The following is a 115,343-nucleotide window of genomic DNA, read 5'->3' as shown; positions in this document are numbered from 1 at the left end:
GATGACTTTTGGCGCGCCGCTGACGGTCGGCCCAGGCCTGCGTGCTTATCAGCAATCGAGCGGTAGTCTGGTCGATATTGCAACGGCATTACCGGTCGGCCACCCCGATAACCCCAGCAATAAAGCACTGCCATTTGAATACACTTTGTTTGATTTAGGGCCACGGCTGAAATCAAACAACCAGATTTTTAACCGGGTGCTGGCCGGCCTGAAATATCAGGGTGAAGACTGGGACATCAACATTAATGCGCTGCAATCTTCGAGCTTACAGCGGGAATATGCAGGCAACTTCGTCAATCGTTACGAGTTCGAAAAAGCACTGGCCAACGGCAGCTATCGTTTTGATGGTCGCCAGAATTCGGCCGAAGTGCTGGATAAACTGCGTTTGCAAACCCGGCGTCCGGGCCAGTATCAGCTGTCTTCACTTAACCTGACCGCCAGCACCATTTTGCTGGAACTGCCTTACGGTCCACTTGGCTTTGCCAGCGGTGTCGATTTACGCCGCGAAACAATGGACGCCGGTACGTCACCGGAAGTGTTGTCAGGCACCGAATTACGCCCGGCTATTAATCTGGTGAAGGGTGAGCGGGAATTACTGGCCGGTTTTGCTGAATTCAGTGTGCCGCTTTATACCGATCTAACCGCCAGTGTTGCCGGTCGCGCCGATCACTATGACGATTCCGGCAGTGCAGTTTCACCAAAACTGGGGCTGCATTATGTGCTGAGTGACGATTGGCTGCTGCGCGGTTCCTGGTCCCGCGGCTTCCGGGCACCGTCGTTGCCGGAAATTGCCGACAGCAACACCATCAGTTATGGCACTGTGATTGACCCGAAAGATCCGTTGGAACCCGGTTCCCGCCGTGGTTTCACCAGTATCCGCAGTGGCAATAATGAGTTGCAGGCTGAGCGTTCGAACAACCTCAATGCCGGTGTCATTTGGTCGTTTCAGCAACACGCCAGTATTGGGGTGGATGTGTTCCGGATTGAGCAGGATCAAATCATTGGTCCGGACAATGCCCAGTACATTATCAATAACGAAAGTTTGTTTGCCGATCGTATCCGCCGTGACGCCCAGGGCCGCTTGCAGCTCATCACCAATCAATACAAAAATCAGGGCACCCGCACCACTTCGGGTTTTGATATCGACGCCAATTACCAACTGCAGTTGGCGGGCGGCCATCAGCTGAAGTTTAAAACCGTCTGGTCGCGGCTTTTGGATTACAAACAGGCACTGGTCGCCGGTCAACCGGAAATTGATGGCGCGGGCAATAATCAGTTTGGCGCTTTGCCGGATTGGCGCGGCAATAGCAGCGTGAACTGGCAGCACGGCGATTGGCAAGCAAATCTGAGTGCCGATTTCACCAGCGGTTATCGCCAAAAAGTGGTCACCGCCAGCAGCAATCTGGGGTTAAAACTGCAGGTTGCCAGTTATACCCAGTGGAATAGCCAAGTCAATTACCTGGGTTTTACCGATACGGTACTGACCTTGTCCGTCAACAATCTGCTGGATCGCGATCCACCATTTGACGTTGCAGCAGGCGGCGACTATTTCGACACCAGCCTGTACAACCTACGCGGCCGGGTGGTGAATTTGTCGGTGAATTATCAGTTTTAGCCGGGAATAGTACGCCGCGAGTGACGAAACGGCGGACTCGGTGAGTCGGCCCTACTTTTTAAAGTAAAATCATATGCTTGTGTAGGGCGCACTCACCACGTCAGTGGTAGTACGCCGAAGTAAAGTTCACCAAATGCTAATCAAACACCTTGCGATTTTTCAGCGGATCCGGCGAGTTAGCCAATAAAATAAAATGGTTGTATAGATCGCTTTGCTGCCTTGAAGATTGGCGCAATCGGATATAAAAATGGCGCGATGTGATTTCTGAAAATATATCTGATGCTGGAAGATAGCGTTATTGAATGCACCACGCAGCTTGCACAGGAATCACGATGTCACGCAAAACCATTTTCATTACCGGAACTAACTCGGGCTTTGGCAAAGCAACCGTCGAACGATTTGCCAAAGCTGGTTGGCAGGTGGCCGCAACAGTGCGCAACTTGGCTACGCATCGCGAGCTGTTTCAGGAATACCCAAATGTCACACTGTATGCCTTAGACGTGACTGACACTCTGCAGGTAGAGGCTGTCGCCGAGGCCGTTATAGCCAAGTTTGGCAGTGTTGATGTTGTCGTGAATAATGCAGGTTACTGCCTGATGGGGCCGACTGAAACATCCAGCATGGAGCAAATCAAGCGACAGTTTGACACCAACGTATTTGGTGTATTTGCGGTCATTAAGGCATTTATTCCGCATTTTCGCAGCAAATCTTCCGGGATATTTATCAATCTAGCGTCGGCCAGCGCTCAGTTTAACTACCCATACATTGCCGGTTATGGCAGCAGCAAATGGGCAGTGCGCGGCATGACGGAAAGTCTTGGGATTGAACTTGCGCCTTACAACATCGAAGTCAAGGCAATTTATCCTGGCTTGCATGCCACCGGAATATTTACCAAATTGGATGATGGTGCTGATGTGAAAAACCCTGGATTTGCACCTTATGCCAAGTATTTCACAACATTTTTATCAGCCCAGAGTTCGATTTCAAGCGTGACGGCTCCTGATAATATTGCCAACGAAATTTTTCAAGCCGCGACCAGAACCAAAGGCAGGCTCCATATTATTTCAGGTGGTGATGCCAAGCTATATTCATTTCTAAAAGCTATCTTGCCAGAGCGGATGTTTCAAAAAATGCAACTTCGTGCGCTGCTACACCCGTTGTCTCCGGTGGAAATTTCATTCGCTAAATGGCTATTTGGCAGCAATCTGGCCAAACTCGAGGTTGGTAAACCAAAGCCTTAAAAGCGCGGCAAAGACGGTAGCGACTTTTCTGCTTTCGCAACCAAACAACCAGCAATCACCAAGGACCGCCATGATCGCAGATCGGATACCGCTCTTCGCCCCCGGACTTCATCGGCTCGCTCATTTGGGGCTGGACGTTGCACAAATATTACACCAGGCAGGGATCTCACTGTTGCTGCACCAGCCTGTGAAAATGACACTCACGACAAGCCAGTATTTTGCTTTGTGGGCTGCGATTGGAAAAGTGAGTAACGACAAACTGATTGGTTTGCGGCTGGGTGGTGAAGCGCGTCCGGATCAGTTTGACCCAGCGTCATTCGCCGCGCTGCACTCCGACACTTTCAAAGATGCATTAACAAGGCTGGCAAGATACAAACGGCTGACCTGCCCTGAGACCATTGTGGTGAAATCAGACGATGATTCGACCCGAATCAGCTTTCACTGGTTGTGGGCAAACGATCCGGCGCCATGCGCTTTGACAGACGCCGCCTTTGCCAATATCCAGCTATTGTTGCGCTGCGGAACAGGTAAAAACATGACGCCGCTGCGTGTTGAACTTAAACATGCAAGAAGCGACATGGTGCGTTTTGCTGAGTATTTTGGCTGTGAAGTGCTCATAGACATGGAACATGATGCGCTCGTGTACACCAATGAAAGGCTCGAGGAGCGCTTTGTCACCGGCAATCAAGACCTCGTCGCGGCTTTAGTGCCGGGACTTGATCTGCAGCTTGCCAGCGCGTCGCCCCCCTCGTTCGACGAGCAAGTCAAAAACCTGCTGATCCGGATGATGCGCGGTGAACGTCCCAGTATTGAAGCTGTGGCGCGCCAGTTATGTCTGAGTCCGCGAACTTTACAACGGCGTTTAACTGAGGCTCACACCAGCTACCAAAGTATTTTGGATACTGTGCGCTGCGATACCGCCTGCCAGCTACTGAGCCACACCAAAATGGAACCGGGTGAAATTGCATTTTACTTAGGCTTTGAGGAGGTGAACTCATTCCAGCGCGCATTCCATAAATGGCAGGGCATTACGCCAACACAGTGGCGCATGCAAACGACCAGTTGCCGTTAACGCTTCCTTACTCTAAACCCGACTCCCGGGTCATATTTTCATTGCGATCCCGATGCACAATCACGTTATCTTCGATGCGGATGCCACCAAATTTGCGCATCGCGTCCACTTTACGCCAGTTGACGTACTTGCCGTGTTCGGTTTCTTTCAGCTGTGCCAGTAGCGAATCGATAAAATACAAACCAGGTTCGATGGTGAACACCATGCCCGGTTCGACTAAACGGGTGGAACGCAGGAACGGGTGATTGTCAGGCGCTGATACATGCGTACCGCGCTCATCCGCCATAAAACCACCGACATCATGTACTTGCAGCCCTAAATGGTGACCGATACCGTGTGGGTAAAAAGTACGACTGATTTCGGTTTCTACAATGGCATCGGCGCCAAGCTGGACCAGGTCAAAATCAGCCAGCACGTTCGCCACCAGCTGATGCGATTTTAAGTGCACTTCAGTGTATTTAATGCCGGGTTTTAAACTATCGACCAACTGCTGTTCAATCGCATTCATCGCCTGAATAAGCGCCGCGAATTCGTCGTTTTTGGCGCTATAGGTGCGGGTAATATCAGCCGCATAACCGTGAAACGAGGCACCAGCGTCGATTAAGAACGAATGATGCTCGGCCGGTTTTTGCCGTGATAGCACTGTGTAATGCAAAATTGCGGCGTTTTGATTCAGCGCAATAATATTGCTGTACGGCACTTCGTTTTCACTTTGACCAACCGCCGCTAAATACGCCAGCTGAATATCAAATTCGCTACCGCCCGCCCGAAACGCTGCTTCGGCCGCGCGATGCCCTTGCACCGCGATGCGGTTGGCTTCCCGCATACAAGCAAGCTCATAATCGGTTTTATAAGCACGGTGATAATGCAGGTAGCTTAAAACCCCTTCCGGATTCAGCTCAGTGAAGCCCAGCGCCCGCGCCAGTTCCAGCTGTTCACCCAAATAGGCAATCCGCGCTTTGTCGTACGGTAGAATTTGTTCAACTTTGGTTGGTTTATCAATGATTTCGATATCAAAAAAACCCGCCCAAAAATCGGTAGGCGCATCCGGCACCTTGTGCCAGAAATCGACCGGCAGGTAATACACCAGCTTCGGCTTGTTCACGCCATCAACCATCAGCCAGCAATGCGGATTGTCGACCAGCGGCAACCAGGCTTTAAACAGCGGATTCACTTTAAACGGGTAGTCCATGTCGTCCAGAAATTGCCGCTTGGCCTGGCCGGAATGAATGACCAGCGCATCCAGATTTTCCCGCGCCAACACCGCCTTGGTGCGTTGTTGCAGTTCAAACAAATGAGCGGCGTACAAAGGTTGATAAGCTGGTCGCATGGCTGTTCCCATTGTTGTTTATTATTGGCAATGCCGTGTTCGCGAGCAGCAAAACGGCATGTACATATTCATCTTATCCGGCATCAAGAATACTGCAATCACTGCGCCAGCAGCAATCAGGTCGTCTCGCCTACCTGCATCGTACTCAAAGGCACAAACACATCCCGTGGCTGATTCATCCGGATATTGTAAATCTGATAATAGGCCAGTACCGCTTTAACGTACTCGCGGGTTTCTTTAAACGGAATCGTTTCAATCCAGATATCCAGTGGCATCTGGCGGTTTTTCGGCAGCCAGGTTTTCACTCTGCTGTAACCGGCATTATAAGAAGCAGTCGCGAATACCAGATTGTTATTGTTCTGGCGCATTAAGTAGTTGAGATAATCGGTACCCATATCGATATTGGTATTGGGGTTGTACAGGTTCTGCACCGGCACTCGTCGACCAGTAATATGCTTGGCGGTTTGCGGCATAATTTGCATTAAACCATGGGCGCCGACCGGCGACTTCGCCGTTGGAATAAAGGTACTTTCGCGGCGGGTAATCGCCATTGCCCAGGCCGGATCAACCCGGGCGGCTTTGGCATGCTTTTGAATTTCGTTGTTAAACACCATTGGGAAGCGCATATCAACATCATCCCAATAACCGGCATCGGCCAGCGCAAAAATCGCTCTGTCGTACCAGCCTTTATCGTAGGCGTATTTGGCAGCGCCAAACTTTTGCGTCTCGGAGCCGTACTTTTGCAGGAAACTCAGCTCACGTTTGGCGGCATTCGGCCGGCCAATCGCCTGCCATTCATACATCCGGACAATCGAATCACTCTTTTTAAACGCCTGATATTGCTCAGCGCTAATCGGCACCGGCCGGTGCGCCAGACTCGGTTTCAGCCCCAGTTTTGCTGCCGCCATAAAGCCATAATAACTGCGTTGCACCGCAACATTAGCCAGCAGTTGATCGCCTTTTTCCAGCAAGCCGGTTTGCTGGTACGCCCGCGCCAGCCAGTACTGCAGGCTATCGTCACTTTGACTTTCCGCCGGCAATTCCAGAATCAAATCCTGCACTTGTTGCCATTGGTTTTGTCGCAGTAACCAGGTCAGTTGCCACTGAATAAATAAGTCGTCTTTGAGCTCAACCGGCACCATCGGCATAAATTTGGCGGCGCGCGGGTCGTCTTTACTGGCCAGCGCAATGGCAAATTGCCGCGCCACATCAATCCGCTGCGACTTGGTAAATTGCGGATCGGATTCAAACCGTTGCCAGACGCGCAGCGCTTGCTCTGGTTGTTTCCAGACCATCTTTTTCAGCGCATAAGCCAGAATTTCCCGCTCCCAACGATGTTTCAGCGGCAGGAATTTTTGCCGTTGTACTAACCCTGGGTTTTCAATGGCATGTTTCCATTTATCACCAAGGTACTGCAGGTTTTTCGGCAGCAAGGTACGCAGGTACGGAATAATCCGGGTATCACCACCATCGGCCACTTTACTCAAGCGTGCCCAAATCACTTCCGGCGTGCGCTGACCGGCTTTTTGCCATTTACTAAACAGCGCATCACATTCTTTTGGCAACGATTTACCGACGGTCCACAGCTGCGTCACTTCCGGCCACACGTCGGCCGGCGGCTGATTGATCAGGCGCAATTGCAATGCGTAACAATCCAGCACCACATCGGTGCCCATCGCATAGTTTTTTAAATAAGGTTGAGTTAAACCAACACCGGCCAGATACATCAACCAGCGTTTTTTTAAGGTCCACTCCAGCGGCGTGCCTTGGTGGCGTTTAATGAACTCTTTGACTTTAACGGTGTCTTTCAGCGAGCGGCTTAGCACTTCCAGTTCGATATAGGGCTTGAGCGGATACTGATGTAAATCGCGCAGCATCTTGCCGGCTTGCTCTGGTGTGACTTTATGAATGGTCTTTTCGGCTTTGAGGAAACGCTCGCGCAGCACCTGATCAGAAGGTGCAGCTAAGGCACTGATACTGCACAAAAATACCAAAGCAGTTGCCAGCAAAGCTGCCGATTGCCTAAGCGCGGTTGTTCCGGAAAACCCGAAGTTAGCTTGCCACATCTGTATAAATACCACCTATAGTTACACAGGCGTCGACGGCAAATTCAAACAAGCGTTTAATTAACGGTTGAATTTTTTTCTGAACCGCGACACACTGGACCCGCACAAGACTCATCTGACCTGTTGCGAAAATAAAAGCATCTGTCACCTACGCGACGAAGGAGAACATCCATGATCTACCAGAGTTCCAGCATTACCGTGCAATACATTGCCGACGGTATTGCCGAGTTTACCTTTAACGCAGCCGGCTCGGTAAATAAATTTGACCAGCAAACGCTGGCTGATTGCCGCGCAGCGCTGGAAATCCTGCATAAAGATGAAAAACTCAAAGGCCTGATTTACAACAGCAGCAAAGAAACCTTTATCGTTGGTGCTGATATTACTGAATTCCTTGCCACTTTCCAAAAACCAGAAGCCGATTTAATCCCGTGGATTAAACAAGCGTCAGACATCTTCGACCTTGCCGAAGACTTACCAGTTCCAACCGTCGTTGCATTAAAAGGTTTTGCCTTAGGCGGCGGTTGTGAATGGTCATTGACCGCGGATTACCGCGTGGCTGACACCAGCACCAAAATCGGTTTACCTGAAGTGAAACTGGGCCTGATGCCAGGTTTTGGCGGTACCGCTCGTTTACCACGCATCGTTGGTGCAGACACCGCGATGGAATGGATCACCACCGGTAAAGAGCGTGGCGCTGAACAAGCGTTAAAAGAAGGCGCAGTCGATGCCGTGGTTGCTCCGGATAAACTGATGGCCGCAGCCTTATCGATGGTGCAAGACGCCATTGCCGGCAAGCTGGACTGGCGCAAAAAGCGCGCAGCCAAGTTATCGCCACTGAAACTAAATAAAACCGAAGCCACCATGAGCTTCAGCACCGCCAAAGGCATGGTGTTCGCCACCGCCGGTAAACATTACCCGGCGCCGATGCTAGCGGTTGAAACCATTGAAAAAGCGGCGCGGTTAGACCGTGCCGGTGCTGTGGCGCTGGAAAACGCCGGTTTTGCCAAACTGGCCAAAACCGATGCTGCCACGGCGCAAATTGGTTTGTTTTTAAACGACCAGCTGATCAAAGGCAAAGCCAAACAAGCCGGCAAACTGGCGAAAAAAGCCATCAACAAAGCCGCCGTGTTAGGCGCTGGCATTATGGGTGGTGGCATTGCGTACCAGTCAGCCTCAAAAGGCGTGCCGGTGGTGATGAAAGACATCAACGACAAAGCACTGCAATTGGGCATGGGCGAAGCCATTAAGCTGTTAGGCAAACTGGTTGAGCGCAAACGATTAGACGCGGCCGGTATGGCCAAAGTGGTTGCGTCTATTACGCCAACACTGTCGAACGACACCGTCAAAGGTGTCGACATCGTGGTCGAAGCCGTAGTCGAAAACCCGAAAATCAAAGGCGCTGTGCTAAAAGAAATCGAATCGGTGGTGGGCCCGGATGCGATTATCACTTCCAACACTTCAACAATTTCTATCAATACCTTAGCGGCGAATTTAGAAAATCCAAGCCGCTTCTGCGGTATGCACTTCTTTAACCCGGTACATCAAATGCCGTTGGTGGAAATTATCCGTGGTAAAGATACCTCGGATGAAACCATCGCTGCGGTAGTGGCTTATGCGGCCAAAATGGGTAAATCGCCGATTGTGGTCAACGACTGCCCTGGTTTTTACGTCAATCGCGTGTTGTTCCCGTATTTTGCTGGTTTTAGCAAATTGGTGCTGGATGGCGCTGACTTTGCAAAAGTCGATAAAGTGATGGAAAAACAATTCGGCTGGCCAATGGGCCCGGCCTATTTGCTGGACGTGGTTGGTTTAGACACCGCCCATCATTGTACCGACGTAATGGCCGCGGGTTTCCCCACAAGGATGGCCAAAGTCGATAACGATCCGGTCAGCGCTATGTATCATGCGCAGCGTTTTGGTCAGAAAAACGGTGTTGGTTTTTACGCGTACAGTAAAGACGCCAAAGGCAAACCGAAAAAAGACTTAGATGCTGCCAGTGCCGCTTTGTTAGCAGGCATCGCAGCACTAGCCAAAGATTTCTCTGCCGATGAAATTATTGCCCGCACTATGGTGCCAATGATCAACGAAGCGATCCGTTGTTTAGAAGAAGGCATTGTGGCATCAGCAGCTGAAGCTGATATGGGCTTGATTTACGGTTTAGGTTTCCCTCCGTTTCGCGGTGGTCCGCTGCGTTATGCCGACACCATTGGCCTGGCCAACTTTGTCGCTTTAGCTGACCAATACGCACACCTGGGTGAAATCTACCAGGTGACTGACAAAACCCGCGCTATGGCTGCCAACGGCCAAGTGTTTTACCCGGTTTAATTGCGGAGAATTACCATGAAACAAGCTGTGATTGTCGACTGCATCCGGACCCCAATGGGTCGCTCCAAAGCCGGTATTTTCCGTAATGTCCGTGCTGAACAACTGTCTGCTTATGTGATGAGCGGTATTTTAGAACGTAACCCTGGTCTTGATCCCAGCGAGATTGACGACGTGATTTGGGGCTGTGTGCAACAAACGCTGGAACAGGGTTTTAACGTGGCGCGTAACGCAGCGTTATTAGCCGGCATTCCGCATTCGGTGCCTGCAGTAACCGTCAACCGTCTGTGCGGTTCGTCGATGCAAGCGCTGCATGACGCGGTGCGCTCGATTGCCATGGGCATGGGTGAAGTGTATTTAATCGGCGGGGTCGAGCATATGGGCCATGTGCCGATGACCCACGGTGTCGATTTCCACCCAGGCCTCGGTGTATCAGTAGCAAAAGCCGCCGGCATGATGGGCTTAACTGCTGAATTACTTGGTAAAATGCATGGCATCAGCCGGCAGGAACAAGACGAATTTGGTGCCCGTTCACACCGTTTAGCGCACGAAGCCACCTTAGAAGGTCGGTTTAAAAACGAAATTCTGCCCTGTTTAGGCCATGATGCGGATGGCGTGCTGAAGCTGTTTGATACCGACGAAGTGATTCGTCCGGAAACGACGGTTGAATCTTTAGCAGCGCTGCGTCCGGTATTTGACCCTGCCAACGGTACTGTCACTGCTGGAACTTCTTCGGCGTTATCCGATGGTGCATCCGCCATGCTGGTGATGAGCGAAGATAAAGCCCGCGCTTTAGGCCTGAAAATCCGCGCCCGCGTCATCGGCATGGGTGTGGCAGGTTGCGACCCGTCGATTATGGGTTACGGTCCGGTCCCAGCGTCGAAAAAAGCGTTAAAAGCCGCTGGTTTAGACATTGGTCAAATCGACTTTTTTGAGCTGAACGAAGCTTTTGCTGCGCAGGCTCTGCCGGTAATGAAAGACTTAGGTTTGCTCGAAGTGAAAGAAACCAAAATCAACCTCAACGGCGGCGCCATTGCACTCGGTCACCCGCTGGGTTGCTCCGGCTCACGTATTTCCACCACTTTACTCAACGTGATGGAAAGCAAAGGCGGCAAATACGGTTTAGCCACCATGTGTATCGGTTTAGGCCAGGGTATTGCCACGGTGTTTGAGCGGGTTGATGGGTAACTAGTACCTTTTGTCGATTGACGAAGAATCTGAAAAGGGCTGATTGATAATCAGCCCTTTTTTTATTGGTTTTGACCCGTCCTGAAAACCTTCAACGTATAGTAGGGCGAGTCAGTAGGGCGTTACTCGCCGCAAAGCGGCAGTACGCCACGCACATCGTTGCAACCACCCATCGGCAACTACTCCGTTCGCCCGTTCGCGCCTCCGGCACTCACTCTTGACTGCTCACTGCGCAGTTGCCGGTGGTTGGTTTTAGTATCTGAACTTTTAAGTGAATAGCGGACAAATGGAGCTGATACGACTTTAAAAAACGCATGTTCACTTTTTTCAACTTTGTTAAAGTAAGTCACAAATTTGGGATCCATTTAACTAAGGAGCATCATCGAATGAAGGAACAAATACTAAAATTTCCCTTGGTAATGCTGAGTTTGCTGCTTTGCATCAGTCAGCCAACTTTTGCTAAAAGCCTGCCTGACTTTCCTTTTGTCGTCACTACCGGCAGTGCCGAGCGATCGGTGAAACCGGACATTGCGACCATTCGCATCCTAGTCTTGGTATTCCATAAAGATTCAGCAGTCGCTTTGCAACAAGTAGCTGAAACTTCAAGCAAACTCACTTCTCTCTTACGGCAACTTAAAATTCCGCTGAACGCTTTGGAAGCTTCAGATTTAGAAAAAGAGGTGAAAAGGCAACGTGGTGAAAGTTATGACGATTTACAAGTGTTCGGCTACGAAATGAGTCGGACCTTTACACTACAACTGACACAACTTGAGCATTATCCCGAACTGGCCGACGAGCTGTTAAAACTCAATCATATTTCCGGCCTTTATACTCGATTTGACAGTAGTTTAAGAGAACAACTGGAGGCGGAATTAGTCATCGCTGCCGCCAAAGACGCAGCAAAACAAGCAGAACGCATGGCACAAAGTTTGGGCAATAAAATACATTCGGTGTATGCGATGTCACAAGCTTCGGGTTTCGGTAATTTTTTTGCAGCCTTTGGCGCTCGGGAAGAAACATATCAAGCTAAAGCATTCAACGTCGGAGACAATGAGAAGAATCTTACGATGTTTATTCCAAAAACGATAGAAATTCAACAAGGTATCAACGTTGTGTTCCGACTAACCAGCGAAAAGTAACCTTTTCAATTTAACTCTGGCTTACCCCGGAGTTGCTTTGTGCGAAGGGCGAGCTAAAAAGAACTGAGTTGAACCATCCACCGGCAACTAAGCTCGTCAATGTGCTACGATGTATTACATTGCAACACAAACCGGAGTAATTCTGATGAAAAATGATATGCTCAGCACGCGCATCGATCATGAAACCAAAGTCGCATTTACCACTATTTGTGATGAAGTTGGCTTAAGCCCGTCCCAAGCGTTAAAGCTATTCGCCCGCGCCGTGATTAATTATGGCGGCATTCCTTTTGAGCTCAAAGCACCGCAACCAAATGCTGTAACCGCAGCAGCGATGAAGGAACTGGTGGAAGGTAAAGGTCAGCGCAGCGATTCTGTGGATGCCATGTTAAATGAACTGACTGTCGGCAAAGTGCTAAATGCTCAGCCTTGAATTTTCGACACAATTCAAAAAAGACTTCAAAAAAATTACTAAAATGCCAATTCCAGACATTTTGGAAGTTGGCGATATTATTTCTCAGCTCCAACGCGGCGAATCACTAGCCGCCAAGAATGTGGATCACCCACTACACGGCAACTGGTATGGCTTTCGCGATTGCCACATTAAGCCTGATCTCGTGCTGATCTACCGCATTACCGCTGACACCCTGCAATTAGCCAGAATAGCTTCTCACAGCGAGCTCTTTTAATGGCAACAGAAATTGGGGGCGACATACCTGTTGGCTGAAATAGCTCCTCCCTCCTATTTCGCAGTATACTCTGGCAAACAACTGACGAAAGAATAACCACCTATGCAAGATATCCGCTGGCAACAAAGATTCGAGAATTTTCAACGCGCCTTTAGTTTGTTGCGTGAAGCGATGGAACAAGATTTTCAGCAATTTAACCAGCTTGAAAAAGAAGGCGTGATCCAACGATTTGAATTCACTTTTGAACTCGCTTGGAAAGTGCTGAAAGACAAAATGGAACATGATGGGCTGATTATCGACCAAATATCACCCCGAGCCGTGGTGCGGTTAGCCTACCAGTCGAAATACATTGAAGACGCGGAAGTATGGTTACGGATGATTGGCGACAGAAATTTAATGAGCCACACTTACGATAGCGCGAAATTTGAAGTGGTATTGCAGTCCATCGGTGCTGAGTATCTGCCGATGTTATCAGAGTGGCGCCTCAGTTTATTACAAGAAATTCTGGATCCGAGCTGAGATGAACGATGTTTATGGTTTCACTCCCGCCCAATTGCAGATGATCCGGCAGGTACTAGCACAATTTCCGGCCATCGAAAAAGCAGTATTGTTTGGTTCCCGTGCAAAAGGCACGATGAATACTCGCAGTGATATCGACTTAGCCGTCACAGGGAACTTGTTGGACCGGCATCAACTGGCCCAAATTGCACTGGCTTTCGACGAAACAGATCTGCCATGGCAGGTCGATTTGAAAGCGCTGCACGACATCCAAAGCAAAGCACTGCTTGAGCATATCGCCAGAATAGGCCAGCAAATCTATCCTGAAAAAAGTGAGGTGGAAACTCACTAACTTGTAATGAGGGCGGTGTGAGTTACCTGAAAAAAACTACTGCGATAACCTTAACCCATACAATAATTAAGGTCTAACCGGCATCGTCGCACCATCCCCAACCACAGTATTCCAGGGTTTCACCTGCCAGCGTGCAACCAATCCGTTCAGCACATAGGGATCAGCTTTGGCAAAAGCGGCCGGAATATCGGCACTGTCACAGCGAAATAGCAACATGGCGCCATCTGCCGGATCGCCGACCGCACCACCAAGCAACAATTCTCCGCGCTCAGCGGCCTGCCAGGCCAACGCCAAGTGCGCCATCCGGAACTCGCCGCGGCGTTGCAGATAATCGGCAGCGATATCGTAAATCAATAAAAAGTGCATCAGTAAAACTCCCTTCCTTATATGCAATAAATCATCAAGCCACTGCCAATTTCAGCGCTATCCCGGTTAACGTCATCGCCACCAGCGCATCAAACATCCGCCAGCGTTTGGGTGAACTTAACACGGTTTTTAGCTTGGGTGCCAAAGCAGTCAGACTACTAAACCATAGCAGGGACGCCAGACAAGCACCGATGGTGAACCAACCCGGTTGTGGTTGCAAGGTGCCGACGCCGCCGATCAATACTACGGTATCCAGATACACATGCGGATTCAGCAAGGTAATCGCAAGTGCGGTTAAAGCAGTTTGTTGCCAGGGTTTGACCTGTACTTGTTGCGTTGCCAGCAGCCCGGCACTGCCTTGCCAGGCGCGACGTGCTGCGCCATAAGCCAGCCATAACAACATCAGCACGCCACACCAGGTCAGCACCGGCACCAGCGGTGGAATAATTTGTTGTAGCCACTGCACGCTGTATACGCCGGTGATAATCAGTAGCGCATCGCAGCTGATGCAGACCAGCGCTATCACCAGCCGATTCGCACCGGCCATACTTTGGCTCAGCACCCAGATATTCTGCGCGCCGATGGCGACAATCAGACTGAGTCCGACAGTAAAGCCGGTAAAAAATGACAACATAGGTTCTTTCCTCAAAAATGCAGATCTGCCGTAGGACACTCACAACAACACTGGCGACAGTCTAAAGATCCACACTACAATGAATCCAACGAATAATTTTCAGATGCCATGAGTTTTAATCATGATTGACTACCGACTCCTGCAAGCTTTAGCCGCGGTCATTGCACAACAAGGGTTTGAAAAAGCCGCGCAGCAGCTGTGTTTAACCCAATCGGCCATCAGCCGCCGCATCAAACAGCTGGAAGCGTTGCTCGGCCAGCCGGTGTTGCTGCGAACCACGCCGCCGGTCGCCACCGCTACCGGCCAGCGGCTGCTAAATCACTTGCAACAAGTACGGCAAATGGAAGCGGCGCTGGGGCTGACTGATGATCCTGAACATTTGGTGGTGCGTCTTGCCACTAACGCCGACTCGCTGGCAACCTGGTTGCCACAAGCTTTGGTGCTACCGGAACATCCAGGCGTGCAGTTTGATTTAGTGGTTGAAGATCAGTCGGTTGGCTTAAAACGGATGAAACAAGGTGACGTCATGGCCTGTGTTTGTGACGCGGCGCAGCCAGTGAATGGCGGTGCAGTGTTGTACCTGGGAGCGCTACGTTATCGTGCAGTAGCAAGTCGCGATTTTGTAAAACGGCATCAACTCACTGAAAACCTGGCAGAAAAAATTACCGCTTTACCTTGTATGGTGTTCAGTCAGGACGACCAACTGCAACATCAGTATTTGCAGGACATCGCCGGAGCCACACCGCAGCGGGTACATTTGTGCCCATCTTCCGAAGGTTTTGTCCGCTCAGTGCTGGCCGGACTCGGTTTTGGTTTGCTCCCGGAATTGCAAAGTCAGCACTTGCTGGATTCTGGCCAACTTATTGATTTATCCCCCGGTTATTTTCTGGATACACCGCTGTACTGGCATTATTGGCAAAGCGAAAGCCCGCTGCTGCAGTTATTGCGACAGCGGGTGGAGCTGACAGCCCGCGCGAATTTAGTTCAGGTCTAATATTAGGTTGGTAAAGCTAGAGCTTTTGTTGAGTCCGGCTTAAATTCAGCGGCAGTTGACGTTTGTGCCACCCCACGCCAGCGCCATAACAACCAGATCGCCAGACAATCAACAAAGACTGCAAATATCGAGGCTTCGGCCCCAAAACTGCCGCCGGTCAGCCAGTCTGGTTTTGCTTGCAGCTGTGGTAACAACCAGCCGTTATGCTCATAGCCACTGACCTGAAACCCCAGCAGATACCCTTGTGCCCAATTCCAGCCAAAATGCAGACCCAGCGGCAACGCCAGGCTGCGGGTTTTTAGATAAGCCAGACCAAGCAACAATGAAGCTAAAGCCAGATCCAGCATTGCCACCACTTTGGCACTGCCTTCAAGGCCAGGATTTTCCCAGTGTCCGGCGGCAAAAACAGCGGCAAATAATAGCTGGGTTGGCCAGACGCCCAGCCCATCGATCAATCGCTGAAAGACAAAACCCCGAAACAGTAACTCTTCCAGCGCCGCGCCTAACAACAGCAAATATGCGCCTAAGACTAAATCTGCGGCTTGAAACTTAGGATTGATACCAAAAGTTGCTGCTGAAAAAGACCACATCAGCAACGCAATCACAGCCATCATCGACATACCAGCAGCAGTCCCAAACAGTAACTGTTGCCACCAGCGTGAATTCAAAGCCAGCCCCAGATCGGCCAGTCGTTGTCTTCGTAACAACACACAACTCCAACTGACTAACAATAAAAACACCAGTGCCAGCGGTTCGAGCTGCATGGTGCTGGCGCCAAGACCAGCCAGCCAATCTCTGGTCGGTTTATAAAGTTGACGTGACAGGGCAAGAATGGCGATAAACACCAATACCCACCAACCATTTCTCAGTTGCTGCTGCGCATTAAAGAATATTTTATTCATAAAGGATTTCCGTTTTTTTGAATCATAGTTCGGCTATTTGCCTTGCAGGCCGATACAAATGGCAAGTTAGATGCCAATAAAAATAAGCATATGATTCAATGCCTTAGTGTGTGGTGAAATTTATTAAAAACGGAATACGACCAGTTAATCGTCATTTATGTAATAAAGTGGTTAAAGATCAATGAGCTGGAAGTTTGAGCAGGATGTGGTAGGTAGAGCGGGGATCACAGAATGAACAAGACGAGGCCAGCATCAGCTGCTGACCTCAATAAACTCAGGGACTTACACCTTGTACGGCATTGCACCCAAATAGTCTTTTTTACCAACATCAACACCGTTGTGACGCAAAATAGCGTAGGCGGTGGTCACGTGAAAATAGAGGTTCGGGATAGCGTGCTGGATCGCAAACTCTAAGCCAGTCAGGTATTTACCTTCCCAGCGTGGCTGGCTGATATGACGCTCAGCTGCTTCGGCCAAATCTTCGGCTTTAAAGCTGTTGATATAGTCCAGCGTTTGCGCAATACGGGTTTGCAGCTCGGCCAACGTGGTTTCGCTGTCGTCATGTTTTGGCGCGCTGTCGACGACACCGGCTAAGCGGGCCACACCAATTTTGGCGGTATCGCAGGCAATTTGTACCTGACGGATCAGGTTAAACTGGTCCGGTGCCAATCTTGAATTTAACAGCACCGACACATCGTATTTTTTCGCTGTCGCGGCAAGTTCAGCTTTGGCCAGAATGGCGTTCAGGTTATTCAGCATTTTGCTAAATTGCACTACGGTTAAGTCATAAAGCATGGTCATTCCCCGGTTTGGTCAATAGAAGCGACGACCCAAAGGGGGCGCCGCAGAAATACAGCTGATCAGGAAATGGGGGAGCGCTGGGCGTTAATCAATCCGTCTGGGCTGATAAATCCGGAAAAGACGAATGTCTGCGCCTGTCAGCGGGTCATTTTTTTCACAAACACCACCACGAACAAGGCGATGGTAAAACTGCCGGTAAATGCCTCAAAAGCGGCAAATAACCGCGACCAGCCAATCGGCGTGATGTCACCGTAACCCAGGGTGGTAAATGTCACCACTGAATAGTACAAACAGGTGCCGAATAACTTCAGCTGCTGCCAAAAACTATCGGCCGGATTAAACTGCAACAACTCGCCGCCGCTGACCACGCCAAGGAAAAAATAACAAATGGCGCAAAGGAAAATCAGCAATAGCGAAAACAGCACTACCCGCACCGGCTCTTCGCCATAACCGCAAAACACATCAATCAGTTTTGACAGCAACCTCGGTTTACTCCAACGCGGATACTGAAACCGGCGCATCCGCAGTTCCTGTTGAATATAACGGCCTGATAATACAAACAAACCTTCATGCTCAGCGGCTTTTCTAAGGTCGCGGTAAATTTCTTCTGATTGTTCAAAATAATCATTGGCGAGCGCCCGGTCGCGAATTTTGTCGGCCTGATGGGCGATTTTTTCCTGCCGTAATTGTTTACCGAGCTGCATATTTTCAAGCCGCGCGCCAGCCCATTTCACCCCGAGCAAATTCGCCTGCTGCATGCAGGTCCAATGCACATTGGCCTCACGCAGGTCGGCTTTCATCAGATTCACTTCGGTCAGATTGGCTTTATACAAATGCGCGCCATGTAAATTGGCGCGATATAAATCGGTGAAACTTAAATCGTAACCAGGTTGCCCCGGTGCGGCAGCCAGATTTAACCCCGTAAGCTGCGCACGTTTAAGCGCTAAACCACGCAGCTGACCACCACTTTTGGCGTACAGTTCTAACGCAGCTTTGTCGCCGGGCTGGTCTTTACAAATCGTCGGATCGTGCCAATAACAAAGGCCGGACGCAGCGGCCGGTTCGTGGCAACAATGTTTTGGATCGTCTTCCTGATAACAACAAAGAGGGGCGTCGGCCATCCACTAACTCTGAGTGTAAGGAACAGGTGAAGCTAAGTGTAGTCGTTGCACCCAGAAGTGAAATATCAACATGCCAGCGGCAGTCAGCACTGCAATACCAGCAAACAAAACCCACATCAGCATGGGTTGATTTAGCTGCTTGGCAATGACGGTATAAGCAAAACCCGACAACAAACCGGCAAATAAATTACCCAGCGCCATCGCCACAAAGTAGTAGCCCATATACATCGCGGTTTGATGGCGTGGTGCGATGGCGGCGACATATTCCTGACTTTTGGGCGACGCAATCATCTCGCCACAGGAAAATACCACCACAGCGCCCACGACCGTCACACCGCCAACCAGCAACATGCCGGACAGGCCACAACCCAGCAAACCAGCGGCCATCACCAAAGTACCAACCACCAGCACCGGCATGGCTGGCCAGCGCTGAATAAAGGTACTGATGGCAATTTGCGCCAGCACGATGGTGGCAAAACCCAAATTCACAATATATTCCGGGTTGATCTGCCGGTATTCAGCAGCCCACTGGCTGGCCAACTGTTCAGCGTTCAGTTGTTGCTGCGACAACGCCTGCAAGCCCGCCGCCATCTCGGCTGGCGGCAATAGAATTTTGTGGTGCGCCAGTTCCAGCACCAAACTTTGCCACTCGGCGGCTGGCAGCGAGGCGAATTTCGTCGCCAGCGCAGGTAAAGCCGCCGCCAGCTGCGGAATATTCACCGCGGCAAAATAATCCAGCAGCGCCGGTGACCAGGCCGCCAGCATGTGCACCAAATCGCGGGTGTCGACGTAATCGCGTAAATACACCGGCAAGGTGATAAACAGCTGATTGTACGCGGTAAAAAAACCGGTCAGCAGCAACAGAAAACACACTACAGGGCCATTACCCAGCACCTGCAGCATTTCCTGCAACACCTGGCGCACTGTGCGCTGATCTGCGGTATTGACCACCGGATCGCGATACCAAAACAGCGCCGGAATAAAGTTGATTAAAATCCAGATTGAGGACATCACAAACACCCAGTCCCAACTGATCGCCCGTAAATAACCCGCGATCAGCGGCCCCACAAAACCGCCGATATTGACCATGGTGTAAAAAACGCCAAAGGCCAAGCCGCGATTACTGTCATCACTACAACGGCCGACGGTGCCCACCACGACTGGTTTAAAACAGGCCGCGCCAACTGCGACTGCGGTAAAAGCCAGAAAAAATGCCCAAAAAGTTTCGACTTGCCCCAGCAGGTAATAAGACGGTGCCATCAGCGCAAAAGAGCATAAAAACATGCGCCGATAGCCGTATCGATCGGCCAGCGCGCCAGTTAACACCGGCAGTAAATACAGCAAAAACGGGATCATGCCCTGCAATAAACCCCGCTCCTGATCGCTAAACCCCAGGCCACCGTGGCTGGTTGGGCTCGTCATATACAAAGAAGACAAACTGAAAAAGCCGTACCAGGCCAGTCGTTCGAAAATTTCCATGGTATTGGCGACATAAAAAGTCGCCGGAAAAGGGCTACGTCGGACTGTGCTCATCGGTTTGTCTCTGAGTTTTTTTAACTAGTTGAAGTAGGGGCGCTGCAATACGAGTTCGGCACAAAGCAAATCACTGAGCGCAGTACCTACGGATTTAAACAGCGTGATTTCATCACGATGTTGCCGCGCTGGCAGATTGCGGCGGCATAGTTCAGCCAATTCAGCGCGAATGTCGCTCGCGGAAAATTGCTGCTCGGCAATTGGGATCAACAGCTCGCCCGCTTCATTCAGCACATTGTTGCAATCATCGACATAGACCGAAGCGCGCCGGACTAACTCAGTGTCACATTCGCGTTGCTGCGGGCTGTGATTCCCAAGCAAGTCGACGTGACAGCCCAGCGGAATATGCTTACCAAATAGCAAAGGCGTCGCTGAACCGGTGGCGGCAACGATGATGTCGGATTGCTGACAGGCTTCATTGATGTCTTGCACCACTTGCACTTGCAGCCGTGGATAGAGCTGCTGCACTTTGTGACTAAGCTGACGCACCGCCGCCTGATTACGGCTCCACAACAGCACAGTGTGTAAATCATGTTCCGCCAGATGCGCTTGCAGCAGCGGCAACGCCAATCGGCCACTGCCAAGTAATAACAGGGTGCGGGAATCCGGCCGCGCCAGATAACGGGACGCCAACGCCGATATTGCGGCGGTGCGCCAGCAAGTCACGCTGCTGCCCTCGACCCAGGCCAGTGGCACGCCGTTATCGCGCCGGTACAACAAAATGCTGGCGTGTAACGCAGGTAATTGTTGCTGGGCATTATTCGGGAAATAACTAAAGGCTTTCACCGCAATCACCTGTTCATTCCAGGCCGGTAATAAGGCAAAAGCTTCCGGAAAACCCGGTGTCAGCGGCCACACCTTTCGTGGCGGCATCGTGAACTCTTTGGCAAAACCTTGCTGTAAAGCATTGATCAAAAGCGGAAAATCCAGCACTTGATCCACTTGTTGTGCACTAATAATTTGCATTGCGTACTTCTCTAAAAATAAAAGGGCAGTTTTGGCTTAGCATTCCAGCGCAAACTGCTGGGGCGCTTTGGTCAGCTGCAGATAACCATGTGCCGTTACCAGCACATCATCTTCCAGTCGCAGCCCGCCATAATTGGGCAGATAAACCCCTGGCTCGATGGTCACCACAGCGCCGGCTGGTAATTTCAGCTCGTTGCCGGGGCTTAAAAAAGGTTGTTCGTGCAACTGCAACCCGACGCCATGACCAAGCCCTGGCCCGGCATAACGCCCAAATTCGGAGCGCTGTAACACCTGATCGGAAATGGCAAATAACGCACTGGCCGAAACCCCGGCTTTCACGGCTTTTAACGCGGCTTGCTGCGCTTGTTGCACCGCCTGAAACAGCTGCAACTGCAATAAATCGGCTTTGCCTGCGACATAACTGCGGGTCATATCACTGCGATACCCGTTCACCACAGCGCCAAAATCCACCAGAATTAAGTCGCCTTTTTTCAGCCGCTGCGTGCCAGGCAAAGCATGTGGCAAGGCGGAACGTGCGCCAAAACCAACAATAGTCGCGAACGACAAGGCTTCAGCGCCAAGCTTTTTCAACCGATATTCAAGTTCGGTGGCAAAATCGATTTCGGTGATGCCCGGTTGCAACAGTGGCAAGGTTTGGGCTAAAGCAGCATCGGCAATTTGCGCCGCCCGCTGAATTTGCACCACTTCCCAGTCGTCTTTCACCATCCGCAAGCTGGTCAGCACCGGTAAGCAAGGGCTGAAGTGAAAAGCCGACAAATCCTGTTGCAGCAGTTGCCATTGCTGCACACTCACCGACTCAGCTTCATACCAGACACGGCTCACTTGCTGCGCCGCAAACTCCAGCGCCAGTGCTTCGCCAAGACGCTGCTGATCACGATCACGACAAATCACCCGGCAGCCATTTTGCGCCACTGCGCATTCCTGCCGCGCCTGTGCTTCAAAACGGTAATCGGTGATCAAAGCCACGCTGTGCTGGGTCAACACCACACAAGCCGCTTCACCGGCGTAGTTCACCAGATAACGTAAATTCTCAGCGCCAAAAATCAGCGCCGCCTGTTGATTGGCTTGTTGCATCGCTTGGCGAAACGCCGCCAGACGATTGGCAAACTGTGGCTGCAACGGCGCCAGCATTGGAATTCCTGTATTCATCGGAAGATAAATCCTTCTGCAAAGGGGTCCTGAGGATCAAGATAAAACTGTTGGCGACCGGTGACATAAGCCTGACCTTGCACCCGCGGGATCACCGCCGGATAGCGGCCGTATTGCACCAAATCAACTATGGATAACTGAAACTGCGAGCCGAGAATGCTTTCGATCACCAGGGATTCACCGACCGCCAGCTGGCCTTGTTGCTGCAAAATGGCGGCAAGACCGGAAACGCCGCTGCCGGTTGGGCTACGGTCAAGCTCGCCATCGGCAAACACACAGACGTTGCGCATGTTGGCTGGGCTGGTGGTGTTGGCTGGATGGTTTGCTTCTTTAAAATTGAGCGGTGCGCCGGAGGACAGCGGCGCGCCGTAGAAGATAGTCCCATATAAAAAATTTAAATCCGGCTCAAACGGATGCTGAAGCTCAATTTGTGCCGCCAGCGCCAGCTTAATGCGCTGACCCAGGTCAATAATTTGCCGGTGATTGCTCGCCGCCAGCGACAACCCAATACTGGCCGCGTCGACATACGCATAAAAAGCACCGCCATAGGCGAGGGTGTAGCGTAAATCGCCAATGCCCGGCAAATGCAGCGGCTGGTCGCTCGCCACCACAAAAGATGGCACATTATGAAACCAACAATGCTGCACCCGCCCTTGCTTGACCTCAGCAAATAACCGGATCTGGCCACAAGGCGCATCGACTGCAAAGGAAGTAACAGGCTCCGTCATTGGCACCACGCCGGCTTCCACTGCCACTTTGGCCAGCGCAATCATCGCATGACCACACATGGTGCTATAGCCTTCGTTATGCAGGAAAATCACCCCAAACTCACTGTCGGCGCGCTCTGGTGAGACGATAATGCAGCCGTACATATCGGCATGACCACGCGGCTCCCACATCAGCGCCCGGCGTAAACCATCAAAACGCTGCTGACAATCACGGCGCCTCGCCAGCACTGAATCGCCTTGTAGCTCAGGAAAACCTGCAGTGATGATCCTTAGCGGTTCGCCACCGGTGTGACAATCGAGCGTGCTGATTTCAACCGCAGGTGCTGCTGAAGATGCCTTGTGATCGAGTGGCGGTTGCCACTTTGCAAATCGCTGAAAGCTTTGCATATAAACTTCTGCTCCGGCCTGGTATTAGTTCTGGTACCGGCACTGCTTCGTGCACTGCGTACAAGTGAAAACCCTTGATATAGAATATTGTATACAATATATTTGAATTGAAAGTAAACAGTTTCCGGAGAATTTATGACGAAGATGATGTTTTTATTCAGGTGCCAGGGCTTGCTCAACAGCTGTTTGCTGATAAGCAGTTTGATTGTGAGTGGCATCGCCAATGCCAATCCGGCCGCCACCCGAAAAACCGCCAGCGTGGATCAAATCCTCAGTCAGCAGCACCAATGCAGCACCAGCCTGACTTTGCGCTCGGCGGCCCTAACTCAGCCGCAACAACAAGCGGCCTGTGCCCAACTTGCCGCCATCGAACAGCGGTTTCATCAGTTGTTTCAAACTGCGGGCAAGCCGGTGAAGCACGATCACAACACCATGCTACGCGCCAATATTTATCAGTCAAAACAGCAGTATGTCGAATTCGCTGGTCAGCATTTTCAGATGCCTACCGACAACGGTGGGATGTATCTGGAGGGTTTTCCGGATCTGCCGGGAAATCAGGCCGAGTTTGTTGCTTATCAGCGCGAGCAAGGCCAGGTATGGAATTTAAGCCATGAGTTTGTGCATTATCTGGATGGGCGTTTTAACTTATATGGTGATTTTTGTGCCACGTTGCACGACTCGCATGCACCGCCAGAAAACTGCCCGACGCCAGCGCCCGACACGCCTTATTTAATCTGGTGGACCGAGGGCATGGCCGAATATGTGGCGCATGGCGCAGACAATCCGGAAGCCTTGAAACTGGCGACAACCCAGCAATTTAAACTCAGCGAGTTGTTTCACACCGGTTATGAGCGCAATCACGGCAGCGATCGGATTTATCGCTGGGGTTATCTGGCGGCCCGTTTTTTACTGGAACAACAAAGGCCGCAAGTGGACAGGATGCTGAATTTACTTCGAAACGGTGATTATCCCAGATATCAGGCATTGGTTCGCAGCTGGGGAACTTCGATGGATCAGGAGTTTAGTCTGTGGCTGAAGCAGCAAGCAGTTACCGGAATAGCCGTAACTCCGGTTGTGAGCAGCGGCAAAAATAGCGCCAATTAAACGGTTATAAAGCGCGCTGCAAACTACTGCGCAGCGCGATAAGTTGTTGACGCAGCGCAATAATATCTGGCTCGGCCATGCCACATTTCATCCCGAGATTGCGGTTGATTTCACTGGCGGCTGGCCGAAGCGCTAAGCCCGCTGGCGTCAGGCAAATTTCTAACGTCCGCTCGTTATCCGGCTGGCGGCGACGGGTTAACAAGCCCTGCGCTTCCATCCGTTTAATCACCGGGGTTAAGGCGCCGGAATCTATATGCAACTGCTCGCCGATATCTTTCAGCGCCAGGCCGTCCTTTTCCCACAAAATCAGCATCACAAGATATTGCGGATATGTAAGCCCAAGCTGATCCAACATTGGTTTATAAATTTTGGTCATCAACAAGGAAGTGGAATACATCGCAAAACACAGCTGCTGATCCAGATGTAAAGCTTGCAAACGGTCGGCTGATAACGGCTCAGTGGCAGTCGTCAGCGGCAAAGTAGTGGTTGGCGTTTTGGCAGGCATGGTGACATCCGAAGCAGCATCAATAGCGCAAGGGTAAACAGAGCAGGCCAGAAGATCAATAACTTCTGGCCTTCATCATTGAAGTTGCAGGCTAAACACCCGTTGTACCTGAAACTTCAGGGACAACGGGCTTTTGCTGTTATAAATACTTCTGCAAAAAGGCTAAATAAGCATTTTGCGCGGTGATGCGGTTGGCTTTTTTGACAAAACCGTGACCTTCATCCGGGAATAAAACATATTCCACCGGCACCCCGTTTTTCTTGATGGCAGCGACCATTTCGTCACTTTCCACCTGCAATACACGTGGATCATTGGCACCTTGTACCACCAGCACCGGTTTTTTCACTTTATCGCCATGAAATAACGGTGAAATGCGACGCAGGCGTTCACCGTCTTTGGTCGGATCGCCAAGCTCGGCGTACAAAGATTCCCGGAACGATTCCCACCATGGTGGAATACTTTCCAGCGTCCGTACCCAGTTGGTCACGCCAAAAATATTGATGCCCAGTTTAAATTCATCGGTAAAGGCCATCGCCGCCATCGTCAGATAACCGCCATAGCTGCCGCCCATGACGCCAATGCGGTCGGTGGCGACCCAGTTCAGCGACTGCAGATATTTTTTACCGTAAACAATGTCCTGCAAATCGTCTTCACCGTGTTTTAAATCATCCAGATGGAAAAAGGTTTTGCCATAACCACTGGAACCCCGGTTATTCACTGACAACACCGCATAACCCTGATTGACCAGATGTTGGATCACCGGGCTGTAACCAGTGCGGGATTGTCCGCCCGGGCCACCGTGGATCCAAATAACGGCCGGCACCCGACTATTGGCGCTGGCTTGTTTTGGCTGATATAACAAGGCCGGAATTTGCACCCCATCAAAACTGGCAAACCGCACCACTTCGCTCATCACCAAGTTGTTTTCGTTGATGGTGCTGTCGAGCGCCTGGGTTAAGCGGTTGGCGGTGGCATCACCAATTTTCCAGACGTATAAATTGGATGGACTGTTGTCGGCGTTGACGTAAAAGCTCAGATACTGGCTATCTGCTGAAAAGCTGATGCCACGTAAATCGCCATCCGGTAGTTTTGGCAGCTGCAGCGGCTGGCCGGTATTTTGGTCGGTGATTTGAATTTTGGTGGAAGCATCTGCGTTAATGGCGGTCACTTTGTATTTGTTGTCTTTGCTAAAGCCGATGTAGCTGATATCCCAGTCCGCTTGCTGATAGACCGCACTTTGCTTGCTGGCAAGGTCATAACTAAATGCCTGACTGAATTCCGAACTTTGATCCGAGCCAAAAATCAGCTGTTTACCATCGCGACTAAATCCATGCGCGGCAAAAGTGACCTTGCCATCGTGTGGTGTGATATGCAGTGGGGTTTTGGCTGGGTCTTGTAAATCGAGTAAATACAGGTTGTTGTCAGCGTTGGTGCGCTCTTTGCTCAGCGCCAGATAACGACCGTCGTCACTGATCGCCGCCACTTCAAAACCTTCGTTGTTTTGATACACCAGCGTGCGAGCGTAGGTTTTAGCATCGTACTGATACAAATCGAAAAATTTTGGGTCGCGCTCGTTACTCATCACAAAAAACGCCGTATCACCCAGCCAGCCGCCAAACATCGCTTTGAGTTTGTCACCCGGCGTTAAATCCACCACTTTGCCGTCAGCTTCCAATACATACAGGTGGTGCAGTTCGTTGCCGCCCTGATCGGCGGTATACAACACCCGATCATCCTTCGGGAACCAATCAACTGGCGTCACCGCGTCAGTGGTTGAGGTCGTCAGCGGTTGCCAGGTTTTTCCATCCAGACTGACCCGGTACAAATTAAAGACCCCGGTTTCATCCGAAGCCACCAGCAACGACTGACCATTATGGTTTATCGCGCTACCCTGATAGGACTTAGTGGCATAAAACTGCTCGGCACTGTAGTTGGCAAATGCAGGCGCAGCAGCTTTATCTGTCGCTTGATCGGCAGCAACGACTGCGGCAGCGGGTTCAGTGGCTGGAGCGGTCGCCTTCTCGCAACCCGCTAAAATCGACACGGCCAGTAAACTGACGACGAGCACAGACGTTCTGGTTTTATGTTCCGGATAAACTTTCATTCGAATTCCTTCTGCTTTGATGTAAACGAAATTGTTCACTGCAACGCTGGCTGCTCTGTTTACGGCACCGCCAGATCTATAACGAAAGTAAAACGCCGCTGGTTAAAACTCAAGCACTTCAGTAGTTAACCACTAATCATGTTCCCGAAAACCATTGATTTGTAAAAATATATTTCGGTGCTGCCTGAAATAGCCACTTCGGACGACACATGAAAAAAAATTATGCAAAGTTTAGGCTGTAATCCGACAAAAGCAGCGGTTTTGTACTATAGGTAAACCGCCGGATAACGGTAAGTAAAACTAGAAAAACAATGACCCAGGTTACAAAAGGATTGCTATGAAACACATTAGATCGAAACTACATCGTTGCGCTTTTGCCGTCAGTACCATTCTTTGCAGCAATACAGCATTGGCACAAGCTACCCCACCGACCGAAGAAAAAGCCGTTGAACGGATGCAAGTCACCGGCTCCCACATTAAACGCACAGATTTGGAAGGACCATCTCCGGTCACCATCATCGACCGCGAAATGATTGATAAATCTGGTTTTGATAACTTACAACAATTACTGGAACGGTTGCCGACCACCGGCTCCGGTACTTTTTCCACTCGGGGCAACAGCCAGGATTCGACCGCCAATGGTGCGGCGGCTATCAGCTTACGTGGCTTTGGCGCCGATGCGACACTGGTATTGATCAACGGCCGTCGGGTGGCAACCAGCGCTTTTGCCGAAGGCATCGTCAATTCGTTTGTCGATATCAATAGCATTCCGGTCGCCGCCATAGAACGGGTTGATATTCTCAAAGACGGCGCATCGGCTATTTATGGCTCAGACGCTGTGGCAGGCGTGGTTAACGTGGTTCTTCGCAAAGACTATACCGGCACTGATGTGTCGCTGGGTTACGGCCAGACCACAGGTCCAGGATATGACGAAACCACTTTTAGCACCGTTTGGGGCACTGGCGATGATAAAAGTAACGCCACCTTAATTCTGGATTATTTTAATAACGGCCAAATTGACAACTCGGAACTGGGGCGATTTGGCAGTGCCAACCAATCCGCATACGGTGGTCAGGATCTGCGTTCGTCACGGGGCTATCCCGGCCGATTTATCGTCGATGGCGTAACCTTGCGTGACCCTGGTTGCCCGGCAGGCAGCATAGCCGGTCAAACTTGTTTGTATGATTATGGCCCGTCCTCTATCGCCATCCCAGCAGCAGAACGGCTTGGTGCTATCTTAAACTTAAGCCGCAAACTGGATGGTGATATTGAGATATTTTCTGAAATCGCGGTTCAGCACAATACCTCAACCGCTGGCGGAGCCGCCACGCCACTGGATGAAGGTGCAGGCCTGACGGTGCCAGGTTCGCACCCGAATAACCCATGGAAAAAAGACATCAAAATAGGTCGATATCGTACTGTTGATGCCGGTAACCGCCGTTGGGACATTACCTCAGACACCTTACGGTTGTTAGCTGGTATTCGCGGCACTTTTAATAACTGGGAATGGGAAGCCGCAGCGCAAAAAGGTCGTAGCGCAGCGACTCAGACCGGTGAACGGGATCAGGGCTGGGTCAGAACCGACTTTTTACAAACCGAAATTAATGCCGGTCGCTATAACCCCTTTGGTGGTGTGCAAAACCCACAATCGGTGATTGATGCCATTACCACCAGCCTGGTGCGTCGCGGTAAATCGCATTTGACCTCAGTCGATGCACATATTGGCGGTGAGTTGTTCCAGCTTGAAACCGGCGCAGTAGGCCTGGCTGCTGGTGTGGAATACCGTAAAGAAGATGCACGCGATACACCGGATGACCAATTTACCCGCGGGCTGATTTTTGGTACTGAATCGGTATCAGCTGCGGCATCCCGTTCGCAAAAAGCGGCATATGTCGAACTGTCAGTACCGGTCATGGAAAACCTTGAGCTGCAACTGGCCGAACGTTACGACCATTACAGCGATTTTGGCGGTACGGCGAATCCTAAAATTGCCCTGCATTTCACTCCAACCGAGACGGTGTCCCTGCGCGCATCCTGGAGCCAAGGCTTCAGGGCGCCATCACTGGCTCAAATTGGTCTTGGTCCATCGCAGGAATCACAATTTTTTATCGATACCTTCCTTTGCCCAACACCAAATACCAATAATCCAGCTTGTGCTTCGACCGACTACACCATTATTTTTGCCGGCAACCCGAATCTGAAAGCGGAAGAATCGGAAAGCTGGAACGTTGGTTTAGTGTGGCAAGCAACACCGGATCTGGATTTCAGCTTGGATCTGTGGAGCATCACCCAGGATAACAAAATTGATGAAGTGCCTTTTGGTGATGTATACCAGGCTGAATGCGGCAATCAGAACAGCATTATTTGTATCCGTTTTGCACCACAACCGGGCCAAACTCTGGGTACATTAGATCGCATCAATAATGGCTACTTTAACGTCAGTTCGCAGGAAGCTCAGGGCCTTGATTTATCGGGCAACTATAAAATGGATCTTGGAAGCAATGGTCTGCTGAAATTTAATCTGGAATGGACCTATCTGGATGAATTTGAAAAAGATAACCGATCCTACGCTGGTGAATACCGTTATCCGCAATATCGCTGGGTCACTTCTGCAGATTGGAGCCGCAACGACTGGGGTGTAGCAGCATCTTTGTCTTACATCGGCGAGTTTGAAGATACCCCGGATATTGATTTTGATGGTTCGCTGGATTTTGATACTGAAACATCAGAAATGGTTGATTCACAAATCACCGTTGATACACAGGTTTATTACAATCTGAATTCGCAAACCAAACTATTACTTGGTGTCAGCAACCTGCTGAATGAGGATCCACCATTTGCAGCAGGGGATGGTGATGGCGATTTATATGGCTACGTCAGCAGCATGTACAGCCCGCGTGGCCGTTATGTTTACGCCAAAGTCAGCTATAAATTCTAAAAACCACAATCGCTAAATTATGTGGCCGGTATGATACCGGCCACATTTTTTTGGTAGGAAACAACCTTTGCCAATGGGTTCATTACGTCAATCAGCCTTGTTAATCCAATCACTTAAAACAATATGAGTTTTGATCCGCACTATCGCCGGATGCGCATCCAGCTCCTCGCGAATTTGATGTAACCTTGTCACTGAATCGGCCTGTACAAACACCATTAAATCAATTTCACCACTGATACCATGACACCGCCGCACTTCCGGAATGGCGGTCAGCAAAGGGATCACATCAGCACAACGCGCGCTGTTGTGTTGAATGTCAAAGTATGCGGCAACTCCTGACATGCTTTTATGGCCGAGCAACACCTGATAACCACGAATTTCGCCGCTTTGCTCCAGCCGCTTTAGCCGTTCCGACACTGCGCTGCGCGATAAATGAACCTGCTCGGCAATCGCTGACACCGATTGGCGGGCATCTTCCTGTAATGCTTTGATAATCAACTGATCAAATTTATCTGACACCAAAGTCTCCATTTTGAAAAAACACCGGCATAACGCCGGTTGGCGCGACAAAACGTCGGCACTGCAGAGCGATTTTCCGCCATTTTGCACTGCAAAAACAAGGTAGCATAGCGCCAGAACTAAACGCAGCTGTCGATCATTCAGATAAAGGCACTTTCCACCATGAATTCGAACCACAAACTCAACCTCTGGCAAGGTGCGGCGTTACTGGCAACCACTTTATTGGGCACCGGCGTGTTTATTTTGCCACAACTGACCATCGCCCAGGCCGGACCTTATGCCAGCTGGGCCTGGTTGCTACTGACGGTGTTGGCGATTCCGGTCACTTTTGTGTTTGCGGCACTGGCACGAGTGTTGCCCCATGCGGCAGGGCCAGCGCATTTTGTCGGGGAAGCGTTCGGGCCGTTGGCCGGTCGGGTCACCGGATTGATGTTTGTGCTGGTGGTGCCACTCGGCGCTTCGGCCGCGATGATGATGACTTATTCTTTTGTCGCGCCGCTCTTGAGCCCTTGGCTTGGCGATTTACGGTATTGGCAGTTGCCGGTCGAGCTAATGTTTTTAATGCTGTTGTGGCTATTAAACCGGCGGGGAGTGCAGTTATCTGCCAAATTGCAGCTCGGACTCACACTTTTGATCGTCGCGGTGGTGCTGTTAATGTTTGGCGCTTTTGCGTATCAGGCAGACAACGTACCTTTACCAGACAAAACCACACTTGAATTCAATACCGTCGGTTTTACCGCAGCGCTGGCACTGGGTTTCTGGAGTTTCCTTGGCGTCGAAGCCATGACCCATTTAGCCCAGGATTTTCGCGACCCCAAACGTGATTTAGTACCGGCGCTGTTGCTCGGCTTGCTGGTGGTCGGTTGTATTTATTTAGGTTGCAGCCATTTGCTGCAGATTTTAGCCAAGCCCGGCGAAGACTTAAGCATGGCCGATGGTTTTAACCGCTTATTTGGCGGCGGTGGTTATCTGCTGATTGGTGTGCTTGGACTTTGTAGTGGCCTGGCCACGGTGAATGTCTACACCGCCAGCGTGGCGCGACTGTGCTGGAGTTTCAGCAACAATGGCGTCTTGCCCAAAGCACTGCAACCACTGAACCGACATCAGGTACCGGAACGGGCGCTGGGCAGTATTTTGTCACTAATGGCGATGGTATTGTGTGGTGCCGAATGGCTGGATGCCGGATTACCGGATCTCATCGGCTGGGTCAATGGCGTGTTTGTGCTGATATATCTGGGCAGTATGTCGGCAGCACTGCGGCTCCTCCCTTCGAAACACCGGCTGGTGGTGTGCATCAGTATCGGCATTTGTTTATTGCTGGTTTGGATGCTGGGCCCAGCCATGAGTTATGCGCTGTTGCTGATTTTGATCACTGCGCCGCTCCTGTGGTGGCAACAACAGTGGTTGCGTGCTAAAACCGTGTGAACTTCATCGCACCCAAAAAATAACCGCAGCCGATGCAACAGCTGCGGTTATCAGGTAAAACTGATTTTATAGAGCTGTGACGTTATTTAGTCGCCAGCGCCATTTCCAGTTCGGAATTCATCACAATACCTTGCTGATTCACATCCATCTTCAGCGCCATTTTCATGGTGCTGCCAGAGAATTGCTGAAAGTCTGGCGGAACTTCAGTACCGCTGGCCTTCATGGCAACTTCCAGCGCTTTAAAGAAACGGCCATAGTCCATGCTAAAGCTCAGCAAGCCATTTTTAGTCAGGCTTTCTTTAGCAACGGCAGCAGATTGGGTGGTTGCTGTAGGCCCAACGTAGATCAGCAGGTGCGAATCAGACAAGGCTAATTTTGGCTGAATACCCAGCACCGCCATTTCCGGGATAATGGTCGCTAAATCCAGCTCTGCACCGGCCGCAGGTAATGCAACCGTTGCCAGCGGTGGGTAAAACGCTTTGATCCCTTCAAAGAAGGTGCGGGCGTTATCAGCAGACACCGTTACCAGCGCGTCAGCACTTTTCAGGTTGCTGGTGGTGAGGTCAAGCTCGGCGTCGTTAATTGTCACCGACAGACCTTGCAAGCCACTGGCCATACCGGCCATCGCCACTGCCGCTAATGGATTTGATTGTTTCATCTGCGCTTGCATCTCGGCCAACGGCTGACAGCTATAAGCCGGTTCAGTTAAACCGGTCCAGAGTTTGCCCAGCGTTGGCGCCAGTTGCGCCACATCCAAACCAACTGCCGTAGAGAACATGCCTGAATTCTGAACGGACATGGTATGCGCCGGCAGGAAACCACGTAATGCAGCCAACAACTTCACTGTTTCCTGATTTTCAGTTGGGATCAACATCCGGCCCGTCACTTTCAGCAACGCTGAATTGGACAGGTCAAACTTATTGTCGATAAACATGCCCGGCCAGCTGGCGCTAATCGCAGCGACGTCAGCTTCACAAGCCGGGTTGCGCCAAGCGGCCAAAGCGACGGTGGTTTCTGCACCAAACACAGCTTCAACGTCTTTCGCCAGACGGTTACCGTCTTTACTGGTCAGGAACTTGCTGAACTGTGCGGTGCTCAGATAACCATAAGCACCTTTTTCCAGCTGATACTTTTTCTGTAAATCTTTGATAGTTGAAGTATTCGCCAGATTTTGTTCTGGTTTCTCTGCCAGCATCATGATGGCCAGATGCTGCTTCTCAAATTTCTCTGAAGTAAAGGCGATAGTCGCCCAGCCGTTTTGCACCGACACCAGAAAATCCATGCTCAGTTCTTCGTGAGCAAAACGGTACTGCCGATATTTAACGGTGTTAATTTGCTGCGCGACATGGCTAAAACCACTGCTTTTTTCAGCATCATCAAACAGACGCCAGAATGCAGCTTCATCACCCAGTTCCATCCGCAGCACCGGTGACAAACCAACCATGTAGGCCAGGCTGCGCATTTGCGCTTTAATGCCGGTATTGGCACTTAATGCAGCCGGATCTGCCAATGCTTTCATATAAGTCTGCAGCAGTGCCAAACCGAATTTGTGTTGAGGTTCAGTGGCTTCTACTGCCATATCGGCAAAAGCTTTTTGCATATTGGCGTCGTAGTACTGCGGGCCCATGCCAAGGCTGGATAAATAACTACCTAAATCAATTGGCGTTACCTGCGCTGAAAACAACGCGGTGTCGGCTGGAACGTATTCCAGGCCAGCCAGTTCTGGTGCCGAGGCCATGCCCGGGCCAAATTTATAATAAGCCAGCGCTCCGGCGGCAATTACAGCGACAGCTATCAAGGTCTTACGCATTATGCACTCCTTTTCATTGATCCGATGGTAAGACCTATACCCGTCACCCTTGAAGATTCGGGGTATACACGTCATTTTTGACTGCGCCGCTTATGCCTGGCGACAGGTAAATGCCGGGTTACACCATACTTTTTTTACGTTAGTTTGACAAAACGTCTTTATATCACAACAACATGAATTACGCAGACTGATTCTGCGCCAGCATCGCCAATGCCAAAGCTTCAGCGACTTTAATGCCATCAATACCCGCCGACAAAATTCCGCCAGCATAACCAGCGCCTTCGCCAGCCGGGTACAAACCTTTCACATTCAGACTTTGTAAATCGGCACCGCGCTTGATGCAAATTGGTGACGAAGTACGGGTTTCGACGCCGGTGAGTAAACCTTCCGGCCGGGCAAAACCTTTGATTTGCTGATCAAAAGCCGGAATAGCTTCCCGAATCGCGGCAATGGCAAAGTCTGGCAATACTTTAGATAAATCGGTCAGTTTCACCCCTGGCGTGTACGAAGGCTGTACTTCACCAAATTCAGTGGACGGTGTACCGGACAGGAAATCACCAATCAGCTGGGCTGGCGCGTCATAATTTTCACCACCCAGTACAAAGGCCTGAGCTTCTAACACTCGTTGTAATTCAATGCCCGCCAGCGGATGGCCTGGATAATCGCGCTCCGGGTCAATACCAACAACGATGGCGCTATTGGCATTACGCTCGTTGCGTGAATATTGACTCATACCGTTGGTGACGACGCGGCCGGCTTCTGATGCCGCCGCGACCACAGTGCCGCCCGGGCACATACAAAAGCTGTAGACGGTGCGGCCATTGTCACAATGATGGACCAGTTTGTAATCGGCAGCGCCCAGCAACGGGTTACCGGCGTTGCTGCCAAAGCGGCATTCATCAATCATTGACTGGCGGTGTTCAATCCGAAAGCCAATCGAAAACGGTTTGGCTTCGATGTACACACCACGCTGATACAACATTTCAAAGGTATCGCGGGCACTATGACCGACGGCCAGCACCACGTGACGACATGGCAAGGTTTCACCGGTCGACAATTGCAAGCCTGTAACTTCGCCATCGGTCAGCAACAAATCGTCGACGCGGGTACTAAATCGAATTTCACCACCAAGTTCAATAATATTGGCGCGCATTTTTTCCACCATATTCACCAACTTAAAGGTGCCGATATGGGGTTTGCTGACATACATAATTTCATCAGGCGCACCGGCGGCGACAAATTCGCTCATCACTTTGCGGCCATAATGTTTTGGATCTTTCACTTGGCTGTACAATTTGCCGTCAGAAAAAGTGCCAGCGCCACCTTCACCAAACTGCACGTTTGATTCGGTATTTAACGGCTTTTTGCGCCAGAAGCCGAACGTATCTTTAGTCCGTTCCCGCACTTCTTTGCCGCGCTCGAGAATAATCGGTTTAAACCCCATTTGAGCCAGCAATAAACCAGCAAATAACCCACAAGGGCCAAGACCAACCACCACCGGCCTGTCGCTTAACTGCTGTGGAGCCTGTGCAACGTACTTATAGCTGGTGTCAGGGGAGGGTTTAACGTGTTGATCTTTTTCGAACTTTTTAAGCAGCAAAGCTTCTTGTTCGACTTCAACATCCAAAGTGTAAATCAGCTGAATGTCGGATTTTTTGCGCGCGTCATAACCACGTTTGAACATACTGAAACTTTTCAGTTGTTCCGGTTTGATTTTGAGTTTGCTTAGAATGGCCGCTGGCAGCGCAGCTTCGTCGTGATTGAGGGGTAATTTAATTTCAGTTAAACGGATCATGCAAAGTCCTATCGGTGTCTTAGCCAGCATGTCGCCAGCTCACAAGATGGTAATTGCGGCTATTTTACGTCAAATTGGCTGATCAGACGTCATAATTGCCGTTACAATTTGCGTCAGTGCCTGAAAAAAAGCTGCTGACTTGTATTTTTGCGTTTGTTCCGTACAATTTCGCCGCGAAAACCGGCCGCACATTGGCGGATTTATTAGACCCGTGGTTTGGGGAGGTCAACATGGCGTTTGTCGTCACCGATAATTGCATCAAATGTAAATACACTGACTGTGTTGCCGTTTGCCCGGTCGACGCCTTTTTTGAAGGTCCCAACTTTCTCGCCATTAGCCCAATCATTTGTATTGATTGTGGTTTATGCGAACTAGAGTGTCCGGCCAATGCCATTTTCCAACACGACGCTTTGCCAGAAGGACAACAGCCATTCATTGAGCTGAATGCCGAACTGGCGCTGGTGTGGCCCAACATCAACACCGTCAAAGCCGCTCCGGCAGATGCCGATCTCTGGAACGGCGTGCCGGATAAGCTGCAATTCCTGGAAAGCTAACCGTTTGCCACCGCAAAGAGCTGCTGCTCTAAAGTACGGCCTTGCGTCAGACTGCGATATTGCCAGCCCTGCGCGCGCAGCACGCCAATTAAACTGATATCCAAGTCCGGCGCCAGTTCGCGGTCATAGTGGATCGCAAATTCATTTTTCTGCGCATTTTCAACGCTGTTCACTCCAGGCAACTGCCGAAGTACATTCAGCACTAACGCCGCGTCAGCATTTTCTAATTGCAAACTCAGATAACCGATAGCGCCTTGTTGCACTGAACGTTGCTGCACCAGCTTGCCGTGCTCCAGATAAAGCACAGTGCCACACAGCCGTTCCAGCTCAAAAATGTTATGCGAGCTGATCATAAAAGTCGCTTCAGAGGTCAGATTTGCAATAATTTGACGCACTTGCAGCGCATTGACCGGATCCAGACCGGCCGTTGGTTCATCCAGCAGCACCAACTCTGGTTGTCCTAACAGAGCCTGGGCAATTGCAACCCGTTTGCGCATACCATGGCTCAGCACCGTGGCTTTTTGTGAGATGTAATCGGCCAAGTCCACCAACGCCAGCACCCGACGGGTTTCAGCGACAGCGGTCGCTTTATTCATGCCTTGCAGCTGGCCATAAAATGTCAGTTGGGTACCAATCGAAAAATTTGGGTCCAGCATCGCATCTTGCGGTAAAGCGCTGACCCGGCCAGACAAGCCTTCACTACCGGGCTTTTGGCCAAAAATTTCGATATTGCCGTGGTCTTGTTTCAGAAACCCACACAAAATACTGAACAAGGTGGTTTTGCCGGCGCCATTCGGACCAATCAGCGCAATTGGCTCACCGGCTTCGATGCTGAAGTTCAGCGAATGCAGGACCTGATGCCGGCCAAACGATTTAGATAATTGCTGCGCCTGAATAATCGTACTCATAATGATTTTCCTTGTAATGCGATCCGGCCCACCGCCAGCAGTACCACAGTTTGTACCAGCGGCAAGGTCACTTCTTTAAAGGTCGACCACCCCTGATTGCTGAGTAATGCCGGCACTTGCGCGCCAGGCATATATTGCAGCAGCCGCAATACATCCGGAAAATACCAGCCAGCCCAGCTAATCAAGCCAATCAGCACACCACCACCAACAATGGCCAGACAAACCGCCAGTTTCGACGAGCGTACCAACACCGAACACAACGCCATCAATGCGGTAAAAGGCGCCAGTACGATGAACAAATTTAAACCCATGATCAATGCCGCTTCCAGTGCTGCCAGCGACAAACTGTGTTGTCGCCACGCCGCCATGCCAAGCGTTGCCACTAAAGAAATGATGATCAACAAGCCTTGTACCAGCCACTGCCCGAGAAAACGTCCAAAGAAAATAGAGTCGCGGCTGGTCCGTAAGGTCAGAAAACGTAAGGTGCCCCGCGAGCGGTCGCTGCTAGTCTGATCGGCACTGGTGATGACAACCGCCAACGGCAGCAACACCAGACTAATCAACCAGTACACAATCAGCTCGGGTAAAGGCCAGGCCATCAGTTTATACATACCGATCATGCCAAACACCCGGCTCAACATGGCTTGGGTGTCGGCTTGCTGCAGCGCAGCGCTTGCTTCAAAAATGGGGTAACGCAGAATTAAAAACCAGATCACGGCAAATGCCGCTAACGCAAACCAACCGCGGGGGCTGCCAAACAAACGAAATAATTCAAAGCGGGTAATTAACCAGGTATTACGACAAAACTTCGGCAATGAAAAAGCAGTGACTGACATAATGTAGATCCTGATACCAATGAGTTGATTGAGGATAGCAAATGCTGAGCCACAATATATTCATTGTAAATCAATAGGATAAGATGTTTTTATTATTTGACGCCGTCAAATCGGCTATTTTTTGGTAAAAATAGCCGCGATTTAACTTTTTTGTTGTTGTTGTTGTTGTTGTTTCAACCAGAAGTAACTTAACCACGACAAGGCCAGGCAAGCCATGCCCCAACGCAGCCGCTGGGCGAAATTCAGTCCGGGGCGGCTGAAAATCAGGATCAAAGGCGCGTACCAAAAGTACAAAACGCCAAAGGCTAAAAAGAGTTCATTAAAGTTAGGTAACAGTTCCATTACAATCATTCGCTTTGCTCCATAAAGCTACAATCGGCATGGTATGGGGATCCTTCTAAAAATTCAATACAAAATTAAAAATAAAATAAACATTTATTATACATATTTACCTGAATCGACCATAAATCAGCCGATTTAAAGCGAGTGCGCGTCTTGCCACTGCCAGTTAAAAAATTGATGGCAAGACAGGCTGAACTTAAATGTCAAACAAAATCAATGGCTTAGAATTAAACTTGTTTCAGTGATGCAGCTGGTGTGACCGGTTTTAAAACCACAAATCTTTGTATTTGCCGTAGTGAAAATAACCCCATTGCCCCAAACGGCGTAGCGCCGGCAGCGGAAATTTTGGTAAAGCCGTTTGATACAAGGGTAGCATCGGCTGTGCAATGCCCATCACCCGCTCGGCCAGGCGCTTGCCCGCTTGCACTGAAAATGACAAGCCACTGCCACAGTAGCCCATGCTGTACACCACATCACCACGCTCATCTGCTTGATAAATATGTGGAATATCATCCAGCGCCATACAGACCCAGCCCGACCATTTGTATTGGTAGCGAATTTTTTGCAGCGCTGGAAAACTTTGCTGCAACACCTGCAGCAACCGGTCAGCGTAATAAGGATTGGCGGCGTCTTTACCGGTAATGGCGCCACGACCGCCAAATAAAATCCGGTTATCCGGCAGTTTGCGGTAATAGTATTTCAGCGCCCGGGTATCCATCACCACATGGCTGGTCAGAAAATTACAGGCCGCCAGCTGCTCGGCAGTTAGCGGCTCGGTGACGATAATCTGCGACAACACTGGTAACGTGCGCGCCTGTACCCCGGCATGAAAGTTTTTTGGTGTGTAACCGTTGGTGGCAATCACCACTTTTTTCGCCTGCACCCGCGCCGTCGGCGTGATCAATAATTGCTGGCCGGCTTGTTGTTGCCAGTCGATTACCGGTGAACCGCTATGGATCCGGGTACCAGCGTCTCGCGCCAGTCGTTGATAACCCCAAGCCAGTTTCAGCGGATTGACGCCAAAACCATCAGCGTAACGCAAAGCACCAAAGGCTTGTTGGTCACCGACATACTGTTGCTGCACTTGTTGCTGCGTTAACACTTCAACCTGGTAACCAAACATTTTTTGCTGTAGTTCCGCTTGTGCCTGTAACACTTTGCACATTGAAGGTTTATGCGCCATCCGCAGATAACCGGGTTGCTGCATATCACAATCAATACCCTTGGCAATCATCGCTTTGACGGTATCGACACCTTCGCAGAATTCGCGGTAAATGCCGTGCATCACCGCGTCGCCCCATTGTTTTTGCATTTGGGCATAAGGTTTACGGCCACTGGATTTCAGCACAAAACCAGCATTGCGGCCGCTGCAGCCCCAGGCGGTTTGGTTCGCTTCCAGTACCACGGCTTTCACGCCATGCTCAGTTGCCAGATGATAAGCCGTGGAAAGCCCGGTATAGCCGGCGCCAATAATCGCTACATCCACGCTGACATCGCCGCTTAACATGCCGTCGTCGGCCGGTGCCTCGCCAGATTGTGCCGCCCAGTAGCTATCAGGATAGGGTTGATGTTGGCCAGGGGAACTATCGTGCATCGGGTCATACATGGCGCTGGCCGGATTTTTTGCTGTTGTCATAAGAAGTCTGCTTTGTTTCTGCTGAGTGAGGGTCAGTCGGAATTCAGGGCGGAGCCCTTTGTAGTTATGCGGCTAATCATGGCAAGATATACTTACCTTGCCAAGCCTTCCAGACCACTGCATGAATACAATCAACAACATCCACTACCGACCGATGCAGCCCGAAGATTTTGCTGCCGTGCTGCAACTCGGCAATCTGGTGCATGGTGAGGGTTATCTGACGCCGGAATTACTGCAACAGTATTTTGAACGGGGCCTGGCACAGCAGCAAAATGCCAGTTTTGTCGCATATGCTGAAGCACAGCTGGTTGGTTTCCGATTGGCGTTCGCAGCAGGGCAATGGCAGTTAGATCAATGGTGTAGCCCGCAGTTATGGCCTGTTCCGCCAGAAAAAGTCGCTTATTTTAAATGCAATACGGTATCCCCAGCGCAACAAGGGGGTGGTATTGGCGGGCAATTATTACAGCTTTCGATCCAGGCTTTACAACAACAAGGCGCCATCGCTGGCCTGGCACACTTGTGGCAACAAAGCCCTGGCAATGCGGCGGTAAAGTATTTCAGCCGACACGGTGGTGTGCTGATCAAAGAGCATCCGGATAAATGGCGTGCTGAAAGTTTGGCTGGTTATGCCTGTGTCCGTTGTGGTTTTGATTGCCATTGTTCGGCAGCCGAGATGATTTTGCTGTTTCCGGTGCAAAGCTAAGCGGTAAATGTGCTGAAAATCAGCCGCACCTGTTCGCCGAGGATGACAAACGGGAACAGGGCGACTGTGGGAGAGCAGGTTTCACTCAGAAATTTAAAGTTGATCTGACAAACAAAATCTGCACGATAAACACCAGCCAATTTTGTTGCCCATGCCAGATCAAGCAGGGTCAACTCACACTCAATAACAGTTTCACGTGGAACCAAAGAGGCCGGTGCAGCGTGCACTTTCTGGCTGCATGTAAGCACTTACATTTATAGCTGAAAGCACTTTGCTTGCCAAGCCAAATTACAAAATAAGTGGTTGCAACGCATCACCGTTTCAATAAATACCGCTCCAATTCATCGAATGTTTCTCCAGCTAACTACGGCGTTGAAACTCCGCAAAACCATGTAAATCAACTCTTCCCGAGCCATCCTTTCGCCAGAAAACGCTGTTCACAGAAGCATCAGTCTTTGTTTATTTTTCGTACTGATTGTTGTTTTGATCAGCAGTTGGTTGCAGAAGTCCGGATTTCCATCGCATTTGTGGCGGCAGCGCCGGTTTTTTTCTATAGAATCCGCCGCCCCGAAAACCGGGGCACGTTTTGTGTTATTTCCAGGTACTAAAAAGCTGAAATTGGTCTTTCACTAGCGCAACTAATTTCGACAATTTGAGGTGTACATGTTTCGTCGTCCAGTATTAGAGCAAAAATTAAACCAAGCCATCAGACTGAGTCTGTATTCGGCAGCTGCTGCCAGCGCTCTGCTGAGCACTGCCGTTATTGCCCAACAAACTGAAGCCGCCGTGGAGCGGGTACAGGTGACTGGCTCCCGTATTATGCGCGAAGGCGCTATTTCTCCTTCTCCGGTCACATCAATCAGCGGTGCTGAACTGGTTGAAACCGGTGCTCTGAATATCGGTGAAGCCTTAAACGAACTGCCAGCTTTGGCATCCACTTATTCGTTGGCCAACTCGGGTAATTCAATTGGCACAGCCGGTTTAAGCCTGTTGGATTTACGTGGCATGGGTACTTCCCGTACCCTGGTGCTGGTCGATGGCAAACGCCATGTCGCGAGCAGCGCCGGTACGGCTTCTGTCGATACCAACACCATTCCAACCGCCTGGGTGGAAAGTGTTGAAATTATCACCGGTGGCGCTTCGGCCATTTATGGTGCTGACGCTGTTACAGGCGTGGTGAACTTCAAACTGAAGAAAAATATCCAGGGTCTGGACGTTTCGGCCACCGCCAGCAAGGCCAATGACAACCCTTACCACAACCAAAAACTGACCTTCTCTTATGGTCAGGATATCGCCAATGGCGATGGCAACGTAGCTTTTGCAGCTGATTTCGCTACCCAGGATGGCATGAATGCCAACGATCGCAGCCTGACCCGCACGCCATGGTTTGCTGTGACTAACCCTGCCAACAAAGAAACGCAAAAAGATGCCGCTGGCAATACCATTCATGATGGCGTGCCTGATCGCATTACCTTACCAAACGCTGGTTATTACGACAGTTCAGTCAACGGTAACTTCCTGCTGAACAAAGTTTGGTACACCTTTAACCCGGACGGCTCTGTGCGTCCACAGCAGATGGGTACTGTGTTTGCGTCTGATACAGCCTGTCAGAACTGTGAACTGTTGAACCTGCGTGATTACGACGATTTACAGCCAAACTTTGATCGTTACAGCTTCAACCTGAAAGGCGATTACGACCTAACGCCGGAAATGACGCTGAGCGCTTCAGCCAAACACGTGGTGAATGAAGGGTACACCGATCGTCAGCCATCGTTTTTTGAATATGGTTCAGCTTTGGTGATCCAACGCGACAACGCTTTTGTCAGCCCAAGCCTGGGCGCGTTGATGGATGCCAGCAACAAAAAAACCATCAGCGTGCACCGCTTTAACAAAGATGCGGGTCGTCGCAAGGAAGAAAATACCCGGATCACCGATCAGTTTAACCTGGGCCTGAAAGGTCAGTTAAACGACGACTGGTCGATTGATAGCTTTGTCACGCATGGCCAGACCACGCTGAAACAGAAAAACTTCAACAACCTGATCCGGAAAAACTGGGCGCAATCGATTGATGCCATTAACGTTAACGGCCAAATCGTTTGCCGTGATGTGGCCGCTCGTGCCGCCGGTTGTGTGCCAACTTCAGTGTTTGGTAACGGCGCAGTGAACCAGGCTGCAGCGAACTGGTTTAACACCACAGCTTTTTCAGAAGCGAAGATTAAACAACGGGTTATCGGTACCTCTTTTGCCAACAGCAATCTGTATGACTTACCAGCCGGTGGCATCGGTTTTGCCGGTGGTGTGGAATACCGTCATGAACAAAGCGATAACGTGCCGGATGCTTTTGCCGCCACAGGTGCAACCTTCCTGAACGCACTGCAAGCCACCCACGGTAAGTTCCACGTCAAAGAACTGTTCGCAGAAGTGACAGTGCCACTGCTGAGTGATGTGGGTCCATTCCAGGATCTGACCTTTGACGCCGCAGCCCGTTATGCCGATTACAGCACCATTGGTGAAGCCACCAGCTGGAAAACCGGTCTGGACTGGACAATGACCGACGAATTGCGGATCCGCAGCACCTATTCAGTCGCTCTGCGCGCGCCAAACATTGGCGAGCTGTATCGTCCGCTGAACCAGACCTTCTTCCGCGTCAGCGATCCTTGTGATATCCGTTACAAGCAAAGCGCCAACCGCGTCACTAACTGTGCCGCTTTAGGGGTTCCGGCGCAGTTTGTGTCCACTGCAACCGGCAGCAGCATTGAAGGCCTGTCAGGTGGTAACAGCAATCTGAAAGCAGAAGAGTCAGACAGCTACACCATCGGTTTTGTGTATCAGCCAGAGTGGTTTGAAAACGCGACACTGACCGTCGACTACTGGTCGATTGAAATTGATGACGCTATCGACACTGTTTCTGCCCAAAACGTGGTCAACAAGTGTGTTGATTCAGCCAACGGCATTAACAATGTGTTCTGTCAGCAAATCGTCCGTGATGCTGCCAGCAAAGAGTTGAAACTGATCACGTCCAGCACGTTGAACGTAGCGGCACAAACCGCTGAAGGTGTCGACTTTGAACTGGGTTATGATTTTGATGCTGCCGGTGGCCGTTTCAAAACCAAAGTGGTTGGTACTTATCTGGATTCACGTAAAACCTACTCGTTCCAGAACAACCCGGCTGAATTTGAACAGCGCGCAGGTACTGAAGGTGAAGCAACCTGGCAGGAAAACTTCAGCGTGGCTTATAGCCGCGATGCCTGGACCGCCAGCTGGAAGACCCGTCATTTAAGCGGTATCAGCCTGTACACTGATCAGTCACTGGCGATTAACCCGGATCCGTCGGATATCATGAACTACGGCAGTTACTTTATCAGTGACATCAGCCTGGGTTATGAATTTAGCAATGGCGTAAAACTGGCCGTCGGTATCGACAACCTGTTTGACCGCAACCTGCCAGGTGTCACCACCGGCACCGGCACCGGTTCAGCCAGCTACGACAATATCGGCCAGCTGTTCTATAGCACTGTGTCGTTTAAGATGTAGTTTGGCCTGTTGAACGTCTGAAAAAGCCCTGCCAACGATTCTGGTGGGGCTTTTTTTATGTTAGTTATGCGGGTCTGCTTGTGGATTACTGAGTTTTTGAACCGTTGTTTTAGGACTATTACAGATTTTTTAGTTGTAAGCGGACGGCTACACAGCTGGGCGTCAAGAGAGCCTAGGCCTACATGTATTGATGTTGACTCACCATAAAATCTGTAATTTTTTCATAGTGTTACTCTAAAATCATTTCCTGTGCTGCTGATCCCACAGTCAGGCGTTCAGCCAAATAAAGCGCCAAATCGCATAAAACCACTTTAGTTATAAAAACTCCTATCTATCCAGCCATCTGCTTATATCAAAAAAAACTTAATCAGAGAGTTTTGGTCATTTTTTATCGCGCGGCTGCCTGTTTAAATGCGCCCATTAAATGACCGGCAAGGCTGTAATCGCAGCTTGTTGTGGTCGATGTTGAGAGTCGGAGTCTGTGATGCATATTGTTACGCGCCCACAATTACCAGTGCTGGATTTAAGTCAGCTGAGCGGAACGGCAACCGAACAGGCGCTGTTTTTACAGCAGCTGCGCCACGCCGCCCGTGATGTCGGCTTTTTTTATCTGGTGGGACATGGCATCAGCGACCAGCGCCAGCAACAGGCCTTGCAACTGGCAAAGCAGTTTTTCGCCCTGCCAAGTGCCGAGAAAAAAGCGGTGCAGATGATTCACTCCCCACATTTTCGGGGTTATACCGGGGTTGCCGGTGAGCTGACCTTAGGCCAGCCTGATCAACGCGAACAATTCGATATCATGCGCGAAGACATTGTCAGCGGCTTGCCGGAATCAACAGAACCATGGCGGCGGTTAATTGGCCCGAATCAGTGGCCAGCAGCCATGCCAGGCTTTAAAGACGAGATGCTGGGCTGGCAGCAGCAACTCTCTGATTTAACAGAAACTTTGTTAGGCGCTTTTATGCAGGCGCTGGAACTGCCTGCCGATGCGCTGCAAAGCACCATTGCCGCCGGACCTTACCAGCATATGAAACTCATTCGCTACCCGGGCCAACAAGCCAGCAGCAGTAAACAAGGGGTTGGCGCACACAAAGATCCGGGTTATCTGACGCTGGTGTTGCAAGGCGATCAGTCCGGTTTAGAAGTATTGACCGACAATGGCTGGGTTGGCGCAGCGCCATTACCTGGTGCATTTGTGGTGAACATCGGCGAATTGCTGGAATTGGCGTCCAACGGCTACTTAAAAGCCACCTTACACCGAGTCACTAGTCCGGTGGCGGGAATCGAGCGTTATTCCTGTGCCTTTTTTATGGCAGCACAGCTGGATGCCACGGTACCGCTATTACAGCTGCCAGCACATTTAGCTGCTGAAGCCAAAGGCCCAGCCTCGGATCCACGTAATCCGTTGTTTTATCAGGTTGGACAGAACGTACTGAAAGGCCGTTTGCGCTCGCATCGCGATGTTGCCGCTAGCCATTATGCGGATTTGGATGTCGCTAGCTAATGACGCTGCTCACTTGTTTACAAATCACCGCAACAAGCAACCCATAACGCTGCGCGTCCGGAAGGCTCTGCTTTCCCGGCGCGAACAGCTACTCTTAATCTAACGGTTTTTAACTTCTGCACGTGCCAAAGCAGCCTTGTTGAAAGGGCGCAGCAGTCATTTATTCAAACAGGTACTTCAATGAAATTTCGCACCCTCGCTATCCACGCTGGTCAGCAGCCAGATCCGTCCACCGGCGCCTTAAACACCCCGGTCTATCTGACCAGCACCTTCAGCTACGGCACCGCCGCTGAAGGTCAGGCGCGTTTTGCCGGGCAGAATCCGGGTTATATTTACAGCCGGATGGGTAATCCAACGTCCAGCGCGCTGGAGCAAAAGCTGGCGGCGATGGAAGGTGCTGATGAAGCGGTCGTCGTCGCGAGCGGTATGGCGGCGATTAGCAGTATTGTCTATGCGCTGACCCAACAAGGCGACGAAGTGGCGTTTATTGACCCGGTCTACGGTGGCACCGATGCCTTTTTACGTAACACCTTAGTGCGCGCTGGTATCAAAGTGACCAGCTACAGCAGCGATGATGATTTTGTCGCCAATCACAGTGCCAACACCCGGTTAGTGCTGTGGGAACCGATCACCAACCCAACGTTAAAAGTCATCGACAGCCGCAAAATTGTCGCCGTCGCCCGCGACATTGGTGCTATTACTGTTTGTGATAATACCTTCTTAACACCCTATTTATTCCGTCCGTTAGAGCTGGGGGTGGACGTCGTGATGCACAGCGGCACCAAATATTTATGTGGTCACGGCGACATTATTGCTGGTGTAGTTGCAGGCAACGGCCCATTAATCCAGCGCATTCGCACCATAGCGCTGAAACACATCGGTGCACCGATGGGTCCGCAAGAAGCGTATTTATTACAACGTGGTGTCAAAACCCTGCCACTTAGGATGGACGCGCACTTAATTGCAGCGCAAAAAGTCGCAGAATTTCTGGCGGCACATCCCAAAGTGGAAAAAGTGTTTTTCCCAGGCTTGCCTGAACATCCTGGCCATCAGGTGATTAAAGACACCGCTGGCGGTTTTGGTGGCATGGTCGCACTGGAGCTGGCCGGTGGTTTTGCTGCTGCCGCAACACTGCTCGATAACCTAACATTATTTGCCCAAGCTGTGAGCTTAGGTGATTTAGAAAGTCTGGCCTGTCATCCGGCATCCACCACCCACGCCGCCATGACCGCCGCCGATCGCGCCAAAGCCGGTGTTACCGACAAATTGGTGCGGTTAAGTATTGGTGTGGAAGATGCTGATGATTTAATTGCAGACTTGAGCCAGGCGCTGGATTTGCTGTAGGGAAGCTGATTTGCACAGAGCAGTGCAAACTGCGTTGCGTAATGGTTATTGGGCTATGCTGGCCTGGCGCGGGTTTCGCCTACGGCGAGTATCTTTCTTTTGCTTCGCCAAAAGAAAGAACCAAAGAAAAGGCGACCCCGGATCGCTCGAAAGCCCGCAATAAAATCAATGATTTGAGGCGACGACAAAACTCGCGGGTCGCTAGCGTCGACCCGCTCAGACAGTTGTCGTCTTAAAACCTCAAACCACCGATTTTAAAGCGGCTCACTTTACGGGGCTAAGCGGAATTGGATCGTCATTTAATTAAATGGTTTACAAAGGAAAAACGTAGGGCCGATAAGCGAAGCGTCATCGGCCATTGCGACAAAAGGCCTTATCTAAACAATAAGTCGCTTCGGTTGTACCTACCACAAAGTAGCCCTAACACAGCCTTTGCGAGAACATTTGTATTTTCTGCAGCTCTCAGGTCCAAGATGATCACGTCCCAAGTAATCCCACTCATATTGAACCGCTGTTGAACAGACAGAAAAAACCGGTTAGCTTGATTCATCAATAGGTATGAAAGGTCTAAGAACTCGCGGGTTCTGCGACTGTTGAAAACCCACTTATATAAATATTGCTCTGGAGCGTGTCCTTGGAATTAAGACATGATGTTGTTGAATTTCTCAAGTATCAAATGTGCGTTGACACGGAAGATCTTTGCTTAGCGATAACATCTCCCTCAGTAAAGACCCATACCGGCGAAATTTGTTTGTACATTGCAGCACTTTTTGATGCTCTTTCATGTGAGCACGCAGAGAAAGAAATAGAAAACATCTTTAGGAACTACAAGCATCTTCATACCAACAAAGCGGTTTACTGTATGTTAGATACTCTCCGATATGCATTTGACGGTATTGCATATGGAGGGCTACATCAACTCTTCACTCGACAAGAGAACCAAGCTTGGTACCCAAAAATTACGCTTGTTAGAGAGCTGGAACCGAATGATATTCATACTTTGGATGAAATAGTTACGATTTATAGAGGCTGTAGTACTAAGGAGCATGAATTAAAGTCTTACGGACAGTCGTGGTCAACGTCAAAGTCCGTAGCCCACGATTTCGCCTTTACGTTTTACCAAGGGCAGCCGTGGTTTGACGCAAGTAACCGTGTGGTGCTTAAAGCGCAAATTCCAAAAAACTCAATATTCTACTCAAAACAATCTGTAGAGTATGAAGTTGCAGTCAACATTTCAGATCTTATTAGCATTGAAGTATGCTCTTAATAAATTTTTTTAATCAAACCAACAACCTGTAACTGCGCAGTGAGCATTCAACAGTGAGCGCGGGAGGCGCGAACGGGCGAACGCAGTAGTTGTTGGTTGTTGGTTGTGTAGAGCTCCAAATGCCTGACATTCAAAGCCTTCGGCCAAAATAACAGGGACAACAACCTGTCGCCCCTGATATTCCCAAAGACCTTCAACCAAACACCACAACTCACTCAGAGTTGCCGCAGTACCATCGCCGGAGAGCGATTGGTCACTTGCCAGGCCAGACTGGCGACGGTGAGCCAGCTTAAGCCCAGAGTTAAAGCCGCGGCAGCGAGGTAAGCAAAAGGCGACTGGCTGATCTGCGCCGAAAACTGCGCCAGCCATTGTTCCAATAACCAGTAAGTCAGTGGTGTGGCCAGCACGATACTAACCAACATTAACCGCAGGTATTCATTGGCTAATAGTTGCACCAGCGCCAGGCGGCTGGCGCCGAGCACTTTACGCATCGCGACTTCCCGGCTGCGCTGCGCGGTGCTGAACGCCGACAAACCAAACAAACCCGCTAAAGTTAGCCCAACCGCCAGCAAAGCAAACAGCGTCACGACCTGACTTTGCCGGCGTTGCCCCTGATACAGGCTATAAAAATCATCGGCTATCCAACTGCTTTTTAACTCACTTTTTTGTAGTTTCTGTTGCACTTGCTGCTCCAGCAGCGGGCGTAACGTCAGCGCTTGCGCCGGGTCAACTTTAATCAGGAGCTGAGCAATGCGCATCGGTGAGCGACCACAAATCACCAGCAGTGGTTCGGGCGTTCCCACGGCCGAACCGATTTGTAAATCGGCAATCACCCCAACGACCTGAACTTTCAGCGGCACCTGCTCCCCCGGGATCGTCCAGACTTGACCAATCGCTTGCTCAGGACTTTGCAAACCAGCTTTATGTAACAACGATTCAGTGATCAACACCGCCGCCTGCGCCTGCTTTTCGTCAACCTGATACCAGTCGGCATAATCGGCACTAAAATCACGACCCGCCAATAACCGAAATCCCGCCGCCGCAACGACCTGATAACCAGCACCTAACTGGCGCACCGGCGGTAAATCGGGCTGACCCGGCACCTGTAATGTTTGCGCCTGGGAAATGGTATCGGTCAGCCCCATATCCAGCAGCGTCACCGCCTGCACGCCGCTTTGCCGCGCCAATAAATGGGTCAGGCTGTGTGTGCTATCCCAGAACATCTGCTGATTTTCAACTTCGTTGATGGTCAACCGCGCCTGCCGCTCATAACCGGTGGGCATACTTTGTAATAAGGTCAGTTGTTGTTGCAGCACCCAGGTACTGACCAACAAACCGACGCTGATCGCCCCTTGTAACACTAACAGCATTTTCCGCAGCCAAATCGCCGTCTGCCCCCGTTGAAAATCACCACTCAGTACTTTTTTCGCATCAAAGGCCGACAGGAAAAACGCCGGATAAGCCCCTGCCAGCAGGCCAATCACCAGCACCACCGCACTCAGCATCAAGCCAAAACTGCCAAGATAATCCAGGCTTAGTTGCCGATCGACCAAATGACTAAACCAGGGCAAACACAACTCCACCAGCACCGCCGCCAACAAGCCAGCCATCGCCACCAATAACAAAGACTCCATTAAAAACTGCGTTATCAGCTGGCCGCGACTGGCGCCCAAAGCCTTACGAACCCCCACCTCTTTGGCGCGCTGACCCGCTCTGGCAATACTCATATTGACGAAATTAATGCCAGCTATCACCAATAGCAAAGCCGCCAGACCCAGGCAAATCTGCACCGTGCCAAAAGAGCCGTTGACTTTAAACTCATAGGACAATGCTGAATGTAAGTGGATGTCGGTGAGTTTACGCAGGTGCAGTTCGCTCATCGGCCGACCTTCATAAGCCTGCTGATTCAAGTGCGTTGTCAGCTGTTGTAACATCGGCGCTGCGTCAAGCTCCGCCGGTAAATGCAGATATAAATACACATTGTTGACCCGCAGCGGATTACCGATTTCCTTATCGTCGATCCGGCGCAACGAACCGGCGGGCAGGTGACTTTGCTTTGACAGCGGCGCAAAAATGGCACCAACCTGATAAGGTTTGTCGCCGAGCTGCAATTGCTGGCCAAGGGCAGATACAGTACCGAATAACCGCTCGGCTTCTTGCTCTGACAATGCAATCAGCTGTGGGCTTTGCAGCACAGCCGCCAAATCGCCTTGCAGCACGTCAACCTGAAAAAAATCAGTGAAGTTTGCTTCGACAGCCAGTGGCTGCACCAGCTTCAGCCCCTGCGTGCCGCGGCTTGGCACCACCACATCTGGCGCCGCGGAAGTCATTCGCGTCACTTTGATATTCGCATCATAATTTTGCAGCAGCCCTAGCATTGCCGGGCTGGCCACCGGAAAACGCTGCCCCAAGGACTCAAAATGCTGCTCCATGCGATAACTGTGTTCAGCATTTGGCTGATTTTGATCAAAACCCAGCTCATACCGCACGAACAATAAAATCAATAAAGCCGCCGCTAAACCCAGTGCCAAGCCTGACAAATTCAGCAGCATATGCAGTTGCTGCCGCCATAACGACCGCCAGCCGGTGCGTAAATTAAGTGTCTGGCCTAAGGTAGAGATCCGACTAGCCATATTTCACCTCCAGCACCCGCTCGGAAACAATCTGCCCATCCAGCATCCGCACGATGCGGCTGGCATACTGCGCTTCATGTTCCGAGTGTGTCACCATCACAATGGTGGTGCCTTGCCGGTTCAGCTCAGACAATAACTGCATCACTTCTTCGGAATTTTTCGAGTCGAGATTCCCGGTCGGTTCGTCGGCTAAAATCAAGCTTGGATTGATCACTAACGCCCGCGCCACCGCCACCCGCTGCTGCTGACCACCGGATAACTGCAGCGGTTTATGATCGGCACGATGGTCAATCGCCATCCGTTTCAGCATCGCTGCTACCCGCGCTTCTCGCTCTGCTTTGGCGACACCCAAATATTGCAGCGGCAACTCGACGTTTTCGGCCACGCTTAATTCGTCAATCAGGTTGAAGCTCTGAAACACAAAACCCAGATGTTGTTTACGGATGTTGGCCAGCTGATGTTCTTTCAGTGGCGCCACATCCTTGTCTTTAAACAGATATTGACCGCGACTTGGACTATCCAGCATACCGAGAATGCTGAGCAGGGTTGATTTACCACAACCAGACGGCCCCATGATGGCTACAAATTCGCCGCTTTGAATGCTCAGATGAATATTATTCAGCGCTGTGGTTTCCAGCTGACCAGTGCGAAATACCCGGCTGAGTTGTTTCAGTTCAATCATAATGCGTTCCCTGTTTTTAATTGGAGTTGATCAGCCTGGCGAAAATCGCGATAGCTGGAGATGATGACATTTTCGCCCGCTTGTAGACCAGTGCGAATTTCCACACTCTGGCTGCTTTGGCGACCAAGCTGGACGGCACGGCGGGTCGCTTTGCCACTGCCGTCCAGCACATAGACAAACTGGCCGCCGCCGTCGGTGAGATAAGCGCCCCTCGGCAATACCAGGCTTTGACTGCTGCTTTTATCTAGCAGCAAATCAAAAATCAGCGTCTGGCCGCGTTTACCCTGAAACTGCTCTGGCAGTAACAGTTCGACACTAAACTGGTTATTCACCACCCGGCTATCGATGCGGCTGATGTGAATGGCCTGCGGATTGGCTGGCGTCGCAGGGCTTTGCGCAGCGCTGCTTTGCAACGTAGCACTCATGCCCGGCTGAATGCGGCTTAAGTAAAACTCGTCCACCTGCGCCTGTAACTTAAACCGGCCCGGAATATCAATTTGACCCAGCCTGGTGCCCGGTGCTTTTGATTCACCGGGTTCTACCTGAAATTCACTTAAATAACCGCTGACTGGCGCCCGCACTAATAAATTTTGCAGCTGCTGGCGGGCAAATTCGATATTTTTGCTCAGCATAGCCACACTGTCCTGCAACTGCTTTTTCTGCACTTGCTGCACCGTGAGCTGTTGTTGCTGACGCTGTTTACTAAGCTGCAGTTTTTCGCGCTGAAAGGCTAAATCTTCTTCCATGGTGCGAAGTTGCTCTTTGGCCAGCACACCACGATCCACCAGCGGTTTGCTAAAGCCAATCTGCCGCTCCAACTGGCGAATTGCATGACTGGCGTCCAGCACCTGCTGCTTTAAATCCAGCTCGGTGGTGGCCATCGCCAGTTCAGTGGTACGTAAAAAACTCAGCTGCTCGCTGATTTGTGCTTCGCGGCTGATAAAATCCAGCTGTAATGCAGTATTGGTGAGCTGCACCAGCGGCTGACCCGCTTCGACATAAGTACCGGGCTCGGCCAGACGCTGCTCGACACGGCCACCTTCAATCGCATCCAGAAACACCGTTTGCTGTGGCAATACCACCCCGCGCAATTGCAGGTTTTCGCTGAAATTTTCACTGCGTACTAACGCGGTTTGCAGCGAACTGATGTGCAGCTCGGCCTGCGGGCTGGCGTTCGCCCGCCACTGCCATAAACTGCCGCCCGCGAATAACACGGCGGCGATGGCCAAGGCAGTCAGCCGGAATTTCGGCTGACGCCAGATCGGTTGTTGCGCAATTATTTTGTCCATTGCTAAATCCTGGAAAACTTCACTTTCCTTGATGTCCGCAAGCGCTGTGCCAGTTAATTACCACAATGAATACAACAACTTAAAATTTGCCCGGCAAAACCACTGTCCATCCGTGGACAGTCTGTTCGAGCGAAGTGTCCAGCAGTGGACAGTTGCGTCAGTTCAGTAGTGATTTGGTAGCGATTCAAGCAGTTGGCCTGGCTTGCCAGAGCAACCAGCCTTCAGGTAAGGTGCTGGTTTTGGCAACATACTCCCGACATCCGATCCACAGTTGTTGCCTGTGGTGCATCTTTCAGCCGGAGTTTTAGCCATGTCTTCACCTGTTGCAGCGTCAGGATCCTATACTGTGCCGGGGCCTTTTGCTGTGCCGGAGCGGCCGGCGGTGTTGGTGCTGGATGACAACACCGATCTGCTGCTGGCCTGCAAACTCTGTTTAAAACCCTTGGGTTGTCGGTTATTAACCAGTAGCGAACCCGGCGAGTTGTTGTCGATTTTGCGCAGTCAGCGAATTGAAGTGTTACTGCTGGATATGAATTTCAGCCGGGATGCGGCCAGCGGCGCTGAAGGATTGTATTACCTGAAACAAGCGCTGGCGCTGCAGCCGGATCTGAAAGTGGTGTTGATGACCGCCTATGCCGACGTTGGCCTTGCAGTGCAGGCGATGCAGCTCGGCGCCCGCGATTTTGTCGCCAAACCCTGGCAAAACGAGCAACTGCGCCACATCATCGCCCGTCAGCTGGCACAGGTGGTGCCGGTGACGTCATTCAATACCAACCTGATTAATTCCAGCCAAGGTCAACCGCTATTGGGCGATAGTCCGGCGATGCAGCAGGTACGGCAACTCATTCACAAAGCCGCCGCCACTGATGCCAATATTCTGTTGTTGGGCGAAAGTGGCACCGGCAAGCAAGTAGTGGCTGAGGCCATTCACCGGGCATCAATACGAGCGCCGGCGCCGCTGGTCTGTGTCGATATGGGCAGTATCACGCCAAGTTTGCTGGAAAGTGAGTTGTTCGGCCACAAAAAAGGCGCTTTTACCGGTGCAGTCACCGACGCTCCCGGCCGCTTTCGGCAAGCGCGGGGCGGTACTTTATTCCTCGATGAATTATCCAATCTGGCCTTGGCCGATCAGGCAAAACTACTGACAGTGCTACAAAAGCGTCAGGTGATTTCGGTGGGAGCTACATCCGCCGAAGCCATTGATTTACGGCTGATTTGTGCCAGTAATCAGGGTCTGCAGCAACTCGCCGATCAAGGCTTATTCCGCCAGGATTTGCTGTACCGTATCAATACCGTCGAAATTGTATTGCCGCCACTGCGCCAACGCCGCGAGGACATCCCGATGTTGGCGCAGTATTACCTCGCAATGTATGCAAGCCAGTATCAGCGCAGCGGTTTGCAGCTGTCGTCTTCGCAGCTTGATTTATTGTGTCAGTATCACTGGCCGGGGAACGTTCGCCAACTGGCGCATATGCTGGAGCGCGCCGTGGTACTCAGTGAAAGCTCGGTGCTGGATTTTAGTCAGCTGCAATTGGTTTTAACCTCTGCTTCGCCAGCTACTGACATTAACAATCCCAACGACAAATCTGCGATAGCGCCGCCACTAGACGCAACAGCCAACCCGGATTTTTTATTGGAACAGGTCGAAGCAAAAACCATCCGCCAGGCCCTGAGTTTTTATCAGGGCAATATCAGTCAGGCGGCGCAAGCGCTGGGACTGACCCGTGGCGCGCTGTATCGTCGGTTAGAGAAGTACGGTTTATGAGCTCAAAAACCCAATGGCTGTTGCAGGTGGCACTGCTGCTGGGTAGTACAGTGGCGGCCTGTTGGCTGTGGAGCAGCGAGCAACAATTTAGCGCGCGTTTAGTACTTTGCCTGGCCATGACTTGCTTCAGTCTGTATCGGTTATGGCAGCTTCATCTGGCACCACAACAACAAACACAGCGGCTGCTTCAGGCGTTAGCCAATGCCGATCTATCACTGCAGGATCAACAACAACCCGCGACAGCGGCGTTACTGCAGCAAATCCGCAGCCAATTGCTACAGGCCCGCGAGCAGGCCGAATCGCGCGCCAATTACCTGCAAACCTTATTAAGCCAGCTGGATGTTGCGGTGTTGCGGGTATCCGAAAACGGGGAAGTGCAGGAACAAAATCCGGCGGCGCAGCGGCTGCAAAGCCACACCGGGTCTCTGTTACTGGAGAAAATCCACAGTCTGCTGCAGAGCTCCCTGCATCATCAGCACAATACACTACAACTACCGGACGATGTGCTGGCCATCACCATAGTGCGAACTCGTCTGCAAGGGGAATGGAGTTATCTGTTGACCTTACAAAGTATCCGCGGCCCGCTGCAACAGCAGAAAGTGCAGGCTTATCAGCAATTGCTGCGGGTGCTGAATCATGAAATGGCGAATTCGATCACGCCGATGACGTCCTTGACCGAATCAGTTCGTCAGCTATTACAGGCGCCTGAAGCTGAAGATTTGGCCGATGCGCAGCTTGCACTTGCGACAGTACAACAACGCGGCAATCATTTACTGCAATTTCTGGACAAGTTTCGCAGTCTGACCCAGCCCATTCACTGTGAACTGAGCCGCGCACCTTTAAAGCCACTGGTTGATCACAGTCTGCGCTTGCTGCAAGCTCAGTATCCGCAGCTGCGCTGGCAGTGGCAGCAGCCTGAACCAGCAGAAATCAGTACCGAAGTGTGGTGCGACCCAGCCTTGCTGGAGCAGGTGTTGTTAAATCTGGCCACCAATGCCATTCAGGCGGTGCCAACAGGAGCACCGGTGCAACTCAGTCTTACGGTAAGTCGGCGGCAAGAGCGCATGTTGCTCGATATCACCGACAATGGCGTTGGTATTAGCCAGGACGCTGTATCCAATCTGTTTACGCCGTTTTTCACCACCAAAGCCAAAGGCAATGGCATTGGTCTGGCGTTATCGCGGCAACTGCTGCAAGCGATGGATGGCGAATTATCGCTGCTACAAGCCAGCCCTTCGGCTTGTTTCAGATTGGATATGCCAGCTTAGCCACCATCCTCAGCTGCTGAAACGAACTTGCCCATAAATTATCAATCAGTTAACATTCACTACTTTGACGCAAACAAGGAAGTGCGGATGTTCAGTCTGATCAGATATATGGTGGTGTTCGTTGTTGGAAGTGGCTTCGGCTATTGGTTCGGCACGTCGCAGAATGTGCCAGTGACGATGGAACCTCCTGTAAAGCCGACTACAGTGGCCTCTCCGACCATAGCGGCGATGCCTACAGCTAACAGCCCGATCACAACAGTACCATCGGCTACAAAGCAGACAACTCAGCCGAAAACGCCATCTTTTGACGTTGACCCAGCTGAAATCTTAGCGCTTGAGCTGCAAGCAGCACATCAAAAAACACCGGAAGATCCAGTTTGGCAGGAATATCTGCAACAACATTATGATGAACATACGCAGCGATTATTGAACCGTCAAACCGCGAAAAATCAGCAGTTAATCCGCGAATTTCACCAGTCGGAAGTTGACCCGCATTGGGCAAACCTTACCGAACAACGGTTAAAAGATTATTATTTTCTACAACCTGATCAGCAGTTTATTCAGATTAGTAAGGTCCATTGCCGTCAAAATGGCTGTGAGGTTTCCGGTGTAATCACCAAATCAGACCTTGGCCCGATGTTACGCGAGAATCTGCGACAACAGCCGTGGACCAAAGGGCGTAGCATCAGTTTCTCCCGCAGTTCGAGTGAAGGGGAAGAAAAGTTTTATTTATTGATGACCGAATTACCCAAAGAATAAAGCGACCCAAAAAATAACGGGCGCGCGTCTGCAGCTGAATATGCACTCTGGGTTGCTGGCTACACAGCTGCAACCACTCAGCCTGAGTAAACTTGTCGGTATTATTGCTTTTGCACTGGTGCAATATCGGTGGCTTTATCTGGAACGGTCAACGCTCAGCAAAGGGCTGCGGCAATTTCATCACCTTGGTAGCGGCTGGCGGCGCTGGCACTGTGGCAAATGCTCAGTTGGCGCGAGCTGCGGCAGTTGTCTGATCTGCAGTACAGTTATGGCTTGTTTGTATTACTGGCCGGTCCGGTGCTTGGTTGGCTCTGGTTAAGCCGCCGACCACACTGGCCGGGTAGCGATGAACCGCAGCACTATGCCCGTACATTGCCGCAGCCGTTGTTGCTGATGTTGGCGGCCGTTGGCCTGATTGGCTTGTACCTGTGGTTACCACAGCAAAAACTGATCCCTTCCGCATGGCAGCTATTGGCTCTGCTCAGTTTTGGCTGGCTGAATGTGTTGCTATTACGTGGGCTACACTGGCTGTTGGACATCCCGTATCAGCTGGACTTCTTATGGAAAAATCCGCAAGTGCAGATGACCCTTTCCATCAGTTGGACGTTAGTAGCGCTCATTAGTATGCAACAAGCGTCCAGACGCCAATCCCGCGGCTTATGGCTCGGTGGTGGTTTGTTATTGCTGGCGGTGGTGGCAAAATTATTTACCGTTGACCTCGCCGATCAAGGTTCAATGGCGCGGATTTTGTCCTTTGTCGTGGTTGGGGTCTTGATGCTGCTGATTGGCTATATCGCGCCTATTCCGGCGAAAAAGCCTTTGCGCAATGAAGCGGGAGAAACCAGCTCAACAGCGTAATGTTGCGGTATTGCTGGGGGCGGTTTAACAGACAAACTAACTTTGATCGTCGCTTAGCTCTGATAAGTTCAACAACTGACTACTGCGACGAACCGTCAGGATAGCAACTTCGTCTTTAACACTATAGATAATCCGGTAAGTGCCGAAAATCACCTCTCTGATACGAGGTAATCGCACTTCCGGTACTATCCGACCACTTTCAGCGAATTCTGCCAATCGTTCCACGGCTATAAATAACTTTTCGACCCACTGTACGGCTGCATCTGGTTTATCTTCGGCGATATACAGTGCAATCTGCTCGACGCGGTTCAGCGCCAATGCAGTCCATACAATGTTCATCGCTGTAGTCTGGCCAAAATCCGGGCTTTAGCATCGTCATGCGATATCACGTTTCCTGAGTCTAACTGCTCTTCAGCTTTATAAATCTCCTCAAGAATTTCCAGACGTTCCTGCATTTTTTCATATTCATAAACATCGACCAACACCGCCACCCCCCGACCTCGTTGCGTCAACACCATTGGGCGCCGTGTTTCATTCACTTGTTTAACAAAAGTGGCCACACCAGCGCGAAACTCTGACAATGGACGTATATCTTCATCAACACGAACTCGTGACATTACAGCCCCCTTCAGTACGTTAAGTTGTACCAAAAAGAGTACGCCAATAATTTAAAGGATACAAGTGCCCTTTAGAATACAAAGGCAGCAGACCTTTGTTTGCAAATATTTAACCAAAGGATAATACTGGCGGCAGTCTGTGATTGCTGCAAGAGACGGCAAACTGACATCACCAACATCACACAAGCCTACAGGAACCTCTGATGAAATCACTTCAACCCAGTTTAATTGCATTTCTGGTCAGCACAGCGCTGCTGGCCGGTTGTCAGCCAGCTGCCGACAAACCAGCTGCCACCACGCCGGTCGTGGCCGAAGCTGCAGCGCCAACTGCTGAACAAGCCAAAGCCTTTTTACAACAAGCCGCCGCAGATTTAGATGCGCTGATTATTGAAAGCGGCCGCGCCGAGTGGATCGCCAATAACTTTATTACCGAAGATACCGAAGCATTAGCAGCCTCAGTCAACGAAAAACTGACTGCCAAAATTGTCAAAATGGCCAATGAAGCGGCGAAGTTTAATCAGGTGCAGGTGGATGCCGATACCCGTCGCCAGCTGGAATTACTGAAACAAGCGTTGACCTTAGCCGCGCCAACCGATAGCACCAAAACGGCCGAACTGGCAGGTCTTGCCGCCAAACTGAATGGTATGTACGGCAAAGGCAAATATTGTAAAGCCGATGGCACTTGCCTCGATTTGGGCCAAATGTCGGCCACTATGGCCAGTTCGCGCAATTACGACGAACAATTAGAAATGTGGAAAGGCTGGCATGACACCGCGGCGCCAATGCGACCGTTGTATCAGCGGCAGGTGGAACTTGCCAATGAAGGTGCACGTGAACTCGGTTATGCCGACACCGGCGCCATGTGGCGTTCTAAATATGATATGGATGCCGACGCTTTTGCCGCTGAACTGGATAAACAGTGGGCGACCGTCAAGCCGCTGTATCAGGCGTTGCATTGCCATGTGCGCGCCAAACTCGGTGAAAAATACGGCACCGACAAAGTGCCACAGGACAAACCTATTCCGGCGCATTTGCTCGGCAATATGTGGGCACAAACCTGGGGCAATATTTACGATGTGGTCGCACCGGAAAATTCTGATCCGGGTTATGACCTGACCAAACTGCTGGCCGACAAAGGTTATGATGAACTGAAGATGGTCAAAGGCGCTGAAGCATTTTTCAGCTCTTTAGGTTTTGCGCCACTCCCAGAAACCTTCTGGACCCGCTCGTTATTCACCAAACCGCGTGATCGCGATGTGGTGTGTCACGCTTCAGCCTGGAACCTTGATAACAAAGACGATTTACGGATCAAAATGTGTATCGAGCGCACCGGCGAAGAGTTTTCGGTGATCCACCACGAACTTGGGCATAACTACTACCAACGCGCATATAACAAACTGCCGATTTTATATCAGGGCAGCGCCAACGACGGTTTCCATGAAGCCATTGGCGATACCATCGCTCTGTCGATCACGCCAAAGTACCTGCAACAAATTGGCCTGCTGGAACAAGTGCCGGATGAGTCGAAAGACATTGGTCTGCTGATGAAAATGGCGCTGGATAAAGTGGCGTTCCTGCCATTTGGTTTATTGGTTGATCAGTGGCGCTGGCAGGTATTCTCCGGCAAAGTCACGCCAGAGCAATACAACGAAGCCTGGTGGAAATTGCGGGAACAATACCAGGGCGTTAGCGCTCCGGTAGCCCGTAGCGAAAGCGATTTTGACGCCGGCGCTAAATACCATGTGCCGGGCAACACGCCGTACACCCGTTATTTCCTGGCGCATATTCAGCAATTCCAGTTCCACAAAGCCTTATGTGAAATTGCCAAAGATGACGGTCCAATTCACCGCTGCTCGATTTACAACAGCAAAGAAGCCGGTGCGAAGTTGAATACCATGCTGGAAATGGGCGCCAGCAAACCATGGCAAGAAGCGATGCAAAGCCTGACCGGTCAACCGAATATGGATTCATCGGCCATTCTGGCTTATTTTGCACCGTTGCAAACCTATCTGGACGAGCAAAACAAAGGCCGGACTTGCGGTTGGTAATGACGAGCCAACAACCCTGCAGCTTCAAGGATGAAGGGTATGTACCCAAAATCATTGGAGATGCAGGTAGGCGGCATGTGAATGAATCTGGAACGCCAGCCCGACCCAGGAGCATAGTTGTCCTATGTGACTGGGGTGAATGAGCATGCCAACAACCCTGCAGCTTCAAGGATGAAGGGTAAAACACAACCGCAACACCGGCCACCTGTATCTTCCAGGATGCACATCGGGTGGCTGGTGCGCGGTTGTGGAAAAACCTTTGTTGCGGTTAGAACTTACTATCGAGCAGTTTTTGCAATTCCTGCAACTGCTCTTTACTAAGCTTGGCGTTGGTTAACAGTGATTTCAAAAGCGAAAATTCTGAGCCATCACCACCGCCGATTTTGTGCATCATCACTTTTTTGTTGGTTAGTACTTTGACACCATCAGCGTCCGGCCCCAGATGATGGACCATCACCTTGTGATCCCCTTCAGTAACCAATTGCAGTCCGTTACCTTCTTTCATTTGCGATAACAGCTTTTTGATGTTTTCACGTTCGGCTTCCGGCACGTCCGCCAGCGCTTTTTCCATCGCGGCTGGATCCGCCAAATCAGCGGCAGACCAATCGAAGGTCTGTGCATTGCCATTAGTGACCAGTACCAGCTTGGTGATGTTGTTGGTTTTTTTAAGCTGAATGTCTGTGGTCTGGGTTTCAGTCGCTTGCGTCTCCGCCGGTTTTGCTGTCACCGCCTGGGCACAACCCGCGACGACCAGCGCACTGAACAGCAAGGGGAAAATCAATTTGGTGGTTTTATTCATGTTTTTTTCCTTCTGTTGGATCTGATACCGCAGTGCGGCCTGCTGCGACACTGTCAGTGTGCTGCCTATTGAAAGTTTGATGCCATAATTTTTATCTTTAAATATCAAATACATAAAATTCAACAACCAGCAGTCACTTTAAATAATCCTGATATCGGGATAATTCCTTCCCGATATCCGCATTTTTCCCGTTCTGGCGTTACAGCAGCGGCAAGCATTTCTTGTAACTTGTTCAAATTTAACCGATATTTTATGAAATTCATGGTTGGCATTAAATTTGACTATGCCATCCTAAGTACTGCAACCAGGTCGAGATTGCAGCTGAACCGGGAGAGTCAGGATGAAAATTCAAAAAGCACTGGGGCTAGGGTTATGTGGCATTTTCACCCTGATGACCATCGGACAACTGGGCACCTTATGGTGGTTCCAGCAGCAATTGCAGCAACAACTGACCACCCAAAGTGGCGAGCTGAGTAAGTTAGTCTTGGCTCGAACTGCGGAAAAACTGCAACTGGTCACTCATAACATCAGTGCTGAAGGGCAAAGTTTTGTCTTTAGCACTGAGGATGAGGCAACGACCACAAAACCGGACCCGGAACATGCCACCAATAAACGGGTCAAAGTGATCCGACTGAATACACCACCAACTGACGCATTACCCGGCGTAATGCAGCAAGAGCTGGAACAAATTCTGGTGGAACTGAAAACCGACCAGCCCGGCAGCGCACAGTGGGTGCAACAATTTAAACTGGAACGCAACGACAGTAGCGCACAACTGCTGCAAAAATATTTGGCTTATCAGGTGATGGCGCTGGCGGTGACCATTGCCCTGGCGTTACTGCTGGTGTTGTGGCTGGGTTACCGGTTGATCGCCCCTTTGCAATTGTTGGTACAGGGGTTTCGGCGCTTAGCCGCTGGCGAAAATGCGGTGCAGCTGCCCCAACAATCCACCTTGACCGAATATCAGTATGTGCTGGAGCAATTTAACCACGCCAGCCGGCAACTGGATGAACTGGCGCAACAACGCGAACAGATGCAACAGCAACAACAGTTGGCTGAACTGGGCGAAATCAGTCGTGGCCTGGTGCATGCGCTGCGGAATCCAATTCACACCATGGCGCTGGCACTGGAGCAACTGCCGCAACAGGCGCCGGAGCAGCAGGCGTTGCAAAAACTAATTGAACAAAAAATGCAGCATATCAACCGTACTCTGACGGCATTGTTGACGTTAAGCTGTGAAGGGGTTGATCGCAGTCAGCCGGTTTCATTGCCGTTGGTACTCAAAGACATCACGCTGGAATTCTCAAGTCAGCCGGTGCACATCGAGCTGCATTTACCGGAAACTCTGGCCATTCATGGTGCTGAAACAGAACTGCGCAGTATCTGCCACGCGGTGATCAGTAATGCGGTTGAAGCCAGTCCACCGGGTGGTCTGGTACAAATCAGCCTGAGTAAAATGCAAGGTGGCGCCGTGCTGAGTGTCCGTGATCAAGGCCCGGGTCTGGCGCCGGACATTGCAGCGGCTTTATTTCAGCCGCATATCAGCAGCAAAGCTGAAGGCGCCGGGATGGGCTTATATCTGTGTCAGCGTTTATTACAACGCTATTATCAAGGCAGTGTCGAGTTACATCCGGCTGAAAACAGTGGCTGTATTGCGACATTACGCATCTGTTCGGCACCGGGAGCAACCGCATGAACCTGCAACTGTTAGTGGTTGAAGACGACCATAGCCAACGAGAACTGATTTGTCAGTTGCTCAGCAGCGAAGGTTATGTGCTGCATCAGGCCGACAGTGTCGAAAGTGCCATTCTGACGCTAAAAGCACTACCCGCGATCTCGCTGGTGTTGTGTGATTGGAAGCTGGGGACGGGTAATGGCATGCAGGTGTTGCAATATGTCCGCCAGCACCTTGCCGCCACTGGTTTTGTGGTGGCGACCGCTTATGGTTCAGTCAGCCATGCCGTTGAAGCAATCCACGCCGGTGCTGATGATTATCTGACCAAACCTTTTAAGCGCCAGGAGTTGCTACTGGCGATCAGCAAAGGGCTGCGCGCCCGTCAGCTGCGGCAGCAGAATTTGCAACTGTCGGCGCAATTGGGTGAACAACAACAGCTGGTCGAACTGATTGGCCATGCCCCCTGTATGCAGCAGCTGTTTCAGCGGATTTCCAGAGTCGCCGGTAGTGATGTGACTGTGCTGATCAGCGGCGAAAGTGGCACCGGCAAAGAGTTGGCGGCGCGGGCGCTGCATCAGCTATCCCCCCGCCGTGACGCGCCTTTTATCGCGATTAACTGCGGCGCTATTCCGGAAAGCCTGGCCGAAGCTGAACTGTTTGGGGCGGAAAAAGGCGCTTATACCGGTGCGGTGCAAAGTAAAGCCGGTAAGTTTGAAGCTGCTCAGGGCGGCACGGTATTTCTGGATGAAATTGCCGAGCTGCCATTGCCGCTGCAAGCAAAACTGCTGCGGTTATTGCAAGAAGGCAAAGTCACCCGACTGGGCAGTCATCAGGAAATTAAACTGGATGTGCGGATCATCGCCGCCAGCCATCAGGATTTGGCCAGCGGCGTTGCCGAAGGGCGCTTTCGCCAGGATTTGTTCTATCGGCTGAATGTGGTGCCGGTGCATATGCCGGCGCTGCGTGAGCGCACAGAAGATATTCCCAAACTGATCCAGCACTTTATGCAGCTGCAACAACAACGCTATCGGCTACAGTTGCCGCCGCTGTCTAAAGTGGTGCTCAAGGCGCTGATTGAATATCCGTGGCCGGGCAACGTGCGGGAACTGAGCAATAAAATCGAGCGTTTTGTGCTGTTGCAAGATGAGCAGGAACTGCTGGCGGACTTGCAGCTTACGTTGCGCACCCAAACAGCGCTCAGCACCAGCGAAGGCTTTGTGTTGCCAGCCACCGGTATTCATTTCGAAGCGCTGGAACGCAGCTGCCTGGAGCAAGCGCTGCAACTGAGTGACGGCAACCGCACTAAGGCGGCGAGGTTGCTGCAACTCAATTACAAAGCCTTTTTATACCGGCTGGAGAAATATCAGCTGGATGGCAAGGCGGATTAACCTGTGGTGTGAATAGACCTGTTGGCCATTGATCTGAACTATTTAACCGGTCAGCGCGTAATTTCAACCTGTTATCACCTGTGCCTACGATTTTTTCGCCAAAGGCTTAAACTTTTAGCGAAGTGGCCGCGACCAATCAACACTAACGCGTACCCAATCAGTACCAGGATCTGCCGGAGCACCAAAATGAAGGATGTTGACCACATTGAACTGATTGTCCTGCCCTCAGGCTGGCAATTATGTCGCTTACTGGCGTTGTTATGTTTACTATTGCTGTTGTGCAGCCCGTTATTGGCGCCGCTGGAAGCGAAGTTTCATCAACTGGTATGGCAACAACCTGTGTCGTTGCAGCTGGTGCTGAGCAGTCTGAGCACTTACGTAGCCACTGTGAAATTGTAAGAACCGATATCAACAACCGTCAACGGTCGCGCAGAGCTACGTGGCCGTCATCCCCCGCAATCACTCCTCATTTACCATGATGTTCCGCAGCGTAGCCTCTTGATCGTTCACTGCCAAGTGTATTACTGTAGCAATACACCCACTCGGATAACACAGGGATCAACAAGTGATCATTGCCATGGACGCGCTGGTGCGCACCTTTAACCAACACAAAGTATTAAATGGTTTAACAGCGCACATCAAGCGTGGTGATGTGGTCGCATTGCTGGGAAAAAATGGCGCCGGGAAGTCGACCTTATTGCATACCATTCTTGGCTTCGGCGTGCCGGATGGCGGCGAAGTGAAGCTGTGGCAAACGCCTAGTATCGCGCTGACTCAGCAGCAAAAACAACATATCGGTTTTGTGCCGCAGCAGGACGAACTACTGGAGCAGCTGACGGGTGCCGAGCAGCTGAAATTGTTCAGCAAATTCAGAACCCATTGGGATCAGGCTTGTTGCGATCGACTGGTCGATAGCTGGAAAATCCCACTGAATACCCGCATCAGTAAAATGTCGTTGGGTGAACGGCAAAAGTTGTCGATAGTGCTGGCACTGTGCCATCAGCCGGAATTACTGATCCTTGATGAGCCGGTGGCAAGTCTGGATCCAATGGCCCGCCGCCAGTTTTTGGCAGAACTGATCGACATTGCCGCCGAGCAACAACGCGCTATTATTTTCTCGTCCCATATCGTCTCAGATATGGAGCGCATCGCCAATCAGGTCTGGCTGCTGAAAAATGGTGAGCTGGCGTTTCAAGGGCCGCTGGACGACCTGAAAGAGTCGGTCGTCCGCCTGCATTTCCCACAAACCTTAACTGAAGTTCCCACGGAGCTGACCTTGGTCCGCCGCCAGCAATTAGGCAACAGCACCACCTTAACAGTCCAAGACTGGCAGCCAGGGCAATTGGCTAGCCTGCAAGCCAGCTATCCGGCGATCCAGGTGGAATACTTGTCGCTGGAGGAAATTTTCCTGGAGCTGAATCGATGACCCGAAGCCTCAGCCTACCGCTGGCCAGTCGTTGGTTCGCCGGAACCTGGTCATGGCAACCACTGCTGGCGGTCACACAAGCGGTCTTTTGGCCAAGCCGTTGGCTGGCAATGGCCTGGTTGCTGGCGATCGGACTGTTGCTGGTTGGCATTGTCAGTAACGCAGGTCTGCCTTTGATCTCCGGCATCGTCGGACTGTTGAGCCTCCACCTGAGTATTCCAATCCAAATCAATAATTTAACCAGTAGAAAAAGCTGGCTGTTGTTGCCGCACTTTAAATCCTCGCTGCTGATATTACTGTTGATTTTGTTGGCGCTGTGGCTACTGGTGATCACAGGAATGACCTTAAAAGCAGCGTCTCCCAGTTGGTTTCACCTGCCTTATGTGGCGTTGCTGTTCAGTCTGGTGATGCTGCCAACGATTTATGTCAGACATCTTTGGCCATTGTTGGCTGAAATAGTGTTGCTGATGGTGATTGTCATGCGACCGGACAGTCGCACCTGGCTGGTGGAGCATCGCTCATCAGCCTGGTTCATCAGTTTGGTCATCGCGATGACAGTCCTAATGTGGCTTTGGATGAAGTATCGCTGGTTACATCCGGCGCGACGCGTCCGTGATGATGCAAAACGAACCTCTGTCTTTGCATTGTATGGGATTGAAATTCCATGGCTGCTGCGCTTAACCCGCCGACCGGCGAGTCTGGCCGGCACCATGTTGCTTGGGGATGGTGACAGCTGGGTCGCATCGCTGGTACGGGCGACCTGGGCAACCTGGCTGGCTCCTGCGACTTTTTGGCTGATCAGCATCCTGTTCGGCAGTCCGGACAAGCCGTCGTCTCGGCTATGGAGTGAACAAACATTTCTGGTGTTATTAACACTTTGCCCGCTGTTTACGCTCAGTGCACAGCAGCAAAAATTGTCACAACGCCTGGGGCGGTGCTGGTTGGTGCTGGGCGGCTGTCGTCAGACTATGTACGGTTTTGCTGAGCGGGTGTATTTTCAGGAACTGCTGGCTTATCTGGCGATGACGCTGGTTCTGATGTTGCTGTTGGTTCCTTACCCGATGATCGTGCCACTCCTTTGTTATGGGATCAGCGCGACCTTGTTGCTCTGTTATCTGATTTTTGCCCTGGCCGGGCAACATTTCTGGTGGAGTATCAGTGCCAATCTGTTGTTATTGTTGGCACTGCTGGTGGCGATAGATTTTCTTTGGGCTATGCCGCAGCTCATTTATCTGACCAGTCTGGCCTTGGTGTTACCGGTGTATTCATTGCGGCGTTATGGAAAAGCCCGTTGGCTGAACATGGATTATTCGCAACTTAAACCCAAACAACTGCTCTAGCGCGGAGGTTCGATGTTTATTTTAAACCCGAACGCCGGCGAGCCGATTTACCGGCAATTGGTCGAGCAAATAAAGCGACTGATTGCCGGTGGCCAACTGCAGCCAGGGACCGAAATGCCGTCGGTGCGCGAACTCGCCAACAGCAATGCCATTAATCCGATGACCATTTCCAAAGCCTATAGCTTGCTGGAGGCTGAAGGATTACTGGAACGCCAGCGCGGCAAACCGATGACGGTGGCAAAGTTATCAGGACAACAAGAAGACGAGCAAAGCAGAATCATCAGAATTTTGCCACAAATTACCCAGTTGGTGCAGGCAGCAAAACAATTGCAAATTTCCGATGACCAGCTGCTGCGCGCCATAGCGCATCAACTGACAGCGGCGAGTAGCGTTCAGCGATAAGCGGGCGACAACACCAAGTTGCCCGGTGACAGTTTGAGAGCCAGCGGTATATTCAGCAGCGCACGGTGACTAAACTTGGTTGGGTCCAGCCGATACACCGGCTGCTGTGCCAACATTTGTTGGAGTAACTGTGCTAATTCGCGGTTGAGTGGTTTTAACTTGCCTTGCCAACGACCAGCCTGTAGATCCGACTGCACAACACTGAATTGACGTAAATAAACAGCCTGCCGTTGTTGGTCAAAATAGGGTTCAGCCCGCAACCTTAACGCCAATTGCAGCGGTGCTTTTAACATCAGCAGCTGTGCCACGGCTTCGGTCTGCAAAGTCAGCTCGATCACTGGCTGACCGTCAGGGGCAATCACCGCCTGTAACGTATTGACCTGCAACTGCAGCGGAATACCGGCTAACCGCACATCTTGCTGCAGCTGCGACACCACGCCGGTGAGCTGCTGATTTAATTCGCTTTGACTCAGACTATAAAGCGCCAACTGGTTGCTATGCTGACAGCCACTGAGTAACCACAGCATCAACAGCAAAGCCCAGCGGAGCTTCGGGAAATAGCGACCCATCATTTAGGCTGTACCGCTGTAAAATGCTCCACCTGATAACCTGCTGTGCTTAACAATGCCAGCACACCATCTTTGCCGGGTAAATGACCGGCACCGACTAAAATCAGCTCCCGCTGCCCATTACCAAACAGCTGCTGAATTTTTGGGATCCAATCCTGATTGCGTTGGGTAAACAGCAATGCAAAGGACGCCGGATCATCAGCACGGGCATCGTTGAGTAAAATCCGTTCCAACGCCTGAATATCACCCACCTGCCAAGCCGCAATCGACTGGCGCAGCAGTTCTGCGGTTTCATCAGCACGTTTTAAATTCGCCAGCATAAACTGATCTTCAGTCCCGGCGCCCATCGCCGCCATCAGATCCAGCTGAAATTCCACCGTTTCCAGATACTGTTGGGTTTTTGCGTCGGTGGTGGCTTTTTTGACAAAATAAGCATCCACGCCTTCACCGGCCATCCCGGCTTTTTGCAATTCCAACATGGCAATCTGCATCGCCACAAAACCTGGTTTAAAGGCGTTAAACTGCTGCGGTGTCAGGTTAAACGTCTTCAGATAATCGGTCAGGCTCTGCCGCACCTTCGGGCTTAGTTTTTGCGTTAAGGTATCGCCATTGCTGTACGACAGTTTTGCAATCATCGCCATGGTTGCTTGTTGATCGGCAGGATCTGGCAATTTCGCTTCCAGCACCACCACATCGGCTTTTTGATAAGCTTGCTCAAATTCCGCCGGCAGCGGAAAAGCACTGGGTGGCAACATGTGGATGGTGCCTCCCAGATACAACTCGTCGTTGCCTTTGGAGATTTTCCACACTGAACTGGCGGCAAATGCCGGTGCTTGCAGCAACAGCGTGGTGATCGCAACCACAACACTGCTTCGGATCAAAGCGGAAACTTTCATGTCAAAACTCCTTGCAACTGACGAAGGGGCTGCCATCACGATGGTTGTTTAACCGCTGATGGCAGCGAAATAGGCGCTAAACACAAACGATTATTTTGCTTTTTTCACCGGGCGTTTCCAGCCGGTGATATGACGTTGCTTCGAACGCGCAACCACCAGTTCATCGGCCGCGACACTGGCGGTGACCACTGAACCGGCACCGACGGTACTGTTCTGACCCAAAGTGATCGGCGCCACCAGCGAACTGTTGGAGCCGACAAAGACGCCATCTTCAATGGTGGTGGTCGACTTGTTGGCGCCATCGTAGTTACAAGTGATGGTACCGGCACCAATATTCACTTTACTGCCAATGATGGCATCGCCTAAATAAGCTAAGTGATTGGCTTTCGAGCCTTTACCCAGGGTGGTTTTTTTCAGCTCAACAAAGTTACCGACATGGCTGTCATCGAGCAGTACTGAATCCGGCCGAATGCGGGCATAAGGACCGACTGAGCAATCAGCACCCACCACCGAACTTTCCAGCATCGAATTTGGTTTGATTTCGGTGTTATCGCCGATGGTGACATCTTTCAGGATACAGTTGGCACCAATCGATACGCCGTTACCCAGCACCACTTTGCCTTCAAAAATCACGTTGACGTCGATCATCACATCGCTGCCAACGGTCACGTTCCCGCGCACGTCAATGCGTGCTGGGTCGCGTAAATTAGCACCACTCAGCATCAGCTCTTCAGCTTTGCGTTTTTGATATGCACGCTCTAACTGTGCCAGTTGCACCCGGTTATTAGCGCCTTCGGTTTCGATAGGATCAGCAGGATGAGCGGTGGCGATTTCCACACCGTCTTTATGCGCCATGGCGATAATGTCGGTCAGATAAAATTCGCCCTGCGCATTATTATTTTGTAAGTTGGCCAGCCAATGTTTCAGCTGTTTGCCTGGTACCGCCATAATGCCGCTGTTGACTTCGTTGATTTTCAGCTGCTCCGGCGTCGCGTCTTTTTGTTCGACAATGCCCACCACCAGACCATTTTCCCGCACCATCCGGCCATAACCGCTTGGGTTGTCGAGGATTACCGTTAACACCGCCAGCCCATGCGCCGGTCGCGCCGCCAGCAGTTTTTCCAGCGTTTCCTGGCGGGTCAGCGGCACATCACCATATAAAATCAGCACGGTATCATCATCGGCCAAATGAGGCACAGCTTGTTGCACCGCATGCCCGGTACCCAGCTGTTCGGCTTGCAGTACCCAATGCAGCGGTTGTTCACCTAAACCAGCTTTCAGTTGCTCAGCGCCATAGCCATACACCAAATTAATTTGGGTGGCGCCTAATGAGTTGGCGGTATCGATGACATGTTGCACCATCGAGCGTTCGGCCACCTTGTGCAGTACTTTCGGGAGGGAAGATTTCATTCGCGTGCCTTTACCGGCCGCCAGGATCACTACGTTTAACGCCATTTTCTGCCAATCCTTTTCAGTTGATTGCAGGATTTTATCGGATCTGGCTTTAAATTACAGTGCTAGTTTGCAATAAGCAGGAGTGCAGAGTCACTATTGCCAAAAACCTATCTGACATTGCTGGCGGAGGTTCAGCAAAAAGGCAAAAAAAAACCACCCGAAGGTGGTTCTTAACAAGTAACAGAATAATTACTTTTTGCGCAGTTTCTGGATAAGACGCAACTGCGCAATTGCTTCGGCCAACTGGGCCGCAGCTTCTGCGTAGTTGAAGTCGGCGCCGGCGTGTTGCATTGCTTCGGTCGCACTTTTTTGTGCGGCCAGCGCTGCTTGCTCGTCCAGGTCTTCGGCACGGACTGCCACATCGGCCAGCACTGTAATCGTATGAGGTTGTACTTCAAGTACCCCGCCCGCTACGTAAATCAGATGCTCTTCGCCGAATTGTTTTACGATCCGTACCATACCTGGCTTGATGCCGGTCAGCAGTGGAATGTGACCAGGTAAAATACCCAGTTCACCTTCGCTACCAGTCACCTGTATAGACTCAACAAGGCCAGAGAAAATTTTCTCTTCAGCGCTTACTACGTCTAACTGTACTGTCATCGCCATTTCGCTCTCCTAAAGCTGTAAAATTACAGCTTCTTCGCTTTTTCGATCGCTTCGTCGATAGAACCAACCATGTAGAAGGCTTGTTCTGGCATGTGATCAAATTCACCTTCCAGAATGCCTTTGAAACCACGGATAGTTTCTTTCAGCGGCACGTATTTACCTGGTGAACCAGTGAATACTTCAGCAACGAAGAACGGCTGCGACAGGAAACGCTGAATTTTACGAGCACGGAATACAGTCGTCCGGTCTTCATCAGACAGTTCGTCCATACCCAGGATCGCGATGATGTCTTTTAACTCTTTGTAACGTTGCAGTACTGACTGCACGCCACGAGCCACTTCATAGTGTTCTTTACCGATAACCAGTGGATCTAACTGACGAGAAGTTGAATCCAGTGGGTCGATCGCCGGGTAAATACCCAGTGATGCGATGTTACGGCTCAGTACCACTGTTGCGTCCAAGTGAGAGAACGTGGTCGCTGGTGATGGGTCAGTTAAGTCATCCGCTGGTACGTAAACGGCTTGCACAGAAGTGATAGAACCAGTTTTGGTTGACGTGATCCGCTCTTGCAGGACACCCATCTCTTCCGCCAGCGTTGGCTGGTAACCTACTGCTGATGGCATACGGCCCAGCAGTGCAGATACTTCAGTACCGGCTAAGGTGTAACGGTAGATGTTATCTACGAAGAACAGTACGTCACGACCTTCGTCACGGAACTTCTCAGCCATCGTCAGACCGGTCAGTGCCACACGTAAACGGTTACCTGGCGGCTCGTTCATCTGGCCGTAGACCAGTGATACTTTGTCCAGAACGTTTGAGTCGTTCATTTCGTGGTAGAAGTCGTTACCTTCACGGGTACGCTCACCTACACCGGCGAATACTGAGTAACCGCTGTGCTCGATGGCGATGTTCCGGATCAGTTCCATCATGTTAACGGTTTTACCGACACCGGCACCACCGAACAGACCTACTTTACCGCCTTTAGCGAACGGGCAAACCAAGTCGATAACCTTGATACCGGTTTCTAACAATGCGTTAGAAGCGGCCTGGTCTTCGTAGCTTGGTGCTGCACGGTGAATAGGCATCCGCTCTTCTTCACCGATTGGGCCAGCTTCGTCGATTGGCTCGCCCAGTACGTTCATGATCCGACCCAGTGTGGCTTTGCCCACCGGAACGTGAATTGCTTTGCCAGTGTTGGCAACTTCAGTACCACGACGCAGACCGTCGGTTGAACCTAACGCGATGGTACGCACAGTACCGCCACCTAACTGCTGCTGTACTTCAAGTACTAAGCCAGCCAGGTCGCCGTTTGTTACGTTTAACGCGTCATAGATCCCAGGTACCGATTCTTGTGGAAAGTCGATATCCACAACGGCGCCAATGATTTGGACTACCTTACCTTGACTCATGTTAATTCCTCTAATTTCTCAAACCTGTAAACCAGGGCGTTAAACAGCTGCGGCACCGCCGACGATTTCGCTCAGTTCCTGCGTAATTGCTGCTTGACGGGCTTTGTTGTAAACCAGTTTCAAGTCATCCATCAGGCTGCCGGCGTTGTCGGTGGCGGCTTTCATCGCGACCATCCGGGCTGCCTGTTCGCTGGCAGCATTTTCAACCACACCCTGATAAACCTGAGACTCAACGTAGCGGTCTAAAAGCTGGTCTAAAATAGCTTTTGGATCTGGCTCGTAAATGTAGTCCCAGCTATGACTCCTGGCTGACATCTCTGCTTTTGGCAAAGGTAAGAGTTGCTCAATGACTGGCTCTTGTTTCATGGTATTCACAAAGTTGTTGTATACCAGGAATAAGCGGTCGATTTTGCCTTCTGAATATTCATTCAGCATGACCCGGACCGTACCAATCACATCAGCCAAACGTGGTGTATCGCCTGAACCCACTTGTTGTGCAACTACTTTACCGCCAAAACGTTTAAAGAAAGCCGTCGCTTTGTTACCGATTACGGCAAACTCTGCATTCACGCCTTGTTCTTTCCACGTTCGAAGGTCAATCATCACACGTTTAAATTCGTTGGTATTCAAGCCGCCGCAAAGACCCCGGTCTGTTGATATAACAATGTAACCAACGTTTTTCACTGGCCGTTCGGTTAAGAACGGGTGGCGATATTCGAGGGTACCATTGGCGATATTACCGATCACTTTGCGCATACCTTCAGCGTATGGACGGCTGTGTGCGACCCGCTCTTGCGCTCTGCGCATTTTGCTGACCGCAACCTTTTCCATAGCGCTGGTGATCTTACGAGTATTGTTAATACTCCCGATCTTACTTTTTATCTCTTTTGCGCCGGCCATGACTAATCTCCGAAAATTTCAACGAAGGGTGGTGTTGCCACCACCCGATGCCAACCCCTGATTACCAGGTTTGAGTCGCTTTAAACTTCTCAATCGCGCCTTTAAGCGTGGCTTCGATTTGGTCGTTGTAGTTACCGGTTTTGTTCAGATCAGCCATGAACGCGCTGTGCTCTGCGTGCATGTAAGCCAGCAGGGCCGCTTCGAAGTCGAGAATTTTCGCAACTTCAACGTCTTTCATGTGGCCTTTTTCGATGGCGAAAATCGACACACCCATATCAGCCACGCCCATTGGCGCGTACTGTAACTGCTTCATCAGTTCAGTTACTTTCTGGCCATGGTCTAACTGCGCACGGGTCGCGTCATCCAGATCAGAAGCAAACTGCGCGAATGCTGCCAGTTCAGAATATTGGGCTAATGCCAGACGAATACCGCCGCCGAGCTTCTTGATGATTTTAGTCTGAGCCGCACCACCAACCCGCGATACCGAAATACCAGCGTTAACTGCTGGACGGATACCGGCGTTGAACAGGTTAGATTCTAAGAAGATCTGACCGTCAGTGATTGAAATCACGTTCGTTGGTACGAATGCAGAAACGTCACCGCCCTGGGTTTCAATGATTGGTAACGCCGTTAAAGAACCGGTTTTGCCTTTCACTGCGCCATTGGTCAGACGCTCAACATAGTTGTCGTTCACCCGTGATGCACGCTCTAACAGACGGCTGTGGAGATAAAATACGTCGCCTGGGTAAGCTTCACGACCTGGTGGACGGCGTAACAGCAACGAGATTTGACGGTAAGCAACAGCTTGTTTAGACAAGTCATCGTATACGATCAGGGCATCTTCGCCGAGGTCACGGAAGTATTCACCCATGGTGCAACCAGAGTATGGTGCCAGGAATTGCAGTGCAGCAGCTTCAGAAGCAGATGCAACAACCACGATAGTGTGGGCAAGGGCGCCGTGTTCTTCCAGCTTACGTACCACGTTGGCGATGGTCGAAGCTTTCTGACCGATACAAACGTAGATACATTTCACGCCAGAAGATTTCTGGTTGATGATGGCGTCGATGGCCAGGGCAGTTTTACCTGTCTGACGGTCACCGATGATCAGCTCACGCTGGCCACGACCGATAGGGATCATCGCATCGACTGATTTGTAACCGGTTTGCATTGGCTGATCAACCGATTGACGGTCGATAACGCCTGGTGCAATTTTTTCTACCGGCGCAAATGCAGTGGCTGCAATTGGACCTTTACCGTCGATTGGCTCACCTAAAGTGTTGACCACACGACCTAACAGAGCTGGACCTACCGGCACTTCTAAAATACGGCCAGTAGCTTTTACTTTGATACCTTCACGCAGGTCCGCATATGGACCCATTACTACGGCACCAACAGAGCTGCGCTCTAAGTTCAGTGCGATAGCGTAACGGTTACCAGGAAGCTCGATCATCTCACCTTGCATACAATCAGCAAGGCCATTGATCCGGATAATACCATCGGTAACAGACACGATAGTACCTTCGTTACGAGCTTCACTGACAACTTCAAACTGAGCAATACGTTGTTTGATCAGTTCAGAGATTTCAGTGGAATTCAGTTGCATGCTCTAATCCCCAATTATGACTGCAGCGCAGTGGCTAAACGGTCTAACTTACCGCGAACTGAGCCATCAATAACCATATCACCGGCTTTGATTAACATACCGCCGACAACTGTCGGATCTACGCTACAGTTCAACTTAACATTGCGTGCTAAACGCTGTGATAAAGCTGCGATCAGCTTTTGTTGCTGTGAAGCATTCAGTTCAGTGGCAGAAACAACATCTACAGTTGCTTCTTTTTCGAACTCGGCTTTCAGCACTACAAAGGCTTCAAACACCGCTGGCAACGCCAATAAACGTTTGTTTTCAGCCATCACCTTAATCAGGTTCTGGCCTTGTTCATTGAGTTGCGCACCACATACCTGGATAAAAAACTCGGCTTGCGCTTGCGCGCCAGCATTGCTTTGCAGGCGCTCGGCGACCACGCTGTTCTTTGCTACTTCAGCAGCAAAAAACAACATATCCGCCCAGGCCGCCAAAGCTTTTTGTTCAACAGCAAAGTCAAACGCCGCTTTGGCATAAGGACGAGCTACATTCGTCAAATCAGACATGGCTCATCCTCTTACAGTTCAGCTACCAGTTTTTCCAGGATGTCGCTGTGAGCAGCTTCATCAATTTCACGTTGAAGAATACGTTCTGCGCCAGCCACTGCTAAAGCAGCCACTTGCTTACGTAAATCTTCTTTCGCACGGATGCGTTCAGCTTCGACTTCAGCTTTGGCCTGAGCCAGGATTTTTTCCCGCTCTGCCTGCGCTTTCACTGCAGCTTCTTCGATAATCTGCGCTTCGCGTTTTTTAGCCTGGTCAATCAGGGCAGCACCCTGAGCTTTGGCTTCGATCAGCTGTTTTTTTGCATTCTCTTGCGCTAAACGCAGGTCCTGTTCGGCGCGATCACTCGCGGCCAGGCCATCTGCAATTTTTTGCTGACGAGTTTCAATGGCGCCGATAATTGGTGGCCATACCCATTTCATACAGGCAATGACGAACACCAAAAACGCGATTAACTCACCAATGAGAGTGGCGTTAATATTCACGAACGCTTCTCCTTAATTACCAAAAGTAAAAGTTCTGTAGGATGTCTCAAATTACATCGCAAACAGCATGTACAGACCAATCGCTACACCGATCATTGCGATCGCATCGATTAAACCTGCAACAATAAACATTTTACCTTGTAATGAAGGCGCTAATTCTGGTTGACGAGCAGCAGACTCCAGGAATTTACCACCTAAAGTACCGAAACCAATTGCAGTACCTAAAGCACCGAAACCGATTAACAGAGCAACTGCGATCAATTTTAAACCTTCTGCCATTTCCATGATTTTCTCCAAGTTTCTAAAGTTAAAGTTAAAGTTAAAACGAAATCTTTGTACCTAAATTAATGCTTCTCGTGCGCCATACTCAGGTAAACCACTGTCAGCACCATGAAGATAAAGGCTTGCAGTGTAATAACCAGAATGTGGAACATCGCCCATGGGAAGTGCAGGGGTAACTGCCACACGCCAAGCAAGGCAATCAGGATGAAAATAAGTTCACCAGCATACAGGTTACCGAATAACCGCAGTGCCAAAGACAGTGGTTTCGCCAGCAGCGCTACAATTTCCAGAATGAAGTTGAACCAGTACAACCAAGGGGTGTTAAACGGTTGGGTGGTCAGTTCTTTAATAAAACCGCCTACGCCTTTGATTTTGATTGAGTAACCGATCATCAGAATAAACACACCCAGTGCCAGGGCGATGGTCATATTCAAATCTGTGGTCGGTACGACTTTCATATAAACATGTGCCGGATCATAACCCATAGCACCGCCAATCAGTTGCGCTGAGTAAGGAATGAAGTCGACCGGAATTAAGTCCATCAGGTTCATCAGGAACACCCAGACAAAAATCGTCAGGGCTAAAGGCGCGATTACAGCGCTTTTACCATGAAAGGTACTTTTGACGGTGTCGTTGACAAATTCCACAACCATTTCAACGGCGCATTGCCATTTGGTCGGGACACCGGCGTTGGCTTTTTTTGCCACTGCACGGAAGGAGAACAGGAAAATAAGACCTGTCAGAATTGACCAGCCTAAAGTATCAACATGCCAGGTCCAAAAACCTTCGCCGACACTCCAGTTGGTCAAGTGGTGGGTAATATACTCTTTGCTTGTAAGCTCAGCACCAGATGCCATCGTTAGTCCCAATTATCGTAGTTAATCAAAATCGGTAAAAACACCTGTAATATCAACGCGGACACTAGTCCGGCAAAAAATAGCCAATCGACTATTACAGCATGTTTCAGCACCGCCATCACCAGCAGTGCCATCAATAAAAATTTGAAGGTTTCGCCGCGATAAATGGACTTCAGGATCAGTTGTAATTGATCAGTCCCTCGAAAACGAAACACATACCACGTAAACACACAATGGGGCAAAACTACACATAACGCGCCGTAAAACGCCGATTTTGCCGCTAAGGCATCAAATGCCCAAAAAACCATTGCTGCGATGGCAGAAGCCGCAGCCAATTGCGACAAAAATGTTATTAAAATCAGTTTGTAGCGCTGTTTTGACGTGGCTAAAATCAACGAATACCACCCGAAAAAAGCTTAATTATCAACGCAAAAAACTCGCGCAAGTATACTTAACTGCCTTATTTTTGCAACCAAAAGCGGCGCCACAGCTATATTTGTCGGTATTTTAGTAACCCGACTGCTTAAATTTCAGTCTCTGCCACCCCAAGCTTGGCCAGAATTCCATCAAGCTCAGCCAGATTGCTATACCCGATCACCAATTCGCCTTTGCCTTTTTTGCTGTAGCTGATATGCACTGGCGCAGCAAACTTTTCACTCAGCGTTTGCTCGAGTGCGGCGACATCCGGATCTTTTACTTTTGGCTCCGCCGGTGGCAGTGGCTCCAGAATGCGCCGTACCAGAGCTTCAGCTTCCCTTACGGTCATCTGCTTTGCCGCGATCACGCGACCAGTATCGGATTGTTGTTCTGGCGTTAAGGTCAGCAGCGCCCGGGCATGACCCATTTCGATGTCACCATGTTCCAACAAGGTTTTGACATCATCCGCCAGCTGATTTAACCGCAGTAAATTGGTCACAGTAGTTCTGGATTTACCCACCGCATCAGCGACTTGCTGATGGGTCAGTTCAAATTCTGTCGATAACCGCTGCAGTGCAACCGCTTCTTCCATCGCGTTTAAGTCTTCGCGCTGAATGTTCTCTATCAGGGCAATGGCAACAGCAGCTTCATCCGGTACGTTTTTGATAATACAGGGTACTTCAGCCAGACCGGCGATCTGACTGGCACGCCAACGCCGTTCACCGGCAATAATTTCGTATAAGTTATCCGCAACCTGGCGCACGACTATCGGCTGGATCACGCCTTGAGCGCGGATTGAACTGGCTAAATCTTCCAGCGCGTCCTGCGACATGTCTTTACGCGGCTGGTATTTGCCTGGTTGTAAAAATTCGATCGGTAATTTTTGTAGCTCGTGTGGATGACTTTCAGCCGGCGCAACATTGCCTGTTGCTCCCGGTCTGCCATTGGTCAGTAATGCATCCAGACCACGTCCTAAACCCCGTTTTTTTACCGACATCTGTTCACTCATTCCTTCAAATCTCAAACTGGGGCTGTGGTTTTGACGACTTTTTTATCGGCCCGTCGTAATATTTCACCGGCCAATGCCAGATAGGCTTTGGCTCCGGTCGAACTTTTATCGTAGTACATCACAGGTGTACCAAAACTTGGCGCTTCTGCCAGCCGGACATTGCGTGGGATCACGGCGCGGTATACTTTTTCACCAAAATGTCGTTTTAATTGCTCAGAAACATCATTGGCTAAGCGGTTGCGCGGGTCATACATGGTGCGCAAAATGCCTTCAATTTTCAGATCGGCATTGATCACTGACACCAGCTTATTGATGGTTTCGACCAGTGCGGTTAGCCCTTCCAACGCATAATATTCACATTGCATTGGCACCAGCACCGAATCGGCAGCGGCCATCGCATTGACCGTCAGCATGTTCAGTGAAGGCGGACAATCGATAAAAATAAAATCGTATTTATCGCGATGATCTTTTAAGGCATTACGCAAACGCAGTTCACGTGCGAATACATCAAGCAACCGAACTTCAGCCGCGGTGACATCGGAATTCGCAGCCACCAGGTGGTAACCACCGGCGGTTTCAGTGACAACCACTTCTGGCAATGGTTTTTCTTCAACCAGTAATTCATAGGCGGTGGCGGCGACTTCGTATTTGTCCACGCCGCTGCCCATAGTGGCATTGCCCTGTGGATCCAGGTCAATTAACAATACTTTGCGTTTGGTAGCGGCCATAGAAGCGGCCAGATTTACTGCGGTGGTGGTTTTGCCAACACCACCTTTCTGATTCGCAATTGCGATGATTTTTCCCACAGTACTCCCTCAATCAATCAGCCTGAATTGCAACCTTCTGCACTATTTTTTGCTCTGTTTTTTGCTCTGTCTTCTGGACTATGACCAAAAAACGCTGGCCGTTCAGCTCAGGCACCTGCAAAGTTTCACTGGCGACAACTTTAACAAAATCAGGCAAAGCTGCAATTTCTTCCTGCGCTTGAGCGCCTTTCATGGCGAGAAACTGGCCATTGGTAGCCGGTAAATGTGCGCACCAGCCGATCATATCACTTAACGACGCAAAAGCACGACTCAACACCACGTCATATCCTTGTTCCGGCTGATGGTCTTCAACCCTGCTTTGCAATGGTGTGACATTTTTGAGCCCCAGCTGCAATTTCACCTGGTTTAAAAACCGGATCCTTTTGCCAAGGCTATCGAGCAAAGTAAATTGTTTTTCCGGAAAACAAATCGCCAGCGGGATCCCAGGAAGACCAGGGCCAGTGCCGACATCGATAATCCGTTCGCCCTGAATATATGGCGCGACCACCAGGCTGTCCATGATGTGTTTGACCAACATTTCTTCCGGATCACGGACCGAAGTCAGGTTATAAGCGCCGTTCCATTTGTCCAGCAGTTGCACGTATTGCACCAGTTGCTGGAGCTGTAACTCTGACAATTGCAAACTGGTTTGTGCCACCAGTTTCGTTAAATTTTCCAACAAGTGGTTCATGTATTCGCCATTAAAATATTTACAATCATCAAGTTACGCAGACTTTCGCAATAAACCCTGTTTTTTCAGATACACCAGCAACAACGAAATAGCGGCTGGGGTAATACCCTGAATGCGTGATGCCTGGCCAACCGTTTCCGGCAATGACTGATTCAGTTTCATTACCACTTCGTTGGATAAACCCTTCACCACCGAATAATCAAACTGAGTTGGCAAACGGCTGTTTTCATTACGTTCGTGTTTGGCAATCTCATCTTGTTGGCGATTGATATAGCCTTCGTATTTGATCTGAATTTCAACTTGTTCGGCGGCTGCCGGATCCAGCAAAGCCGGGCCGACCCCCTCGATCGCCATCAGATCCAGATAATTCACTTCCGGACGGCGGATCAGATCTTCCAGACTTGCTTCACGGCTTAACGGTGTTTTCACCAGTGCGTTCACCTGCGCCACCGCTGCATGTTGCGGATGGATCCAGTTCTGTTTCAGACGTTGGCGTTCCAGTTCAATTTGTTCCATTTTGATATTAAATGCTGCCCAGCGCACATCATCTACCAAACCCAGTTCACGGCCTTTCGCCGTTAAACGGGAGTCGGCATTATCTTCGCGCAGCATCAACCGATATTCAGCCCGGCTGGTAAACATCCGGTACGGCTCTTTGGTGCCCATGGTCGTCAGATCGTCCACTAACACACCGGTATAAGCCTGATCGCGGCTTGGGATCCAGGCGTCTTTTTCCTGAACCAGTAATGCGGCATTGAGGCCAGCCAGCAAGCCTTGTGCACCAGCTTCTTCGTAGCCAGTGGTACCATTGATCTGGCCTGCAAAGAATAAACCTTTGATAAATTTAGTTTCGAGTGATGTTTTTAGATCTCTTGGATCAAAGAAATCATACTCGATGGCATAACCAGGGCGGGTGATATGCGCATTTTCCAAACCTGGAATTGAATGCACCAACGCCAGTTGTACATCAAACGGCAAACTTGTTGAGATCCCGTTTGGATAAAGTTCGTGGGTGGTTAAACCTTCAGGTTCGATAAAGATCTGATGTTTATCTTTATCAGCAAACCGATTGATCTTATCTTCAATCGAAGGACAGTACCTTGGCCCGACGCCTTCAATCACGCCGGTATACATGGGCGAACGATCCAGGCCACCACGGATGATGTCGTGCGTTTGTTGATTGGTGTAGGTGATGTAACAAGGAATTTGCTGCGGGTGATCGCTGACCTTGCCCATAAACGACATCACTGGTACTGGGGTATCACCAGGCTGTGGCTGCATTTTGCTAAAATCGACACTGCGGGCATCAATCCGCGGCGGAGTACCGGTTTTTAACCGACCAACCCGGAAGGGCAGATCCCGTAACCGTCTCGCCAGTGCAATCGACGGAGGATCGCCAGCACGACCGCCACTATAATTTTCAAGTCCAATATGGATCTGGCCGCCTAAAAAGGTTCCAACCGTCAGCACCACAGTTTTGGCAGTGAACTTCAGGCCCATTTGGGTTACAACACCACAAACCTGATGATTTTCAACGATCAGATCATCACAAGCTTGTTGAAAGATCTGCAGATTTGGTTGGTTTTCTAAAGTGGTCCGAATGGCTGCCCGATATAACTGACGATCGGCCTGGGCACGTGTGGCACGGACTGCTGGGCCTTTTGAGCTATTCAGTGTGCGAAACTGGATCCCGGCCAGATCCGTCGCTTTGGCCATAGCACCGCCTAAAGCGTCAATTTCTTTAACCAGATGGCCTTTGCCAATACCACCGATCGCTGGATTACATGACATTAAGCCTAAAGTTTCGACGTTATGTGTCAGCAATAAAGTCTGCATGCCCATGCGTGCCGCTGCCAACGCAGCTTCGGTGCCGGCATGACCACCACCGACCACAATCACATCATAACTCTGTTGGAACAACATATTGGCCTCGGGTACTTCAAGCTGAATGCTAAAAAAGGGGCACGTATTGTAACTGGATCTGCCCTGAAACGGAACGACTAAAATTCGATCACGATCCTTGAGGATCTCTTTAAATATTTAAAGATCTTTATTTAGATCTTCTTATTACTCTTACTATTAGAGAAGCCATTTTAGGTGGATAAGCTATTTTTAGCCCTGAGGATCAAGATCTTACGAAAGATCTAAACTGTGATCTGATCCGGATCCACTGCGGTTGATCCTGTGTTTAAGTCGCCTACTTATACACAGACCGGATCTCGATTAATTTGATGCAGAGGATAATACCAGCATATACACCTACTTATACCTTAGTTATGCACATTAATTATTTAAATGCTCCAAAACTGTGGGTAACCAGGTATAGCTTGATCATAACCAGGATCCGGCTTTTATCACGCTTTTATCAGATTGATATTAAGAGTTTGATTTTACGGAAGCTGATACTGCAACCAGTTGATTGTGAATTGCTGCAATCAACTGGTTGACTTGTTTAAGACATCCAGTTTCTGGAAAGTGACTTGTGTATTTGGCGGGCTGAAATGCCCGCCTTTTTTTATTCGATCACGCCGATTGTTGATGAAGTGAAGTGATTTTTAGCTTATTAATGTCATAAACTGTGGCAACCAGGCCAGCGCTTGATCCTCCGGCAAATCGGCTGTCAATACATCAATATCTAACTTTATACCCAGGGCTGTTGCTTGCTTAGCTGCCAGTAAGGCTTCGATTTTCCGACCTGCCAGACAAAAAGTATCATAGCTGGAATCACCTAAAGTGATCACGGCATAGGAAACTGTGGTAAGATCACTTCGATCTTGTGCTAATTGATCCGCAAAGGGTTGGATATTGTCGGGCAGATCACCCGCACCGTAGGTCGAGGTGATCACTAACCAGGTAGAGTTCCTGGCTAGTTGTTCTAAATCGGGTGTCAGATGCAGCCTGACTTCATAACCCGCTTGTACCAGTGTATCAGCTACTTGTTCTGCAGTGTATTCCGCTGCACCCATTTGGCTGCCCACGAGGATCTCAATCATCTGTCAAACCTATGTCAGTAAAATGATTGGCTATACTACTGGAATAAAAACGTGCAAAGCCATGCTTTTTGTACGTTTGGGGTATTTTTACAGCAAAGCAGGCTCTGTAAAACTACAATAGCACAACCACCATCGCCTGCGTGTTATTGAGGTTTTACAATATATGTCTGAGTCCCTGACTTTTTCCCAGCTCATGCTGCCGGAACCCTTGTTACGTGCAGTAACAGAATTGGGTTATGAAACTCCATCGCCTATCCAGGCGGCGGCCATCCCAAAACTGTTAGCGGGAGAAGATTTACTGGGTCAGGCGCAAACCGGTACTGGTAAAACAGCCGCCTTTGCGCTGCCACTGTTAGCACGGCTTGATCCGTCGCAAAATGAACCACAAATTCTGGTATTAGCACCAACCCGCGAACTGGCTATTCAAGTGGCTGAAGCCTTCCAGGCTTATGCCCGCTTTATGCCAGCCTTCCATGTGCTGCCTTTATATGGCGGTCAAAGTTACACTAACCAGCTGAAATCGTTAAAACGCGGTTCGCAAGTCATCGTTGGTACGCCAGGTCGTATCCTTGATCACTTAGATCGCGGCACCTTAAAGCTGGATAAACTGCGTGCCATCGTGCTGGATGAAGCCGATGAAATGCTGCGGATGGGCTTTATCGATGACGTGCAAACCATTATGGATGCCACGCCAGCCGGTCGTCAGGTTGCGATGTTCTCAGCAACCATGCCTTCGCAAATCCGTGCCATTGCGCAAAAGCATTTAAAAAATGCGCATGAAATCAAAATCGAATCTAAAACCAGCACTGTTGAGCGTATTTCTCAGCGTTATGTGATGCTGGACAGCAATCAGAAACTGGACGCGTTAACCCGCGTGCTGGAAGGTGAAGAATATGATGCCAGCATCATTTTCGTCCGCACCAAAAGTGCCACCGAGGAAATTGCCGAAAAATTAGGTGCTCGCGGTTATGCTGTAGCTTGCCTCAATGGCGATATGAACCAGGCCAACCGCGAACAAACTATTCGCCGCTTAAAAGCCAGCCAGATTGACGTGATTGTGGCGACCGACGTTGCTGCCCGTGGTCTGGATGTGGAACGGATTAGTCTGGTTATTAACTATGACATTCCATACGACAGTGAAGCATATGTGCACCGGATTGGTCGTACTGGCCGTGCTGGTCGTGAAGGTAAAGCGATTTTATTCGTGTCACCACGTGAACGCCGTTTACTGCGCACTATTGAAGTTGCCACCCGTCAGCCGATTGAAAAAATGTCGCTACCAACCGGTGAAGTGATTGAACAACGTCGGATCGAAACTTTCCGTGCCACGCTTGCCAACACCATCGAAGCGAAAAACTTAAGTTTCTTCCAGGACTTAATCAATGACTGGCGTGAAAAGCTGGAAACAACCGATGCTGATTTAGCTGCAGCTTTGTTGTTTATGGCGCAAAAAGATCAGCCGTTAAACGTGGCCAAGCAGTTCCCGGAAATCCGTGAGCCGCACGCCCGTGGTGACCGTCCGGATCGTCCAGCTGAGCGTTCAGGCGAACGTCCAGCGCGTTTTGAGCGTGGTGATCGTCCAGAACGTTCAGGTGACCGTCCAGAGCGCGCACCACGTCCACGTCGCGAAATGCAGGGTAATTACAATACTTACCGCATTGAAGTGGGTAAAGAGCATGGCGTTCGTGCCGGTGACATCGTTGGTGCAATCGCCAATGAAGCCAATATCGACAGCCAGTTCATCGGTAACATTAAACTGTTTGATCATTTCTCGACTGTTGAGCTGCCGGCAGATATCCCAACCGAAATCTTCCAGCACCTGAAAAAGGTTTACGTGCGTAAGCAAAAGCTGAACATCAGCGTGGATACCGGCAGTGCTGCTGGTGAACGCACTGAACGTCCAGCCGGTGAACGTCGTCCTTCATCAGCGCCAGCTGGTGCCGGCTCACGTCCAGGTGCTGCACCGAAGCGTCGTACCCGCGAGTAATACCCTGAGTCACATCGGCAATTAAGATGTACTTGCATGAAAAACCGGCTTTGATGCCGGTTTTTTTATGTGTATGAATTAGCGACTCCCATCCTTGAAGCGATAGTGGTTCAACCCCAGATCAACCAAATTAGCCTTACCGGAGAATTTTGATGATTATTGCCTGCCCGCATTGCGCCGGATTAAACCGGATCCCGGCTGAAAAGCTAGCTGCTGCACCGGTTTGTGGTAAATGCAAACAGCCGTTGTTCAGTGGTCAGCCCGTGGACATTACCAGCGCAAACTTTGCCAATCTGGTGCAAAAGTCTGAATTACCGATAGTGCTGGATTTCTGGGCCAGCTGGTGTGGACCTTGTCTTAATTTTGCGCCGGTATTTAGCCAGGCTGCGCGCGAGCTGGAGCCAAACTTCCGCTTTGGCAAAATTAATACCGAACAGCAGCAACAATTGGCAGCGCAGTTTCAGATCCGATCTATTCCCACTTTGATGTTGTTTCAACAAGGAACCATGATTGCGCAGCTGGCTGGCGCTTTGCCGAAGTCTCAGTTTTATCAGTGGTTACAACAAAATGCGGCAAAATTAAATTCAGTCAGCTAAGGTTGTGCGGTGACGTTTGCGGCATGTTGATTGACTTGTTTTATATTGCAGTAAGCGTAGTGATTGCAGAACCTAAAAAACATCAAAGGAAACCCTATGAAACCATTATTCGGCGCGCTGGCTCTGTTGGCGACTTCGTTATCAGCCAGCGCGATTGAGTTATCCAGCCCGGATATTAAAGAAGGTCATTTTATGGCCAATACTTTTGAATTTGCAGGTTTTGGTTGTGCCGGCGGCAACAAATCTCCGGCGCTACAATGGAAAAACCTGCCGGCTGGCACCAAGAGTATCGCCATCACTGCTTATGACCCTGATGCACCCACCGGCGCTGGTTGGTGGCATTGGTTAGTGGTTGATATCCCGGCCGATACCCAAAGTCTGAATCAGGGCGCTGGCTCTGCCGGTGGAAAAATGCCTGCGGGTAGCCGTAGTTTCAACAATGATTACGGTATCAAAGAATTTGGTGGCGCTTGCCCGCCAGCTGGTCACGGTATGCATCGGTATCAGTTTACGCTATGGGCGCTACCGGAAGCGAAACTGGCAGTGCCAGATAACGCCAACGCTGCAACTATTGGTTATATGCTCAATGCCAGTGCGCTGGCGAAAAAGACCTTAACCGCGACTTATGCCCGTTGAAGTTGATGGGTCTTTTGCAAAAATGAACAACGCCGCAATTTGATGCGGCGTTGTTTTAGAGAGTGTTCCAGCTGTAGCGGGTTGTCAGCGTGCTTATTTTCCGATACAAAAACTCGAAAATATCCGTCCCAGTAAATCATCGGAGCTAAATTCACCGGTGATTTCATTCAGTTGCTGTTGTGTTAACCGCAGCTCTTCTGCTAATAGTTCGCCTGCCAGATGATTGTGCAGTTGATATTCACCAATGTCTAAATGCTCCATTGCACGTTGTAAAGCATCCAGGTGACGGCGCCTGGCGATAAAACTGCCTTCGGTGCAGGCCTCAAAGCCGATACAGGCTTTGAGATGGTCGCGCAGTGCATCGATGCCCTGATTGGTCTTCGCAGAAATGTGAAACACCGGGGTATCACCTTCGCTATTGGCACCGATTTGCTCACCGGTTAAATCCGCTTTATTGCGTACGACCGTCACCCCAAGCGATTTTGGCAATCGTTCAATAAATTCCGGCCAGATATCTTGTGGGCTGGTGGCGTCGGTGGTGGTGCTGTCGACCATAAACAACACCCTATCGGCCTGCAGAATTTCCTGCCAGGCGCGCTCGATGCCAATCTGCTCGACTTTATCGGTGGCTTCACGTAGTCCAGCAGTATCGATGATATGCAGCGGCATCCCGTCGATATGGATGTGTTCACGCAGTACGTCACGGGTGGTGCCAGCGATATCGGTGACAATCGCTGCTTCCCGGCCTGCTAAAGCGTTGAGTAAGCTCGATTTACCGGCATTCGGGCGGCCGGCAATTACCACTTTCATGCCTTCGCGTAAGATACTGCCTTGGGTGGCTTGTTTTTGAATGCCGGTTAAATCGCTGATGATGCTGGCCAGATCGCCGGCCACTTTACCATCTGATAAAAAGTCGATTTCTTCATCAGGAAAATCAATAGCCGCTTCGACGTACATCCGCAGGTAAATGACTTTTTCCACCAACGCATGGATTTTATTGGAAAATTCACCCTGCAATGACTGCATGGCAGAACGGGCTGCCTGTTCAGAGCTGGCGTCAATTAAATCGGCAATGGCTTCGGCCTGGGTTAGATCCAGTTTGTCGTTTAAAAAAGCTCGTTCGGAAAATTCACCGGGGCGGGCGATACGCACACCGGTTAGCTGCAACAATCGCCGTAGCAGCATATCCAGCAGCACCGGTCCGCCGTGGCCTTGGAGTTCCAGCACATCTTCACCAGTAAAAGAATTCGGGCCCGGAAAATACAGTGCGATGCCCTGATCTAAAACGGCACCGTCCGCGTCATAAAACGGCAAATATTCAGCCGCACGAGGTTTTGGCAATCGATGGAGCACCGCTTGCGCCACTGCTTTGGCCGCTGGGCCAGATACCCGCAAAATGCCAACGCCGGCGCGTCCGGGAGCTGTTGCCTGAGCGGTGATGGTATCTGTGGTGTACATACAAACCTCGGGTTGTGAGTTGCTGAAGTTGTGGCTGGAGGCTGACCGTTCAACAATGGCTGCTGCTATATTCTTGGTTTAAAAAACCATCCTGGCCAATAAAAAATGCCCATTTTCAAAATGGGCATTTGCAGGCGGGTAAGCAAAGCTTGTTATTTGGCTTCGCGCACGTACAAGCCTTTTTTCTCCATACCACGGTAGATATAGAGCATCTGACCCAGTGATACTAAGTTACTGACGACCCAGTACAATACCAATCCGCTTGGGAACCACAGGAAGAACACCGAGAATGCGACTGGCATCCACAGCATAATCTTCGCCTGCATTGGATCGGTAACGGTCATCGGCGTCAGTTTTTGCATGATAAACATGCTGATCCCGTAAAGTACCGGTAACACGTAGTATGGATCTTGTACCGATAAGTCCGTGATCCACAGCATAAATGGCGCCTGGCGTAATTCCACACTTTCCACAAACACCCAGTACAGCGCCAGGAAGATCGGTAACTGAATGAGCATCGGCAGACAGCCACCCATCGGGTTTACTTTCTCTTTGCGATACAGTTCCATCATCGCCGGACCCATCTTCTGACGGTCGTCTTTGAAACGAGCTTGCAGCTCATCGATTTTTGGCTTCAGATTGCGCATCTTCGCCATCGATTCGTACTGCACTTTGGTCAGTGGGAACAAAGCGCCTTTGACCAGTAAGGTAATCGCGATAATCGCGATACCCCAGTTGCCAACGATCCCGTGGATAAATTGCAGGAACCAGAACAGCGGTTGCGAAATAAACCACAGGATGCCGTAGTCGACGGTCAGATCCAGACCATTGGCCAATAATTTCAGGTTGTCCTGATCTTTTGGACCGGCATAAAAAACTGCGTTGAAAGTTTTGGTTTCGCCAACCGCGATACTGGATTGTGGACCTTGTGCGCCAATAACGCCTAAATTTCCTGACACTAAGCTGTATAGCTGGTTAGTATCTTCGGCTTGTGGAACCCAGGCTGCAACAAAGTAGTGCTCCAGCATACTGACCCAACCGCCTTTGGTACTCAGGCTGAGGTTGGCATCGGCCATATCTTCAAACGAGAATTTTTCGTAACGTTGTTCAGCAGTTGAGTAGGCACCACCACGATAGACCGGCATCATCATGTTGCTGCCTTCGCCATTATCGATGGTTTGGGCGAAATGATAATAAGGTTGCACGACTTTGCTGCCGTCGCCCTGGTTGGTGACTGAATATTCGACCCGGACATCATATTTGCCAGCAGTGAAAATAAACCGTTTTTCAATCAGTAAACCATTGTGCTGTAACGTAAATGGCACCACCAATTCAGCCTGACCGTTGGCCAACTGATAACTGGTTTGAGCAACCTGATAGGTTTGACGTGGGGCTTTTTTGTCATCCGGACCATCACCGAGTAAACCGGATTGCGCCACGTATTCAAAGCCATTCAGTTGACGCATCAGCTGATAAGAAGAAGGGTTCTCCTGTGATACGGTAAAACCTGGCAGTTCCAGGCCAACAATATCACCCCCTTGGGTGTTGATTTTCACCGTCAGCACATCAGTTTTCACTTCAACTAATTGCACTGCACTCGCGGTGGTGACTGCAGCAGCTGGCGTCGTTGGAACTGCACCGCTTAACTGCAAATCAGCCGACGTGGTGGTGGTTTGGGTGGCTGGTGTAGCTTGCGTTGCAACAACCGGCTTCGGACCATAATCAACCTGCCATTGTTGCCATAATAAAAAACTGACTAAGGCCAGGGCAATAACTAAAAAACTGCGTAGCGATTCCATGTGTGGGCTTATCTCTTTGGCTTTTCCGGAACTGGATCATCACCACCCGGATGTAAAGGGTGACATTTTAATAGGCGTTTAGTGGTTAACCAACAGCCTTTTATTGGACCGAAGCGTTCTAAGGCTTCAATCGCATAATGCGAACAGCTGGGGTAGAAACGACAACTGGGACCAAACAATGGACTAATACAACGCTGATAGCCTGTTATTGCCTTAATTAAGACTTGGGCTGAAGTGCGAGGTACTGGCGGGAGATTTTGCTCCATAACCGCTCCAGTTGTTTGTGTAACTCTTCATTATCCGTGTTGCTGATATCACCTTTCACCATCAAAACCAAATCTACCGGCGGTAGCTGATGCTGATGTAAACGAAAACTGTCGCGGGCACAACGTTTGATACGGTTGCGTTGCACGGCTAATTTAACACGTTTTTTTGCGATCGTCAGACCAATACGCGGGCTAATAGAAGAATTAGGTTTACAAAGGATGGTGAACAGAGGAGACGCAACCCGGAATGGGTTCTGGAAGACATTGTCGAATTCGCGGGGAGTTAACAGACGTAACTCCCTGCTGAAGGTATAGCTGACCACGCAGCGCTTTATAATCTGACTAGACTGTTAAGCGCTTGCGGCCTTTAGCACGGCGACGCGCTAATACTGCACGGCCATTTTTAGTAGCCATACGTGCACGAAAACCGTGAACGCGAGCACGTTTTAAAACGCTAGGTTGAAATGTTCTTTTCATAACTTCGTCCGTCCGGTCGATATTTACTAAGGTTTATCTGTGTTTTAGTAAAGTACCAAAACGCAGCGATTTCAAAAGAGCGCGAATTTTAAGGACTAAGTGGGTATTTGTCAATGCGATCCTTGGTTAAATAACGATCCGATCCTTGTATTTGCGCTGATCAGTCAGAGTTTTCCACAGGCTGGCATCTGTCACGGGATAAAATGTGAATTAAATGCAATTTATACCGTCGATATTTCCGAATCGTCTTTGCAAATCTTTGAGTATTATTTAATTGTATAATGGATATTAGTTGTTTAAAAACAGCATGATAGCTTATTCTCGCCTGAAATGAAGACTTTTTCAAAAAGTCAATATTGCAGTTGTGGATAAGATCAGACCATAATGCCGGTCTTTGCATAACGCCTGCCTTGCTAAATAATAATTATTCGGGGCTTTTGGAGATATGGTGTATCAGTCAGTCTGGCAAAATTGCCTTGAAGCACTCCAGTCTGAATTGCCAGCACAGCAATTCAGCATGTGGATCCGGCCATTGCAAGCCGACAGTTCTCACGATGCGCTTACCTTATTTGCACCTAACCGCTTTGTGCTCGATTGGGTTCGGGATAAATACCTGAATCGGATCAATGAGCTGATCCATGATTATTGTGGCGATCATGCGCCACGTTTACGCTTTGAAGTTGGCAGCAGTCAAAAGGCTGTCAAAGCCCCGGTGCCTGCGCGCACCAACCATATTGCACCTACCCAGGCGGTACAAACGCCTGAAGTCGCTGAACCAGCACCAAAAACCATTGCCCGCAGTAATGTTCGTGCCAATTATACCTTTGATAACTTTGTTGAAGGTAAATCAAACCAGCTGGCGCGCGCTGCGGCCAGTCAGGTCGCCGACAATCCAGGTACCGCTTACAACCCACTTTTTATTTATGGTGGCACTGGTCTTGGTAAAACTCACTTATTACATGCGGTCGGTAATGGCATTCTGGCGAAAAAGCCAGACGCGAAAGTCATCTATATGCACTCAGAGCGATTTGTGCAGGATATGGTTAAAGCGCTGCAAAATAACGCCATCGAAGAATTTAAGCGCTATTACCGATCCGTTGACGCGCTACTTATCGATGATATTCAGTTTTTTGCCAAAAAAGATCGTTCGCAAGAGGAATTCTTCCATACTTTCAATGCTTTGCTTGAAGGTAACCAGCAGATCATTTTAACCTCTGACCGCTATCCAAAAGAAATAGATGGCGTGGAAGAGCGGCTGAAAAGCCGGTTTGGCTGGGGTTTAACCATTGCGATCGAGCCACCGGAACTCGAAACCCGGGTTGCGATCCTGATGCGAAAAGCGCAGGAAAACAATATTCGGTTGCCGGAAGAAGTGGCATTTTTTGTGGCAAAACGTCTTCGTTCCAATGTGAGGGAATTAGAGGGCGCGCTGAACCGGATCACCGCCAACGCCAATTTCACGGGTCGGCCTATTACCATTGATTTTGTCCGCGAGTCGCTGCGCGATCTATTAGCGCTACAGGACAAACTAGTCACCATTGAAAATATTCAAAAAACCGTCGCCGAGTACTACAAAATCCGGGTGGCTGATTTGTTGTCAAAACGCCGTTCGCGCTCTGTGGCCAGGCCACGGCAAATGGCGATGGCGTTATCAAAAGAGCTGACCAACCACAGCTTGCCGGAAATTGGTGATGCCTTTGGTGGCCGCGACCATACCACGGTGTTGCATGCGGTGCGCAAGATTGAGTCTCTCAAAGAAGAAACTCATGAAATTAAAGAAGATTTTCAGAATTTGATTCGGACGTTGTCGTCTTAATAGGGAAAGGTTATGCAATTTTTCATTGACCGTGACACTCTGCTAAAGCCACTGCAAATGGTATCTGGTGCGATTGAACGCCGGCATACCTTGCCTATTTTGTCTAACGTGCTGTTGGATGTTTCGATGGACCAGCTGTCACTCACTGGGACTGATCTGGAAATTGAACTGGTTGCTGCAGTGCCGCTGACGCAGGTACAGAGCACCGGTCGGGTGACTATTCCAGCAAAAAAGTTATTGGATATCTGCCGTTCACTGCCGGAAGGTTCGCCGCTGCATATTGCGGTTCAAGGCGACAATTGCATCGTGAGTACCGGCAAAAGTAAATTTACCCTTGCTACGTTAAGTGCCAGCGATTATCCAAATTTGGAATCCTGGCAAGGCGAAGTTGAATTTGAACTAAGCCGGGCGCAACTGCGCAAGTTGCTCGACGATACCGCCTTTTCGATGGCCAATCAGGATGTGCGTTATTACCTGAACGGTTTATTGTTTGAAGTCGACAACGGTACTTTAAGAACTGTGGCTACGGACGGTCACCGTCTGGCACTCAGCTCGATGGAATTGCCGGTGGTAGCAGGTCAGCAAAAACAAGTGATTATTCCACGGAAAGGTGTGCTGGAGCTGATGCGACTGCTGGCCAGTGATGACCAGTTGATCCGTTTGGCGATTGGTCAAAATCATATCCGGTTGCTGGATAGCCAGTTTAGTTTCAGCAGCAAACTGATTGATGGTCGTTTCCCTGATTATCGCCGGGTGTTGCCACGCAACAGCTCTAAGCAAGTCACGGCGCATCGTTCCGTACTAAAAGATGCTTGTGTCCGCGCTTCTATTTTGTCGAATGAAAAATACCGTGGCGTGCGTTTCACTTTGAGCAATGGTGAGCTGCAGATTGTTGCTAACAACCCAGAGCATGAACAAGCGGAAGAAGTGATTGAAGTGGAGTATCAGGGCGACACACTGGAAATCGGCTTTAACGTCGGTTATGTGCTGGACGTGCTGAATACACTGGCCACAGATTTAGTCATTATGCACCTGAGCGACGCCAACTCCAGTTCGTTGGTTGAAGGTGTTGGCAATCAGGGCGCTTTGTACGTCGTGATGCCAATGCGTTTGTAATTCGTTTACCGCATGGCGCTGGCGCAGTTACAGCTGACGGAATTTCGCAATATTCAGTCAGCCAGTTTGCAGTTCTCACCTTCGATGAATTTAATCTGTGGTGAAAATGGCAGTGGCAAAACCAGTGTGCTGGAAGCTATTTATTTGCTGGCGCATGGTCGTTCGTTTCGAACGGCCAAAGCACAGAAGATGATCCGAAACCAGCAATCGCACCTGGTATTGCATGGCAAAGTAAATTGGTCGTTGCAGTTACTGAGTGTCGGCATGCAGCGTGACCGCAGTGGCGATTGGCAGTTAAAACTGAATGGCGAAAAAGTCACGCGGATGGCCGATATCGCCAGTTTGTTACCAGTACAACTGATCACGCCTGAAAGTTTCAGACTGTTTTTTGGCGGGCCAAAAGAGCGGCGGCAGTTTTTCGATTTGGGATTGTTCCACGTGGAACCTTCTTTCTACGAACTTTGGGTGTTGTTTAATAAGGTTTTAAAACAGCGTAATGCCTTATTAAAAAGCAAACAACAGTACAACGACAGTTATCGGTTTTGGGATCAGCAACTTGCTGACACAGCTGTTGCCATTCAAAAGCTGCGGCAGCTGTACATCAACCAGCTGACGCTGATGCTGCAGCCACTATTGCAACCCATCAAAGCGTTAGCCGGGGTGGAACTTGAATTGGTTGCTGGCTGGTTAAACAAACAAGGTGATGCGGCTGAACTGTTGGCGCAACTGCAAGATAACTTTTTAAGTGATCTTAAAGTGGGCTACACCCAACTCGGGTCACAAAAAGCAGATTTACGGATAAAAATCGAAGGCGAGTATGTCGAAGAATTTCTATCCCGTGGCCAGCTGAAAGTTTTATTGTTTGCGTTAAAAGTTGCGCAAAGTAACCTAATTTTTTCCAGCGGCCATAAACAGCCGCTGCTGTTGATCGATGATTTAGCCTCGGAATTGGATGACCAATCTAAGCGCTTTATCTTTAGTTTTTTACATCATATCAATTCGCAGGTGTTTATTACTGCAATTGAAGCTGCTCAGGTCTTGCCACATGTGTCAGGCACTGAGGTTGGATTGTTCCACGTGGAACATGGGCAGATAGTACGGACGGATGAACATGGCCGAAGAACATAATTACGATTCCTCCAGTATCAAGGTACTGAAAGGTTTAGATGCAGTCCGGAAAAGACCGGGTATGTATATTGGAGATACCGACGATGGCTCTGGCCTGCACCACATGGTGTTCGAAGTCGTCGACAACTCTATTGACGAAGCGTTAGCAGGTTACTGTAACGACGTGTTCGTCACTATTCACAGTGACAACTCGGTATCGGTCCGTGATAACGGCCGTGGTATTCCAACCGACATGCACGAAGAAGGTGTATCGGCCGCTGAAGTTATCATGACGGTATTACACGCCGGTGGTAAGTTCGACGATAACTCTTATAAAGTTTCTGGTGGTCTGCACGGCGTTGGTGTGTCTGTGGTAAACGCGCTGTCAGACAAATTAGAGCTGACGATTCGTCGCAAAGGCCAAGTGCATAACCAAATTTATCGGTTAGGTGTGCCAGACGAAGCACTGAAAGTGATTGGTGAAACAGAGGGTACCGGCACTGAAATCCGGTTCTGGCCAAGTGATACCATCTTCACTGACATCAATTATCACTACGATATTCTGGCAAAACGCTTACGTGAACTGTCATTCCTGAACTCAGGTGTCAGCATCATTCTGACCGATGAGCGTGATGACAAGCGCGACCATTTCAAATACGAAGGTGGTATCGAAGCTTTTGTGCAGTACTTAAACCGCACCAAAACTGCAATCCATCCAAAAGCATTCTACTTTTGCTCAACCCGCGACGACGGCATTACCGTTGAAGTAGCGATGCAGTGGAATGACTCGTTCCAGGAAGGCATTTATTGTTTTACCAACAATATTCCACAGCGCGATGGTGGCACTCACTTAGCTGGCTTCCGTTCGGCATTAACCCGTGTCCTGAACACTTACATCGACGCTGAAGGTTATGCCAAGAAGATGAAAGTGTCGGCGACCGGTGACGATGCACGTGAAGGCTTAACTGCTGTCATTAGCGTTAAAGTCCCGGACCCAAAATTCAGCTCACAGACCAAAGATAAGCTGGTTTCCAGCGAAGTGAAATCTGCCGTTGAAAGCGTGATGCACGAGAAGCTGAACGAGTATCTGCTGGAAAACCCAAACGACTCTAAAATCATTGTCACCAAGATTGTCGACGCTGCCCGTGCCCGTGAAGCGGCCCGCAAAGCCCGTGAAATGACCCGTCGTAAAGGTGTGCTGGATATCGCAGGTCTGCCGGGTAAACTGGCTGACTGTCAGGAAAAAGACCCTGCATTATCTGAACTTTACCTGGTAGAGGGTGACTCTGCGGGTGGTTCTGCCAAGCAGGGCCGTAACCGCAAAAACCAGGCAATTTTGCCACTGAAAGGTAAAATCCTGAACGTGGAAAAAGCCCGTTTTGATAAGATGATTTCTTCACAAGAAGTCGGCACTCTGATCACTGCATTAGGCTGTGGCATTGGCCGTGAAGAATACAATCCGGACAAAACACGCTACCACAGCATCATTCTGATGACGGATGCTGACGTCGACGGTTCGCACATTCGGACGCTGCTGTTGACCTTTTTCTACCGTCAAACGCCTGAACTGATTGAACGTGGTTATATCTATATTGCGCAGCCGCCACTTTATAAAGTGAAAAAGGGTAAGCAAGAGCAGTACATCAAAGACGATTCGGCGATGACTGAATATCTGACGACCTTGGCGCTGGATGAAGCAACCTTACATGTGAACCCGGAAGCCCCTGGCATCGGTGGCGCGCCATTGGAAGCGCTGGTGACTCAATACCACAAGTGTAAAGCAACCATTGAACGATTAGGCCGTAAGATCCCATTAAACCTGCTGAATGAGCTGGTGTATGTGCCTGGCATTACGGTTGAGATGTTAAAAGACGCTGAGCGGACCAAAGACTGGGTCGCACAACTGGCCAAACGTCTGCAAGACAAAGAAGGTGATGGTTCGAGCTATGCGTTTGATGTCACCGAAGATCGTGAGCGCAATCTGACCCTGCCAAAAATCGTCATTCGTCAGCACGGTATCGATAACGAATACGTACTGCATTATGACTTTATCACCTCAATTGATTACGGCCGGATTGCTGCTTTAGGTGAATCTATTCGTGATTTGATGGAAGAAGGTGGTTTCTTCCGTCGTGGCGAGAAAATCAAACCAGTCACCAGTTTCGTCGAAGGTTTGGAATGGCTAATGACGGAGTCGAAAAAAGGTCTTTATATTCAACGCTATAAAGGTCTTGGTGAGATGAACCCGGAACAGTTGTGGGAAACCACTATGGATCCAAATACCCGTCGCATGCTGCAAGTCACCATCGAAGATGCGATTGGTGCCGATCAGCTGTTCAGCACCTTAATGGGTGATGACGTTGAACCACGCCGCGCATTTATCGAAGAGAATGCGCTGCGGGTTGCTAACCTCGACGTCTAAGATATTGTTTATCAATGACAAAGGCTCCTACGGGAGCCTTTTCTTTTTCAGCGATCGGCCAAAGACTTCATTATGCATCTTATTCACAAAGACAAGTCGCTGTCAGCACGGCACAAATTCATAAAAAACCCAATGAAAATGCCACTCTGAGCTACAGAAATCATCGCTAAATAGGTATACTTTTCCGTCCTTTTCTTAAGCAGGTGCGTTGTGATGCACAAGTATGATATTCAAACATTCCAGGGCCTGATCCTGGCATTGCAGGATTACTGGGCGCGCCAGGGCTGTGTCATTGTCCAGCCGCTGGATATGGAAGTGGGTGCCGGTACTTTCCACCCAATGACCTTCCTGCGCTCATTAGGCCCAGAGCCAAGCAACGTGGCTTATGTGCAGCCATGTCGTCGCCCGACCGATGGTCGTTATGGCGAAAACCCAAATCGGTTACAGCATTATTATCAGTTCCAGGTCATCTTAAAACCGTCGCCAGACAACATTCAGGACCTGTACTTAGGTTCGTTACGCGAACTGGGTCTTGATACGCTGGTGCACGATATCCGTTTTGTCGAAGACAACTGGGAATCGCCAACGCTGGGTGCCTGGGGCCTGGGTTGGGAAGTGTGGCTAAACGGCATGGAAGTGACACAGTTCACTTATTTCCAGCAGGTTGGTGGCTTAGAGTGTCGTCCGGTGACCGGCGAAATCACCTATGGTTTAGAGCGTCTGGCGATGTACATCCAGGGCGTTGATAGTATTTATGATTTGGTCTGGGCTGATGGTCCGCTGGGGCGGGTTACTTACGGTGACGTGTTCCATCAGAACGAAGTTGAGCAATCAACTTACAACTTCGAACATGCTGATGTGCCTGCGCTGTTTGCTGCTTTTGATCAATATGAAGCCGAAAGTCATAAGCTGATTGAGCTCGGTTTACCGCTGCCAGCCTATGAAAAAGTGATGAAAGCTTCACACGCCTTTAATATGTTAGACGCCCGCCACGCCATTTCTGTGACCGAGCGGCAACGTTATATCCTGCGGGTTCGCACCTTGGCCAAAGCCTGTGCTGAAGCCTATTACGCAGCACGCGAGAAGCTTGGCTTCCCGTTATGCCGCACTCAACAGCAAACGCAGGAGGTCTGACGTGGTACAGGATTTTATCGTTGAAATTGGTACTGAAGAGTTACCCCCAAAGTCGCTGCAAACCTTAGCAACCTCATTCCAGCAGAACATCGTTGATGAACTCAATAAGCTGGGTTTACAGTTCGCTGATACGCAGTGGTATGCCGCACCACGCCGGTTAGCGGTTCGGATTAATCAGCTCGCTTCACAGCAAGCGGACAAAATCGTAGAAAAACGCGGTCCGGCCATCGCTGGCGCTTTTGATGCAAGCGGCGCAGCAACCAAAGCGGCACAAGCCTGGGCGGCATCAAATGGCATTACCGTTGAGCAAGCTGAACGGCTGGAAACCGACAAAGGTGCCTGGCTGGTGCATAAAGCCAAAGTGGTCGGCGGCGCAACGGTGAGTTTACTACCGGATGTGGTCAGTACCGCGCTGGCAAAATTACCTATTGCCAAGCCAATGCGCTGGGGCAATTCGACAGCAGAATTTATTCGCCCGGTTCACACCATTGTCATGCTATATGGCAATGACGTGGTGCCTGCGACTGTGCTGGGTAAAACGTCAGGTCGTCAGACCCATGGTCATCGTTTCCACGCTCCGGCGCTGGTAGCGATTGCTAATGCTGATGCTTATTTACCGACGCTGGAACAAGCTTTTGTGGTGGCCGATTACGCTAAACGCCGTGCTTTTATTGCCGCAGAAGTGGCGAAAACGGCCGCATCGCTTAATGGCGTTGTGGCGACCGACGAAGCATTGCTGGATGAAGTGACGTCATTGGTGGAATGGCCAGTGGTACTGGTGGGTTCGTTCGAAGAGCGGTTCCTGGAAGTGCCGGCTGAGCCGCTGATTTCCACGATGAAAGACAACCAGAAGTATTTCCCGCTGTTAGATCACAACGGCAAGCTTTTGAATAAATTTATCTTTGTTGCCAATATCAGCAGCAAGGACCCAAGCCAGATCATCTCCGGTAACGAAAAAGTGGTGCGGCCACGCTTAACGGACGCGCAGTTCTTTTTTGGCGTGGATAAAAAGACCAAACTAGCAGATCGGCTGGAAAGTCTGGGTACTGTTTTGTTCCAGCAAAAACTCGGTACCTTACGTGAGAAGTCCGAGCGTATTGCTCAACTGTCAGGTTATATCGCCGGTAAAATTGGTGCGAACGTTGCGCATGCAACCCGCGCCGGTTTGTTATCCAAAACCGATCTGATGACGAACATGGTCGGTGAGTTCCCGGAAACCCAGGGCATTATGGGTATGCATTATGCCCGGATCGACGGTGAGCCTGAAGCGGTAGCCGTGGCGCTGAACGAGCAATATAAACCACGTTTCTCCGGCGACAGTTTGCCTGCACAGTTAGAAAGTTGTGCAGTAGCCATTGCCGATAAGCTGGATTCATTGGTCGGTATTTTTGGCATCGGTCAGGCGCCAAAAGGCGACAAAGACCCGTTTGCGCTGCGTCGTGCCGCCATTGGTGCCCTGCGCATTATGGTGGAAAAACAGTTGCCACTCGATTTACTGGACGTGATTGGCTATGCCCAAACCACCTTCGGTGACAAGTTGACCCAAGCAACCGTTGCTGACGAAGTGCTGGAGTTTATGTTAGGCCGGTTCCGTGCCTGGTATGAAGCTGAAGGTTATGCGGTGGATGTGATCCAGGCAGTACTGGCACGTCGTCCAACCAATCCGGCTGATTTTGACCGTCGAGTCAAAGCGGTGGCAGAGTTCAGTAAACTGGAAGCTGCAACTGCCTTAGCTGCGGCCAACAAGCGGGTGGCGAATATTCTGGCGAAAGTGGAAGGCGAGTTGCCAACTACAATCAATCAGAGCTTGTTACAAGCGGGCGCTGAACAGAATTTAGCGCAGGCCTTGCTCAGTCAACAGCAAGCTGCAACTGCGCTGGTTGCTGCCGGCGATTACAATGCCAATCTAACCCAACTTGCCGGGCTGCGGGTGGCTATCGATCAGTTCTTTGATGAAGTGATGGTCAACGTCGACGATCAGGCAGTGCGCAATAACCGGTTGGCGCTGCTGAATCAGTTACGGCAAGCTTTCTTGCAAGTGGCTGATATTTCGCTGTTGCAGTAAACAAACGTAATCAGGGGTAGAGGCAGTTGTTTGACGAACAGCAACCTCTGCCTCTTTTTATTTCAACCGCTTATCATTGCAGTAGATAGCGCTTGGGAGAGACGTTAGAAAGCGTACTTCAGGCCCATCGCATAACGACCATATTGCATATCCAGATCCGCACCGTCATCGGTAAACTCAACTGAATTATCAATTTTGTTCACGAACCAGTCGGCACTGAGTGTGAATGAAAGTTGTTCTGACAAGGCATATTCAGCCAGAATGCCACCGGTTATAGTAGTACCTGAATCATCACCAAATTTGTTTTTGGCTGAGGCTTGGCTCGTTACAGCCTTCACGCCAAATTCGGTATCCCAGGAAATTAAGCCCAAACGCGCACCAATAGACCAGCTTTCACTCGCCAGTGGCACCATATATTGCCCAACCACACTAAAAGCAGTTGTCTTCGATTCAACAGTAACATCCACAACCGTAGAGTTGATGTATGTTGTGGTACTGAACAACTCAGCAGTACCATAATTCGTGTAGTGCGCAACAACAGACATATTGTCATTGAACTGGTAGCTCAGACCCAAAGCTGGCGATGTCGTGGTATCAGATTCTTCCTGATACCCACCTTCAGCATCGACTGCAATATCGGCAACACCAACATCAACAAGTACAGCAAAACCGGTATTATCAATGGCTTCATCAGCTTGGATGTAGGTTGGAAGTGCCAGTGCAGAAATCAATGTTAAGGGGTATAAAACTTTCATGTAATATCCGTATAAGTTAATTACGCCGAAATGGCGGCGAATTGTAACTTTTTGTGATTGAGGTGTAAATTGGAAGGGTGGCTGATGGCGTCGGTATATGGCGTCAATTAGCTGGATCCCGTAGCTTTTGTGATCAGTTCACCTGATTCCGGCCACTCGATTTAGAGATGTATAAACGCTGATCCGCAAGTTTTACTGCCTGCAAAAACTCACTTTCATCCTGCGCCAAAGCCACGCCAAAACTACAGGTAATGACTAAATCCGGATGCTCGGTCAGTAGTCGGCGCTGGGCAATCCCGGCACGAATTTTATCGGCAACCCGGGTGGCATCGTTTTGATTGGTTTTGGGCAGCAATAACAAAAATTCTTCACCGCCATAACGACAGGCAATGTCTTCAGTCCGCAATTTTTGCCGGAACAACATCGCCACTTGCTGCAACACTAAATCGCCTTGGTCATGGCCAAAACTGTCGTTGATATGCTTAAAGTGGTCTAAGTCGGCGATGATCACCGCCAGCGGAAAGAAGTGCTCGGGTTGCAGTGCAAAATGCTGTGGCAGGACTTCATCGACAAAACGGCGATTGGCCAGGTGTGTTAAAGCGTCGGTATTGGCCTGCGTTTCTTTGCTACGTTGTAGCAGTGCCATGGCGTTATGGCTACGTTCGCGAAAGTGCTCGTTGATCCAGCCAACAGCAATCACCGTGGCCATTGATGCCATAAAGCGGGAGATTTCGGCATTTTTATACTGCGCTACAATCAAATCAGGCTGATAGAGCATCACCAGCAGCACCAGCACCAACAAGCCATTGATCTGGATGCCAACACGGGGGCCAAGCAAGCCAAAAATAATCGCCGGAAATGGGAATACCCAGTACAGCGCGGTGTTTTCGTATCCACCGTGGTACACCAGCCCTAGCACAAAGAGCCCGACCAGCACCGTTTCTATCACACAAGCTTTATCCAGCTCATTACTGGCATGAAACCAGGCAATGTTGGCCAGAAACGCAAAGGAGCAGCCAAATAAAATAGCCTGCAGCAAATAATCTTCACTAAACAAATGCTTAAAACCAAGCAACAGCATAATGAGCGAAGTGATGTAACTGACGAACAGCAGAATATAACGGCGGCGGATGGAGTCAATCGAAGCAGCTTTGCTGGAAACAGTTCTGAGCAATACCAATGCTGGCCATCCTTGAGCGGTGAATAGCTTCGATTTTGCGACCTGAGTGTTGAAATAACAAGCTTATCCTGCGTTTTTTTTCAGCAGGTACCGGTACGGTAAAGTGGTGGTGTCGCTGGCAATCAGTTCATGATCCATAAACCGACAAAATGCCGGAATATCGCGGGTGGTCGCCGGATCGTCGGCAATAATCAGCAGCGTTTCACCGGCTTGCATCTTACGGATCGTCAGACGAACCATCATCACAGGTTCCGGGCAGCGCAGGCCCAGGGCGTCAAGATGTTGATTGGCGGAACTGAATAAATGCTGCATCAACCGGCTTCCAGATAAATAAACAAGCCGATATGGTATCGGCTCTGCGGGGCAATTTCAAAATCAAATAAAAATCGCGCTCACCTGGAACAACCGTTCCACTTCGCCGATGAATTTTTTATCCACCAAAAACAAAATGACATGGTCGTCCGTTTCAATCACAGTGCTGTCGTGGGCAATCATCACTTCATCACCACGCACGATGGCGCCAATGGTGCAGCCTGGTGGCAGTTTAATTTTGCCAATCGACAAGCCAACTACTTTTGAAGTAGTACGATCACCATGGGCGATGGCTTCAATCGCTTCGGCCGCGCCACGACGCAAGGAGTAGACGTTGACGATATCACCACGACGGACATGGGTGAGTAACGCTGAAATGGTGGCTTGTTGTGGTGAGACGGCAATATCGACTTCGCCGCCTTGTAGCAAATCGACATAAGCGCCGCGTTTAATCAGCACCATAGTTTTTTGCGCGCCCATCCGTTTGGCCAACATCGCCGACATAATGTTGGCTTCATCGTCATTGGTCACGGCTAAAAACACGTCGACCTGGTCGATATTTTCTTCCTGTAATAATTCCGGATCAGAAGCGTCACCGGCATACACCACGGTATTTTCTAAAGCGCTGGATAAAAATTCCGCCCGCTCTTTACTGCGTTCAATCAGTTTTACGCTGTGGGTTTTTTCCAGCGCTTTTGCCAGACCAAAACCGACGTTACCGCCGCCGGCGATCATAATGCGGCGGTAACTCGACTCGAGCTTTTGTAGTTCACTCATTACGGCACGGATGTGCTTGGTGGCTGCGACGAAAAAGACTTCGTCGTCCGCTTCAATAATGGTGGTACCAATTGGTTTAATCGCGTGACCACGACGGTAAATGGCGGCAACCCGCGCATCAATATGCGGCATATGCTCACGTAGTGTCGACAGCGCATGGCCTACTAACAAACCACCATAATAGGCTTTTACTGCAACCAGACTTACCAAACCGCCAGCAAATTCAACAACTTGTAACGCACCAGGGTAATCAATCAAGCGGCGGATGTAGTCAGTGACCAGCGTTTCCGGGGCGATAAAATGATCCACCGGCATATCGTCTTTGTTAAACAGTTGGTCGCGGTATTTGATGTATTGATTGGTACGAATACGCGCTACTTTGGTCGGCGTGTTAAAAATACTATAAGCCACCTGACAAGCGACGATATTCACTTCGTCACTGTTGGTCACGGCAATAATCATATCGGCATCTTCAGCGCCGGCTTTTTTCAGAATATCCGGGTGTGCGCTATGTCCATGCACCACCTGTAAATCCAGTTTGTCCTGCAGCGCCCGTAATTTGTCGGCGTTGATATCAACTACGGTAATATCGTTTTCTTCACCGACCAGGTTTTCTGCCAAGGTCGCACCGACCTGACCTGCGCCTAAGATAATGATTTTCATCAGTTCGCCTTTTTCTGCAGCTTGGCATAAAAGAAGCCATCTGCACTTTGTTCACCGGGCAGAATTTGCCATTGGCTGTCATCAATACCCAAACCTAGGGCAACCGGAATTGCGTCGGGATGATGGGCTAAAAACTGCGCGATTTGCTGCTGGTTTTCTTGAGGCAACACGCTGCAGGTGGCATACAGCAAAGTGCCGCCGGGCTTTAACAGCGGCCAGATTTGGATCAGAATTTGTTGTTGCAAGGTGGCAAGTGCGGCAATATCTGCCGATTTACGCAGCCAGCGGATATCCGGGTGGCGCCTGATCACCCCAGTCGCCGAACAAGGCACGTCCAATAAAATACGATCATAAAGTTCGCCATCCCACCATTGTTTTGGTGTGGCGGCATCACCGGCTTTGACATCCGCCTGATGGCCTAAACGTTGTAAATTTTCGCGCACCCGCACTAACCGTTGCGGGTCTTTATCCAAAGCCAGCACCTGCGATTGTGGCGCCAATTCCAGCAAATGGCCGGTTTTACCGCCTGGCGCGCAGCAGGCATCCAGCACCCGATCGGCATTTTCAGGGGTTAAAAATAGCGCCGCATATTGCGCCGCTAAATCTTGCACCGCAAACCAGCCTTCGGCATAACCAGGTAATACCGTCACATCAATGGCTTGTTCCAGCAAAATAGCCTGCGGCATTTGCGGTTGCGGCTGAGAAAAGGCGATGCCGGCGTCGGCTAAGGTCTGACAAAACTGGTCGATACTGCAGCGCTGAGTATTCACCCGTAGCCACAACGGTGCCTTTTGCTGATTGGCGTCAATCACCGTTTGCCACTGCTCTGGATACGCCGCTTGCAGCGACTGCACCAACCAGGACGGATGGTTGGTTTGCACCGAAAGCGGTGCCTGGCTGACGTCGAACAATTCCGGCTTGCGCTGCACCGAGCGCAGCACACCGTTGATCAGCTTGGTCATCGACTCGCCTTTTAAAGCGCGGGCCGCTTCCACCGTTTCACCAACGGCGGCGTGATCAGGAATACGCAGGAATTTCAGCTGATAAATGCCGACATAAATCAAAAACTGCAATGGCCGCAGCTGTTTAATCAGCGGTTTGGCCATTAGTTGCTGACAGACAAAATCCAGTTGCGGTAAATAACGCAACACACCAAAACAAATTTCCTGCAGCAAGGCTTTGTCGGCGGGCAAGGGAAATTGAAATTGTGCTTTGGGCAGCACATCAGAAAGCGATTTGCCCTGATCGACCACCTGATAGCAGCAAGTGGCTGCGACCGCCCTTAAGTTGGCGGTCATGGTGTGACTCCTACGACGGAGCCAACCGGGAACCAATCAGCGCGACCATTTAAAAAATCAGCCGCCGCCATGGCCTTTTTGCCTGGCGGTTGTAGTTGTTGCAATACCAGCACTCCATCAACGGTTGCAATGGCGATGCCTTTTTTATCTGCGCTTAACACAGTACCCGGCGCAGCGGTGGCGTGCGTTGGTTCAACCCGCGCTTGCCAGATTTTCAGCTGTTGGGCACCGAGTTGCAGATAGCTCACCGGCCAAGGATTAAAAGCACGGATTTCACGCTCAAGCGCTGCGGCTGGTTTATTAAAATCGAGTAGCGCTTCGTCTTTACTCAGTTTTTCAGCGTAGTTCGCCAATACATCGTCTTGTGCTTTGGCTTGCTGTTGTAGTGCAGGTAAATCAGTCAGTGCTGCTAATAAAGCCTGAGGGCCAATATCGGCGAGTTTGTCGTACAGGCTGGCCGAAGTGTCGGTAGCGGTAATGGCTAAGCTTTTGATACTCAGCATAGCGCCGGTATCAAGTCCTTCGTCCATTTGCATGATGGTGACGCCAGTTTCTATATCACCGGCCCACAAGGCGCGTTGGATAGGAGCAGCACCACGCCAGCGTGGCAATAAAGAGCCGTGTACGTTAATACAACCAAGCTTCGGCGTTTGTAAAACGACTGCTGGCAGAATTAAACCGTAGGCCACCACCACCATTAAATCGGCGTTGAGAGCGGCCAGTTCGGCCTGAGCTTTGGACTTTTTCAGTGATTTTGGCTGGTATACCGGAATTTGCTGTGCCAACGCCAGTTGCTTCACCGGGCTGGCTTGTAATTGCTGACCGCGACCAGCCGGGCGATCCGGTTGGCTGTACACGGCGATGACCTGATGTTCGGAATCAAGTAACGCCTGTAAATGGCGGGCAGCAAAATCCGGCGTGCCGGCAAAAATAATACGTAGTGGAGTCACTTCAAATCCTGTGGTGGCTTAACGAGCCGCGTTGCGGGCTTCTTTTTCTAATTTCTTTTTGATCCGATCACGTTTAAGCGGTGACAGATAATCGATAAACAGTTTGCCAACCAGGTGGTCTAGTTCATGCTGCAAACAAATAGCCAGCAAACCGTCGGCTTTGAGTTCGAACCATTCACCTTCGGTGTTTTGCGCTTTTACCGTGACTTCGGCGGCGCGTTCTACATTGGCGTAGCTTTGCGGGACCGACAAACAACCTTCTTCATAGGTGGTGTCGCCACTTTTACTGATGATTTCAGGATTGATAAAAACTTGCGGCTGATCACGGCTTTCTGACACATCAATCACCACAACACGCTGATGAACATTGACTTGTGTCGCTGCCAGACCTATACCATTTTCATCATACATGGTGTCGAGCAAGTCAGCGACCAGTTGACGGGTTTGGGCGGTAATTTCAGCGACCGGTTTGGCCGTAGTACGAAGGCGTTCATCGGGATAATGTAATACTGTTAAGACTGTCATGGGACCTACAAAATTAAGCGTTGTTTAACTATCTATGATATGGTCTAATTTTAGCCATTAATCAGCTGTATTAACAGCTTAGTCTGCATTAATTACCACAAGTTCGGGCTCAAGGAAGCTGGCATGCTCAAAATAATAACGACTTCAATCGCCGCTCTGCTGCTTTGTTATACAGGTTTTGTAACCGCGCAGGAATTAACATTAAAACCGGACGCTCCGAAAAATTATACCGTAAAAGAAGGCGACACCTTATGGGATATTTCCGGATTGTATTTAGCCCAACCCTGGTTGTGGCCACAACTCTGGAAATTAAATCCACAAGTTGATAATCCACATTTAATTTTTCCTGGTGATGTTTTAAGTTTGACCTATGACGCGGATGGCAACCCAGTGTTGGCCATCAACGACGAAAATGCTGTGATCACCGTATCACCAGACACTGAAGCTGCAGTTTCTGAGACTGAAGTTGTTGCCATTAGCGGGCCTTCTGGTATCAAAAAGCTGACGCCAAAAATTCGCAAAACGATCAAATCAACCAAGGCGGTGACGACGTTACCGCTGAAAATGATTCGGCCTTTCCTGACGTTTGAACAAGCTTTAACTGAAGCCGAAATTGCCGCTCTCCCTTATGTACTTGGCGCCAACGAAGAATGGAAAAATACCATCGTTGAACAGATTTTATATGTCAAAGGTGAGTTGGAGCTTGGTTCCAGTTATGGTATTTACCGCAAAGGAAAACCTTATATTGACCCGGTCACTGAAGAGCTGTTGGGCTATGAAACCATTTTGGTGGCGACCGGCAAAGTGTTTCGCCCTGGCAGCATCGAAAACAAAACACCAGCATCCGTGCAAGTGATTGATGTAAAACAAGAAATTAAGCAGGGCGATCGCTTAATTCCGGCATCAGACGGTCAATCATTGCCGGCATTTTTTGTGATGAGCAAACCAGAAAAAGTGATTGATGGTGTGATCATCGATACCACCTCAGATTTACGTGAGTTTTCAAAGTGGGACATCGTGGTATTGAACAAAGGCTCGATTGAAGATCTGAAAGCCGGTCATATGTTGTCGATTTACCGCAAATCGCCTTCGGTGGTCGATACCAAACGCGGACCGGTTTATATGAGTGACGCCAGCAAATATGAAAAACTGACCGGCGGTATCGAAGGTGAAGCGTTGGAAATGCCACGGGAAAAAATTGGTCAGTTGATGATCTTTAAAGTCGCTGATCGGGTAAGCTTTGCCATTGTGACTTCGACCAGCAGACCAATCCGGGTTGGCGATTTGATCGGAGAAATTTAAGGCGTTTTAATTAATGAAGCCATAAGGGGACGATCATGGATGATCTCCGCGACTGGCTGGCTCTTGCCTCGGTACCCGGGATGGATTTGCGCCGGTACCAACGGATTTGCCAGTCACTGCCACTCCACCAATTCTTTTCTTTGTCTGCCACTGAGCTGCAACAGCTTGGTCTGACCGAATATCAAAGCCAATTGCTGGTATCACCCAATCATCGGTTGGTTGATTCTGCTATGCACTGGTTGCAACAGGCACCCAACCGGCATTTTATCCGCTGCATCGACGATGCTTATCCTGAGTTGTTACGTCAAATCAAACAGCCGCCACTGGCGTTGTTTGTCGAAGGTGATGTAAAGCTGCTATTACAACCACAATTGGCGATCGTGGGCAGCCGACAACCCACTGCGACCGGCAAACAAATTGCCTTTCAGTTTGCTGCCGATTTGTGCCGTCAGGGTTTAACCATTACCAGTGGTCTGGCACGTGGTATTGATGGGGCGGCGCATCAAGGCGCGCTGTCAGTGCAAGGTAAAACGATTGCAGTTCTGGGCCATGGCCTGTCGCATATCTATCCCAAACAGCATCAGGCGTTAACGGCGCAAATTGCCGGCGAAGGCGCTTTAGTGTCTGAATTTTTGCCCGATATTGAGCCAAAACCGTTATTTTTTCCACTGCGTAACCGCATTGTGGTCGGGCTTAGTCTTGGCACTTTAGTGGTAGAAGCAGCGGAAAAAAGTGGTTCGCTGATCAGTGCCAATTACGCTGCTGAATATAACCGGGAGGTGTTTGCGGTGCCGGGCTCGATTTTGAATCCGATGGTGGCAGGTTGTCATCAACTCATTCAGCAAGGCGCTAAGTTAACCCGTTCCTGTGCCGATATTATGGAAGAATTGCCAATTAGTGCGGCGACTGGTCTGAATAAACCCGTGAAACGTAAAAATAATTGTCAGCAAGACTTGTTCGAACCCAGCTTGTTGGCTAACGTAGGAGATGAGGCCACTGCAATTGACGTGATCGCAGCGCGAGCGCAGTTATCAGTGGCTGAAGTAACCATTGCCCTACTTCAACTGGAACTCTCCGGTGAAGTAGCAGTAGTACCTGGTGGCTACATTCGAGTGAGGAGGGCCTGATTATGTTTGATATCCTCGTCTATCTGTTCGAAAACTATATTCACAACGAATCAGAAATCTATGTTAATCAGGCTGATTTGACCCGCGAGCTGGTCAAAGCCGGTTTCCACGATGATGATATTTTTAAAGCACTGCGCTGGCTGGAGAACCTGTCCAAGCTGCAGGAAAGTCATGTTAAACCTTACCTTACCAAAACCAATTCAACTGCAGTGCGCGTGTATACTGCGGATGAGCAACAAAAGCTGGATGCGGAGTGCCGCGGCTTCCTGCTGTTTTTAGAACAAATCAACGTGTTGGATTTGCCAACCCGTGAAATGGTGTTAGACCGGGTGATGGATTTAGACAGTAAAGAAGTGTGTCTGGAAGACTTAAAATGGGTGGTGTTGATGGTGTTATTTAATGCACCGGGTCATGAAACCGCTTATGCCCAGATGGAAGATTTAATATTTGAAGAACCGACCGGGCCGCTGCATTAAGCAGCCTTTTTCCTAAAAATGCTGACGGCGCTAAGCATCTGTTGTCATAAGTTGCTGCGCCGTTTAGTGCGCTTGTGTGCGATAATCCGTCTATCCCTGACTTTGACGCAGCGTTATGTCTGAAACCCCATTATTTGCCATTCCCGAGCACAAACAAATCTGCCCTTTATGTCAGCACGAGCTGGTAATGAAGTCGGGTAAACATGGGCCATTTTTGGGCTGCAGCCATTATCCACACTGTCACTATATTCAGAATTTACACCCACACGACAGCACCGTGGTGAAGTTGCTTACTGACACGCCATGCCCCAGTTGCAACTCACCACTGGCCGTCAAAAACGGCCGTTACGGCATGTTTATCGGTTGCAGCAATTTCCCGGCTTGTCATTTTATTGTGCATGAAGAAGCGCCGGAAGTGGCTGATGTCAGTTGCCCGTTATGTCACAAAGGCAAGTTGCTGGAGCGGACCAGTAAATTTGGTAAGACCTTTTACGGTTGCGACCAGTACCCCGGTTGTGATTTTGTGCTGAACCTCAAACCTACGCCTGGCAGTTGCCAGCACTGTGGTTTTGGTTTGCTGGCCGAGAAGCCGTCAGCCCAAGGGGTGAAGCTGATTTGCGCCAGTAAAAAATGTCAGCTGCCGCAGGCGGAATGAATGAAGTTGATCGTCTTCAACGAAAAAGGCCCTTACCGGGCCTTTGTTATTCGTGCTTGATGTTAACTAGCACTGCGCGCAAGTTTTGCTGCAACTTCAGCCACTTCCGGAAAGCCTGGTTCCGGTAAATGCTGACATAACGCGACAAACCGCGCTGCAAGTTCAGCGACAGTCGAACCGCTGATATTGATATGACCCATTTTGCGGCCCGCTCTTTTGCCTTTGCCATACCAATGCAGATGACAAGAAGGTAGCGCCAATACTGCCGGGTCGACAAAGTCTTCACCCAGAATATTCACCATCACGGTTGGCCGCACTAACGCAGTGCTACCCAAAGGCAAACCACAGACCGCACGTAGATGATTTTCAAACTGACAAGTGTCCGCGCCTTGTTGGGTCCAGTGACCGGAGTTATGCACCCGTGGTGCGATCTCGTTCACTAGTAACTGATCGCCAACCTGGAAAAACTCCAGCGCCAGCACACCCACATAATCCAGTTTGGCGGCTATCGCATCAAACATTTGTTTCGCTTGTTGCTGCAGTTGTTGTTGTCCTGGCAATGCTAATGACACCGCCAATACACCGTTCACATGATGATTTTCTGTCAGCGGATAGACAACAGTCTCGCCTTTGGCATTGCGGGCGCCGACTAAACTCACTTCACGGTCAAAGCGAATAAACTGTTCTGCGACAATCGCTTGCGGTAAAGCGTGATCAGCGCCCGCCATAAAGCTTTTGATATCAGCCCAGATGGCTGCTGCATCTTCCGCTTGTTTTAACCGCCACTGGCCTTTGCCATCGTAACCGGCCAAAGCACTTTTCAGCACCAAAGGTAAACCCAAAGCTGCAATGGCCGACTGAAACTCTGCTTCAGTGCTGACAATCCGGTAACCAGCATTGGCAACGCCTGCTGCATCAAGCAGTTGCTTTTCCTGCCGGCGATCGCCACCGGCTTTAATGGCCGTACTATTCGGGAAGAATTTACCGCTAGCCTGGCAAACCTGCTGCACTGGGTAGGGAATATGCTCAAATTCGGAGGTGACGACATCGGCGTCGGCAACAGCTTCTGTCAGCGTCATAGGGAATTGTTGCTGAGTCACCGGATGCACCACAGAATCGGTATTGACGTCATAGGCCAGCACTTGCAAATTCAGTGGTGCGCCAGCCAAGGCCATCATCCGTGCCAGCTGACCGGCACCCATCACCAGAACTTTTTTCATGATGCGTCCAGAGCCGGATTAGGCTGGCTTAACACAGAGTCGGTTTGTTCTTGGCGGAACTGATCAATCTTGGTCATTAAAGCGGCATCGGAAGTTGCCAGAATTTGTGCGGCTAATAAACCGGCATTGGCGGCACCAGCGTCACCAATGGCCAAAGTGCCAACAGCGACACCTTTAGGCATCTGTACAATCGATAACAACGAATCCAGCCCTTTTAAGGCTTTGGATTGTACCGGTACACCGAGCACCGGCAAGCTGGTGAATGCTGCGGCCATGCCGGGTAAATGTGCTGCACCACCGGCACCGGCGATAATCACTTTTAGGCCGCGACTGGCCGCATTTGTGGCATATTCAGCCAATAACTGTGGCGTTCTGTGAGCAGAAACAACAGTCGTTTCATAAGCGATACCAAACTTATCTAACATGTCTGCTGCATTTTTCATGGTGGGCCAATCAGATTTTGAACCCATAATGATACCGACTTTCATTGCTGTTTCCTCAAAACGGCCAGCTACTGGCATAATAGGCGGCTATTATAGCCATCTGGCCGTGGCCAGGAAAATATTTGTGCAGTTCGGCATTTTTGATGAGTATGGTTTAATGATGAGTCAGACTGAATTAGTTAAAGCAATCAATGCATTAACTGCAGGGCAGGTAATTGCCTATCCAACGGAAGCTGTGTACGGCGTCGGCTGTGATCCAGATAATTTGGCAGCAATCGCGTTATTGCTGCAGATGAAGCAGCGCGAAAAAAGCAAAGGCTTGATTTTAATCGCCGCTGATTTTGCGCAACTGGCGCCTTATATCGATGTGGATGCCATCACTGCAGCACAACAGCAACGCATGCTGGATAGCTGGCCGGGCCCGGTGACCTGGGTGGTGCCGGCACGGCCGGGCTTAACCGATTGGCTGACCGGCCAGTTTAGTACTATTGCGGTGCGGGTTAGTGACCACCCGTTGGTGCAGCAGTTATGCCGGGTTTATGGCAAACCTGTCACCTCAACCAGCGCGAATTTGACCGGCCAACCCGCTTGCCGTAACGCCGCCGATGTCGCAGCGCAGCTAGGTGAGCAGCTTGCGGTGATCCTGGACGCACCAACCGGCGGCCGGCTCAATCCATCAGAAATTCGGGATATCAATACCGGACATATTTTTCGGGCCGGTTGAAGCTGGGTTATTTCACTGGCTGTTCATCGCAGATGAGTGAATTCCGAGACAGGAGTAAACAATGCAACACGTAGATAAAGCCCAGGTCAAAGCCTTTTTGCTGGCACTGCAGGAACAAATTTGTGCTGCTCTTACTGCAGCAGATGGTCAGGCGCAGTTTGTTGAAGACAGCTGGCAGCGTGCCGAAGGTGGTGGTGGCCGCAGCCGGGTGTTGACGCATGGCGCCGTGTTTGAACAAGCCGGGGTGAATTTTTCCCACGTGTTTGGCGACAAAATGCCCGGCTCAGCCACAGCGCACCGACCGGAACTGGCCGGACGCGGCTTTGAAGCGATGGGCGTTTCGTTAGTCATTCATCCGAATAATCCACATGTGCCAACCAGTCACGCCAATGTGCGGTTTTTTATTGCGGAAAAAGCCGGTGAAGAACCCGTTTGGTGGTTTGGTGGTGGTTTTGATTTAACGCCATTTTATCCGGTCGAAGCCGATGTGCGGCATTGGCACCAGACCGCCAAAGATTGTTGTGACCCCTTTGGCGACGATGTTTATCCAAAATACAAAAAGTGGTGTGATGAATACTTCTATTTAAAACACCGTCAAGAAACCCGTGGCGTGGGTGGGTTGTTCTTCGACGATTTGAATGAATGGGGATTTGAATCGAGTTTCTCTTTTATGCGCAGTGTCGGCGAAGCCTTTACCAAAGCCTATGTGCCGATTGTCGAAGCTCGTAAAAACACCGCGTATGGCGACCATGAACGGCAGTTCCAGCTGTATCGCCGTGGCCGTTATGTTGAATTTAATCTGGTATTTGACCGTGGGACTTTATTTGGCCTGCAAAGTGGTGGTCGCACCGAGTCGATTTTGATGTCGATGCCGCCGTTGGTGCGTTGGGAATATGGGTACCAGCCAGCAGCAGATTCTGCCGAAGCACAGCTTTACAGCCGTTATTTGCAACCGCAGGATTGGTTGGGTCTGGAAGCGACAAGCTGATGGTGAGTTGAATATTGGAGCATCGCGGTTTAGTCGCTGCGATTGATCATATGGCTGGCCAGTTGTCCTAAAGCCTCACTTAAACCCTCGCGCAGCATTTTATCTGTAACGACTTCGGCCAGTGCCTTGTTCATACAAAACATCCATTGCTCGCGTAATTTTGGGCTCACCGTAAAAGGCATATGACGAGCGCGTAGCCGTGGATGACCGTATTTTTCTTCAAACAAACCAGGGCCACCCAACCAGCCGGACAAAAACTCAAAGAACTTTTGCCGGATCAGGTCCAGCGGCAGCGGGTGAATGGCATAAAGCTCAGCGGCTTCCGGCGCAGTTTCCATTATGTCGTAAAAACGGTTGGCGAGACGTTTGGTCGCGGCTTCACCGCCAATCAATTCATAAGGCGTGACTTGTGGTGTCGGATGGCGCTTGCTATCGTCGGTGTTAAACATCTTTTTCAGCAACTTTATCATGGTGGTTGGTGTGGACCGTTACGCTGTATTTGGAAATCCAATCGGGCATTCAAAATCGCCCTTGATCCATCGTTGGTTTGCCGAACAAACCGGTCAGGACCTGCAGTATGAGGCCATTCTAGCACCGGCCGATGGCTTTGCCGACAGTTGGCGGGATTTTGTCGCTGCGGGTGGTAAAGGTGCAAATGTCACAGTGCCCCTTAAAGAAGTGGCTTTTGCGCTGGCGCAGATCGTCAGCGAGCGGGCGCAGCAGGCAGGCGCGGTGAATACACTCTATATAGATAGTAGTGGGCAACTTTGTGGTGATAACACCGATGGTCTTGGTTTAGTGGCTGATTTGCAGCGACTGGGTGCAAAGCTTGATGGCGCTAAAGTTCTGCTGCTTGGCGCAGGTGGTGCCAGCCGTGGCGTGGTCGGTCCTTTATTGGCTGCTGGTGTTGCCTCTGTGCATATAGCTAATCGCACGGCAGATAAAGCGATGACAGTGGCGAAGCTGTTCAACAGTCAGGTGACAGCTTCAGGTTATGGCGATATTCCAACTGATCACTGGCAGCTGGTGATTAACGCAACTTCGTCCGGCCTCAGTCAGCAACGCCCGGATTTCAGTCCTGAGCATCTGCAATCTTGTCAGCTGGCTTATGACATGATGTATGGCAAAGAGCCAACAGCCTTTATCCTGTGGTGTCGGCAACATCAGGTGCCGCTGTGTGCCGACGGGATCGGCATGTTGGTGGCGCAGGCAGCGGCAAGTTTCGCGATCTGGCGTGGGGTAACACCAGATATAACACCTGTACTCGAAAAAATGACGACATTGGTGCGTAGATGAACCAGCAACTGATTTTCAACAATGACTTCCGACTTACCGATAATCAAGACGCTGTGTGCTGTAGCGTATTACAGGCCGGCCTGCGGATCGCTGTAGTCATCCATATGCCCGAAGGCTGGGAGCCACATATTTGGTTAGCTCAGATAAAAGAAGACGCTTTTTTCTGGGAAGAACAAATAGAGGACGCTTTAGCTGCAGATCAACTCAATAGCGATGGCGTTCTCTATCTGGATGGGGCTGCTTAATTCGACGTAGGTGGCTTAGGCAACGGATGGGGATCAGATTTCTGCCAGATACTCATCTTTGAGTACCACATAGTTTTGCGCCGACACAGCAAGAAAAGCCTTTTCACTGTCATTGAGCGGGCGGGCCTGTTTTACCGGACTGCCTACATATAAATAGCCGGAGGCTAAAGTCTTGCCCGGTGGTACCAGACTACCGGCGCCAATCATCACATCATCTTCAACTATGGCATCGTCCATCACGATGGCACCCATGCCAACCAGAATACGATTGCCAAGCGTACACCCGTGCAACATACACTTATGGCCTACAGTGACATCCTCACCAATCATCAGTGGCGAACCCGCGGCATTCTTTTCGCTGGGGCGCGATACGTGTAATACGGTGCCATCCTGAATATTAGTTCTGGCACCAATGCGGATAATGTTCACATCACCACGCGCGGCGACCAACGGCCAGATACTGACATGGGCTGCTAATTCAATGTCGCCGACCAAAACTGCGCTTTCATCAATATAAACCCCTTGCCCAAGGACCGGCTTTACACCTTTATAAGAACGAATTGTCATGCTGAACTCCTTTGTTGTGCGGAAAGTATGCGGCAATTGTTGGCAAAAAGCACTGTTCGCACGAAAAAGAAGCTGTCGCACTCAAAAACACAAGTTTTCTCAAATTTACGCTTGTCAGGGCGCTTAAAGTCTCTATAATGCGCCTCATGCCAACGGGGTGGTGCGAAAGCAGCGAACTGAGTGAGTTTGAAGAAAGTGAAAATAGTCGATAAAAAGACGCTTGACACGAACTGAAAACTGACTAAAATGGCCGCCTCGCAGCGACGAGGGGTTGAGAAGCCCGAAAGTCGAAGTGAGGCAGAAAAGCCTTCGGGGTTTTCAAGGTAAGTCAGGTTGAGCAGCAGAGCTCATTCAAATAGTGAATTCTGCTGCTTGACTTAAATTCTGGGAAGTGTAACATACGCCTCCCGCTTCGTAGTCGAGGCACGCTCTTTAACAATTAGCAATCAATCATCTGTGTGGGCACTCGTGAAAGAAGATTCGCAAAACGAATTAACTGAGTATGAGTGACCAGATAGTAAAATATTTAGTCAGTAATACTGAGCATGTC

108 protein-coding genes (1 of these 108 running past the window's edge) are annotated in these 115,343 nt (G+C 50.2%); 48 read left to right on the top strand and 60 right to left on the bottom strand.

The window, feature by feature from the left end:
* The 3 genes from EOE67_RS07730 to EOE67_RS07720 all read left to right on the top strand — a co-directional run.
* Positions 1 to 1,615, top strand: the 3' portion of a protein-coding gene (locus EOE67_RS07730) for a TonB-dependent receptor plug domain-containing protein (protein WP_127698459.1). 1,010 nt of this gene lie to the left of the window's left edge; only the last 1,615 of its 2,625 coding nucleotides appear in the window; its start codon lies off the left edge, out of view; it ends in the stop codon at positions 1,613 to 1,615.
* Between the two features lie 332 nt (positions 1,616 to 1,947).
* Positions 1,948 to 2,856, top strand: a complete 909-nt coding sequence (locus EOE67_RS07725) for an SDR family oxidoreductase (protein ID WP_164852250.1) — start codon at positions 1,948 to 1,950, stop codon at positions 2,854 to 2,856.
* Positions 2,857 to 2,926: 70 nt separating this feature from the next.
* Positions 2,927 to 3,928: an AraC family transcriptional regulator gene (locus EOE67_RS07720; RefSeq protein ID WP_127698457.1), complete on the top strand. Its 1,002-nt coding sequence runs from the start codon at positions 2,927 to 2,929 to the stop codon at positions 3,926 to 3,928.
* 7 nt (positions 3,929 to 3,935) lie between these two features.
* Here EOE67_RS07720 and pepQ read toward each other — a convergent pair whose 3' ends face one another.
* On the bottom strand, positions 3,936 to 5,258 hold the full coding sequence (pepQ, locus tag EOE67_RS07715; RefSeq protein WP_127698456.1) for a Xaa-Pro dipeptidase: 1,323 nt from the start codon (positions 5,256 to 5,258) through the stop codon (positions 3,936 to 3,938).
* A 116-nt stretch (positions 5,259 to 5,374) separates the two neighbouring features.
* Positions 5,375 to 7,324 carry a transglycosylase SLT domain-containing protein gene (locus EOE67_RS07710; protein WP_127698455.1) on the bottom strand — a complete coding sequence of 650 codons (1,950 nt, stop codon included), beginning with the start codon at positions 7,322 to 7,324 and terminating at the stop codon, positions 5,375 to 5,377.
* Positions 7,325 to 7,495: 171 nt separating this feature from the next.
* Between EOE67_RS07710 and fadB the strand changes: the two genes are divergently transcribed.
* The 7 genes from fadB to EOE67_RS07675 all read left to right on the top strand — a co-directional run bounded on the left by fadB (position 7,496) and on the right by EOE67_RS07675 (position 13,509).
* Positions 7,496 to 9,649, top strand: coding sequence for a fatty acid oxidation complex subunit alpha FadB (gene fadB / locus EOE67_RS07705; RefSeq protein ID WP_127698454.1), 2,154 nt, complete (start codon positions 7,496 to 7,498; stop codon positions 9,647 to 9,649).
* 15 nt (positions 9,650 to 9,664) lie between these two features.
* The gene (gene fadA / locus EOE67_RS07700; protein WP_127698453.1) at positions 9,665 to 10,834 is read left to right on the top strand and encodes an acetyl-CoA C-acyltransferase FadA; all 1,170 of its coding nucleotides are present in this window, start codon (positions 9,665 to 9,667) and stop codon (positions 10,832 to 10,834) included.
* A 386-nt stretch (positions 10,835 to 11,220) separates the two neighbouring features.
* Positions 11,221 to 11,973, top strand: coding sequence for an SIMPL domain-containing protein (locus EOE67_RS07695; protein ID WP_206099515.1), 753 nt, complete (start codon positions 11,221 to 11,223; stop codon positions 11,971 to 11,973).
* 145 nt (positions 11,974 to 12,118) lie between these two features.
* Entirely contained in the window at positions 12,119 to 12,403 is a 285-nt protein-coding gene (locus tag EOE67_RS07690; protein ID WP_164852249.1) for a type II toxin-antitoxin system RelB/DinJ family antitoxin, read from the top strand.
* The gene (locus tag EOE67_RS07685) at positions 12,390 to 12,659 is read left to right on the top strand and encodes a type II toxin-antitoxin system YafQ family toxin (RefSeq protein ID WP_127698452.1); all 270 of its coding nucleotides are present in this window, start codon (positions 12,390 to 12,392) and stop codon (positions 12,657 to 12,659) included. The genes EOE67_RS07690 and EOE67_RS07685 overlap by 14 nt, the downstream gene beginning before the upstream one ends.
* A 102-nt stretch (positions 12,660 to 12,761) precedes the next feature.
* On the top strand, positions 12,762 to 13,178 hold the full coding sequence (locus EOE67_RS07680) for a nucleotidyltransferase substrate binding protein (protein WP_127698451.1): 417 nt from the start codon (positions 12,762 to 12,764) through the stop codon (positions 13,176 to 13,178).
* 1 nt (position 13,179) lies between these two features.
* Positions 13,180 to 13,509 carry a nucleotidyltransferase domain-containing protein gene (locus EOE67_RS07675; protein WP_127698450.1) on the top strand — a complete coding sequence of 110 codons (330 nt, stop codon included), beginning with the start codon at positions 13,180 to 13,182 and terminating at the stop codon, positions 13,507 to 13,509.
* A gap of 66 nt (positions 13,510 to 13,575) precedes the next feature.
* Here EOE67_RS07675 and EOE67_RS07670 read toward each other — a convergent pair whose 3' ends face one another.
* Both EOE67_RS07670 and EOE67_RS07665 read right to left on the bottom strand, forming a co-directional pair.
* Entirely contained in the window at positions 13,576 to 13,875 is a 300-nt protein-coding gene (locus tag EOE67_RS07670; RefSeq protein ID WP_127698449.1) for a YciI-like protein, read from the bottom strand.
* Positions 13,876 to 13,909: 34 nt separating this feature from the next.
* A complete protein-coding gene (locus EOE67_RS07665; protein WP_206099513.1) occupies positions 13,910 to 14,509 on the bottom strand; it encodes a LysE/ArgO family amino acid transporter in 600 nt (199 codons plus the stop codon).
* 121 nt (positions 14,510 to 14,630) lie between these two features.
* Between EOE67_RS07665 and EOE67_RS07660 the strand changes: the two genes are divergently transcribed.
* Complete coding sequence (locus EOE67_RS07660; protein WP_127698448.1) at positions 14,631 to 15,503, top strand: LysR family transcriptional regulator ArgP; 873 nt, start codon at positions 14,631 to 14,633, stop codon at positions 15,501 to 15,503.
* 2 nt (positions 15,504 to 15,505) lie between these two features.
* On the opposite strand, the gene EOE67_RS07655 is transcribed toward EOE67_RS07660, so the two are convergent.
* From EOE67_RS07655 to EOE67_RS07625, 7 genes are all read right to left on the bottom strand, one after another.
* A complete protein-coding gene (locus EOE67_RS07655; protein ID WP_127698447.1) occupies positions 15,506 to 16,405 on the bottom strand; it encodes a CPBP family glutamic-type intramembrane protease in 900 nt (299 codons plus the stop codon).
* A gap of 282 nt (positions 16,406 to 16,687) precedes the next feature.
* Positions 16,688 to 17,200, bottom strand: a complete 513-nt coding sequence (locus EOE67_RS07650) for a DUF1993 domain-containing protein (protein ID WP_127698446.1) — start codon at positions 17,198 to 17,200, stop codon at positions 16,688 to 16,690.
* 143 nt (positions 17,201 to 17,343) lie between these two features.
* A complete protein-coding gene (locus EOE67_RS07645) occupies positions 17,344 to 18,327 on the bottom strand; it encodes a pentapeptide repeat-containing protein (protein WP_127698445.1) in 984 nt (327 codons plus the stop codon).
* Between the two features lie 3 nt (positions 18,328 to 18,330).
* Positions 18,331 to 19,860 carry an MFS transporter gene (locus EOE67_RS07640; protein ID WP_127698444.1) on the bottom strand — a complete coding sequence of 510 codons (1,530 nt, stop codon included), beginning with the start codon at positions 19,858 to 19,860 and terminating at the stop codon, positions 18,331 to 18,333.
* Between the two features lie 24 nt (positions 19,861 to 19,884).
* Positions 19,885 to 20,826: a bifunctional Delta(1)-pyrroline-2-carboxylate/Delta(1)-piperideine-2-carboxylate reductase gene (lhpI, locus tag EOE67_RS07635; protein ID WP_127698443.1), complete on the bottom strand. Its 942-nt coding sequence runs from the start codon at positions 20,824 to 20,826 to the stop codon at positions 19,885 to 19,887.
* A gap of 36 nt (positions 20,827 to 20,862) precedes the next feature.
* Complete coding sequence (locus EOE67_RS07630; RefSeq protein WP_127698442.1) at positions 20,863 to 21,996, bottom strand: M24 family metallopeptidase; 1,134 nt, start codon at positions 21,994 to 21,996, stop codon at positions 20,863 to 20,865.
* Positions 21,993 to 23,111 (bottom strand): proline racemase family protein, encoded by a 1,119-nt coding sequence (locus EOE67_RS07625; RefSeq protein ID WP_127698441.1) that lies wholly within the window; start codon positions 23,109 to 23,111, stop codon positions 21,993 to 21,995. The genes EOE67_RS07630 and EOE67_RS07625 overlap by 4 nt, the downstream gene beginning before the upstream one ends.
* A gap of 135 nt (positions 23,112 to 23,246) precedes the next feature.
* On the opposite strand from EOE67_RS07625, the gene EOE67_RS07620 reads away from it, so the two are divergent.
* Positions 23,247 to 24,215 (top strand): collagenase, encoded by a 969-nt coding sequence (locus EOE67_RS07620; RefSeq protein ID WP_206099511.1) that lies wholly within the window; start codon positions 23,247 to 23,249, stop codon positions 24,213 to 24,215.
* Between the two features lie 4 nt (positions 24,216 to 24,219).
* On the opposite strand, the gene EOE67_RS07615 is transcribed toward EOE67_RS07620, so the two are convergent.
* Together EOE67_RS07615 and EOE67_RS07610 are read right to left on the bottom strand one after the other, a co-directional pair.
* On the bottom strand, positions 24,220 to 24,720 hold the full coding sequence (locus tag EOE67_RS07615) for a MarR family winged helix-turn-helix transcriptional regulator (RefSeq protein ID WP_127698440.1): 501 nt from the start codon (positions 24,718 to 24,720) through the stop codon (positions 24,220 to 24,222).
* Positions 24,721 to 24,859: 139 nt separating this feature from the next.
* Entirely contained in the window at positions 24,860 to 26,824 is a 1,965-nt protein-coding gene (locus EOE67_RS07610; protein ID WP_127698439.1) for a S9 family peptidase, read from the bottom strand.
* Positions 26,825 to 27,161: 337 nt separating this feature from the next.
* Here EOE67_RS07610 and EOE67_RS07605 point away from each other — a divergent pair, with 337 nt between their 5' ends.
* Complete coding sequence (locus EOE67_RS07605) at positions 27,162 to 29,762, top strand: TonB-dependent receptor (RefSeq protein WP_127698438.1); 2,601 nt, start codon at positions 27,162 to 27,164, stop codon at positions 29,760 to 29,762.
* An 87-nt stretch (positions 29,763 to 29,849) separates the two neighbouring features.
* On the opposite strand, the gene EOE67_RS07600 is transcribed toward EOE67_RS07605, so the two are convergent.
* Entirely contained in the window at positions 29,850 to 30,281 is a 432-nt protein-coding gene (locus tag EOE67_RS07600) for an Lrp/AsnC family transcriptional regulator (RefSeq protein ID WP_240652744.1), read from the bottom strand.
* 162 nt (positions 30,282 to 30,443) lie between these two features.
* Between EOE67_RS07600 and yjeH the strand changes: the two genes are divergently transcribed.
* Complete coding sequence (gene yjeH, locus EOE67_RS07595; RefSeq protein WP_127698436.1) at positions 30,444 to 31,706, top strand: L-methionine/branched-chain amino acid transporter; 1,263 nt, start codon at positions 30,444 to 30,446, stop codon at positions 31,704 to 31,706.
* An 82-nt stretch (positions 31,707 to 31,788) separates the two neighbouring features.
* Here yjeH and EOE67_RS07590 read toward each other — a convergent pair whose 3' ends face one another.
* Together EOE67_RS07590 and EOE67_RS07585 are read right to left on the bottom strand one after the other, a co-directional pair.
* Entirely contained in the window at positions 31,789 to 33,516 is a 1,728-nt protein-coding gene (locus EOE67_RS07590) for a hypothetical protein (protein WP_127698435.1), read from the bottom strand.
* 178 nt (positions 33,517 to 33,694) lie between these two features.
* Complete coding sequence (locus EOE67_RS07585; RefSeq protein WP_127698434.1) at positions 33,695 to 35,311, bottom strand: NAD(P)/FAD-dependent oxidoreductase; 1,617 nt, start codon at positions 35,309 to 35,311, stop codon at positions 33,695 to 33,697.
* A gap of 230 nt (positions 35,312 to 35,541) precedes the next feature.
* On the opposite strand from EOE67_RS07585, the gene fdxA reads away from it, so the two are divergent.
* On the top strand, positions 35,542 to 35,865 hold the full coding sequence (fdxA, locus tag EOE67_RS07580; RefSeq protein ID WP_127698433.1) for a ferredoxin FdxA: 324 nt from the start codon (positions 35,542 to 35,544) through the stop codon (positions 35,863 to 35,865).
* On the opposite strand, the gene EOE67_RS07575 is transcribed toward fdxA, so the two are convergent.
* The 4 genes from EOE67_RS07575 to EOE67_RS07560 form a co-directional block, all read right to left on the bottom strand.
* Positions 35,862 to 36,773, bottom strand: coding sequence for an ABC transporter ATP-binding protein (locus tag EOE67_RS07575; RefSeq protein ID WP_127698432.1), 912 nt, complete (start codon positions 36,771 to 36,773; stop codon positions 35,862 to 35,864). The genes fdxA and EOE67_RS07575 overlap by 4 nt on opposite strands.
* Complete coding sequence (locus EOE67_RS07570) at positions 36,770 to 37,609, bottom strand: ABC transporter permease (protein ID WP_127698431.1); 840 nt, start codon at positions 37,607 to 37,609, stop codon at positions 36,770 to 36,772. The genes EOE67_RS07575 and EOE67_RS07570 overlap by 4 nt, the downstream gene beginning before the upstream one ends.
* A 141-nt stretch (positions 37,610 to 37,750) precedes the next feature.
* Positions 37,751 to 37,960: a hypothetical protein gene (locus EOE67_RS07565; RefSeq protein ID WP_127698430.1), complete on the bottom strand. Its 210-nt coding sequence runs from the start codon at positions 37,958 to 37,960 to the stop codon at positions 37,751 to 37,753.
* A 256-nt stretch (positions 37,961 to 38,216) separates the two neighbouring features.
* Positions 38,217 to 39,587 (bottom strand): NAD(P)/FAD-dependent oxidoreductase, encoded by a 1,371-nt coding sequence (locus EOE67_RS07560; protein WP_240652743.1) that lies wholly within the window; start codon positions 39,585 to 39,587, stop codon positions 38,217 to 38,219.
* A gap of 121 nt (positions 39,588 to 39,708) precedes the next feature.
* Between EOE67_RS07560 and EOE67_RS07555 the strand changes: the two genes are divergently transcribed.
* Positions 39,709 to 40,290: a GNAT family N-acetyltransferase gene (locus EOE67_RS07555; RefSeq protein WP_127698429.1), complete on the top strand. Its 582-nt coding sequence runs from the start codon at positions 39,709 to 39,711 to the stop codon at positions 40,288 to 40,290.
* Here EOE67_RS07555 and EOE67_RS07550 read toward each other — a convergent pair.
* Positions 40,287 to 40,517 (bottom strand): hypothetical protein, encoded by a 231-nt coding sequence (locus tag EOE67_RS07550; protein WP_127698428.1) that lies wholly within the window; start codon positions 40,515 to 40,517, stop codon positions 40,287 to 40,289. The two genes, EOE67_RS07555 and EOE67_RS07550, sit on opposite strands and share 4 nt — an antisense overlap.
* A gap of 436 nt (positions 40,518 to 40,953) precedes the next feature.
* Here EOE67_RS07550 and EOE67_RS07545 point away from each other — a divergent pair, with 436 nt between their 5' ends.
* The 4 genes from EOE67_RS07545 to EOE67_RS07525 all read left to right on the top strand — a co-directional run bounded on the left by EOE67_RS07545 (position 40,954) and on the right by EOE67_RS07525 (position 47,939).
* Positions 40,954 to 43,824 (top strand): TonB-dependent receptor domain-containing protein, encoded by a 2,871-nt coding sequence (locus tag EOE67_RS07545; protein ID WP_127698427.1) that lies wholly within the window; start codon positions 40,954 to 40,956, stop codon positions 43,822 to 43,824.
* Between the two features lie 484 nt (positions 43,825 to 44,308).
* Positions 44,309 to 45,328, top strand: coding sequence for an isopenicillin N synthase family dioxygenase (locus EOE67_RS07540; RefSeq protein WP_127698426.1), 1,020 nt, complete (start codon positions 44,309 to 44,311; stop codon positions 45,326 to 45,328).
* A 180-nt stretch (positions 45,329 to 45,508) separates the two neighbouring features.
* The gene (locus tag EOE67_RS07535) at positions 45,509 to 46,672 is read left to right on the top strand and encodes a trans-sulfuration enzyme family protein (RefSeq protein WP_127698425.1); all 1,164 of its coding nucleotides are present in this window, start codon (positions 45,509 to 45,511) and stop codon (positions 46,670 to 46,672) included.
* Between the two features lie 634 nt (positions 46,673 to 47,306).
* A complete protein-coding gene (locus EOE67_RS07525; protein ID WP_127698423.1) occupies positions 47,307 to 47,939 on the top strand; it encodes a hypothetical protein in 633 nt (210 codons plus the stop codon).
* 215 nt (positions 47,940 to 48,154) lie between these two features.
* Here EOE67_RS07525 and EOE67_RS07520 read toward each other — a convergent pair whose 3' ends face one another.
* Genes EOE67_RS07520 through EOE67_RS07510 form a run of 3 tightly spaced genes read right to left on the bottom strand, consistent with a single transcriptional unit; the run spans position 48,155 to position 52,543 of the window.
* Positions 48,155 to 50,572 carry an ABC transporter permease gene (locus tag EOE67_RS07520; protein ID WP_127698422.1) on the bottom strand — a complete coding sequence of 806 codons (2,418 nt, stop codon included), beginning with the start codon at positions 50,570 to 50,572 and terminating at the stop codon, positions 48,155 to 48,157.
* Entirely contained in the window at positions 50,565 to 51,254 is a 690-nt protein-coding gene (locus tag EOE67_RS07515) for an ABC transporter ATP-binding protein (RefSeq protein ID WP_127698421.1), read from the bottom strand. The genes EOE67_RS07520 and EOE67_RS07515 overlap by 8 nt, the downstream gene beginning before the upstream one ends.
* Positions 51,251 to 52,543: an efflux RND transporter periplasmic adaptor subunit gene (locus EOE67_RS07510; RefSeq protein WP_127698420.1), complete on the bottom strand. Its 1,293-nt coding sequence runs from the start codon at positions 52,541 to 52,543 to the stop codon at positions 51,251 to 51,253. Before EOE67_RS07510 ends, EOE67_RS07515 begins: the two co-directional genes overlap by 4 nt.
* Before the next feature lie 310 nt (positions 52,544 to 52,853).
* Between EOE67_RS07510 and EOE67_RS07505 the strand changes: the two genes are divergently transcribed.
* The 4 genes from EOE67_RS07505 to EOE67_RS07490 all read left to right on the top strand — a co-directional run bounded on the left by EOE67_RS07505 (position 52,854) and on the right by EOE67_RS07490 (position 57,193).
* The gene (locus EOE67_RS07505; protein WP_127698419.1) at positions 52,854 to 54,308 is read left to right on the top strand and encodes a sigma-54-dependent transcriptional regulator; all 1,455 of its coding nucleotides are present in this window, start codon (positions 52,854 to 52,856) and stop codon (positions 54,306 to 54,308) included.
* The gene (locus EOE67_RS07500) at positions 54,305 to 55,576 is read left to right on the top strand and encodes a sensor histidine kinase (protein WP_127698418.1); all 1,272 of its coding nucleotides are present in this window, start codon (positions 54,305 to 54,307) and stop codon (positions 55,574 to 55,576) included. Before EOE67_RS07505 ends, EOE67_RS07500 begins: the two co-directional genes overlap by 4 nt.
* Before the next feature lie 87 nt (positions 55,577 to 55,663).
* Positions 55,664 to 56,335 (top strand): hypothetical protein, encoded by a 672-nt coding sequence (locus EOE67_RS07495; protein WP_127698417.1) that lies wholly within the window; start codon positions 55,664 to 55,666, stop codon positions 56,333 to 56,335.
* A 195-nt stretch (positions 56,336 to 56,530) separates the two neighbouring features.
* A complete protein-coding gene (locus EOE67_RS07490) occupies positions 56,531 to 57,193 on the top strand; it encodes a DUF2339 domain-containing protein (protein ID WP_338069030.1) in 663 nt (220 codons plus the stop codon).
* 36 nt (positions 57,194 to 57,229) lie between these two features.
* On the opposite strand, the gene EOE67_RS07485 is transcribed toward EOE67_RS07490, so the two are convergent.
* The gene (locus EOE67_RS07485) at positions 57,230 to 57,532 is read right to left on the bottom strand and encodes a type II toxin-antitoxin system RelE/ParE family toxin (RefSeq protein ID WP_127698415.1); all 303 of its coding nucleotides are present in this window, start codon (positions 57,530 to 57,532) and stop codon (positions 57,230 to 57,232) included.
* Positions 57,529 to 57,810: a type II toxin-antitoxin system Phd/YefM family antitoxin gene (locus EOE67_RS07480; protein WP_127698414.1), complete on the bottom strand. Its 282-nt coding sequence runs from the start codon at positions 57,808 to 57,810 to the stop codon at positions 57,529 to 57,531. Before EOE67_RS07480 ends, EOE67_RS07485 begins: the two co-directional genes overlap by 4 nt.
* Before the next feature lie 203 nt (positions 57,811 to 58,013).
* Here EOE67_RS07480 and EOE67_RS07475 point away from each other — a divergent pair, with 203 nt between their 5' ends.
* Positions 58,014 to 59,858 (top strand): M2 family metallopeptidase, encoded by a 1,845-nt coding sequence (locus tag EOE67_RS07475; RefSeq protein ID WP_127698413.1) that lies wholly within the window; start codon positions 58,014 to 58,016, stop codon positions 59,856 to 59,858.
* A 268-nt stretch (positions 59,859 to 60,126) separates the two neighbouring features.
* Here EOE67_RS07475 and EOE67_RS07470 read toward each other — a convergent pair whose 3' ends face one another.
* A complete protein-coding gene (locus tag EOE67_RS07470) occupies positions 60,127 to 60,657 on the bottom strand; it encodes a hypothetical protein (RefSeq protein ID WP_127698412.1) in 531 nt (176 codons plus the stop codon).
* 340 nt (positions 60,658 to 60,997) lie between these two features.
* Here EOE67_RS07470 and EOE67_RS07465 point away from each other — a divergent pair, with 340 nt between their 5' ends.
* The 6 genes from EOE67_RS07465 to EOE67_RS07440 all read left to right on the top strand — a co-directional run bounded on the left by EOE67_RS07465 (position 60,998) and on the right by EOE67_RS07440 (position 66,888).
* Entirely contained in the window at positions 60,998 to 62,353 is a 1,356-nt protein-coding gene (locus EOE67_RS07465) for a sensor histidine kinase (protein WP_127698411.1), read from the top strand.
* Positions 62,350 to 63,720, top strand: a complete 1,371-nt coding sequence (locus tag EOE67_RS07460) for a sigma-54-dependent transcriptional regulator (RefSeq protein WP_127698410.1) — start codon at positions 62,350 to 62,352, stop codon at positions 63,718 to 63,720. The genes EOE67_RS07465 and EOE67_RS07460 overlap by 4 nt, the downstream gene beginning before the upstream one ends.
* Positions 63,721 to 63,906: 186 nt before the next feature.
* Positions 63,907 to 64,119: a hypothetical protein gene (locus EOE67_RS07455; RefSeq protein WP_127698409.1), complete on the top strand. Its 213-nt coding sequence runs from the start codon at positions 63,907 to 63,909 to the stop codon at positions 64,117 to 64,119.
* Positions 64,120 to 64,285: 166 nt separating this feature from the next.
* Positions 64,286 to 65,146 (top strand): ABC transporter ATP-binding protein, encoded by an 861-nt coding sequence (locus EOE67_RS07450; protein ID WP_240652742.1) that lies wholly within the window; start codon positions 64,286 to 64,288, stop codon positions 65,144 to 65,146.
* Positions 65,143 to 66,486, top strand: coding sequence for a hypothetical protein (locus tag EOE67_RS07445; RefSeq protein ID WP_127698408.1), 1,344 nt, complete (start codon positions 65,143 to 65,145; stop codon positions 66,484 to 66,486). Before EOE67_RS07450 ends, EOE67_RS07445 begins: the two co-directional genes overlap by 4 nt.
* Before the next feature lie 12 nt (positions 66,487 to 66,498).
* Positions 66,499 to 66,888 (top strand): GntR family transcriptional regulator, encoded by a 390-nt coding sequence (locus EOE67_RS07440; RefSeq protein WP_127698407.1) that lies wholly within the window; start codon positions 66,499 to 66,501, stop codon positions 66,886 to 66,888.
* Here the strand turns inward: EOE67_RS07440 and EOE67_RS07435 are convergent.
* The 17 genes from EOE67_RS07435 to mioC form a co-directional block, all read right to left on the bottom strand.
* On the bottom strand, positions 66,879 to 67,460 hold the full coding sequence (locus EOE67_RS07435) for a DUF1439 domain-containing protein (protein WP_127698406.1): 582 nt from the start codon (positions 67,458 to 67,460) through the stop codon (positions 66,879 to 66,881). The two genes, EOE67_RS07440 and EOE67_RS07435, sit on opposite strands and share 10 nt — an antisense overlap.
* Positions 67,457 to 68,353, bottom strand: coding sequence for a TraB/GumN family protein (locus tag EOE67_RS07430; protein WP_164852248.1), 897 nt, complete (start codon positions 68,351 to 68,353; stop codon positions 67,457 to 67,459). The genes EOE67_RS07435 and EOE67_RS07430 overlap by 4 nt, the downstream gene beginning before the upstream one ends.
* A 90-nt stretch (positions 68,354 to 68,443) precedes the next feature.
* On the bottom strand, positions 68,444 to 69,808 hold the full coding sequence (gene glmU / locus EOE67_RS07425; protein WP_127698404.1) for a bifunctional UDP-N-acetylglucosamine diphosphorylase/glucosamine-1-phosphate N-acetyltransferase GlmU: 1,365 nt from the start codon (positions 69,806 to 69,808) through the stop codon (positions 68,444 to 68,446).
* Between the two features lie 189 nt (positions 69,809 to 69,997).
* A complete protein-coding gene (locus EOE67_RS07420; protein ID WP_068069462.1) occupies positions 69,998 to 70,414 on the bottom strand; it encodes a F0F1 ATP synthase subunit epsilon in 417 nt (138 codons plus the stop codon).
* Positions 70,415 to 70,437: 23 nt separating this feature from the next.
* The gene (gene atpD, locus EOE67_RS07415) at positions 70,438 to 71,823 is read right to left on the bottom strand and encodes a F0F1 ATP synthase subunit beta (RefSeq protein ID WP_127698403.1); all 1,386 of its coding nucleotides are present in this window, start codon (positions 71,821 to 71,823) and stop codon (positions 70,438 to 70,440) included.
* A 39-nt stretch (positions 71,824 to 71,862) separates the two neighbouring features.
* Positions 71,863 to 72,723 carry a F0F1 ATP synthase subunit gamma gene (gene atpG, locus EOE67_RS07410; protein WP_127698402.1) on the bottom strand — a complete coding sequence of 287 codons (861 nt, stop codon included), beginning with the start codon at positions 72,721 to 72,723 and terminating at the stop codon, positions 71,863 to 71,865.
* 61 nt (positions 72,724 to 72,784) lie between these two features.
* Positions 72,785 to 74,326, bottom strand: a complete 1,542-nt coding sequence (gene atpA, locus EOE67_RS07405; RefSeq protein ID WP_127698401.1) for a F0F1 ATP synthase subunit alpha — start codon at positions 74,324 to 74,326, stop codon at positions 72,785 to 72,787.
* 14 nt (positions 74,327 to 74,340) lie between these two features.
* The gene (atpH, locus tag EOE67_RS07400; protein WP_127698400.1) at positions 74,341 to 74,874 is read right to left on the bottom strand and encodes a F0F1 ATP synthase subunit delta; all 534 of its coding nucleotides are present in this window, start codon (positions 74,872 to 74,874) and stop codon (positions 74,341 to 74,343) included.
* An 11-nt stretch (positions 74,875 to 74,885) separates the two neighbouring features.
* Complete coding sequence (gene atpF, locus EOE67_RS07395; RefSeq protein ID WP_127698399.1) at positions 74,886 to 75,356, bottom strand: F0F1 ATP synthase subunit B; 471 nt, start codon at positions 75,354 to 75,356, stop codon at positions 74,886 to 74,888.
* 51 nt (positions 75,357 to 75,407) lie between these two features.
* On the bottom strand, positions 75,408 to 75,641 hold the full coding sequence (gene atpE / locus EOE67_RS07390) for a F0F1 ATP synthase subunit C (RefSeq protein ID WP_127698398.1): 234 nt from the start codon (positions 75,639 to 75,641) through the stop codon (positions 75,408 to 75,410).
* 59 nt (positions 75,642 to 75,700) lie between these two features.
* Positions 75,701 to 76,495 (bottom strand): F0F1 ATP synthase subunit A, encoded by a 795-nt coding sequence (gene atpB, locus EOE67_RS07385; RefSeq protein ID WP_127698397.1) that lies wholly within the window; start codon positions 76,493 to 76,495, stop codon positions 75,701 to 75,703.
* A 2-nt stretch (positions 76,496 to 76,497) separates the two neighbouring features.
* Positions 76,498 to 76,890, bottom strand: a complete 393-nt coding sequence (locus EOE67_RS07380) for an ATP synthase subunit I (RefSeq protein ID WP_127698396.1) — start codon at positions 76,888 to 76,890, stop codon at positions 76,498 to 76,500.
* Between the two features lie 128 nt (positions 76,891 to 77,018).
* The gene (locus tag EOE67_RS07375; protein WP_127698395.1) at positions 77,019 to 77,909 is read right to left on the bottom strand and encodes a ParB/RepB/Spo0J family partition protein; all 891 of its coding nucleotides are present in this window, start codon (positions 77,907 to 77,909) and stop codon (positions 77,019 to 77,021) included.
* 23 nt (positions 77,910 to 77,932) lie between these two features.
* Positions 77,933 to 78,727, bottom strand: a complete 795-nt coding sequence (locus EOE67_RS07370; protein WP_068069424.1) for a ParA family protein — start codon at positions 78,725 to 78,727, stop codon at positions 77,933 to 77,935.
* Positions 78,728 to 78,740: 13 nt separating this feature from the next.
* Positions 78,741 to 79,418, bottom strand: a complete 678-nt coding sequence (gene rsmG, locus EOE67_RS07365; protein ID WP_240652741.1) for a 16S rRNA (guanine(527)-N(7))-methyltransferase RsmG — start codon at positions 79,416 to 79,418, stop codon at positions 78,741 to 78,743.
* A gap of 33 nt (positions 79,419 to 79,451) precedes the next feature.
* Entirely contained in the window at positions 79,452 to 81,341 is a 1,890-nt protein-coding gene (mnmG, locus tag EOE67_RS07360; protein ID WP_127698394.1) for a tRNA uridine-5-carboxymethylaminomethyl(34) synthesis enzyme MnmG, read from the bottom strand.
* A 632-nt stretch (positions 81,342 to 81,973) separates the two neighbouring features.
* Positions 81,974 to 82,411, bottom strand: a complete 438-nt coding sequence (gene mioC, locus EOE67_RS07355) for an FMN-binding protein MioC (protein WP_127698393.1) — start codon at positions 82,409 to 82,411, stop codon at positions 81,974 to 81,976.
* A gap of 163 nt (positions 82,412 to 82,574) precedes the next feature.
* Between mioC and EOE67_RS07350 the strand changes: the two genes are divergently transcribed.
* The 3 genes from EOE67_RS07350 to EOE67_RS07340 all read left to right on the top strand — a co-directional run bounded on the left by EOE67_RS07350 (position 82,575) and on the right by EOE67_RS07340 (position 85,630).
* Complete coding sequence (locus EOE67_RS07350) at positions 82,575 to 84,398, top strand: DEAD/DEAH box helicase (protein ID WP_206099509.1); 1,824 nt, start codon at positions 82,575 to 82,577, stop codon at positions 84,396 to 84,398.
* Between the two features lie 152 nt (positions 84,399 to 84,550).
* Positions 84,551 to 84,994: a thioredoxin TrxC gene (trxC, locus tag EOE67_RS07345; protein ID WP_127698392.1), complete on the top strand. Its 444-nt coding sequence runs from the start codon at positions 84,551 to 84,553 to the stop codon at positions 84,992 to 84,994.
* A 96-nt stretch (positions 84,995 to 85,090) separates the two neighbouring features.
* The gene (locus EOE67_RS07340; protein WP_127698391.1) at positions 85,091 to 85,630 is read left to right on the top strand and encodes a YbhB/YbcL family Raf kinase inhibitor-like protein; all 540 of its coding nucleotides are present in this window, start codon (positions 85,091 to 85,093) and stop codon (positions 85,628 to 85,630) included.
* Between the two features lie 93 nt (positions 85,631 to 85,723).
* Here the strand turns inward: EOE67_RS07340 and mnmE are convergent, their stop codons facing one another.
* From mnmE to rpmH, 5 genes are all read right to left on the bottom strand, one after another.
* Positions 85,724 to 87,088, bottom strand: a complete 1,365-nt coding sequence (mnmE, locus tag EOE67_RS07335; RefSeq protein WP_127698390.1) for a tRNA uridine-5-carboxymethylaminomethyl(34) synthesis GTPase MnmE — start codon at positions 87,086 to 87,088, stop codon at positions 85,724 to 85,726.
* Positions 87,089 to 87,240: 152 nt separating this feature from the next.
* On the bottom strand, positions 87,241 to 88,887 hold the full coding sequence (yidC, locus tag EOE67_RS07330; protein ID WP_127698389.1) for a membrane protein insertase YidC: 1,647 nt from the start codon (positions 88,885 to 88,887) through the stop codon (positions 87,241 to 87,243).
* 8 nt (positions 88,888 to 88,895) lie between these two features.
* The gene (gene yidD / locus EOE67_RS07325) at positions 88,896 to 89,153 is read right to left on the bottom strand and encodes a membrane protein insertion efficiency factor YidD (RefSeq protein WP_082971936.1); all 258 of its coding nucleotides are present in this window, start codon (positions 89,151 to 89,153) and stop codon (positions 88,896 to 88,898) included.
* Complete coding sequence (rnpA, locus tag EOE67_RS07320; protein ID WP_127698388.1) at positions 89,105 to 89,476, bottom strand: ribonuclease P protein component; 372 nt, start codon at positions 89,474 to 89,476, stop codon at positions 89,105 to 89,107. The genes yidD and rnpA overlap by 49 nt, the downstream gene beginning before the upstream one ends.
* Positions 89,477 to 89,495: 19 nt before the next feature.
* Positions 89,496 to 89,630, bottom strand: coding sequence for a 50S ribosomal protein L34 (gene rpmH / locus EOE67_RS07315; protein ID WP_082971935.1), 135 nt, complete (start codon positions 89,628 to 89,630; stop codon positions 89,496 to 89,498).
* A gap of 448 nt (positions 89,631 to 90,078) precedes the next feature.
* On the opposite strand from rpmH, the gene dnaA reads away from it, so the two are divergent.
* From dnaA to glyS, 6 genes are all read left to right on the top strand, one after another.
* Complete coding sequence (gene dnaA / locus EOE67_RS07310) at positions 90,079 to 91,446, top strand: chromosomal replication initiator protein DnaA (RefSeq protein ID WP_127698387.1); 1,368 nt, start codon at positions 90,079 to 90,081, stop codon at positions 91,444 to 91,446.
* Positions 91,447 to 91,458: 12 nt separating this feature from the next.
* On the top strand, positions 91,459 to 92,562 hold the full coding sequence (dnaN, locus tag EOE67_RS07305) for a DNA polymerase III subunit beta (protein ID WP_127698386.1): 1,104 nt from the start codon (positions 91,459 to 91,461) through the stop codon (positions 92,560 to 92,562).
* 12 nt (positions 92,563 to 92,574) lie between these two features.
* The gene (recF, locus tag EOE67_RS07300; protein WP_127698385.1) at positions 92,575 to 93,690 is read left to right on the top strand and encodes a DNA replication/repair protein RecF; all 1,116 of its coding nucleotides are present in this window, start codon (positions 92,575 to 92,577) and stop codon (positions 93,688 to 93,690) included.
* Positions 93,674 to 96,091: a DNA topoisomerase (ATP-hydrolyzing) subunit B gene (gene gyrB, locus EOE67_RS07295; protein ID WP_127698384.1), complete on the top strand. Its 2,418-nt coding sequence runs from the start codon at positions 93,674 to 93,676 to the stop codon at positions 96,089 to 96,091. Before recF ends, gyrB begins: the two co-directional genes overlap by 17 nt.
* 213 nt (positions 96,092 to 96,304) lie before the next feature.
* Entirely contained in the window at positions 96,305 to 97,225 is a 921-nt protein-coding gene (gene glyQ, locus EOE67_RS07290; protein ID WP_127698383.1) for a glycine--tRNA ligase subunit alpha, read from the top strand.
* A 1-nt stretch (position 97,226) separates the two neighbouring features.
* On the top strand, positions 97,227 to 99,290 hold the full coding sequence (gene glyS / locus EOE67_RS07285; RefSeq protein ID WP_127698382.1) for a glycine--tRNA ligase subunit beta: 2,064 nt from the start codon (positions 97,227 to 97,229) through the stop codon (positions 99,288 to 99,290).
* 104 nt (positions 99,291 to 99,394) lie between these two features.
* Here the strand turns inward: glyS and EOE67_RS07280 are convergent, their stop codons facing one another.
* The 7 genes from EOE67_RS07280 to def all read right to left on the bottom strand — a co-directional run bounded on the left by EOE67_RS07280 (position 99,395) and on the right by def (position 105,750).
* Entirely contained in the window at positions 99,395 to 100,045 is a 651-nt protein-coding gene (locus tag EOE67_RS07280) for an outer membrane beta-barrel protein (RefSeq protein ID WP_127698381.1), read from the bottom strand.
* Positions 100,046 to 100,178: 133 nt separating this feature from the next.
* On the bottom strand, positions 100,179 to 101,225 hold the full coding sequence (locus EOE67_RS07275) for a GGDEF domain-containing protein (RefSeq protein WP_127698380.1): 1,047 nt from the start codon (positions 101,223 to 101,225) through the stop codon (positions 100,179 to 100,181).
* Positions 101,226 to 101,288: 63 nt separating this feature from the next.
* Positions 101,289 to 101,537: a sulfurtransferase TusA gene (gene tusA, locus EOE67_RS07270; RefSeq protein WP_068069381.1), complete on the bottom strand. Its 249-nt coding sequence runs from the start codon at positions 101,535 to 101,537 to the stop codon at positions 101,289 to 101,291.
* A gap of 63 nt (positions 101,538 to 101,600) precedes the next feature.
* Positions 101,601 to 102,977, bottom strand: a complete 1,377-nt coding sequence (gene trkA / locus EOE67_RS07265) for a Trk system potassium transporter TrkA (protein ID WP_127698379.1) — start codon at positions 102,975 to 102,977, stop codon at positions 101,601 to 101,603.
* Positions 102,977 to 104,275 (bottom strand): 16S rRNA (cytosine(967)-C(5))-methyltransferase RsmB, encoded by a 1,299-nt coding sequence (gene rsmB, locus EOE67_RS07260; protein WP_127698378.1) that lies wholly within the window; start codon positions 104,273 to 104,275, stop codon positions 102,977 to 102,979. The genes trkA and rsmB overlap by 1 nt, the downstream gene beginning before the upstream one ends.
* Positions 104,272 to 105,225, bottom strand: a complete 954-nt coding sequence (gene fmt / locus EOE67_RS07255; protein WP_127698377.1) for a methionyl-tRNA formyltransferase — start codon at positions 105,223 to 105,225, stop codon at positions 104,272 to 104,274. Before fmt ends, rsmB begins: the two co-directional genes overlap by 4 nt.
* An 18-nt stretch (positions 105,226 to 105,243) precedes the next feature.
* Complete coding sequence (gene def, locus EOE67_RS07250) at positions 105,244 to 105,750, bottom strand: peptide deformylase (protein ID WP_127698376.1); 507 nt, start codon at positions 105,748 to 105,750, stop codon at positions 105,244 to 105,246.
* A 123-nt stretch (positions 105,751 to 105,873) separates the two neighbouring features.
* Between def and EOE67_RS07245 the strand changes: the two genes are divergently transcribed.
* From EOE67_RS07245 to EOE67_RS07230, 4 genes are all read left to right on the top strand, one after another.
* The gene (locus tag EOE67_RS07245) at positions 105,874 to 107,052 is read left to right on the top strand and encodes a LysM peptidoglycan-binding domain-containing protein (protein ID WP_127698375.1); all 1,179 of its coding nucleotides are present in this window, start codon (positions 105,874 to 105,876) and stop codon (positions 107,050 to 107,052) included.
* A gap of 35 nt (positions 107,053 to 107,087) precedes the next feature.
* Positions 107,088 to 108,179 (top strand): DNA-processing protein DprA, encoded by a 1,092-nt coding sequence (dprA, locus tag EOE67_RS07240; RefSeq protein ID WP_127698374.1) that lies wholly within the window; start codon positions 107,088 to 107,090, stop codon positions 108,177 to 108,179.
* Positions 108,180 to 108,181: 2 nt separating this feature from the next.
* The gene (locus EOE67_RS07235; protein ID WP_127698373.1) at positions 108,182 to 108,655 is read left to right on the top strand and encodes a DUF494 family protein; all 474 of its coding nucleotides are present in this window, start codon (positions 108,182 to 108,184) and stop codon (positions 108,653 to 108,655) included.
* Between the two features lie 115 nt (positions 108,656 to 108,770).
* Positions 108,771 to 109,310, top strand: a complete 540-nt coding sequence (locus tag EOE67_RS07230; protein ID WP_127698372.1) for a DNA topoisomerase family protein — start codon at positions 108,771 to 108,773, stop codon at positions 109,308 to 109,310.
* Between the two features lie 62 nt (positions 109,311 to 109,372).
* On the opposite strand, the gene EOE67_RS07225 is transcribed toward EOE67_RS07230, so the two are convergent.
* Positions 109,373 to 110,530, bottom strand: a complete 1,158-nt coding sequence (locus EOE67_RS07225) for a 5-(carboxyamino)imidazole ribonucleotide synthase (RefSeq protein ID WP_127698371.1) — start codon at positions 110,528 to 110,530, stop codon at positions 109,373 to 109,375.
* Entirely contained in the window at positions 110,527 to 111,018 is a 492-nt protein-coding gene (gene purE / locus EOE67_RS07220; protein ID WP_127698370.1) for a 5-(carboxyamino)imidazole ribonucleotide mutase, read from the bottom strand. Before purE ends, EOE67_RS07225 begins: the two co-directional genes overlap by 4 nt.
* Positions 111,019 to 111,097: 79 nt before the next feature.
* Here purE and tsaC point away from each other — a divergent pair, with 79 nt between their 5' ends.
* Positions 111,098 to 111,697: an L-threonylcarbamoyladenylate synthase type 1 TsaC gene (gene tsaC / locus EOE67_RS07215; protein WP_338069029.1), complete on the top strand. Its 600-nt coding sequence runs from the start codon at positions 111,098 to 111,100 to the stop codon at positions 111,695 to 111,697.
* A gap of 61 nt (positions 111,698 to 111,758) precedes the next feature.
* Entirely contained in the window at positions 111,759 to 112,685 is a 927-nt protein-coding gene (hemF, locus tag EOE67_RS07210) for an oxygen-dependent coproporphyrinogen oxidase (protein ID WP_127698369.1), read from the top strand.
* 29 nt (positions 112,686 to 112,714) lie between these two features.
* Here hemF and EOE67_RS07205 read toward each other — a convergent pair whose 3' ends face one another.
* Positions 112,715 to 113,155 carry a group II truncated hemoglobin gene (locus tag EOE67_RS07205; protein ID WP_127698368.1) on the bottom strand — a complete coding sequence of 147 codons (441 nt, stop codon included), beginning with the start codon at positions 113,153 to 113,155 and terminating at the stop codon, positions 112,715 to 112,717.
* Here EOE67_RS07205 and aroE point away from each other — a divergent pair.
* Both aroE and EOE67_RS07195 read left to right on the top strand, forming a co-directional pair.
* Positions 113,154 to 113,981: a shikimate dehydrogenase gene (gene aroE / locus EOE67_RS07200; protein ID WP_127698367.1), complete on the top strand. Its 828-nt coding sequence runs from the start codon at positions 113,154 to 113,156 to the stop codon at positions 113,979 to 113,981. The genes EOE67_RS07205 and aroE overlap by 2 nt on opposite strands.
* Complete coding sequence (locus EOE67_RS07195) at positions 113,978 to 114,226, top strand: DUF1488 domain-containing protein (protein WP_127698366.1); 249 nt, start codon at positions 113,978 to 113,980, stop codon at positions 114,224 to 114,226. Before aroE ends, EOE67_RS07195 begins: the two co-directional genes overlap by 4 nt.
* A gap of 33 nt (positions 114,227 to 114,259) precedes the next feature.
* On the opposite strand, the gene EOE67_RS07190 is transcribed toward EOE67_RS07195, so the two are convergent.
* Positions 114,260 to 114,793, bottom strand: coding sequence for a gamma carbonic anhydrase family protein (locus EOE67_RS07190; protein WP_127698365.1), 534 nt, complete (start codon positions 114,791 to 114,793; stop codon positions 114,260 to 114,262).
* Positions 114,794 to 115,343 lie beyond the last annotated feature (550 nt).

Origin of the sequence: Rheinheimera riviphila, assembly GCF_004005945.1 — a bacterium.
GTDB lineage: Bacteria > Pseudomonadota > Gammaproteobacteria > Enterobacterales > Alteromonadaceae > Pararheinheimera > Pararheinheimera riviphila.
This window is presented reverse-complemented; position numbering and strand designations above follow the sequence as displayed.

Coding starts and splice junctions, on each gene's coding strand:
- EOE67_RS07725 (WP_164852250.1), top strand. CDS start 1,948: ATGTCACGCAAAACCATTTTCATTACCGGAACTAACTCGGGCTTTGGC.
- EOE67_RS07720 (WP_127698457.1), top strand. CDS start 2,927: ATGATCGCAGATCGGATACCGCTCTTCGCCCCCGGACTTCATCGGCTC.
- pepQ (WP_127698456.1), bottom strand. CDS start 5,258: ATGCGACCAGCTTATCAACCTTTGTACGCCGCTCATTTGTTTGAACTG.
- EOE67_RS07710 (WP_127698455.1), bottom strand. CDS start 7,324: ATGTGGCAAGCTAACTTCGGGTTTTCCGGAACAACCGCGCTTAGGCAA.
- fadB (WP_127698454.1), top strand. CDS start 7,496: ATGATCTACCAGAGTTCCAGCATTACCGTGCAATACATTGCCGACGGT.
- fadA (WP_127698453.1), top strand. CDS start 9,665: ATGAAACAAGCTGTGATTGTCGACTGCATCCGGACCCCAATGGGTCGC.
- EOE67_RS07695 (WP_206099515.1), top strand. CDS start 11,221: ATGAAGGAACAAATACTAAAATTTCCCTTGGTAATGCTGAGTTTGCTG.
- EOE67_RS07690 (WP_164852249.1), top strand. CDS start 12,119: ATGAAAAATGATATGCTCAGCACGCGCATCGATCATGAAACCAAAGTC.
- EOE67_RS07685 (WP_127698452.1), top strand. CDS start 12,390: ATGCTCAGCCTTGAATTTTCGACACAATTCAAAAAAGACTTCAAAAAA.
- EOE67_RS07680 (WP_127698451.1), top strand. CDS start 12,762: ATGCAAGATATCCGCTGGCAACAAAGATTCGAGAATTTTCAACGCGCC.
- EOE67_RS07675 (WP_127698450.1), top strand. CDS start 13,180: ATGAACGATGTTTATGGTTTCACTCCCGCCCAATTGCAGATGATCCGG.
- EOE67_RS07670 (WP_127698449.1), bottom strand. CDS start 13,875: ATGCACTTTTTATTGATTTACGATATCGCTGCCGATTATCTGCAACGC.
- EOE67_RS07665 (WP_206099513.1), bottom strand. CDS start 14,509: ATGTTGTCATTTTTTACCGGCTTTACTGTCGGACTCAGTCTGATTGTC.
- EOE67_RS07660 (WP_127698448.1), top strand. CDS start 14,631: ATGATTGACTACCGACTCCTGCAAGCTTTAGCCGCGGTCATTGCACAA.
- EOE67_RS07655 (WP_127698447.1), bottom strand. CDS start 16,405: ATGAATAAAATATTCTTTAATGCGCAGCAGCAACTGAGAAATGGTTGG.
- EOE67_RS07650 (WP_127698446.1), bottom strand. CDS start 17,200: ATGCTTTATGACTTAACCGTAGTGCAATTTAGCAAAATGCTGAATAAC.
- EOE67_RS07645 (WP_127698445.1), bottom strand. CDS start 18,327: ATGGCCGACGCCCCTCTTTGTTGTTATCAGGAAGACGATCCAAAACAT.
- EOE67_RS07640 (WP_127698444.1), bottom strand. CDS start 19,860: ATGAGCACAGTCCGACGTAGCCCTTTTCCGGCGACTTTTTATGTCGCC.
- lhpI (WP_127698443.1), bottom strand. CDS start 20,826: ATGCAAATTATTAGTGCACAACAAGTGGATCAAGTGCTGGATTTTCCG.
- EOE67_RS07630 (WP_127698442.1), bottom strand. CDS start 21,996: ATGAATACAGGAATTCCAATGCTGGCGCCGTTGCAGCCACAGTTTGCC.
- EOE67_RS07625 (WP_127698441.1), bottom strand. CDS start 23,111: ATGCAAAGCTTTCAGCGATTTGCAAAGTGGCAACCGCCACTCGATCAC.
- EOE67_RS07620 (WP_206099511.1), top strand. CDS start 23,247: ATGACGAAGATGATGTTTTTATTCAGGTGCCAGGGCTTGCTCAACAGC.
- EOE67_RS07615 (WP_127698440.1), bottom strand. CDS start 24,720: ATGCCTGCCAAAACGCCAACCACTACTTTGCCGCTGACGACTGCCACT.
- EOE67_RS07610 (WP_127698439.1), bottom strand. CDS start 26,824: ATGAAAGTTTATCCGGAACATAAAACCAGAACGTCTGTGCTCGTCGTC.
- EOE67_RS07605 (WP_127698438.1), top strand. CDS start 27,162: ATGAAACACATTAGATCGAAACTACATCGTTGCGCTTTTGCCGTCAGT.
- yjeH (WP_127698436.1), top strand. CDS start 30,444: ATGAATTCGAACCACAAACTCAACCTCTGGCAAGGTGCGGCGTTACTG.
- EOE67_RS07590 (WP_127698435.1), bottom strand. CDS start 33,516: ATGCGTAAGACCTTGATAGCTGTCGCTGTAATTGCCGCCGGAGCGCTG.
- EOE67_RS07585 (WP_127698434.1), bottom strand. CDS start 35,311: ATGATCCGTTTAACTGAAATTAAATTACCCCTCAATCACGACGAAGCT.
- fdxA (WP_127698433.1), top strand. CDS start 35,542: ATGGCGTTTGTCGTCACCGATAATTGCATCAAATGTAAATACACTGAC.
- EOE67_RS07575 (WP_127698432.1), bottom strand. CDS start 36,773: ATGAGTACGATTATTCAGGCGCAGCAATTATCTAAATCGTTTGGCCGG.
- EOE67_RS07570 (WP_127698431.1), bottom strand. CDS start 37,609: ATGTCAGTCACTGCTTTTTCATTGCCGAAGTTTTGTCGTAATACCTGG.
- EOE67_RS07565 (WP_127698430.1), bottom strand. CDS start 37,960: ATGATTGTAATGGAACTGTTACCTAACTTTAATGAACTCTTTTTAGCC.
- EOE67_RS07560 (WP_240652743.1), bottom strand. CDS start 39,587: ATGACAACAGCAAAAAATCCGGCCAGCGCCATGTATGACCCGATGCAC.
- EOE67_RS07555 (WP_127698429.1), top strand. CDS start 39,709: ATGAATACAATCAACAACATCCACTACCGACCGATGCAGCCCGAAGAT.
- EOE67_RS07545 (WP_127698427.1), top strand. CDS start 40,954: ATGTTTCGTCGTCCAGTATTAGAGCAAAAATTAAACCAAGCCATCAGA.
- EOE67_RS07540 (WP_127698426.1), top strand. CDS start 44,309: ATGCATATTGTTACGCGCCCACAATTACCAGTGCTGGATTTAAGTCAG.
- EOE67_RS07535 (WP_127698425.1), top strand. CDS start 45,509: ATGAAATTTCGCACCCTCGCTATCCACGCTGGTCAGCAGCCAGATCCG.
- EOE67_RS07520 (WP_127698422.1), bottom strand. CDS start 50,572: ATGGCTAGTCGGATCTCTACCTTAGGCCAGACACTTAATTTACGCACC.
- EOE67_RS07515 (WP_127698421.1), bottom strand. CDS start 51,254: ATGATTGAACTGAAACAACTCAGCCGGGTATTTCGCACTGGTCAGCTG.
- EOE67_RS07510 (WP_127698420.1), bottom strand. CDS start 52,543: ATGGACAAAATAATTGCGCAACAACCGATCTGGCGTCAGCCGAAATTC.
- EOE67_RS07505 (WP_127698419.1), top strand. CDS start 52,854: ATGTCTTCACCTGTTGCAGCGTCAGGATCCTATACTGTGCCGGGGCCT.
- EOE67_RS07500 (WP_127698418.1), top strand. CDS start 54,305: ATGAGCTCAAAAACCCAATGGCTGTTGCAGGTGGCACTGCTGCTGGGT.
- EOE67_RS07495 (WP_127698417.1), top strand. CDS start 55,664: ATGTTCAGTCTGATCAGATATATGGTGGTGTTCGTTGTTGGAAGTGGC.
- EOE67_RS07485 (WP_127698415.1), bottom strand. CDS start 57,532: ATGAACATTGTATGGACTGCATTGGCGCTGAACCGCGTCGAGCAGATT.
- EOE67_RS07480 (WP_127698414.1), bottom strand. CDS start 57,810: ATGTCACGAGTTCGTGTTGATGAAGATATACGTCCATTGTCAGAGTTT.
- EOE67_RS07475 (WP_127698413.1), top strand. CDS start 58,014: ATGAAATCACTTCAACCCAGTTTAATTGCATTTCTGGTCAGCACAGCG.
- EOE67_RS07470 (WP_127698412.1), bottom strand. CDS start 60,657: ATGAATAAAACCACCAAATTGATTTTCCCCTTGCTGTTCAGTGCGCTG.
- EOE67_RS07465 (WP_127698411.1), top strand. CDS start 60,998: ATGAAAATTCAAAAAGCACTGGGGCTAGGGTTATGTGGCATTTTCACC.
- EOE67_RS07460 (WP_127698410.1), top strand. CDS start 62,350: ATGAACCTGCAACTGTTAGTGGTTGAAGACGACCATAGCCAACGAGAA.
- EOE67_RS07455 (WP_127698409.1), top strand. CDS start 63,907: ATGAAGGATGTTGACCACATTGAACTGATTGTCCTGCCCTCAGGCTGG.
- EOE67_RS07445 (WP_127698408.1), top strand. CDS start 65,143: ATGACCCGAAGCCTCAGCCTACCGCTGGCCAGTCGTTGGTTCGCCGGA.
- EOE67_RS07440 (WP_127698407.1), top strand. CDS start 66,499: ATGTTTATTTTAAACCCGAACGCCGGCGAGCCGATTTACCGGCAATTG.
- EOE67_RS07435 (WP_127698406.1), bottom strand. CDS start 67,460: ATGATGGGTCGCTATTTCCCGAAGCTCCGCTGGGCTTTGCTGTTGATG.
- EOE67_RS07430 (WP_164852248.1), bottom strand. CDS start 68,353: ATGAAAGTTTCCGCTTTGATCCGAAGCAGTGTTGTGGTTGCGATCACC.
- glmU (WP_127698404.1), bottom strand. CDS start 69,808: ATGGCGTTAAACGTAGTGATCCTGGCGGCCGGTAAAGGCACGCGAATG.
- EOE67_RS07420 (WP_068069462.1), bottom strand. CDS start 70,414: ATGGCGATGACAGTACAGTTAGACGTAGTAAGCGCTGAAGAGAAAATT.
- atpD (WP_127698403.1), bottom strand. CDS start 71,823: ATGAGTCAAGGTAAGGTAGTCCAAATCATTGGCGCCGTTGTGGATATC.
- atpG (WP_127698402.1), bottom strand. CDS start 72,723: ATGGCCGGCGCAAAAGAGATAAAAAGTAAGATCGGGAGTATTAACAAT.
- atpA (WP_127698401.1), bottom strand. CDS start 74,326: ATGCAACTGAATTCCACTGAAATCTCTGAACTGATCAAACAACGTATT.
- atpH (WP_127698400.1), bottom strand. CDS start 74,874: ATGTCTGATTTGACGAATGTAGCTCGTCCTTATGCCAAAGCGGCGTTT.
- atpE (WP_127698398.1), bottom strand. CDS start 75,641: ATGGAAATGGCAGAAGGTTTAAAATTGATCGCAGTTGCTCTGTTAATC.
- atpB (WP_127698397.1), bottom strand. CDS start 76,495: ATGGCATCTGGTGCTGAGCTTACAAGCAAAGAGTATATTACCCACCAC.
- EOE67_RS07375 (WP_127698395.1), bottom strand. CDS start 77,909: ATGTCGGTAAAAAAACGGGGTTTAGGACGTGGTCTGGATGCATTACTG.
- rsmG (WP_240652741.1), bottom strand. CDS start 79,418: ATGAACCACTTGTTGGAAAATTTAACGAAACTGGTGGCACAAACCAGT.
- mnmG (WP_127698394.1), bottom strand. CDS start 81,341: ATGTTGTTCCAACAGAGTTATGATGTGATTGTGGTCGGTGGTGGTCAT.
- mioC (WP_127698393.1), bottom strand. CDS start 82,411: ATGATTGAGATCCTCGTGGGCAGCCAAATGGGTGCAGCGGAATACACT.
- EOE67_RS07350 (WP_206099509.1), top strand. CDS start 82,575: ATGTCTGAGTCCCTGACTTTTTCCCAGCTCATGCTGCCGGAACCCTTG.
- trxC (WP_127698392.1), top strand. CDS start 84,551: ATGATTATTGCCTGCCCGCATTGCGCCGGATTAAACCGGATCCCGGCT.
- EOE67_RS07340 (WP_127698391.1), top strand. CDS start 85,091: ATGAAACCATTATTCGGCGCGCTGGCTCTGTTGGCGACTTCGTTATCA.
- mnmE (WP_127698390.1), bottom strand. CDS start 87,088: ATGTACACCACAGATACCATCACCGCTCAGGCAACAGCTCCCGGACGC.
- yidC (WP_127698389.1), bottom strand. CDS start 88,887: ATGGAATCGCTACGCAGTTTTTTAGTTATTGCCCTGGCCTTAGTCAGT.
- yidD (WP_082971936.1), bottom strand. CDS start 89,153: ATGGAGCAAAATCTCCCGCCAGTACCTCGCACTTCAGCCCAAGTCTTA.
- rpmH (WP_082971935.1), bottom strand. CDS start 89,630: ATGAAAAGAACATTTCAACCTAGCGTTTTAAAACGTGCTCGCGTTCAC.
- dnaN (WP_127698386.1), top strand. CDS start 91,459: ATGCAATTTTTCATTGACCGTGACACTCTGCTAAAGCCACTGCAAATG.
- recF (WP_127698385.1), top strand. CDS start 92,575: ATGGCGCTGGCGCAGTTACAGCTGACGGAATTTCGCAATATTCAGTCA.
- gyrB (WP_127698384.1), top strand. CDS start 93,674: ATGGCCGAAGAACATAATTACGATTCCTCCAGTATCAAGGTACTGAAA.
- glyQ (WP_127698383.1), top strand. CDS start 96,305: ATGCACAAGTATGATATTCAAACATTCCAGGGCCTGATCCTGGCATTG.
- EOE67_RS07280 (WP_127698381.1), bottom strand. CDS start 100,045: ATGAAAGTTTTATACCCCTTAACATTGATTTCTGCACTGGCACTTCCA.
- tusA (WP_068069381.1), bottom strand. CDS start 101,537: ATGCAGCATTTATTCAGTTCCGCCAATCAACATCTTGACGCCCTGGGC.
- trkA (WP_127698379.1), bottom strand. CDS start 102,977: ATGAAAATCATTATCTTAGGCGCAGGTCAGGTCGGTGCGACCTTGGCA.
- rsmB (WP_127698378.1), bottom strand. CDS start 104,275: ATGACCGCCAACTTAAGGGCGGTCGCAGCCACTTGCTGCTATCAGGTG.
- def (WP_127698376.1), bottom strand. CDS start 105,750: ATGACAGTCTTAACAGTATTACATTATCCCGATGAACGCCTTCGTACT.
- EOE67_RS07245 (WP_127698375.1), top strand. CDS start 105,874: ATGCTCAAAATAATAACGACTTCAATCGCCGCTCTGCTGCTTTGTTAT.
- dprA (WP_127698374.1), top strand. CDS start 107,088: ATGGATGATCTCCGCGACTGGCTGGCTCTTGCCTCGGTACCCGGGATG.
- EOE67_RS07235 (WP_127698373.1), top strand. CDS start 108,182: ATGTTTGATATCCTCGTCTATCTGTTCGAAAACTATATTCACAACGAA.
- EOE67_RS07230 (WP_127698372.1), top strand. CDS start 108,771: ATGTCTGAAACCCCATTATTTGCCATTCCCGAGCACAAACAAATCTGC.
- EOE67_RS07225 (WP_127698371.1), bottom strand. CDS start 110,530: ATGAAAAAAGTTCTGGTGATGGGTGCCGGTCAGCTGGCACGGATGATG.
- purE (WP_127698370.1), bottom strand. CDS start 111,018: ATGAAAGTCGGTATCATTATGGGTTCAAAATCTGATTGGCCCACCATG.
- hemF (WP_127698369.1), top strand. CDS start 111,759: ATGCAACACGTAGATAAAGCCCAGGTCAAAGCCTTTTTGCTGGCACTG.
- aroE (WP_127698367.1), top strand. CDS start 113,154: ATGGTGGTTGGTGTGGACCGTTACGCTGTATTTGGAAATCCAATCGGG.
- EOE67_RS07205 (WP_127698368.1), bottom strand. CDS start 113,155: ATGATAAAGTTGCTGAAAAAGATGTTTAACACCGACGATAGCAAGCGC.
- EOE67_RS07195 (WP_127698366.1), top strand. CDS start 113,978: ATGAACCAGCAACTGATTTTCAACAATGACTTCCGACTTACCGATAAT.
- EOE67_RS07190 (WP_127698365.1), bottom strand. CDS start 114,793: ATGACAATTCGTTCTTATAAAGGTGTAAAGCCGGTCCTTGGGCAAGGG.